We start from the raw sequence: 115,343 nt of genomic DNA on the forward strand, positions 1-115,343 counted from the left end.
GTCCGGCCGGTGAACACCCGAGGTGGGGCCGGCAGCTGCCGAGGCACCGGCCGGGACCGGATCGCGGCGGTGGCCACGGCCGCGGGGGCGGTCAGGGCACTGTCGGCGGTGACGATCTGCTGGTGCAACCGTTGCAGGGACGGTCCGGGGTCGGTGCCCAGTTCGTCGGCCAACAGGTGGCGCAGGCGGTGATAGTGCTCAAGGGCCTGCGCCTGACGACCGCTGCGATACAGGGCGAGCAGGTACTGGCCGGCCAGCCGCTCGTCCAACGGGTGCTGGCCGGTCTGCTCGGCCAAGCCCGCCAGCAGTGCGGCGTGCTGCCCGCGCCGCAACTGGATGTCGGTGAGATCCAGCCGGGCGGCACGCCATTCCACGCCCAATGAGCTCCGCAGGTCGGTGACCCAGGGATTGTCCAGCCCGCTGAACGGCACACCACGCCACAACCGCAGCGCCTGCTCGAACAGGGCCGCGGCGGCGTCGTCATCACCGGTGCCACGTGCGTCGGCGACCAACTGCCGGAACCGGTGCAGGTCCACGGCGGCCGGATCCACGGACAGCCGGTAGCCGGACGACCGCCAGGTGATCGTCACGCCGCCGGCCGCCGCCAACGCCTTGCGTACCAACGTCAAACTGTGTTGCACCGCGGCTCGTGGCCGGCGCGGCAGTTGGCGAGCTCCCCACACACGGTCCACCAACTGGTCGATGGACACCGTCTGGTTGGCCTCGACGACCAGCACGGCCAGCGTCGTCCGCAGCTGCGCGTAGCCGACCTCCACCAGCCGGCCGGCGACGTGGACAGCGACCTCGCCGAGAACCCGGAACTCCACGGCCGCGCCCTCGCCGGCAGGCTTCTCCCCAGAAGACACGACGCCCTGCTTAGCAGCGCCGAGCAGGGCACTCAATCAGTACGAACACAGTGCGCACGTTCGGCCGGGCACATTGGTACCGACCGGCACGCCGGGCCGGCGAACAGACCAGCCGACCGCGGTTCCCCCGAGCCAAGGGATCCGGGGCCGATCGTCGTCAGCTCCTCCTCGCCCGGCCGCAACCGCACCAGAGGGGTAGGAATGTTCATCGCAACGATTCGCCGACGCGGTCTCGTCCGCGTCGGCGCAGCCATGGCCATCGCCGCGGCGCTGGCCCTTTCCCTGACCGCGACACCAGCCTCCGCCGCCACCGGCACCGCGCCGAGAGCGAGCGTGACCGGAAAGGCGGACGGTGTCCCCGTGCCTCCCGTCTACAGATGGGCGAACGTCAACAGTGAGCTGTGTTTGGCCTACGACGTGGAATCGCGCGGCGCGGCCCGTCAGGAAGGCTGCATCGACAGCGGGCCGGATTTCGACTACACCATCCACTGGATCCTCCAGGACGGCCCCGGTGGCACCTACCAGCTCATCAATGACCACAACAACCAGTGCCTGACCATTCCCAACAGTTCCAAGGACAACGGGGCATCGCCGTTCGTGTACAACTGCGGTGGCGGCGGCGCCCAGTACTTCACCCTGGTGCCGGCCGACCCGAACGTGGCGCCGGGCGCCTACGAGATCGTGAACACCAACAGCAACAAATGCGTGTCCGTCGGCGGCTCCCGGACGAACAAGGGCGCGTGGATCATCCAGTGGGACTGCTCCACCAGCCGCCTCGACGACCTCTGGTACCCGCGAGCCGCGTAGCGGAGCCGGTGGTGGACCGGCCGGGCCCGTCGAGCCCGGCCGGTTCACGCCGTCACGGTTCGGTGGGCAGGAAGGTCGGCGCCTGCCTGGCGTGGCTGACCCGTTCGAACGCCGAGGCCAGCGCGATGAGGCGGGCGTCGGAGTTCTTGCCGGCCATGAACGACACGCCGATCGGCAGCGGGCCGGCGAATCCGGCCGGCACGGTGATGTCCGGGTAGCCGGCGACCGCGGCCGGGGTTGAGGAGCCGATCAGGTCCACGTCCCCGGTCGGGTAGTCGGTGACCCAGGCCGGGCCGTTGGTCGGCGCGACGATCGCGTCGAGGTGGTCGGCGGCGATCAGGTCGTCGATCGAGTGCCGGGCCAGATCGGTCGCGGTGGCCCGCTGCTGCCGGTAGGTGGGATCGGTGACCGGCGGCGCGGCCTGGGCCTGCTCGAAGATCTCCTGGCCGAACTTCGACAGCTCGACGGGATCGTGCTGGTTGAAGGTGATCAGGTCGGCCAGGGTCTGCGGCACGCCGGGGCGGGTCGCCAGGTAGCCGTTCACGTCATGCTTGAACTCCGTGAGCAGCGCGGCGAATTCGTCGGTGCCGATCGTGTCCTGGTTGGCGGGGGCCACGTCCACCACGGTCGCGCCGGCCGTCCGCAGCGTGGCGACGGTGTCCTGCATGACCTTGTCGACACCGGCGTCCACGCCGGCCATCGCCCACACGCCGATCCGCTTGCCCCGCAAGGAGGTTCGCGGCGCGACGTAGTCCTTGCCGGCCAGCACCGACAGCGTGATCGCGGCATCCACGACGTGCCGGCCGAACGGGCCGGCGGTGTCCTGGAAGTGCGAGATCGGCACGATGCCGTCGCCGCTGACCACGCCAAGGGTCGGTTTGATGCCGACGATCCCGTTCTGCCCGCCGGGGCACACGATGGAGCCGTCGGTCTCGGTGCCGATCGCCACCTGCGCCAGCGACGCCGCGATCGCGGCCGCCGATCCGGACGAGGATCCGCACGGATTCCGGTCCAGCACATAGGGGTTGTTCGTCTGGCCGCCGACACCCGACCAGCCGGAGGTGGACCGGGTTGACCGGAAGTTGGCCCACTCGGACAGGTTCGTCTTGCCCAGGATGACCGCGCCGGCCTGACGCAGCCGGCGCACCAGCTCGGCGTCCTGCCGCGGCTGGGCGCTCAGCAATGCCCGCGAGCCGGCCGTCGTCGGCCGGTCCCGGGTGTCGATGTTGTCCTTGAGCAGCACAGGAATCCCGTCCAGCGGGCCCAGCACGTGCCCGCCGCGGCGGCGCTGGTCGCTGGCCCGGGCCTGGCCGAGGGCCGTGGGGTCGAGGAACAGGATCGAGTGCACCTTCGGCTCCAGCGCCCGGATGCGTCCCAGGTACGCCTCCGTCAGCCGCACCGCGGTCAGTGCGCCGTGTGCCATTCGTGCCTGTAGGTCCGGGATCGTCGCGGTGTCCAGCTCGTTGCTCGACATCGCGACGCTCCCGTCCGGAGCCGGCGCGGCGTTCGCGCCGACGGGCGATCCGGCCACCGAAGCGGCCATCGCCAGGATCACCGTGGCAAGGCTCAGTCTTCGCACCACCCCACCGCACTCAGGGAACGCGGCGGCGTCAACCCGTCGAAAGTCGCGGGAACGATCCCGGGCCGGCTACCACTCCACCGGTAGCCGGTCGACGCTGCGGAGCGTGACCGGGATGCTGGCCGTGGGCCGCAGATACAGCTCTTCGACCGGCCCCGCCAGCCGCAACGACGGAATCCGTTCGAACAACGCGGACAACGCCAGTTGCAGCACCATCCGGGCCAGGCTCTGGCCAAGGCACTGGTGCACACCGAACCCGAAGACGAGGTGGTGGTTGAGATCGCGCGAGACGTCGAACCGGTCGGGATCCCCGAACACCGACGGGTCGCGGTTGGCCATGGAGCTGCCGATCACGATGCCGTCGCCTGCCTTGATCACCGTGCCGGCGATCTCGATGTCCGCCGTCGCGATCCGCCGCGGTCCGATGTCGAAGACCGTCAACCGCAACAGTTCGTCGATCACCCCGGCAATCGCGTCCGGCCCGGACCGCAGCAACGCCAACTGCTCGGGATGTTCCAGCAAGGTGATCACCGACAGCGAGATCATCGACGCCGTGACCTGGTATCCCGCCGACAACACGAACAGCGCGTGGGAGACGAGGTCTTCCAGTTCCATCGCGCCGGTCGCGACCTGTTCCTCCTTCAGCCGCTTGAGCAGTCCGGCCGGCGGGTCGACGGTCAGCTCCGACAGATACGCGTTGATCGACGCCCGCGCCTGCTCGCCCTGCTGCTCGCCGCGGTGCCGAGCCATGGTCCAGGTGGCCCGTTGGAAGAAGTCGCGGTCCTCGCGGGGCACGCCGAGCAGTCGGCCGATCACGAGTGACGGCACCGGCTGCGCGAAGCTGCTGACCAGGTCGGCCGGCGGTCCAGCGGCCAGCATCTCGTCCAGTGTGCCGAGCACGAGCTGCTCGACGTCCGCCCGGATTTCCTTGAGCCGGGCCACGGTGAAGTCCGGGATGAGCGTGCGCCGGACGCGACCGTGTTCCGGATCGTCCATCTCGAGCAGTGTCGGTTTGCGGTCGGTATGTGAGTGGTCGTCGCCCGACAGCGGAAGCAGCGGATAACCCGGTCGTGTGCGGTCCGCCGACACCCGCGGGTCGGCCAGCAGCGCTCGGGCTTCGGCGTGGCCGATCACCATCCATGCCTCCTGGCCGGCGGCGAGCCGGATCCGCTGGAGTGCTTGGTGTTCGAGCGGTGGCCGGTAGGCCGGAGCGGGATGACAGGGGCACGTCCGGGGTAGCGGCGAGGAGAGTGTCTCGGTCATGCGATTCCCCATTCACGACGACAGTGACACGACAAGATCGGAGCGTAACCCGGCCTGATCCACCCCTACCCGGGAATGTTTCCCGGGTAGGTAGGGAAACATTCCCGGGTGCCACCGGGTCTAGAAGGACCGGCCGGGCGCGGTTTCGCCGTAAGGGTCCGCCAGGGGTAGCAGCCCGTTGCGCAGTGCGAAAAGTGCTGCGCCTGCCCGGTTCGACACCCCGATCTTGGTGTAGATGTGCTCGATGTGGTTGCCGATGGTCTTGGGCGCCACGACCAGGCTGGCGGCGATCTGCTTGTTCGACAGGCCGCGCACGGCGAGGCGCAGGATATCGATCTCCCTGGCGGTGAGACCGGCGACGTTCACCCGCCGGCGCGCGACGCGGTGGCCGGCGGCGGTGAGGACCGCGGCCACGGCTTCTGGATCGAGGCGCCCGGCGCGGGCGTCGCCGCGCAGTGCCGCGGCGGCCTCGCCGGCGGACCGGGCGGGCCGGTGTGGCCGTGGCTCGAGCATGGCCTGGTAACTGTCGGCGGCGGCCAGGACGCGGGCGGCCGGTGGGATGGCGTCGCCGGCCAGTCCGGCCGGGTAGCCGGACCCGTCAAGACGCTCGCACTGCTTGCCGACCAGCGCCGCTACTGGCGCCAGTGCCGGGGATTGGCGCAGCATCCGCTCTGCGAGCTGCGGGGCGAGGCGGACGCGTTCCCAATCGGCGACGGTGAGCGGCCCCGGCTTGTCCCAGATGGCGTTCGACACGCCCAGGCGCCCGAACCCGGCGGTCAGCCCGGCGCGGTAGAGCACGGTGCGGTCTCCGGCCGGCAGGCCGAGACCTGCCGCCGCGTCGCGGGCCAGTGTGGCAACGGCCTGGGCGTGGCCGAGGGTGAAGGGTGACTTGAGGTCGACGAAGCGAGCGATGGCGGCCAGCGCCTCGTCGAGCTCGGCGGCCGACAGGACCCGCACGGTGGGTTCGGCGTCCAGGACCGGCTCCCACGAGCTGACCTCGTCGAGGCCGTGGAAGATCTTCTCGGCGTCCACCTGGACGATGGCGACCAGGTTCGGGTCGAACTGGGTCGCCGAGCCGTGCTCCGCCGCCCGCACGGCGCCGTCGATGCCGTGGTCGCGGTGGGCGACCTCGAGGAACTCGGCGAGCTGGATCACCCGCGCCGCCAGCGGTATCTGTTCACCTCTGCGTTCGCCGGGCCAGCCTTTGCCGTCCCAGCGCTCGTAGGAGCCGCCGAGCGCGTCCAGGGCGTCCGACGGCAGCCTGAGCTCGTCACCGAGCGACCGGGCCAGCCGAGCGTGCTGGGTGATCATGGCTTCGACCTGCTTGTGCCCGCCGAGCGCGAACGCGAACGCGACTCGGAGGCGGTGCAGCGGCGTGGCGCCCGAGCCGAGCAGCCGCAGCATCCGGGCCATCTCGGACAGCTTGCTGGCCGCTTCGGCGTATTTCAGCGCCTTGAACGCGATGTCGTCGCCGAACCACTGGGCCTGCTCGTGGGCATCGGTGTGGCAGCCGACGTTGACCAGCAGTGCGCTGTAGTAGGCGGCCGCCCGCGTGTCGTCCCCGGCGCCGGCGAGCTCACACAGGCGCGACGCGATGCGGCACTGGCGCAAGACGTGTTCCATCGGCTGGCCGAACCCCAGATCGATGCCCAGCGACAACGCCGCGAGCAGCTCCGCCAGCCGGGCACCCGAATCGTCCCCGTCACCCATGCCGACCAGCCTACGCACCGTTGACCAGCGGAAACACCCGGAAGATGAGGGGTTCACCCCATGAAACCGGCGCAGCCGACTCGTAGCGTCGTCGCAGGACCTCGACAAAGGAGCAAGTCATGGCGAAAGCATCAAGTGCGACGGCCGGCAAGGTGACCGACTACGGGGTGGCGACCGACCGGACCAGCCAGCTCGACGGCTACACCGTCAATTTCGTCACCATCACCAAGACCCACGACCTCGGTCCCGTGCTCGCCTCCCTCCCCGGCGGCAACTGCTCGTGCCCGCACTGGGGCTACGTGCTCAAGGGCCGGATCGTCGTCCGCTACGCCGACCACCAGGAGACCCTCCAGGCCGGCGACGCGTTCTACATGCCACCCGGCCACGCGCCGGAAGCCGACGAGGGCACCGAGCTCATCCAGTTCAGCCCGGCCGAGCAGCTCGCCGAGGTGGAGGCGGCCATCGCGGCCAGCCTCGCCCGGACCTGAACCAGGACCAATCCCGCGGCAGGCAACCTGACCTGCCGGTTCCGCGACATCACCCTGGACACCACTGCCGCCGCACGGGGCGGCCCGTCCGGTGGAACGCTATCGACGTGGGGTGCGGGATCGTGGAGCTGAAGACAACCGTGACAGCACGGTCGGCGAACCCACTGTCGAACACGGGCGAGCCGGCCCCGCCGGATCCGCCGCCAGCCGGTGGACGTCGGTCGGGCCGGTTCAACCGGCTGCGGCGGCACCGGCGGTGGTGGCTCGCGCTGGTCGTGGTCGCGCTGCTGGCCGAGATGGCCGTCGCCATGGTCACGACGGCCGTGGCGCAGACTCCGACCATCGACGAGCCGGTCTACGTCGGCACCGCGGTGGTCTACCTGGAGCAGCACAGCCTGCGCTACAACCCGGAGCATCCGCCGCTGGGCAAGCTGATCATCGCGGCCGGGGTGGCCTTCGCCGGTGTGCGGCTCGATCAGGCCCTCAGCGGCGACGAGACCCAGCTCGGGCGTCAGGTGCTGTACGAGTCGGGCAGTGATGTCGGACGGCTGATGCTGTTGGCGCGGCTGCCGGTCATCGTGCTCACACTGCTGTTCGGGCTGGTCGTCCTCGCCTTCGCCCGTGACCTGACCGGCCCGGTCGGCGGGGTCGTGGCTCTCGCCCTTTACGCGTTCTCACCCGACCTGATCGCGCAGGGATCGCTGGCCACGCTCGACGTGCCGGTCGCCGGTTTCCTGGTGACGTCGGTCTGGCTGGTGTGGCGGGCCCGGCGTCGTCCCGCCCGGTATCTCCCCCTTGCCGGACTTGCCCTCGGTGCGGCGATCGCCACGAAAATGATCGCCCTGGCGGCGGTTCCGGTGCTGCTGGTGCTGGTCGTGCTGTCCATCCGGCACGCCCGTCGCACGCCCGCCCCCGCCAGGTACCTCGGACCCGGCCTGGTGGCGGCCGCCGGCGTGGCGGTGATCGCGGTGGCCGTGGTGTGGGTCTCGTACCTGGCCGTGGATCCGCAGTTGCGCTGGGCGACACCGCCGGGCCTGCCAGCCGTGCATGGCCTGCGCACGCTGGTCGACTGGCTGCCGTTGCCCACGCCGTATCGGGACGGCATGCACCTCCAGTTCGGTCTGGAGGACCAAGGCTGGGGCGGATTCCTGTTCGGCCGGGCTTACTCCGGTCCACTGTGGTACTACCTGCCGGCCGCGATGGTCGTGAAGACACCGCTGGGCACGCTGGCGCTGTGGCTGGCCGGCGTCGCGATGATGCTGGCGGTTCCCCGGCTGCGCCCGGCGGCCCCCTACGTGCTCATTCCCACTGCCGTGCTGCTGGCCGCGTCCATGACCAGCGTCCGCGACCTCGGCGTCCGCTACGTGGTCTTCGTCCCGATGTTCCTGGCGGTCGCGGCGGCCGGCGTGGTGGTCGTGCGCCGGCGGTGGGTGCGGATCACGGCGGCGGCGCTGGTCGTCTTCGCGGCGATCAGCTCGATGCTGACGTTCCCGTACTACCTGCCGTACTCGAACGAGGCTTTCGGCGGGCCGGCCGACACCCATCTGTCCCTGCACGACTCGAACGTCGACTGGGGCCAGGACCTCGGCCGGCTGGCCGACCGGCTCCGGCAGCGGTACCCGGACGAGCGGATCTGGCTCGTCTACAAGGGAAGTGGCGTGCCCTCCTACTACGGCATCGCCGCCGCCGACCCGCTCGCCGTGCCCGCGGACCAGGTGCACGGGCTATTGGTCGTGTCGGATTCCGCCGTCGCCAAGGCGAACACCCGGCTGTCGGCGCTGATCGCCGCCAGCACGCCGATCGACGACGTGGGCCACTCCATCACGATCTACCGCCGGCCATAGCCCGGCTGCACCGACGCTGCAGCACGATTTCCGTGAAACTTCAGCCGCCCGCGCCAGCCTGACGGTCCTGTGCAAGCGACCGTCAGGAGGAGCTGTGCCAGCTTCCACCGCCCAGAGCGGGTTGCGGACCAGACTCGTGTCGGCAGTGGCTGCCGCAGCGGTCACCGCCACCGGTCTCATCCTCGCCACCGCCGCGCCCGCCGGCGCCGAGACCGGCTGCAAGTCCGGGTCGATCCCGTCCGGCCCCGGACACGGCTGGCATCTGCAGATCTGCAAGACGCCGCACGACCCGACCGCCGACACGTTCTCGTGGACGGCCCGCAACACCGACTCCGGCGCGGCGGCCGCGACCGTCATCTACTCGGTCGAGTGCGCCGTCGTCCACACCGGCGACACGTCCGTCTCGCCGCCCGGCCCGGTGACCTGGGCCGGTTCCTACGCGTCGACGTGCTCCTTCCGCGTCGAGCTCACCGCCGCGGGCGCGGTCCCCATCGTCCTCACCCTGGCCGGCGACTGAAACCCAGCGAAAGAGGTCTCGAATGAACATCCGCTTCTCCCGAACCGCCATGGCGGCGTGCCTCACGGCCGCCACGGTCGCCGGCGCGCTCGCGGTCACCGCCGCCCCCTCGTACGCCGACACGTTCGGCGGCTGCCGCGGCGGCTACGCCTACATCGACCATGGCTACTACGTTCAGCCTTGTGTTGAGCGCAACAGCATCGACGGCAGCATGAACGAACAGATCAACGTGTCGGTCGCCCCGCACTCCACGGACGTCCTGGTCTGCGGAATCCTCGTGCCGGTCACCGGCTTCGGGAGCCTGGACGGCATCGAGCACTGCGCCTACTCGGCCAAGACCGGGTCGTCCTGGTCCTCCTTCCCGTTGTACTGGAACGAACACCAGCCGCTGGTCCTGGACAAGGCCGACTACGTCTTCGAGGCGTACATCAAGGACGGCAGCGTGACCGAGGGCGACGTCGAGTCCCCGACGATCACGCTCTACGAGCCGTAGAGCTCACAACGACGGCGATCGGGGTGGCATGGTCCCGCCATGCCATCCCGATCGGTCGCGGCCCGGAACCGGAAACGCGTGACCGAATCCGGATCACGGCCGGTTGATACGGGCACGAACGGCCGGCGCGATCGGTCGGGCGGCGTTGACCGTGGGGAAACTGGTGAGCAACCGTCGGGTTCGGCTCCGACGCGGGAGCCGGAACCCCGAAGGAATTCGCATGCGAACAACACGTTTCCTGCTGTGTGCGGCCATCGTCGCCAGCACCACGGCGGCGCTGACCGCCACCTCGGTGGACGCCGCGCCGGCCGGCACGACGGTCGCCGACACGGCCGCCCGCCTCGACCAACAGGCCAAGGTGCAGGCCTACGCCCAAGAACACGGCGCGACGGCGGCCTCCTTCGCCGCCGACATGCCGGGCGCCAACGTCCAGAGCTGGGGCGCCGCCCATGACGCGATCGGCACGTATCTCAGCGCCAAGACCAATTCCTACGTCGTCGCGCTGTCGAAAACGGCCGCCCCCACCGCTTCACCGCCGGACTTCGACGGGCAGCCGGTGACCGTCCGACGCAGCGCCACGTCCAAGGCCGAGGTCGACGACACCGAGACGCGGATCATCCGGTTCGCCCAGGGCGCGGGCCACGCCAACGCCTTCACCTTCGACTACGACCCGGATCGCGACGCGGTGGTGGTCTCGACCGACGCCCCGGCCGAGCTGCGGTCCGAGCTGGGCCACGCCGCGCCGGCGGCGGTGATCGAGTCCTCGCCGACGCCGCTGAAGCTCCAGTCGGGCGACCAGTTCGCCGACAAGACCCCGCACTACGGCGGCGCCCGCATCACCACGGCGACGATCGGCAACTGCACCAGCGCCTTCTCGATGGTGAACAACGCCGGCAACCACTCCTCGTACAGCGTGACCGCGGCGCACTGCACCAGGCAGGGCTACAACGTCGCGTCCGGCCAGTACTACTTCGGCACGGTCACGTCCGTCGCGCCGACCGACCGCTACGACATCGCGAAGATCGAGTGGTGCTGTGCCCAGCAGAACTACGTCGGCCTGATCTACACGTCCCGCTACAACAGCATCCAGGTCAACGGGGCCAGCGCGCCGGCGATCGGCCACCCGGGCCTGACCGGCGCGTGCGTGGCGGGCGGCTTCACCGGCGAGCGGTGCGGCGCGAGCATCATCTCGACCACCGCCACCGGCTGCGTGCCCGGCTTCGGCTGCATCCCGGCACTGATCAAGTACGGCAAGAACACCAACGAGGCGATGACCCAGGGCGGCGATTCCGGCGCGCCGCTGTACTACCACGAGGGCCATACCAACCTCGCCCACGTGGTCGGCATGCACATCGGCGCCGGGGTCAACAACAACGTCTGGGCCGGCTACGCCGAGAGCTACATCGCGGTCGCCCTGCTCACCAACGGCACCATCCGCCGCTTCACCGGCTGACCGTCAGTCCAGCACCTCGGCCAGGTGCAGGCGGTGGCCGGACGGCCAGCTCCGGCTGCCGCCGCCGACAAACGTCACCTCGACCAGCGCGGACTCGTCCGCGCTGGTCGAGGCCACCTGCGCGACGGGACCGATGGCGCCGTGCAGCCGGATCCAGCTGCCCTCGGCGACGTCGTCGACCTCGGCGGTGCCGAGGTCGCGGGCGGCCGACGCGGGCCGCACGCGGATCGTCAGCAGGCGCCAGCCGCCGTAGCACAGCGTCGGCAGCAGCACGATCAACAGGCCGACCACGGGCACGGTCGTCATCAGCGCCGCCACCAGCGCCGCGGCGACGGGAAACGCGGCCAGCGCGGCGAGAAAGGCCGAACTGACCGGCCGGGAGCCGATCTGCAGCCACCCGGTCGTCCGCACCAGGCCGGTGGGTTGCAGCCCACGCGGCGAAGTCCCGTCGGCCAGCCGCGGCCCGTCACCGGATTCCTCGTTCTCCTTCTGACGCTTGGCGAACAGCGTGAAGAAGCGGTCGACGTCGTCGTTGGTCACGCCTTCCTCCACTTCAGCTTGCCGTTGGACCCGGCCACGCACACCATGTCGACCCCGAGCAGCGTCATGCCCCGCGCGCCCTCGGGCGCACACGGCATCCCCCCGCGCACGCCGTACTGGACGTCGTCGGTGGTGGTCGTCGGCTCGATCGTGGTGATCGGGGGCCCGATGGTGATCGGTGGCGGCAACTGGGGCGTGGTCGTGACGGTCGTCGTGGCCGGCGTCGTCGTCGTGTCCACTGTGGTCGTGGTCGCCACGGTCGTCGTCGAGGTGACGGTGGTCGTCGTGCTCGTCGCGGCGATGGTCGACAGCGGGATGACCGGGGTCGGCGGCGGCGCGGCCTCCGGCGGGCCACCGGTCGGCATCCAGGCGAAGGCCCCGATCAGCAGGGCCAGGCCGAGCGCGGCCCCGACACCGGCGACGGCCATCCGTTGCGCCCGGGTGCTCCGCCACCACCAGCCGCGCACGCGCCCGGGGGCGAGAGTTCCGTCCATGGGCATGTCTCCGGTGGTGCGATGGCTGCTGACCCTCCGATCATCGCTGCCCACTTTCGGTGCGGTCTGCCGACCGTTCGGACCATACCCATCGGCCGTTCGGGTCAGCGGTCGCCCGGCGGCGGCCACCAGCCGTCCGCGGCGAGGTGTCAGATGTCGAGCACGAGGCGGGGCGAGCGGGACCGGGACACGCAGATCATCATCGTGTCGTTCGCAGCCCGCTCCTCGTCGGTCAGCACGGAGTCGCGATGATCGGGCTCACCCGACAACACCGTCGTCTCGCAGGTGCCGCAGGTTCCCTCGCGGCATGACCACAGCACCGGAGCGCCGGCTCGTTCGACGACGTCGAGGATTGACTGATCGGCCGGCACGTGCACGACGGCGCCGCTGCTCGCCAGCTCCACGTCGAACGCCCGGCGCGGCCCTTCTGCCCTCGGCGCGAACCGTTCGACGTGCAGGGCACCGGTGGCGCGGTGCCGTTCGACGGCCGCTAGCAGCGGCTCGGGGCCACAGCAGTAGACGGCGGTGTCGTCGGGCTCGGCGGCCAACGCCGACAGGTCGAGCAGGCCGTACTCGTCCTGCGGCCGGATCTCGACGTTGCCGGGGTGACGCCGGACCAACTCCTCGTGGAACGCCATGGCCGACCGGGTCCGGCCGCCGTAGACCAGCCGCCAGTCACCGCCGGCGGCGGCGACCTCGGTGATCATCGGCAGCATCGGCGTGATGCCGATGCCGCCCGCGATGAACAGGTGGCGTCCGGCCGCCACGAGTGGGAAGTGGTTGCGCGGACCGTGCATCTCGATCCGTTGCCCGGCAACGAGAACGTCGTGCACGTACCGTGAACCGCCCCGGCCGGCCGCTTCGCGCAGGACGGCGACCCGCAGGGTCGAGGTGTCGCGCGGGTCGCCGCACAGCGAGTACTGGCGGACCAGGTCGTCCAGAACCAGGTCGATGTGGGCACCGGGCGTCCAGGCCGGGAGCGGACGACCGTCGGGGTGCCGCAGCGTCAGCAGCACGACGCCGTCGGCGATCGGTTCCTTGGCTTCGAGCACGACCTTCATGACTCGTGACTCGCGGAATGGGCGAGGAGCCATTCCCACAGTTCGACCGGGTCGTCGAACTCGCGCTCGGCCGAGCAGTGGCACACCGCGCGGAGCCGGTCGGCGCCGGGCATCCAGCGGACGCGGACCACGCGGTCTCCCGTGGACGCGGTCATGACGCCCCGCACAGCCGCTGGAGCATCCGCCGCGCGGCCAGGCCGCCGGTGTCGATGTTGATCGACAGCTCCTGGTAGCCCGCCGGCTCGGCGGCGATGACCTGCTCGAGCACGTCGAGGGCCTCGACGTCCTGCCGGACGACCGTGCGGTTGCTCTCGGCCAGGAACGCCGACACCCCCTCGTCGCCGAGGGCGAAATCCCTTGCCACACACCAGAAGTCGTGGGTCGAGTGGGCGGTCTCCGGGGTGATCGCGTAGACCACCTCGACGTGGAACGCGTCCGGATCGGCGCCGTCCGGCGCGGGCACGGAACCGACCGGTGCGATGCGGCTGTGCAACGTGTACAGGCACGGCGGCATGTACTCGATGTCCTGCCAGCGCGCGATCCGACCCTGCAAACCGGTCGAATTCGCGTAGAACGGGGGGCACTCCGCGTCGTCGATGTGCCGTGAGACGCGCACGATCCCGGCGTCCTCGTCGACCTCGGTGGTGATCGGGGTGGCCGCCACCTCGGGCGTGCCGATGTGGCCGCCGTGCAGGTACGTCTCGTGCGACAGGTCCAGCAGGTTGTCCACGAGCAGCGAATACCTGGCGCGCAACGGTTCCATGCCGGCGACCGTGGTGTAGTCCGGCGAGGTGAGCCATGGCGCACGGGGAATCCGCGACGGGTCCGCCTTCGCGTGGTCCCCGATGAAGACCCACACGAACGAGTCCTGCTCCACGACGGCGTAGGGCAGCAGCCGTGCCGTGCGCGGAATGCGGGCTTGTCCCGGCACAGCGACGCACCTGCCGCCCGCGTCGTAGGTGAAGCCGTGGTAGCCGCAGACTACCTGGTCCTCGACAAGCCGGGATGGCGGCTGTGACAGCGGGAACCGCCGGTGCACGCAGCGGTCCGGCATCGCCGTCACGACTTCGTCGCGCGTACGCCAGAACAGGATCGGCTCGCCGCAGATGGTGCGGCTGAACAGCTCGTGGCCGATCTCCGAGCTGTAGGCGGCGACATACCACTGGTCGCGCGGGATGGTCATCATGGGCACGCTCCCTCCGCTGGACAGTCACAGGCTGGCGGAGACCTCGGCCGGTGCCGTAGTGGGCTTTCCGGAAAATGGAAGGCTTCAGGAACGCAGGGCGCGCGAGATGGCCTGTGCGCTGGTCATGACGAGCCGGGCCAGGGCATGCGGTGTGGTGCTGCCGTGGTGCACGACCAGCGACACCGCGGCGACGACCTCACCACGCCCGTCGCGGATCGGCGCGCCGACCGAAAGGGCGTCCATGGTCACCTGGCGATCGCTGGTCGAGAAGCCGCTCGACCGGACATCGGCGAGCATCCGGCGCAGCTGCGTCGAATCGGTGACGGTCTTGCTCGTATAGCGCTCGAACGGGCCGGCGAGCACGTCCTCCTGCACCTCCACGGGCGCGTGGGCGAGCAGGACCAGGCCGACGCCGGTCGCGGTGAGGGCGAACCGGCCGCCCACGCGGGTGAGCACCGGCACCGCACCCGAGCCCGCTATCCGTTCGATGAAGACGAGTTCGGTGCCTTCCCTGACGGCGAGCTGGGCGTTCTCCCTGGTGATCTGGGACAGGTCCTCGAGGAACGGCAGTGCGGCTTCGCGCAGGCCCGTGCCGCGCGGCGCGAGCGAGCCGAGTTCCCACAACCGCAGCCCGATGCGGTACAGGCCGTCGTCGCCGCGCTCGACTGCGCCCCACACAGTGAGTTCGTGCAGCAGCCGATGCGCGGTCGACAGCGGCATGCCGGCCCGCCGAGCGAGGTCGCTCAGGGACAGCTCACGGTGCTGCGGGCCGAACGCGTCCAGCAACTGCAGCGCGCGGCCGATCACCGGCCCGGTGGGGCCGGTGGGACCGCCTCTCCTCGATGCGCTCACGTCCGTGATTGTCCGCGGTGGCCGGCCAGCCGGTCAGTGGCCGGCGTACTGCGTGGTCGCGGTCGCCGCGAAACCGTTGGGACTCATGGCGTCACGGCGAATTCGAAGACCGTGGTCTGGTCGTGGAGCTCGCCGGGGCGGAGCACGGTGCTCGAGAAGTCCGGCCGGTTCGGGGAGTCCGGGAAGTGTTGCGGCTCGAGGGCGAAGCCGGCGCCACGATGATAGGGCCGGCCGCTGGTGCCGATCAGCTCCGGGGTGAGGAAGTTGCCCGAATAGAACTGGAGGCCCGGCTCGGTCGTCCACATGGTCAGCTGTCGTCCGGAGACCGGGTCATGCGCCCGTGCGGCGAAGGACGGCGGGCCGGTGCGGTCCAGCACCCAGTTGTGGTCGTAGCCGTGTCCGATCGCCAGTTGTGGGTCCGGGGTGTCGATCCTGGCGCCGATCGCGGTCGCGCGGCGGAAGTCGAACGGCGTGCCGTCCACCGGCGCCGGATCGCCGGTGGGGATCAGGTTGTCGTCGGTGGGACAGAACCGGCTCGCGTTGAGCACCAGCGACTGTCCGTAGATGTCGCCGGTGCCCTCGCCGGCGAGGTTCCAATAGGTGTGGTTGGTCAGGTTGAGCACCGTCGGCGCGTCCGCGGTGGCGCGGTAGACGATGCTCAGCCGGTCACGCGCCTCGAGGCGATAGGTGACCTCGGTGGTCACCGTGGCCGGAAAACCCTGGTCCCCGTCCGGGCTGACCAGCCTGAGCCGTACCCCGACGCTCGCGCTGTCGCGAATCTCCGTCACCGACCACACCCGCGTGTCGAATCCCGCCGGACCGCCGTGCAGGGTGTTCTTCCCGTCGTTGAGCGGAGTTCGGTGGACGACGCCGTCCAGGGTGAACCGGCCGCCGGCGATCCGGTTGGCGTATCGGCCGATCAGCGCCCCGAGGAAGACCCTGGCCGCGTCCGGCTCGTTGTTGGCGACATAGCCGTCTAGTCCGGCGAACCCGAGCACCACGTTGCCCGGCCGGCCGTGGCGGTCCGGCGCCTCCAGCGACTGGATCACGCCGCCGTAGTCGAGCACGCGCACGGTGAGCCCGCCGGGCCACGCCAGCACGTGCCGGTGGATGTCGGTGTCCCCGACCCGGCCGAAGAACTCGCGGCTGAGTTCGGGCGTGGAGCGGGCCATCAGACGAACTCCTTACGGTTCGGCGACTGTTAGCGCTAACACATGGTGGGAACACTGACAGTAGGATCCGCGACCGCCGGCGGTCAAGCGCGCGAGACCTCCCCGGTTGATTCGGCCGCCGGCGGGCGGAAGTGTCCACTGTGGCCATGCGGTGGACGGCGTTCGCGCTTCAGCGCGGTGCCTGCTCCGAGCGGACTACGCTCAGCCGCCGATCCGGTACGCGCGGATCACCGTCAGCTCCACCGAATTTCCGTCCTGGTCCACCGCCGTGGCGCGCAGCGACGCGAATCCGTCGGCCGGGTGATGGACCGTGACCGTCGATCCGGTGACGGACGCGGCCTGCCAGGTCGTGCCGTCGTCGTAGGAGACGTCGACCGAGAGTTGGCTGACCGTGGCGGGACCGTCCTGCCGGGCGACCGTCACCGGGAACGAGAAGTCCCCGCCGCCCGGGGCGCTGTCCCGCAGGTCGACGGCCGGCGCGAACTGCACGCCCAGCAGCGGCAGCACCGGGTTGCCCGTCGGTCGGAACGTCCACGCGGCGCTGACTTTCGTGGACGTCGGCCACCACGGCTGGTCGCGGGTGTCGTCAGTGGTCAGCCGGTACTGCGCGCGGTCGAACGGGGCCGTGACGAACACCCCGCGCCCGGGAACGTTCTGCGTGCCGACGAGCTGCCCGTCCCGGTACAGGCTGGTCGTCCCGGTGTCGACCGTGAACGGGCTCGACCAGTCCCGCGGATGCCCCGCGGCGTCGGCCAGCACGGGGATCGACACGTCGAGCATCGAGCCGGTGCGCCACACCCGGGCGTGGTTCGGGCCGAGCTCGTCACTGACCGTGCCGGCCAGGGACGGCGCCGCGACGGCCTTGTTCCAGCCGACGGTGTAGGACTTCCCTTGCGCCAGCGCAATGTCGGCGAACAGCTCGCCGCCGTAGAACACGCCCAGGTGCCAGTTTCCCGGCGTGAAGTACTCGACCCGCTCGGCCTGGGTCGGACCCGCCAGGATCGGCCCGACAGTGCCGATCTGCGTGCCCAACGCGTCCACCGACGCCGTCACGCTCGGCGTGCCCTCTTCGGTCGGGCCGTAGTAGGAGGTCGTGACCGCCGCGAGGTCGGCGCGGCCCACCTTGTGCACGAGATTGGCCGGAATCCTTCCTCCGAGGGGAAAGACAGCTCGTAGCGGTACTGGCTGGCGGTCCTGGCCGTGTACTCGGTCGCCAGGCCGCCGGCCTTCGCCGCCGCGACGAGGCGTTGCGCGTTGTCGCCGAACACCACGAACACCGGCACCTCGACCGGCACGTCGGCCCGCAACGACGGCCGGCCGACGCTCGGCGTCACGGCCACCGCCGCGCCGCCCGCGGCCTTCACGTTGGCAACACGCTGGATCACCTCGTCCAACGGTGTGCTGCCCGGCAGCACCAGCACCACCAGCTTGCCCTTGGCGTCCACCTTGGACAGTTCAGCCACCGTGCCCTCGCCGCCGAAGACGGCGTCGAACCTGCCGGTGCCGGTCGGCTGCGGCGAGCCGTACAGCCAGTTCGCCGGCACCTCGAAGCGCTGCGGCCGGTCGACCCAGAACTCGAGGCCGGGCTGCACCAGGCTGACGTTGTCCGCGTACGCGAACGCGGCCGACGCCGGGCCCTGCGAGGTCGCGTAGAACGTGCTGAACCGGGGATCCAGCATGGTCACGTAGGTGAAGAAGTAGCCGAGCGGCTGGACCCGGTTGAGCACACGCGAGGTCCACACGCCGGCACGCGCCGACGGCTGATCGGCACTCACCCGCACCTGTTTCGCCTTGCTGGCGTCCAGGGTGACGGTCCGACCCCGGTCCACCTTCAGCTCGGGAATCGCGACCTCGGCGAGCTCCGAGCCGCTCCACACGCTTCCCGTCACGCCGTACCGGCCGGCCGGCAGCGAGACCGTGTCCCCCGCCTTCTGGAAATACCCCGCCCCGGTATCGAGATCGATCACCACAACCGAGGTGCCCTCGTCCGTCCCCGGCGTCTTCCCGTGACGGTCCAGCATCGCGAACGTGACATCGAACGTCGCCCCATCGGGGCCTTTCGGCACCGCCGGCACCGAGACGCCGTCGAGCCGCACCTGCTTCGCCCCGGCCAGCGACTTCCAGGACGCCGCCGCGTCCGCCTTGCGCACCTGGACCCGCTTGGAGTCCACGACCAGCGGCAGCACGTCGCTGTGGGCGTCGTCGCGCCCCTGCCTGATCAGGCTCGTGACGTCGAACAGCTCACGGTCCACGGCTCCCGACTGCACCAGCGGCATGGCCGCCGCGGGTATCAGGTACTGGTCGACGGTGTCCCCGTGCCGCTGCGGGAACTGTGCGTACTGCGCCGGCAGGGTCGGTTCGACCGGCTGCATGGCCAGCGTCCATTGACCGTGCTCGTCATGGCTCGCGTGCACCACATCGCCGGTGATCAGCGTGACCGCCACGTCGTTGGACGGCGGTGACGTCGCCGCATGCGCGCTCGGCGGCGCGACGCCGAGCAATGAGACCGCGACGACCGCGGCCAGCAGCCTACCGATGGTGGGCATGTCTTCCCCCTCAACAGCACCGAACCCGGTGAACCCAGCTTGTCCAAGTGCACCACACCTGTGCCTTGTGACGTTGCCGGTCTGCCGAAGTGCGTGTGAGGCTCATCGGCGGCTGGCGGCCTCCTGGTCCGTTGCCGCTACGGCAAGGCTTCTCGTCACGAGTGTTCCCGAAGGATTCGAACGGACAGGCCGGTCGGGGTATAGGTGGGGACCGCGCGCATTCCCGGAACGTTGACCCGGATCGTGGCGAAACGGCCGCGCAGTTCTCGTGCGGTGAGCACCCGGATCGGGCCCTGAGGGCAGGACGAGTCCACGAGAATCTCCAGCACGCCGCCCGAGATCACGACAGATCCGCTGAGAGCCGTGAGCGCGTCGCCGTGGCGAAGCACGAGCTCTCCTCCGGTTTGCCGATAGCTCCGCACGTGCAGATCGCAGTTCAGCCGCAGCGTCCCATCGGCGACCTCCACCGGCCCCACGCCCAGCGCGCTCGAGGAAGCCGCCACCACAATCCCGCCCTGGACCCGGGTTCCGCCCCGGTAGCGGTTCGCGCCGGTGAGCGTGAGCACGCCGCTGCCCGCCTTGACCAGGCCGCCGGCGCCGTCGATGTCGTTGCGCCAGCTGTCACTGGCGCAGAACCCGCCCTGTGCCACGTCCATCGACACGCGCACGTCCGCGGCGAAGGAGCCATAACCGTCGGCCGCCGCGAACAGGTTCAGCCGCCCCCACTGCTCGGGACCGTCCATCAGCGCGTTGCCCGCCGGGAAGGCGGTGGTGCGCAGGACCTCCCGCCGCTGGGCCGCGTCGAGGTACGGCAAGCGCGTCTCCAACAGCACTTCGGCGCCCTTCGGCACCAGCATCGGCGTACGAGCACCGCAGGCCGGGAGGCCGTAGGTCGCGTGCGAGGCCACCAGCGACGCGTTCGCCGGACGGTTTGCGTACTCGTCCGGGCCGGTGTGCGCTCGCGCGTACAGGGTGTCGGCCGTGGTGCCGGTCTTTGCCGTGAAGTAGCGCAGCGCCTGCTGGCGGGCGTCCGCCTTGAGCTTGGCGTTGGCCGGGTCGGCCAGGGTCGCCGTCGCGAGGGCCGTGCCGAGGATCCGGCCGCCGATCACGTCGAGCGGCGAGTGCATGCCCGCGACGATCCGGGTGTCAGCCAGGTCGTAGGCGCGGGTCACCAACTCCTGGAACCGTTCCGGGATCGCATACGCCAAGGCCAGGCAGGCCAGGTGGAACGCGTTGGTGTGGCCGCTCGGGTAGCCGGCGTCGTCGACCGGACTGGCGCCACGCTGCCGCAGCAGCTGCGGGGCCACCATCACGTCGGACTCGTACACCGGGAAGCCGAAGGCATCGACCCGCCCGGTGTCCACGACCCGACTGTCCGCGTTCAGCCGCCATGGCCGCGGGTACTGGTACGCGTACTTGCTCGGGTTGCCGGAGGCGTACGGCCCGCGCAGCGTGTCGACCAGTTGTGCGACCAGCCCCAGGTCCGAGTCCTCCGCGCCGGCGCCCAGTGCCGATCCCGCCGGCGCGCCCGCCGGTATCGCGTCGTCGACCGTGGACGACGGGGTCCCGTCCGGCGCGGCGACAATGCTCGTCACCGCTTTCGCACCCGTGCGGTAGAGATCCGCCAGCGGTCCCAGGCCGCCGATCGCCGCGTATGACTGGTGCTGCCGGTCGTAGATGAACGCCCGCTTCGCCTGCTCCGCGGTCCGAGAGCCGGTGACGGCGACGACGTGTCGAATGTTCGCGGCCAGTACCGCCGAATCCAGCGCACGGCCGTCGTTCCAGGTCGTCCCGGTCCGCCAGAGCCGCTGCATCCCGGCGAGCGCCCGAACGGCCGCATTGCTCGGCACCGTCCTGTTGGCCGAAACGTTGGTCCGGTAGTTGTCCACGAACGCCAACACGAGCTCATCGGCTTGTGCCGGAAGGACATCCACCGCTGGCGTCACGGCGAGGGCAGCCGTGACGAGCACCGATCGGCGCAGCAGTGCCCGCCGCCCCAAGGTTTCTGATCTCACGTGCGTCTCCTGTGCGGACGGGCCGGGCCTGCCGGTGAGCACCCTGTTAGCGCTCACATTTTCGTGGCCGACAGGAATGATCAGCGCTGCGCGGTCCACCGTCAAGGGCCGTCAGCAGGGATTCCCCGACCCGCAACCGGCCGTACCCCGAACCGGCTGTGACGATCGCTCGAATTCGTCGAATTCGACTCCGCCAGGACCGGGCCCTTCCCACGCTCGGACCATGGCGCGGGTCGCCGTTCGGTGGCTGACGGCCCCGGTGATGTGTGGTGTTCTCGACTGTCCAGCGGTTTGCCGAAGGGGCCTGGGGACATGATGAGCCACAGTGTTCGTCGTACCGTCGTTCGCCGCATCGTCACCGTAGCCGCGGCCGTCGCGCTCGCCGCCACCACCATGGTCGGTGTCGCGCAGGCCAGCCAACCGGCGAGGGCGGGTGTCGTCTCGAGCCACATGGTGCTGGACGAGCCGTCGTCCGCGGAGCAGGCCCAGCTGCGCATCGTGGCGGCGGCCATCTGGGACCAGAATCTCGCCGATGGCTGGGACATGAACTCCGACGTCGCCGACGTCCTGTCCAGCGCCACCCATGCCATTCTGATCTGCTCCGAGGCGTTCGCCCTGGTGCCCAAGCCCGCTGGGTGGGTGCCGGGGCTGGCCTACCTGGTGAAGTACGCGGTGAACCTCAAGGACTACTTCCAGGCCGTCTCGGGGAGCCGGACCTACAAGGCGTGCGTGTCGGGGGCTGCCTACAACTACCGCACCGCCATGGACATCGCGTCATCGGGAGCGTAATCGCACAGCCCTCGCCGGCTGGATCACAGTGCGCCGAGAACGGCGATGAGCTCGACGATGTCGTACGCGGTCGGGAAGTCCAGGGCTTCGTAGCGCAGAGTGCAGCCGTCGACGCGTTCCATACCGGGCACCAGCAAGGCGTGTTCGGTCATGTGCGGCCGGTGCACCTGGACCTCCAGGCGCACCGGGCCGTCGAATCGACGCACGCGGACGGCCGATCGGTCGGCCAGCGCCAGCGGCACTTCGCGCTCGATTCGCCGGCAGGCCTCCTGAGGATGGATCATCCGCGCCGCACGGGCGCCCAGCGCCTGCTTGACCACCACACAGCGCATGCCCTCGACCGCCTCGGCGGCAACGGTGTCGTCACCGCTGACCAGAACCGACGGCACCCCGTGGTGAGCGGCCAGCGCGGCGTTGAGGCCGAGCTCACCGAGCGATGAGCCATTGCACCGCACATCGGCGATGACCCGGCCGGAAGTCGTGTGGGCGAGAACCGAACGAGACGCGCCGGCCTTGCCGTGGTAGCCGACGAACAGCACGGCGTCGATGTCGGCGGCGAGCCCGGCCATCATCCCGTTGGGCCTCGGCGTCCCCCGCAGTAGTTCGGCGCGCTGGTCCAGCAACTCGGGCAACAGGTTCCGGAACTGCGCGTGCGCGTCGGCGACCACCACCTGCGCGTCCGCCGCATAGGCGTAGACACCCCGCACCGCGGCATTGGCCTCCGCGGTCAGCAGCGCCCGGTTGCGCTCGTACTCGCGATGGCCGGGTTGGATGTCGTCGCTGTGGACCACCCCGGCAATGCCCTCCATGTCGACCGATATGAGCACTCGCATCCAGTTCACGCCTTTCCACATTGGTGAGCCACCAGAGCCCATGGTGCCTCCTGCCGGGTGCGCCCGCTTCGGCGCACTTCTCAGCGTGCACGCGATCACACCGTCGTCACCACAATTGATGAGGTGCCTCATCAGTGCTACGGTGTTGAGGTACCTCATGAAGACGTCGAGCGGAGAACCCATGAGCACCCGGCCGGTCATCGTCGTCACCGGGGCCACGAACGGTCTCGGACGACTGGCCGCCCTCGAGTTCGCCCGCCGCGGTGCGCGCCTTGGTGTGGTGGCCCGCAGCCCCGGGAAGGTGGCCGACCTGCGTCAGGAGATCGAAGCGGCGGCTCCCGGCACTCCGGTCGATTCCTTCGCCGCGGATCTGACGTCCCTGCGCGACGTCCGGCGGGCGGGAAGGGCGATCGCGGATCGCTACGACCGGGTCGACGTGCTGGTGAACAACGCCGGGCTGCACGCCTTCTCCCAGCGTGTCACCGACGACGGGTTCGCCGAGATGGTCGCGGTGAACTACCTGGCCCCGTGGCTGCTCACCGCGACGTTGCGCGACAAGCTTGTCGCCTCGGCCCCGGCTCGCGTCGTCAACGTCGCCTCCGAAGCCGCCCGTCAGGCGGGAACCCTCGATCCCGCACGCGACATCACCGCGACGGCCGACTACACCCGGCGCGAATCCCTTGCCTGCTACGGCCGGTCCAAGCTGATGGATATCATGTTCACCCAGGAACTCGCCCGACGGCTGGCCGGCACCGGGGTCACGGCCAACTGCTGCGACCCGGGCTTCAACGTCAGCGGTCTCGGTCGGGAGCTCCCCCTCGCCGGAGCGCTGGAAAAGATCCTGAAGGTGCTTCGGGTGGGCGATCCACGCCGCGGCGCCGGAATCATCGTCCGGCTCGCCACCGACGACGTCTTCGCCGAGACCACGGGCGGCTACTTCTCGGTCAACGGCGCCCAACCGCTCGACTGTCCGGATCCGGGGCGCGGCAAGGAGATCCAGGCAGAGCTGTGGAACACCACGGCCACCCTCATCGACGAGGCCCTGGCTGAATAAGCGACTACTGCTCATATCCCTGTGTCACCCACCCGACCCGGACAGGATCCACTGTGGACTACCGCAACCTCGGCCGCAGCGGCTGCGCCGTTTCAGCCCTCGCGCTCGGCACCATGACCTTCGGCAACACCACCAACCAGGACGACGCGTTCGCGCAGCTGGACGCGTTCGTCGAAGCAGGCGGCACGCTCATCGACACCGCCGACGTCTACGTCGGCGGTGTCGCGGAGACGATCATCGGGCGCTGGCTCGCCGCCCGGCCGACCGACATCACCGACCGCGTTGTGCTCGCGACCAAGGGACGCTTCCCGACCAGCGAGGAGCCCAACGGTGCGGGCGCCTCCCGGCGGCACCTCGATCGCGCGCTGACCGCGTCACTGCGCCGGCTCGGTGTGGACACGATCGACCTGTACCAGATCCACGCCTGGGATCCGCTCACCCCGGCCGAGGAGACACTGTCCTTTCTCGACGGTGCCGTGCGCTCAGGCCGAATCCGTTACAGCGGACTGTCCAACCACCTCGGCTGGCAGATCCAGAAGACGATGGACACCGCGGCCGCCATCGGCGCCGACGCCCCGGTCACGCTGCAGTCGGGCTACAGCCTGCTGTCGCGCGAGATCGAATGGGAGATCACACCCGCTTGCCGCTCGACCGGCCTCGGCCTGCTGACCTACTCGCCGCTGGCCGCCGGCATCCTCACCGGGAAGTACCACCGAGCGACCGCTCCCGTGGCCAACACCCGCATGGCCGATCCCCGAATGGGCGCCTACCTCCGTGGCCGGATGTCGGAGCCGCGCACAGTGGCGGTCATGGACGCCGTCAGGACGATTGCCGAGAACCACGGCGTCACCACACCCCATGTCGCGCTGGCCTGGCTACTCGGCCGCCCGACAGTGTCTTCGGTCATCCTCGGCGCGAGGACGCTCGACCAGCTCACCGCCAATCTGGACGTCGACCTGCGGTTGACCGCCGAGGAAACCCTGCTGCTGGACACCGTCAGCGCCCCCGACGTCGACTTCCCCTACGGCGGCGCCGCCGTCGCGCAGTTCACGCGAAGCATCGCCGGCGGCTGGGCGTCGCCCGCAGCGAGCTGACCGTCACGGATCGGTCGCCACCGCGTCGTCGACCATGTCCAGCAGCTTTCCCAGTCGGGCCAACCGCACCGGGCCGAGCGGTCCGAAGATCTGGTGGAGCGCCTGTTCGCCGGCAGCGACACCGGCCGCCAGCCGCTCCACGCCCGCGGGGGTGAGCGCCACGAGTTTGGCCCGCTGGTCATGGGGATCAACCGTCCGCGAGACCAGGCCCTCCCGCTCCAAGGCTTCAACGGCCTGGGTCACCGACCGTGGCGCCTGACCGAGGCTGTCGGCGAGCGACACCTGCCGTTGCGGCCCCTGCTCATCGATGATCCGCAGGATCTTCACCCTCGCCAGCGAGAGCCCGCCGACGACCATCTGATCGTCGACGATCCTGCGCACGCGATGCGCCAGGGACAGGTATCTCAGCCCCGTGCGCACCGCCTCAGCCTCTTCGCTCACGTGCCAACCCGTCCGAGACTCTGAAGTACCTCACTAATCTACCACGGGGCGAGGGTCTCGAACTCGGCGAGTTGCCGGTTCGGGTCAGCTCGGCCGGCCGTAGACCCGCCGGAAGGATTGCTTGATCGGCGCGCCGGCGGTCACCTGCAACATCGCGCCGATACAGCGGCCCAGCATCGTCTTCGACCGCCGGTGGTAGTCGACGCTGAGCCTGCTGCCGTCGCCGTGCGGCTCGACGCGGAACTCGAACGTGCCGCCGGCCTCGAAGATCCTGCCGTCGGTGATGACCGAGCGCACGAATGACTCGGTCCACTCGTAAGTGCAGCGCTCCCACACGTCGATACCGAGGAACGCGCTGCCTTCCGTCACGTCGGCGGTCGCGGTCCCCAACTCGTGCACCCGGTAGAGGTGCGCGGTCAGGTTCGGCCAGATCTCCGGCCGGCGCTCCGAGAAGTCGACCATCGCGCCGATCACCTTCTCCGGCGGGTCGCGCACGTCGAGTTGGAACGTGAACCTGGGCATGCGGACAGAGTACTTCCCACTTGGTCGTTCTGGTTGGCCGTCGATCCCAGCTGGGGAACCATGACAGCGCCCCGGGAGAACCTGATCAGTCAAATCGAGGAGAGCTCGGATTGCTCGTCCAACCACGCGCGGACCGCGGCGGTCATTCAATTGCATGGGGGTAAATCATTGGTTGTCGAACATGCATTTGCTGTTAATCGAGGCTCTGCCTAGTGTTCCTCGTATGAACCTCATCGTCCTCGCCGCGTCCGGCCGAACCGGGCTCGCGCTCACTCGACAGGCGTTACGGCGCGGCCACACCGTCACGGCGATCGCACGGGACCCCGAGCGCATCGCCCTGCCCGACTCCCCCACGCTGCGCAAGGTCACGGGCGACGTGGGCGATCCGGCCGGCATCGCCGCGGTGGTCGACGCGCATTCCGTCGTCCTGTCCGGACTCGGCACGGAACAGGCGGGAACGCTCCTGGCCGGCGCCAAGGCGGTTGTCGCCGCCGGACCGCGGCGCATCATCTGGCTCGGCGCCTACGGCACGGGCCGGTCGGCCGACGCCGCCGGCGAGGGGGCGGCCGTGCTCGGGAAACTGCTGGGCGACCGACTCGCGGACAAGGTCGAGGCCGACAACACCGTCCTGGCCGCGGGGGGCACGGTTTTCCACGCCGGCGTGCTGGACACGGGCCCGGAGAGCCACACCCGGCGAACGGTCGGCCTGGCGGCCGCGCCCCGTTCGACCTCACGGCGAAGGTCAGCCGCGAGACCGTCGCCGCGGCCATGCTCGACGAGGCCGAGACGCCCCGTTTTCCCGGCACGGTCGCCCTTCCGCTGGATCGCTAGCCGGCGACGACCTCCGCGAGCGAGGCCCGTACCTGGTCACGGAGCCAGGCGTGGGCGGGGTCGGAGTCGTAACGCTGGTGCCAGTTGCAGTTGATCACCGCCGGCGGCGACGCCACCGGCAGCGGCCGGGTGATCAGGCCGAACACCTCGATGAGCGGGCCGCTGAGGATCTCGGTGCTGGTGACCAGCACGTCGCTGCGGCCGGCTATCTGCAGGGCCATGGCGAGCGTCGCGACCGACGCGACCACTCGCCGGCGCAGTCCTTCGGCCGCGAGCACGTCGTCGATCGGCGCGGTGAGACGGCCTCGCCGGGAGACCAGCACGTGCGGCTGCGCCGCGTAGGAGTGCAGGTCCACGCCGTCGGCGCACGGATGGGTCGGACGCATCACCACGACCAGCGGGTCGTGTCCGAGTGTCTCGGATCGGAATTCGGGCAGGCTCGGCCGGTCCCCACCGAGTTCCAGGTCGACGCGGCCCTGGCGGAGGTCGTCGGTGTCGCCGGAGTGCTCGGCCAGCACGCGCAGCTGCACCCCGGGCGCCTGTTCCTGGATCCGGCCGACCAACACGGTTCCCAGCGCGGTCGCCAGCGCGTCGTGGCACTGGATCGTGAAGACACGCTCCAGCTCGGCCAGGTTCAACTCACGGGTCGGTGACAGCACCTCGTGCGCCTGCCGAACCAGTCGGTGCACGTCCTCGCGAACCGCCAGGGCGTACGGCGTCGGGGTCATCGAGTGACCCGTACGCACCAGGATGTCGTCGCCGGTCACGGCGCGGAGCCGGCCGAGGGTGCGGCTGACCGCGGGCGAGGACAGGTGCAGCCGATCGGCCGCGCCCATCACGCTGCCCTCTTCCAACAGGGCGTCGAGCACCGTGAGCAGGTTCAGATCCACTTGCATGCCGGTAAATCGTACACACGCACCATTGCCGCCAAGTCAACGACAGGAGCTTCCCATGACGCACGACCTCCTCGCCGCCACCACCGCCGCCGTCCGCCGCGCCGGCGCCGTGCTGCTGGCGCGCTATTCCGCTGACGCGCGTCAGGTCGGACTCACCGAGCTCCTGGCGGAACTCCACGCCAACGACGAGGCCGTGGTCGAGGTGTTGCGGCCGGCACTGGCCGACATCCTTCCCGGCGCGGACTGGCTCAACGACGAACACGGCCGGGGCCCGCTGGCCACGGGCGACTGGTGGCTCATCGATCCGGTCGGCGGCAATGTCAACGCCGTCCACGGCATGGCCGACTGGAACATCGGCGTGAGCCTGGTCCGGGACGGGCGGCCGGTGCTGGCCGTCGTGCACTTCCCGGTGCTGGACGAGATGTTCACGGCGGTCGAGGGCGGCGGGGCGTTCCGCGACGGCGTTCGGCTGCGGGTCTCGGACAAGACCTCGCTCGACGCCGCCCTGGCCGGCACCGGTCAGTCCAGGCCCGGCCAGGACGCCGCGATCGCCGACCGGATGGGGGCGTCGTTCGCCGCGATGATGAAGGCCGCCCTCTACGTGCGGGTCTCCGTGCCGGTGACACACCAGCTGGCGCAGGTCGCCGCCGGCCGGATGGACGTGCACTGGCAGTTCGACCACGTGCGTTCCCAGGTCGCCGGCGTGCTGCTGGTCCAGGAAGCCGGCGGCGTCGTCACCGACCTCGACGGCAACCCGTGGGAGCTGACCAGCCGGGACTACATCGCCGCCGCCCCGGGTGTGCACGCCGCGGCGTTGAAGATCGTCGCCGGTTGACCGCGGATCGACGGCGTATCGAGGCAGAGTCTGTCCGGAAGTGGACACACCTGGTTTACAACGTTGTGCCATCGATGTAAAACCAGCAGCGCAGTCCGGTCGCGCCGCCGTCACGGCCGGCGGAACGCCGCGTGTTGTCCCACCGTCCCTGCGACTTCGGGAGACCCCTGTGCCCAACGACCGTGATCGCCCCGCGCCCGCTGTCGGCCGCCGCGACCTGTTCCGCTTCTCCGGCGCCGCCGGCGTGACACTGGCCGCGTCGTCCCTGCTGGCGCCGACCGCGTCCGCCGACGAGGACTCGAATCCCGCGGCGCCGTCCGGGTTTCGCCCGCTTCGCCCACCGGCAACGCCGCTGGCCGTCCGGTCGCCGTACCTGAGCACCTGGCTCGCCGGCGACTACCTCGCCGGCGAATGGGCCGGGTTCTGGACCGGCCGCACCACCGCCATGACCGGCATCGCCCGCATCGACGGCGTCGCCTACGTGTTCATCGGAGCGCCCGGGCTTCCGGACGGCCAGCCGGCCTTCCGTGGCATGACCCAGACCGACGTCACCGTCACACCGACGCAGTCCCGGTTCACGCTCAACGCCGGCGGCATCGAGCTCACGGTCACGTTCCTCTCCCCCATCGAGCCCGGCGACCTGCGCCGGCAGTCCGCTCCCCTGTCCTACGTGTCGCTGCGGGCCCGCAGCATCGACGGCAAGGCGCACAACGTCTCCCTGTACCTGGACATCAGCGCCGAATGGGCCCACGGCGACTCCAATGCCTCGGTCAGCTGGGATTCCCGGGCGACGGGCGGCGTAAGGACGCTGTCGTTCACTCCGTCCAATCCCGGTGTGCTCGCCGAGAACGGCGACATGGCGTCCTGGGGCACCATCACCTGGAGCACCACCGAACGGACCGGGCTGTCCTGGCAGATCGGCCAGGACATCGTCGTGCGACAGGCCGCGGTCGCCGGGAAACTGACCGGCGCCGCCGATCCGGCCCAACCGCGCCGAATCAGCGACCGCTGGCCGGTGCTCGGGCTCGACCTGGACCTGGGCGCCGTACGTGGCGCCACCGAGCCGTTCGTGATCTCCGTCGGCCACCTCCGCACACCCGCGGTGAGCTACCTCGGCACGGCACTTCCTCCACTGTGGACGACCTACTGGCCGACCTGGCAGCAGATGATCAGCGACTTCCACCACGACGCGAAGGCCGCGGCCCAACGCTGCGGCCGCCTGGACGACAAGGTCACCAGCGACGCCCGGCGCGCCGGCGGCGACAAGTACGCCGCCCTGTGCGCGCTGGCGTTACGCCAGGCCTATGCCGGCACCGAACTCGTGGTGCGCGACGGCAAACCGTGGGCGTTCCTCAAGGAGATCTCCAGCGACGGCAACGTCTCCACGATCGACGTGCTCTACCCGGCCATGCCGGTCTTCGCCTACCTCGACCCCCAGTACCTGAGCCTGCTGCTGGAACCCGTGCTGGACTACGCCGAGACCGGCGGCTGGCCCAAGACCTTCGCCGAACACGACCTCGGCTCCAGCTATCCCAACGCCACCGGCCACAACGACGGCAACGAGGAGGACATGCCCGTCGAGGAGTCGGCCAACATGCTCATCATGGTCGCCGCGGCCAAGAAGACCGGCCACTACGCCATCCTCAAGCAGTGGGCCGACTACCTCGTCGACAACGCCCTGGATCCCGGCTACCAGAACCAGACCGACGACTTCACCGGCTTCATCGCGCACAGCGCCAACCTTGCCCTGAAAGGCATCGTGGCCATCGGTGCGATGTCGCAGATCGCCGCGGCCGCCGGAAACACCGCCGACGCCGCGCACTACCTGGGCATCGCCCGTGACTACATCGCCCAGTGGCAGACGAAGGCGACCGACACCACCGGACAGCTCAAGCTCGCCTACGACCGTCCCGGCACGTGGAGCCTGAAGTACAACGGGTTCGCCGACGCACTGCTCGGCCTGAACCTGATCCCGGCCGCCGTGACGGCCGAAGAAGGGAACTGGTACCTCAAGCACCGCAACCAGTTCGGCACGCCGCTGGACCTCAGGCACTCCTACACCAAGGCCGACTGGGCGCTGTGGACCGCCGCCTGGCAGCACGACCATCCGCCGGTGCGCGATGCCTTCGTCGACGACGTGTTCGACTTCGTGACGAGCAGCGGCAGCCGAGTGCCGTTCACCGATCTCTACGACACGATTTCCGCCCGCCAGGCCGGTTTCCAGGCCCGCCCGGTCGTCGGCGGCATCTTCTCCTTGCTGGCCCTGCAACGAAAGCCCTGACCCGCCACGGCCGGGCCCGGCCGTGGCGGGCGCTGCCGGTTATCGACGCACGCCGTAGCTCCACAGGCCACGGCCGTGGGTGGCCAGGAGCAGCGCTGTGCCCTCGGGCGCGACCACCAACTGCTGCCCGGACGCGTTCGGCAGGCCGGTGCCGAGCTTGAACCACTGGCCGGCCAGGCGGACATAGACGCCGGCGTCGGTCGCCGCCGCCAGCAAACCGTTCCACTGCACGAGCGAGGTGGTCGGCAGGTCGGGCAGTGCGCCGGTGTCGTCGGTCCAACTGGCCCCGCCGTCACCGCTCTCGAACACGTGTCCCTTGCCCGCGCCCGGCACCCACTGGTCCGTGTAGCCGCCGAAGGAGATGTACAAGTGGCCTGCCCGTAAGGGATCCAGCGAGATCGACGTGATGTAGCGGGCCGGCAGGCTCGGCGTCGCGAGGCGGTGCCAGCTGCCACCGAAGTTCGTGTCGATGCCGGAGTGGTAGACGTGGGCGGCATCGCGGTACTGCCAGGCCGCGTAGATGGTGTCGCCCTTGGCCACCACGGCCGTCATCTGCGCGCCGGTGTCGTGCACGTTCTTCCAGTCGCACGCGGTCGGGCCGCACGTGGTGCCCCAACCCTTGCCCTGGTTGTCCCACACGTACCGGCCGCCGGCCACCCAGTGGTCGATGTTCGCGATGTCCGCGCTGTACGGGGCGATGAACAGGCTGCCGGGGTCGCACGGGTCGGCGACCGTGCCGGGAACGGGGTTGTCGCAGGACGGCGACATCGTGGTGTAGCTGGGAGTCGTGAAGTCGGACCGCCCACCGTTCTGGGTGCGGGCCGTGCTGAGATGCACGTACTCGTTGACCGCCCGCATCCCGTTGCGGGGGTCGACGATCACCTGCCCGCCGTCGCCGCCGAACGGCGAGACCTGTTCCTTCGCACCCGGCAGCAGCAACGACACGCCGTTGTCCTGGAGGCCACCCCAGATCGCGTCGCCGCCGGCGACCCGGCCGGCGCCGACCGAGTAGTACTGCAGCGTGTGCAGCCCCTCGTTGAGGTTGTTCCACTTGACGACTCCGCGCAGGGCGGCGGCCCGGGAGTAGACGCCGCCGTCATTGCCGAAGTACGCCACACCGTCACTGCCGAACGCCACCGCGTGCTGGTCGGCGTGGGTGGTCGGCGGGCAGGTCAGCTTGCTGAGGTCGGAACTCCAGCACGGCAGCCCGAAGTTCCAGTACGGACCGATGACCTGCCAGCTCGCGCCGCGGTCGGAGGTCTCGTAGACGTCTTCGAGGCCGAGGTAGACATGGTTGGGGTCGGCCGGGTCGGCGGCCACGTACTGGTCGTACCAGCCCTGGCAGCCGCCGCAGCCCTGGGCGCCCGCCTTGACCAGCGACGGGGTGTCGGCGATCTTGGTCCACGGGCCGGCGGGGCGGCCGGAGTCGGCGCGGAAGACGCCGGTCAGCAGGCCGGTGTTGGCGGCGTTCTGCACCACCGCGTAGAGCGCGGACCCGTTGGCGTTCCAGGTGAACGTGCTGCGTCCGATGTCCGCATTGGCCAGGTCGCCGCCGGCAGTCTGCTGGCTGAAGGTGCCGGGCCCACCGCCGGTGGTCGACAGGTAGAACCCGTTCACGGCACCGGGGTTGACCCCGTGGTTGACGACGGTGGCCGCGACGACGGATCCGTTGCTGCCGGGCCGGATTCGCACGTCGGTCGCGAACGAGGTCTCGGCGCCGGTGGCCGGGGCCAGCACGGTCGTCCAGGGCGCGGACCAGTCACGCAGGTCGTGACGCAGCACACCGAAGCTGGTGGCGGCGTAGATGTGGCCGACGCCGTCCAGCACGATCCGGGCGGTGCGCAGGCCGAAGAAGGACTGACCGATTCGCTGCCAGCTGCGGCCGCGATCGGCCGAGCGGTAGATCGCGTCGCCGCCGAGGCTGTCACCGCTGAAGTCCGCCTCGCCGGTGCCGACGTACACACTGTGGTCGGCCGGGTCCACGGCAACCGCGCCGATGGCGAGGCTGGGCATGTTGTCCCACAACGGCTGCCAGTGCGCGCCGCGGTCGTCCGACCGCCACACGCCGCCATCGGCCGCGCCGACGTAGACGGTTCGCGAGCCGTCGACGGCCAGTGCGCTGACCCGGCCGGAGACGTGGCCCGAGCCGGCGGTGGAGTTGGACCAGTTCGGGTCCCGGTAGTCCGGTGCGTCGCTCTGGTACGGCTGGTTCGTCACCTCCTGCCAGCTGCCCGGCAGCACCGGTAACTTTTGGCCCTGCTGCTGACCGGAGTAGTAGGCCTGTGGATTCGCCGCCGTCAGGCCGGGCGCGTTGCGGATGTCGCTGTACTGCTGCGCGGCATCGGTGAGGTCCTCGGTCTCGTCCTCGGCCACATGGCCGTCCATCGGATGGGCCAGGTGCCCGACCACCGCGTGCGGTCCGGGCTGCGGCGGCCCGTCGGGTGCGGCAGTCGCCGGGCTCACGCCCAGTCCGAGTACCAACAATGTTGCAGCGGTGACGATCGAGGCCGACTTCACGGGGCGAGGCTAGCCGTGCGACGGGCCGGCCAGAAGCGATCACAGTTGACCGCAGTCAACCGGCCGGCTCGCCACCCGTCTCAGCGCCCTCGTCCTGCCGGGACGGGGTCCCGACAGGACGAAAGCGACGAATGGCCGGCTACTTCGGCAGTGCCCACTTCTGGTTGGCGCCGCCGTTGCAGTCCCAGATCACCAGTTGGGTTCCGTCGGTGGTGGTGGCGTTGGGATCGTCGAGGCAGCGTCCGGACTGCGTGCCCTTCAGCGTGCCGTCCGACTGCGGTTGCCACTGCTGGTTGGCGCCGCCGTTGCACTCCCACAGTTCGACCTTGGTGCCGTTGGCGGTGCCACCGCCGGTGACATCGAGACACAGGCCCTCGTGGGTCAACGCCCCGTTGGCCGATGTCCAGGACTGGCTGGCCTGGCCGGTGCAGCTGCCGAGCTGGGCCGGGTTGCCGTTCTCGGTGATGTTGACCAGCCGGGTGGCGCCGGCGTTGAGGCATTTGCCGGACAGGCCCGAGATGACCGGGCCGACCGGTGAGAGTGGGGTGGTGCCGCCGGTGATGGCGAAGTTGTCGAACTGGGCGGTCTGGTAGCCGCCGACACCGATACCGGCCTGGCCGTTGGGAAGGACGGCGTCGGTCGCGGTGCCGACCGCCACGCCGTCGATGCGTGCGGTGAGCTGGGTGCCGTCCATCGTCAGCGCGACGGTGTGCCACTTGTTGGTGCCCAACGGGGTTGCCGTGCCCTGCTTCAGGGTGACGGTCTGCCAGCTCTGGTCGGTCCGGACGATCGACCACGCGCCGGTGTCGGACACCTTGAGGTGATAGGCGTCCAGGCCGTTGTTGTTCTGGCTCTGACGCATCACGCGGCCCAGCACCTCGACCGTGCCCGGCTGCGGCACCATCGCATCCACGGAGACCGTGTAGTCGGTCCACGCCGCGTCACCCATGATCGTGTACGGCGCCTTGTTGGCCTCGTCGGTCCAGTGAACCGGTTGTGTAAGAGCCATCTGCTGTACGCACCGGCCGCTGCGGCCGGCGGCGCAGGCCGTCGAGGCGAAGGCGCCGTTCATGTCGGAGAAGTACTTCGGCGACGTGCTGGCCGCCGCGGTCTCGAAGTTGTCGTTGTAGGGCAAGGAAAGGCGAGCGGTGGCCGGGGAGGTCGCGGTTCCCTTGGCGCCGGCGGGAGTCGTCGTGCTGAACGTGTAGACGTAGCCGGGTTGCAGGGTGACGCTGTAGTGGCCGCCGGACGGGGTGATGTCGTTCTGGCGGACGAACCAGTCGGACGGGTTGGTCGAGTTGACGTTCGTGGCCCAGACGTGCACCACGCCGCCGGACAGGCCGCCGCTGACCGTGACGTCGGCGGTCTGCGCGGCGGTGGCGTCCATGGTCTCGACCACGGTGCTGTAGTCGGAGTTGTTGGTGGACTTCAACGTGACGAAGCTGCCGCCGCCGGACAGGTAGTTGCTCGCGGTGTCGATGTAGTGCCAACCCGGCTGGGTGAACTGCGTGGTCTGCGCGGTGACCCACGTGGTCCTGCCGATGTCGTAGTGCCCCGACCACGGCTGGTTGGCGACCGACATGCCGTCGCTCGAGTAGTACAGGTTCGGGTACACCGCGCCGATGATCGGCCAGTTGAGGTAGCCGGTCATGCGGGCGTCGATGTAGTCCCGGTTGATCGCCCTCGCGACCGGACCGGCCCCGGTGCTGGTGTCCAGGGAGCCACCTTCGCTGGACCACAACGGTGTGCCCAGGGCCTGTGCGGTCCCGATCGTGCCGCAGTGGGTGAACGTGCTGTTGTACCCGCACGGGTAGTGCACGCCCACGACGTCGACGGCCGCCTTGAACGCCGGGTTCTTGCCCATGTCGTCGGCGGTGGACCAGTTGTTGTCCGCGGCGACGACCTTGGTCGAGGCGAAACCGTTGCGGCCCAAGGCGGACTTCAGGTTCTCGTACCAGGTCATGGCGGTCGTGTCGCCGCCGTTGTAGCGCTCGTTCCAGCCCCCGAGGTAGTCGATGCCCAGGCCGTGCTGCTTGGCGCAGCCCAGCCAGTCCATCAGGTAGGTGATCGCATTGGTGGTGTAGAAGGAGTTCGCGGTCGGGTTGACCCAGCCGGGCGCGCCCCAGGCCAGTCCGTACAGCTTGATGCCCGGGTTGCGGGCCTTGGCCTGCTCGGCCAGCCACCACTCGTATCCCTGGCCGCAGTCGACGGCGCCCTGGGTGTGCTCGTGGCTGGCCTCGGCGCCGTCGGTGGAGTTGGTGTCGCCGCCGATCTCGATCTTCAACACCTGCAACGACGCGCCGTAGCCGGGTTTGAACAGGTAGTCCAGCAGCTGGCTGCGCTGCGGCTCGGGATAGTCGATCAGCAGGCGGGTGTTCCCGCCGCCACCGCTGATCGCCCCTACGCCGTCGAACACCCGGCCGGACTGGCTGCCGTCGACGGTGATCGACGTCGAGGTCGCCGCCTGCGCCGATGGCGACAGCACGGCCAACCCGCCCAGTAACAAGCCGAGAACCGCGAGGACGGACGAATGCCGCCGGTTCATGATGACTCCTCAGATTCGGCTAGCTGAACGGTCGGGTGAAGACCTCGAAGGAGCGGATCGACGCCCAGCAGCCGGCGTCCAGCCCGGTCACCGTCACCCGCACGTAGCGGGCGGATCCGGTGCACGGCAAGGTATGCACCTGACTGGTGTCGGTGTTCGCGGTGCGGTCGACCAGCGCGCTCCAAGCGGAGCCGTCGGTGGAGCCCTCGATCCGATAGCGGTAAGTCTTCCCCGCGAACTCCCAGGCGACCCGGACACCGGTCAGTGCCGTGGCAGTGCCGAGGTCCACCCGCAGCCAGTGACCGGTGTTGCCGTCGGCCGCACACCAACGGGTCGAGGTGTCCCCGTCGGTGGCATTCACAGCGAGGTTGCCATGGTTGGATTCCTGGCTGTCAGCGGTCGTGGGCTTGCCGCGGGCGATGTCGGTGGCCACCACCGGGCGGTCCAGCACCACCGCCAGCACGGTGTCCTGCGGGTGCGCGCTGCGGTCGATGCCGGTGATCGTGACGCGGCCGTCGGCGCTCACGGTGTGGGGCAGATCCAGCTTGGTGTGCACGTCGTAGACCCGACTCACCTGGGCATCGCCGACTGACGGCGTCGTGAACGCGCCCTGCGCCTGACCCGGCAGCAGGTGCGCGTAGAACGTCGACCCCCGGTAGGTGTAACCGACCTGGCCGTCGACCGGATTCCATGGCCCGCCACGGGTGTTGTACACGGACTCGCCGACATCGGACAGGAACGCGCCGACCTGGTGGAGCACCGCCACCGAGTCCAACGGCACCACGCCGTGCCGGTCCGGCCCCACGTTGATGATCGTCGTCATGTTCCGCACGAGGCTGTTGACCACGACCGCGAGGATGTCGCCGTAGCTCATCACGGTCGCGCCGGCGGTGTAGCCCCAAGCGCCGCGGATGGTGAACGCCTTCTCCACCGCACCGGTGCGCACCGGCCCGGTCGGCACCGAGCCGCCCTCCTCGACCTGATAGTCACCGGCCCACCCCGCCCGGGGCGTCACCACGATGTTGGGCTGATGCGCGCGCACCATGCCCATCAGCCCCAACGGTTTTCCGGTCGACGACTCGGTCTCGCCGTAACCGCCGACCGGCCACTGGTTGCCCGGGTCGCGGTACTGGCCCGGTTCCCAGAAAAACGCGCCGTCCGCGTCGGACCCCTTCTCAGCCAACCAGCCGCCGTCCCACCAGAGGTCATCGATCGGGCCGTAGTCGGTCACCAGCTGCTTGACCGCTTGGTAGACCTCCTCCTTCATCACGGTCGCGTTCGCCTTGTAGTCGAAGTGCGCCGGGTCAGTGCCCTCGAAGTTCCACGGTGGGCTGGACAAGGCCGCGCCGGTGACGTCGTAGTAGCCGGGGTAGCGCCAGTCGATCGGCGAGTAGTACAGGCCCACCTTCAACCCGGCGGCACGCACCGCCCTCACGTAGTCGCCGACGAAGTCCCGGTTCAGCGGCGCTTGCGCGGACGTCCAGGCGTTGGGGTGAGAATTCGGGTACAGCCCGAATCCTTCGTGGTGGCGGGAGGTCAGGACCACGTACTTCGCGCCCATGTCCTTGGCCAGCTGCGCCCAGGCGGCGGGGTCGTACTGGTCGGCGGTGAACTGCTGGGCGGACGTGTCCGTGAGGAAATTCCGGTACACGCTCGGTTTGACCTGGGCGTTGCGCTCGTACCACTCGCCCTGCGCCGGCCCGGCATAGACACCCCAGTGGATGAACAGGCCGATCTTGGCGTCCTGGAGCCAGCCGACCTTCGAGTCCGGTTGCTGCGTCAGGCCCATGTCGGTCTGCGGCACCCGCAGCGCCGGCAGCGGTACCCCGGTCGGACCAGTGGCGGCGTCGGCGGTGCTGGTCGACAGGCCGGCGGGCAACACCGACAGTGCGCCGGCCGCGGCGGCACCGGCCAGGAAATGCCGGCGGGACAACGGTGGTTCGGACGAAGACGGCATTGTCTACCTCCTGCGGCGAGGGAAGGGACGACAACCGAGTGTTTCGACATACATCCGATCTCTAGCGGTCGGACGCTACAGCGGCCCGCGCCGCGCGGTCAAGATCGGTTTTGTTTGATCGCCGCAGGGTCCTGTTGGTTTCCGTTCGATCGATTTCTTTTACGTGGGACAGAATTAAGGCCGAACATCGGACCTGTCGGACCGCGCCGGGCAAGCGGCGGCACGCCGAACCGGCTGGGCGGGAGGAAGGCCTCCCGCCCAGCCGGCCGCGTCACTCCACTGTGGACTTGGTCGCCGACGGTGCCGCGCGGCGTCCCCGCGCGGCGATGGCGATGCCCAGGGCGAGCCCGAGGATGCCGACCACCAGACCGGCGCCGCCGAGCCAGCGGGCGGTGCTGTCCGATGTGGACGCCGGGGCGGCCTCGGCGGGCTTGGCCGGGCTGTCGGCGGAGTCCGAGACGAGGGTGATCGTCGGCGCGGGGTGCTCGGGCTCCTGCGCACCCTCGGCCGCCGGCGGGTCGATCCACCGGACGACGTCGCCGTTGCTGTAGGTCTGCACGGCCTTGAACGTCAACTTGTCGGTGTTGTCGGCCAGCGGGCCGGCCAGCACCGGGAACCGGAGGAACTCGCCGGGCTTGATCTGGGTGCCCGGGTCGGCGGTCCAGGTGACGGTCTGCACGGCCTCCTTGACGTCGGAGTTGTTCTGGTGCACGGCAGCAGGCAGCGTGGTCTTGGTGACCTTGGCCGTCCAGCCGGGGATCGGCGTGGTGTTCGCCTCCGGCACCGGGTGGTCGAGCGGGAAGCTGACCTCCAGCTTGACCACGCCGGCCGAGTCCTCCTCGTTGGGGACGCGGAAGGTGATGGTGGACTCGTCGCCCTTGGTGGCCTGGCCGGGCTCGGTTTCCACGTGTGCGGCGGCGATGCCCGCGCCCAGCAGGCCGGTGGCCAGCGTGACCGTGGCGATGGCGCCGATCCTGGTCAGCGCGCGCGAGGATGAACGAAGGGACATGACTCCTGACTCCTGTCAGTACGGTGGGGTGTAAGGGATTCAGGAGTCGGATGGGGGTCCGCGGCGGGTGCGGACCCGCCGCAGCACGATCATGACCTCGGTGCTCGGCCGCGATGCGGGCCTCGGCCCAACGACTGGTGCCCATGCCGGCAGTGCCGGCATGGGCCGCGGCAGCACCGCGGCGAGCGCGACGACGACGGCGGTCAGGACCGCGTCGGCGTGGGTGAGAATGGCCGCGAGGATCAGCGTGGCCAGCACGTGGGCGATGGCCATCGGCACCGGTCCGGCCACGGCGCGGCCGCCCAGCAGCATCTGGTGGCTGGTGGCGTTCACCGACAACAGGCTGTGCGTCGCGAGTTGCATGCCGCCGAGGGCCGCGATCATGACGCCGCGGGCGCGGATCCGCTCGGCGAGCAGCGTTCCCGCGCCGGCGAGCAGCACCGTCGGCAGCAGGAACAGACCGAGGTCGGGGACGCCGCCGCCCGCGGCCACGTGTGCGGTGACCGTCAGTACGGTCGAGGCGCCGGCCAGCAGGCCGCCCCGCACAACGCGCAGCGCCGGGTCGGCGACACGCGCAGCGGCAGGCACCCATGCAGCCTAGCGATGGGCCCCGCACACCTCCTCACCTGGGCCGACCTCCCACGGTGTGGAACCTCGCACTCCCGGTAGGCCACACGCCGCTGCAGAACGGCTGCAGTGCGATTTCCGCGTTACTTCAGCCGACCGCGCCATGCTGCGGGCACCGACGATCGTCCCGCCAACTCGATCAGGCAGGAAGGCAAGCCCGCACCGTGAAACCGCGCAACCAGGCCGTCATCCGAATAGCCGCCACACTGACCTCCATCGCCGGATTCCTCGGCGTGGCCAGTGTCGTCGCGCCGGCCGCTGAGGCCTTTCCCACCGAGGCCTGCCGCCAGTACCCGGCCTGGGGCTCCCATGGGGTCGGCATCCGCCCCTGCATCGACTACATCTGGGACTACCAGCACACCGGCGCCAACGACTGGGCGTGGGAGGCCCAGACGTGGGCCTACTCGCCGCAGACCGATGTCCGGGTCTACGAGCAGGTGGGCTGGTCGGCGACGGCGACGCAGCAGCCCCGGTTCGACGGCCCGGTGGTGAGCCAGGTCGTCGGCCCCAGCTCGAGCTGGGTGCACGTCACCGTGGGCAACGGCGACGTCGACGTCATGTCCGGCTGCTGGTGGGCCCATTCCTGGGTCGTCGACGGCACCACCACCATCCTCTCGGACGTCGAGAGCCCGCCGATCTGCACGAACACGTGACGGTCACCGTGAAAGCGATCCGGCTCGCCACCGCGGCCGGCGTCCTCGGGGCGTTGACGATCGCCGCGCCGGCCGCCCAGGCGGCCAACACCGAGGCCTGCCGCCAGTACCCGGCCTACGCCAGCAGCATGGGCGTGGCCATCCGGCCGTGCATCGACGCCGCCACCACGCGACCCGACGGGGGCCCACGGATCTGGGAGGCCCAGGCGGACGTGCTGTCGCCGCAGACCGACGTCCGGTTCTACCTCCAGGTGGGCACGTCGGCGAGCCGCACGTCGACGATCACCTGGAGCGGTGTGGTCGTGAGCGAGGTCGTCGGCCCCAATCCCGGTTGGGTGCGCATCGCACCGCTGAACGGCCCGGCCTACACCGGCGACAGCCGGTGCTACTGGGCCAGGTCGTGGGCCGTCGACGGCAGCACCACCCTGCTGTCGGACGTCGAAAGCCCGCCGATCAACTGCTAGGAGCGCCAATGAACCGAAGGCTCGCGGTCGTGCTGATCGGCGCCGTCGCCGCACTGGTCGGCACCACCGCCCCCGCCTACGCCGCCGGCCCTGGTGGGGCCGAGGCGTGCCCCAGCGGGAGCCTCTGCCTGTACTACAACTCGCCCCGGCTGGGCTGGGGATCCTTCGAGCACTGGTCGCCGGGCAACTACGGAAACCTCGGCAACTACCGGTTCGGGAACTGGGGAAACGGCTCCGGCTACGGGCAGACGGTCGGCGGCAACGCCGCTTCCCTGGTCAACAACACCAACCAGGACTGGATCGTCTGCGCCGACCTGGCCCGTGACAGCTGCCAGAAGTTCGGCCCCGGCTACGCCGACGCCCTGCCCGACTTCCTGCACAACGCCGACTGGGCGATGGAGTCCACCGGCTGAGCCCAAACCAGAGGGGAACACCATGAACCTGCGTATGAGCGGAAGAGCCGGCAAGCGGGCGGCGTCCGTCGGTGTCGTCGTGGCGGCACTGGCGGCCACGCTCGCCGGGACGGCCGGCTCGGCCTACGCCGTCGGCCCCGGCGGCTCGGAAGCCTGCCCCGCCAACAGCTTCTGCCTGTACTACAACTCGCCCAACCGCTGGGGTTCCTTCGAACACTGGAACCCCCTCACGGCGTACGACCTCGGCCAGGCCACCTTCAGCAACTGGGGCAACGGCTCCGGCTACGGGCAGACCGTTGGCGGCAACGCCGCCGCGGCGGTCAACAACACCGGCCACACCGTCGCCGTCTACAACGGCATCAACTGCAGCACGTCGGGATCCAGCAACCACAACCCCGAGGTGGAGTACTTCGAGCCCAACACGTACGGCCGGCTGGACGGCGGGCTCTACAACGGCGCGTGGTCGTTCTGCGGCGACTGACGAAGAAACCCAAGCTCTCGCAAGGAGAACGTGCATGAGAAGGTGGAAACAAGCGGCCGGCGTCCTCGGCGCCGTGTGCGCCCTGACGCTTGGCGTGGCCGGCACGGCCAGCGCGAGTCCGTGGACCTGGCAGGGTTACACCACGGACTCCAGCTGGCACTGCGGGAGCACCGAGGACCTCAACGGGCTGTACCTCAAGCCGTGCGTGAAGATCTCCGGCGCCTACTGGCAGCCCATCATGGTCGCGACCGCCACGTCCCAGGGCAGATACGTCTGGAGCGGCCAACAGGGGCTCTACTACGCCAACGGCGCGACGTGGCCGACGGTCACCACCGACTTCTACTGCACCGGAAACACCGGCACCGACGGTATCTACTACATCCCGCCGTGGACCTCGCTCGCCTGCTTCAACCCGACCTCGACCAACCATGACGTGCTGGTCGAAGGATTGTTCAACGAGAAGGTCTGGGCCAGCCCCTCGGGCGCGGAGGTCCAGGACGACCTGTCGTCACCCGGCATCCGGACCGGCTGAGCCGGAGGCCTCGCCGCTGACCGGGAGGTGGAGGGCACGCGGATGTCCAGCCGCCCCCGGTCAGTAGGCGACACCGATGGCGTGCACGGAACCGCTGATGAGGTCAGCCAAGGGCGGCCGGGGATTCGGCGTGCGGGATGAGCAGCCGTGGACCGCCCGAGCCGTCCGCCGGCACGGCCCAGACGTCGGAGTCGCCCGTGCCGCGGGGAACGGCGTAGCCGATGGTGTTCTGGTCCAGCCACGCCGGCTGGTCGTCCACGCTGCGGGTTTCGGCCAGGGCGGTCCGCGTGCCCGAAGCAAGATCCAGCACGGACAGCCGCCAGCCCTTGGCCGGATCGCCGTCGATCGCCGACTTGAAGGCGATACGCCGCCCATCCGCCGACAGCGACGGGCATTCCACGTTCTCGGCGATCGTGCGCACGCTCTTCGCCGCGATGTCGCCGGCCACCAGATACCGGTGGCCCGCGGTGGACATCGTGGCGTAGAAGTGGTTGTCGTCGGCGGCGAAGGTGACGCCCCAGAAGTTGAGGTCGGCGGCGGTGTAGGGCCGGCCGTCCAGGGTCACCGACAGGAATTCCAGCGAGTCGACCATGTCCTGGCTGCGGAGGTCGATCAGCCCGGCGCGGGTGGAGAACCGGCCGTTGTTGTACGAGTCGCCGGCCACGAACACAGTCCAGGCGACCAGCCGCCCGTCCGCCGACACCCGGGTGCGGTTCGGCACGCCGACCAGCGGAATCGCCTTCACCACGGTCATCGCGCGGTCCAGGATGGCGACCTGGAAGGTGGCCAGCGCACCGTCCTGCCGCAGGCAGGCGCCGGTGCCGCCGGCCGCGTAGACCCGCAGGCAGCTCAGCGCGGACACCTGGCGCGGCCCGCCGGGCGCGGCCTTGGCGACCATCGCCAGGCGGCCTTCGCTGTCCGACGCGGTGCTGCGGAACAGGATCCGTGGCCCGGCGGCGAGGCTCAGCGCATCGGTCGCCTGTGCGACCGGGTGCTCGCGAGCCGTGAAGACGCTGTACCCGATCGCGGTCGCGGTCAGCAGCACCGCCCCGAGCAGCGCGAACAACACCCGTCGCTTCACGCCTGCTCCCCCACCGTCTCGGACTTCGCCGACAGGCCACGCAGCAACAGGCCCACGACGAGCACGGCCACCGCGACCAGCACCGCGGCGATCCGGCTCGCGCTCGCCGGTCCCCACACCGTCCAGGCCAACCCGAACAACACCGACGACACCAGGTACGACAACGCCTGTCCGGTCTGGATCAGCGCGATTCCCGTGGTACGCAAGGCTTTCGGCAGCACCGGCCCGGCCAGCGCCATCAGCACGCCGTCGGTCGCCGCGTAGAACAAGCCGTACAGCGCGAGCGCCACGACCAGCAGCGGCCAGCCACCGAGCGGTCCGAACAGCAACAGGTACACCAGCACCAGTACGCCATAGCCGCCGAGCACCACCTTCAACCGGCCGACCTTGTCGGCCAGCACCCCCAGCGGCGTGGCCAGCAGCAGGTAGGACAGGTTCGTGCCGACGGCCAGCAGCGGGAACCAGCCGATGCCGAGTTCCTCGCGCTGCTGCAACAACAGATAGACGAAGCCGTCGCCGATGGTCACCATCCCGGCCAGGCACGCGGCCAGCACCAGCCGCCGCACCTGCCCCATCCTCATCAGGCCGACCAGTGCCGACGGTGACACCGTGCCCTTCGGCGGCTGTTCGCCGCGATGGTCCCGTACGAACAACACGAGAACCAGCACGCCGAACGCCGCGATGCAGAAGCTCGCCATGAACACCGCGTCGTACGCCTGCGCGGTGGCGGCCAGAATGCCCAGCGCGACCAACGGTCCGGCGAACGCCCCGATCGTGTCCATCATCCGGTGCACGCCGAACGCGCGGCCGTACAGCTGGGGCGGGGTGGACAGCGTGATCAGCGCATCGCGCGGCGCCGTGCGCAGGCCCTTGCCGGTACGGTCGATCGCGATCACCGCCCCGATCGCGCCGACCGCATTGCCCGCGGCCAGCAGCCCGAGCTTCGCCACCGCCGACATCCCGTAGCCCAGTCCGGCAATAAGTTTGCGGCGCCGCACCACATCGGCGACGTACCCGCCGACCAGCCGCAGCAGCGCCGTCGCCCCGGTGTAGGCGCCGTCGACGACGCCGTACGCGACCGGGCTCAGATGCAGCCCGAGCACCAGGTACACCGGCAGCACCGCGGTCACCATCTCCGAGGAGATGTCGGTGACCAGGCTGACCGCGCCGAGCGCGAACACGTTGCCGCTCAACAGGAACAACGCCCGCCCACGGGAACGCTGCTCGGCGTGCGGTTGGTCGATCGTGGACAGGTACACGAGTGCCACCTCCGTGGTCCGGCCGGAGCCCGCTCGCGGAACAGGTCCGCGAGCGGGGTGATCACGTCGAACGGCCGATCAGTTCCACACGTTGGTGATCTCGGTGGCCGAGTTGAGGTGGGACAGCCCGTAGGCGCTTTCGATGGTGCTCAGGACGTTGTAGTGGTTGATCTGGTTGGTGAAGGTGCCGACCTGGGTGTGCGCGCCGACGAACGCGGTGAAGATGTGGTTGGACGAACCGCCGTTGTCCTCGTCGAAGGTGACGATGAGCAGGCTGTTGTGGGTCTTGGCCCACTGCGCGTAGGCGTCCAGGTTGTTCTTCAGCCAGGTGTCGCCGGTGCCGACCGAGCAGTCGTGCATGTCGTTGCACAGGTTGGGGTCGATGTAGGAGACGGTCGGCAGGCTCGCGTAGTTCGCCGAGCTCGGGAAGTCCGAGTAGCGCAGGTTGCTGGCCGCCGGCACGTTGCTGAAGAACGGCGCGGCGTTGTGCTTGCGGGCGTACTGGCCGCTGGTGCAGCCGGTGCAGCCGTCCGACGGCATGCTCTCCGAGTAGCTGGTGAAGGACTTGCCCGCCGCGATCAGCTGCGCCGCGATGTCGTTGCCGCTGAACGTGTGCGGGCAGCTGTCGTCGGTGATGCCCTGGGTCGACCCGGAGAAGATCGCCAGGTAGTTGGGCTCGCTCGGGTGGGTGACCGCGAAGGACTGGGTGAACTTGGCGCCCTGCCCGGCGAGGCTGTTGAAGTACGGGGCGCTGGAGCTACCGTTGATCTGGGAGTAGGCGTGGTTCTCGAACATCACCAGCACGACGTGGTCGAACACCGGCACGCTCGTCGCCGCCTCGGCGGTGGACGAGGTGACGGCCACGGCCGTCGCCGAGCCGATGAGGGCCGCCGCCGCGATGATCGCGGCCGCTGTGCGCTTCCGTAACACGAATCCTCCTGGAGGTTCATGACCGGCCCTGACCGCGCTGCCAGGGCCGACCAATACTGGGAGTCACCGACGGCGGCGGCCCCAATACCCCGGAAACGGTGGATGTGCGCGAAGTAAACAAACCCACCGGCGGCGCCTTGACACCCACGCGGCGTCATTCATACATTTGATGCACAGTTGTATGAATGACGTGGGGAGCTGGTCCGAGTGAAGCTCGGCAAGACCGCCGTCGTCCTCGGTGGCAGCGCCGCCGGCCTGTGCAGCGCCGGGGCGCTCGCCCCACACTTCGACCAGGTGCTGGTGCTCGAACGCGACGAGCTGCCGGCGGCGGCCGAGCACCGCCGCGGCGTGCCGCAGAGCAAGCACCCGCACTTCCTGCTGAACTCCGGTCGTCGCGCGATCGGGGCGCTGTTCCCCGGCTTCGAGGACGACCTCATCGCGGCCGGCGGCCTGCACCTGATGCCGTCCATGGACGCCGCCTACCTCGACGGACAGGGCTGGTCGGCCCGCAAGCGCAGTGCGATGACGATGATCTACAGCTCGCGGATCCTCATCGAGCGCGTGCTGCGCGACAAGGTGCGCGGGCTGCCCAACGTGGCCGTCCGCGAAGGTGTCACGGTGACCGGCCTGAGCACCCGCGACGGCGCGGTCACCGGTGTCCACGTCGACGGCGAGCACATCGACGCCGACCTCGTGGTGGACGCGATGGGCCGCGGCTCCTCGGTCAGCGGCTGGCTGGTGGCGGCGGGATGGCCGGAACCCGAGGTGCGGACCCTCGACGCGAAGGTCACCTACACCTCACGCTGGTACGAACTGCCGACACCCCGACCGCCCTCCTGGTGGTGGCAGCACCTGGTGATCATGCCGACCCCGGACAAGGGCGACCATCCGGCCGAGCACGAGTTCCTGGTGAACCTCTTCCCGATCGAGGGCAACCGGGTCATCGCCTGCATGGGCTCGTGGGGCCTGGACATGCCGCGCACCACCGACACGTTCGTCGAGTCGGCGGCCCGGGTGCGGACGCCGTTGTTCGCCGCCGCGATGGCCCGCTGCGCGCCGACCTCCGAGGTGCACCTGACCCGGTCCACCGGCAACAAGTGGCGTCGCTACGACCGCCTGCGCCAGCCACCGCGCGGGCTGGTGTTCATCGGCGACGCGATCTGCGCGTTCAACCCGTTCTACGCGCAGGGCATCAGCTCCGCGGCGGGCTCGGCGCTGCTGCTGCGTGAGCACCTCGCCCGCGCCGACCGTCTCGACGCGGCTTTCATCGCACGGTTCCTTGCGGGCCAACGCACACTGCTCCGTGTGCCGTGGTCGCTCGCGATGGCCCGGGACCAGGGCTACGAGTGTGCGGTGGGCACCGAGAAACCGCCCGAGTGGCGACGCCGTCTCCTCGCGGCGGTGTCCGGCCCGGCGTTCAGCTTCATCGTCGGCGCCGCCCGAGAGGACGACGTGGTCGACGAGCACTTCGCCAAGGTGTTCAACATGGACGAGTCGCTGAGCCAGATGCTGCGCAACCCTCGGATGCTCGCGGGGTTCCTACGGCACTACCTCCGGAAAGCGTTGGGGCGGCAACGGGTTCCGTTCGACTTCGACGCGCGGGCCGAGCCGCCGGCCACCGACTACTCCGCCGCGGCGGCCCGGTGAGCGCCGATTGCGGGCCGGCGGCCGAGGCCGTCACCCGCGGCCTCGGCTTCGACTGCCACGACGTGTCACCGGTGATCTCGGTCCGTTTCCCCTGGGAGCTGGCCAACTGGACGATGCCGTTGCTGGAGGTGCTCGTCATCGGCGGCGCCGTCTTCGCGCTGGTGCACGCCATCCGCCGCCACCGGGCCGGCGACCCGGTCAACCTGGCGCTGTGGTTCGCCTCGCTGGTCTACCTGTTCGTCATCGAGCCGCCGCTGTACTTCCCGGAGTGGTTCGGGCTCGACCAGATCTACGGCTTCATCTTCGCCCACAACCGTTTCACCGTGCAGTTCATGCAGGACCGGCTGCCGCTGTACATCGTGGCGTTCTACCCGATGTTCAGCCAGCTCGCCTACGAGACCGTGCGGTCGCTGGGCGTCTTCCGCCACCGCGGCCCGCTGCTCGGCTCGGTCGCCGTCGCCTTCGTGTGCCAGGTGTTCTACGAGGTGTTCGACCAGATCGGGCCGCAACTGCGGTGGTGGGCCTGGAACCCGGACAACGCCATGGTCAACCACCCGGCGCTGGCGTCGGTGCCGATGACCAGCATGCTGCTGTTCGCGTCCGTCTCGATGGCCGCCATGACCTACCTGGTCGTGCGGCTGGCCGGCCGCAGCCGGCTGGCTCCGCTGCTGGCCGGCGTCCTCACACCGTTGGCGATGGTGGTCTTCGGCATCCCGTCCAGCCTGTTCCGTGGCGACACCACGGCCCAGGCCTGGGTTCTCGGCGTCGAACTGGCGCTGGTGTGGCTGGCCGGCGGCTGGCTCATCGCCACGGCGCCCGCCTCGGACGAGCCGGCCTCCGCCTTCGTCCGGATCTATCCCGTCACCTACCTCGGCGTGCTGGCGGTGTGCTGGCTCAGCGCCTTCGGCGGCCTCCCCCTTGCCGGCAACCTCTACGTCCTGGCCTGCTTCCTCGGGGCCGGTCTCGTGCTGGCCGCGCGCAATCGGGTGCGGAACCGGGCACCGGCCCCGGCCTGAACCGCCCGGTTCAGGGAAGATGGGCGTATGGGGTACCACGGATGGCAGGGCAACCCGCCGCGGACCGAGGACGAGGCCCGTCACCGGATCGTCGAGGCGGCGACGGCGTGCATCGACCGGGCCGGGCTGGCCAGGACCAGCCTGTCCGACATCGCCGCCGAGGCCGGCGTGACCCGGCAGACCGTCTACCGGTACTTCCCGCGCCTGCCGGACATCCTCGCCGCCGTCGCCATTGCCGGCGTCGAAGCCTTCGCCGAGCGGATGCAGCGCCATCTGGCCTCGTTCGGCAGTCCGGCCGAGGTCGCCGTGGAGTCGGTGCTGTTCAGCCTGCACACGGTTCCCCGCGAGCCCTATCTGGGTCTGCTTCTCGAGGCGGGCGAGGCCGACGTCTTCACCGGCGCGGTCACTTCGGCCCAGTCCTTCGCCCTCGGCGCCCGCATCCTGCGCAACACGCCGGTCGACTGGGCGGCCGCCGGCGTCCGCACCGACGACGACTTCCAAGGGCTGGCCGAGATCCTGATGCGGCTGTTCCTGTCGTTGCTCCAGTACCCCTCGACGCCCACGCCCACCGACGACGACCTGCGGGCCCTGGTCCGCCGCTGGCTCGGCCCGGCCCTCGTCAGCGGCTCAGTCCGCGGCCGGTGATCAGCGGGAGGTCGAGCGCCGTGAGCAGCCCGGGCGGGGCGGCGACCACCGCCGGGATCGCGTTCACCAGACGCATCGCGGTCGCCTTGAGGCCGGCGGTGTTGTGGTCGCCGTCCGAGCCGAGCAGCGTCAGGTCGAGCGTGTAATTGGGTTCCCCGGTGACCTCGACCCGGTAGCAGCCCTGGCCCGCCGGCTGCGGCCAGTCCGGCCCGATGTCGGGACGCAGCCGGGTGACGTGCTCCAGCACGCACACCGCACGGCCGCCTCGCATCCCGCGCACCTCGAACCGCAGCCCGGCGGCCGTGCCGGCGGCGATCTCCCCGGTGCCGATCTCGAAGGTCTCCGGCGCCGGCAGGCGCTGGTAGCTCTCCTCCACCCCATCGAGCTCGATGTCCAGACCGGACGCCAGCTGGCGAACCACGCTGCCCCAGGCCAGGCTCAGCACACCCGGTTGCAGCAGCAGCGGGATGTCCGACAGCGCGCCGCCGAATCCCATGATGTCGAACAGCACCTTGCGGTTGTGATACGTGCTGTAGTCCAGGATCTCCAGGCAGCGCACCTGGTCGACGCGTTCGCTGATCCCGGTGAGCGCCAGCGGCAGCAGATCGTTGGCGAAACCGGGATCGATGCCGTTGACCCACAACGACACTCCGCCGTCGGCCGCCGCTCGGCGAACCGGTTCCGACACCTCGTCGGGCACGGTTCCCTTCGGGAACTGGAGGAACACCGGGCTGCTGGAGACCACGTTGATCCCGGCTCGCAGGATGCGCCGGAGGTCGTCGATCGCCTCCATCAGCCGGTCGTCGGCCATCGCCGTGTACACGACGCAGTCGGGCCGCAGCGCCAGCAACTCCTCCACGTCGTCGGTCGCGACGACGCCGAGTTCCCGGCCGAGTCCGGCGAGTTCGCCGGCGTCCCGCCCGACCTTGTCCACTGTGGACACCCACACGCCGACGAGATCGAGGTCCGGGCGCGCCGCGATGCCGGCGATCGCGTGCCGCCCGACGTTGCCGGTGCTCCACTGCACCACCCGATAGGCCACGGGCGCTTCCCTCCGTCACAGATCGGGCAGGCCGAACTCCAGGTTGGGCACCTGGAGGCCGCCGTCCACCTCGAACACCTTGCCGGTCACGTAACCGCCGGCGCCAGAGGCCAGATACACGGCCGTGGCCGCGATGTGGTCGGCGTCGCCGATGACGTGCAGCGGCGTGGCGGCTTCCATCTTGCCGCGCAGCTCGTCGTTGCGGACCACGACGTCCAGCGCCGAGGTCGCCACCGAGCCGACGGCGATCGCGTTGACCCGGATGCGGGGCGAGAGATCCGTTGCCGCCAAACGGGTGTAGTGCGCGAGCGCGGCCTTGGCCGTGCCGTAGGCGGCGAAGCCGCGGCCGGCGACGCGTCCCATCACGGACGAGATGTTCACGATCGCGCCGCCGCAGTCGGCCAGCATCGCCGGCGCGGCGGCGACCGTCAGGGCGTGGGCGGTGGACACGTTGAAGCGGAAGGCTTCTTCGAGGAATTCGACGGTCGTGTCCAGCAGCGGCCGCGGGTAGGTGCCGCCGACGTTGTTGACCACGATGTCGAGCCGCCCGAAGGTCTCCTGCGCCGCGGCGGCCAGTGCGGCGGCGGCGTCCGGCGCGCTCAGGTCGGCCGCCACGACGTGGGCCTTGCGGCCGGCCTGCTCGATACGGGCGGCCACCTCGTGCAGCTCGGCCTCCGTACGGGAGGAGATCACCACGTCCGCGCCGGCCTCGGCCAGCGCCACCGCCGTGGCCGCGCCGATGCCGCGGCCGGCGCCGGTGACCACGGCGACCTTGTCCGTCACCCGGAACAGATCCAAGATCGTCATAGCCCGTCCCCACCTTGTGCCAGCAGGTAGTCGGCGAAGCGCTCGTCGACCTCCTCGCCGGTCAACCCGAAGTCCGACAACTGGTAGCGATGCGCCGGCTGCCGCTGGCCGGAGCTGTTGTCCGCGTGGATGGCCGTCATGGCCGCCTCCGCGCGGTCGGTCAGCGGCAGCCCGAAGTGCGCGTAGATCGCCCGCATGGTCCCGATCGGATCGCCGACCAGGTCCCGGTACCGCACGTCGAAGAACTGCGCCGGGTCGTACTTGGCCCGGTCGGCGGTGAAGCGGTCGAGGCCGCGCGCCCACAGGTCGAACTGGTCCCGCCCGACGACATCGCCCTCGAACACCGTGGACCAGCCGGCGCTGGCTTGCTGGTTCAGGCTGCACACCGACGCGATGACGGACCGCGGGGACCGGTGCGTCTGGATCACGAGCGCGTCGGGGTACGCGGCCAGCAGCGCGTCGAGGGCGAACAGGTGGCTGGGATTCTTCAGCACCCAGCGGCGATCGCGGTCCGGCAGGCCGATCAGCTGGAGGTTGCGCCGGTGCCGGCGGTAGGCCTCGGTCCAGTCCTGGCCGGCCAGCCAGGCGGAGTACGTCGGCAGGTGCGCGAGGCACTCGTACGAGATCGACCGCATCGACTGGCGCAGCAGCTGCCAGCACTCCTCGACCTCGTCGGCCGACATGTAGTGCAGCCCCATGAACTCGGGATGCTCGACGTGGTGCCGGCGGTAGTTCTCCTCGATGGCCTGGAACACCGGATTGCCGGCCCAGGTCTCCCGGGGCGGCCGGGGTTGCGGCACCTCGGTCAGCCACACCTGGAGGCCCTGATGGGCCGGATCCGCGCTGAGCAACCGGTGCAGCGCCGTGGTTCCGGTGCGCGGCAGGCCCGTGACGAAGATCGGCCGTTCGATCGGCACCTCGGCGTGCTCGGGGTACTGCTGCCACGCGGCCTCGCTGAGCAGCCGGGACACCAGGGCTCCGCGCAGGAAGGAGCGCATCACCTTGTTGCCCAACGGAGTCAGGCCGGCGTCGCGTTCGTAGGACGCCAGCAGCACGGCGAGTCCGTCAAGATAGTCGTCGTCGCCGAAGTCCGTCAGCCCGGTGATCTTGGTCGCCGAGGCGTGCAGGTCCTCGACCGTGCCGACACCGTCCCGTCCGACGATCATCGCCTCAGCCCAGCATCCGGTCGGCGGTGGCGGCCCGGCGCGCATCGATCCGCGCCGCGTACTCCGACGCCGTGATCCGGCTCTGCTCGTGGAACGGCAGCCGCTCCGGAAGTTCTTGCACGGGAACCACTTCCACCTCGGGGCCGTCCTCGGGAGTGAGCTTGCGGGCCAGTCGCTGCCAGCGGATCTGGAGGTAGCCACGGGCGTGGCCGGTGCACTCCAGCCAGTTGGCCAGCCCCGGGTCGCGCTCGCCGACAACGAACCGGATCTTGCCGTCCGGGTCGACGCGGGCCTGGTCGGCGGTGAGGCTGGTCTGGTGGTTGACGTAGTCCAGCGACACGTACCACATGCTGCCCAGCTGGAAGCCCTGGTACGGCGCGTCCGAGGCCGGCACGGTGACGATCATGGCCTGGTCGTCGGCCAGATCGTAGTGGCCGACCGAGGAGAACTGGGTGCTCAGGCCGCCGGGCGTGGCCCGCGGCGCGGTCATCGTGTTGACCGGCAGCTTCAGGTAGAACCACTCGGGAAAGGCCAGGAAGGTGCGCAGCCGGCTGACCAGGATCTTGCCGGCGACGCCGTAGCGCTTGGCCAGCACGTCCTGCGTCAGCGGCGGCGGGGCGCCGGTGGCGCCGGCTCGGTGGATGCGAATGCGGCCGGGCTGTTCGGTGGCCCAGTCGCTGAAGACCTCCCGCACGATGAGCATCGCCGAACCGGGCCCGAGGGTGAAGTAGTTCGGGCCGGCGTCCGCCTTGGCCGGGCCGAACCGCAGCTCGTAGGAGCCGTCCTCGCCGATCTCGATGGCCCGGTCGTCGAACGCGGTCAGGCTGTCCGGCACGTCCACCGGCGAGTAGTCCCCGTTGAGCACCTGGAAGCTCAGGTCGGCGGTGCTGCCGCGGCGGCCGGTCACCACGTATTCGCAGTCGTCGCGCACGTAGGCGTGGAAGTACAGGGTGTCCGGGTTGTCCAGGCCCAGCTTGGTGTACGGGCCGGTCGACCGGACGAAGAACGGGAAGTCGCGCTGGTAGGCCCAGGCCATCTGCAGCGACGCCCGGATGCTGCCGGCCAGGTAGTCGTAGCCCTCGACGAGGTCCTGCTCGGTCCGGACGTGCGGTGCGCCGGCGATGACCTTCTCGGCCTCGGCGATGGCGTCGGCGAACGGCTGGGTGAGCACGGGCGGCTCCTTGACACCTCGGTAACGGCGGTACAAATATGTACCGATGCGGTACAAACGCCGGCCTGGCCAGGCTAGAACGCGTTCTAGAAGTTGGCAATGGTGACCCGCAGCTCGCCGCCGACCGAGCGGGTGGTCGCGGTGCTGGACTTCCTGGTCGCGCACCCGGGCCGGCGCTTCGGCCTGTCCGAACTGGCCCGCGCGGTCGGGCTGGCCAAGCCGACGTGCCTGGGCATCGCCAACGAGCTGACCCGCGGCGGCTATCTGGTGCTCGATCCGGCGACGAAGGCCTACCGGCTCGGTCCGGCGCTGATCGCCGCGGGACGCGTTGCCCAGCAGGACTTCACGGCGGCGGCGCTGGCCCGGCGCGAACTCGCCGAGCTCAGCGCCCGCTACGACACCGTCGGCACGGCGTCCGCCGTGGTCGGCGAGCAGATCATGGTGCTGGAGAGCAGCGGGCCGGCGCGGGCCGCCGCCACGGTCAAGGTCGGCCAGACCTACCCGTTCGCCCCGCCGGTCGGCCTGATGTACGTGCTGTGGGACGGCGACCGGGCCCTGGACGAGTGGCTGGCCCGGCCGCCGACGCTGCCGTCCCGCACCGACCGCGCGCACCTGCGGCAGGTCGTCACCGAGTGCCGCGACCGCGGCTACCTGGTGGAAAGCCTGTCCCCCAACGGGATGCGGCTGCATGCGCTGATGGCCGGCGTCGCCGCGTACGACCTGCCGGCCGAGGTGCGGGACCTGGTCGGCGAGATGGTCTCCAGCCTCGGCGAGCGGGTGTACCTCGGCGCCGACCTGGCGGCGCGGCGCAAACACCCGGTGAGCCTGCTCGCCGCGCCGACCTTCGACGCCGACGGCCGTCAGGAGCTGGTGCTCACCCTGTACGTCGGCGCGGCCATCACCGGCGCCGAGATCGCCCGCCGCGGCGACGCACTGGTCGCCGCGGCCGACGCGGTCACCTCGCAGGTCAGCGGACGGCGGCCCACCGGTTGGCGGTGAGCTTGAAGCCGGGCAGGTCGGTCTGCGTGAACATGGCCTCGTAGGTCCGGTCGTAGCCGGTGTGGCTGATCCGCCACACGCCGTCGTCCTCGCGCCGGTAGCGGTCCTCGTAGAACGCGGCGCCCTGGATCACGACCTGACGATCGGTCGCGATCACGGTGTCCAGCAGGTTCCAGGTGCCTGTCGCCTCGTCGCCGTCGATGTCGATCTCGGCCTGCCCGGCGAAGTGCACGGTGATCACCTCCGGCCCGAGCCGGCGGCTCATGAACGTGACGATCTCGTCGCGGCCGGCCAGCCTCAGCCGGTCGCCGTACACCGGGGTGCCGTAGTCGGCCGTGGCGTCGACGGTCAGCGTCAGCCCGAACTCGGTCCAGCGCTTGAGGTCCAGGCTGCGCAGATAGCGGTGTTTGAGCCGGCGGATCTCCTCGAGCGCGATCAGGTCCATCGGGTCCTCCTCTGGCGGAAGTGGCGCCGTCCAGGTTGCGGCATCGGTTGACCAAGAACAAGAACCTGTTCTAATTTCCTTCCGACGTGAAGGGTGGTTCCGCCATGGCCACGACGTACGAGCTGTCCCCGCTGCGGGCGCTGGAAGCCGAGTCGGTGCACGTCCTGCGCGAGGTGGCGGCCACCTTCGAGCGGCCGGCCCTGCTGTTCTCCGGCGGCAAGGACTCGGTGGTACTGCTTCACCTGGCGGCCAAGGCTTTCTGGCCGGCACCGGTGCCGTTCCCGGTGCTGCACGTGGACACCGGCCACAACTTCGACGAAGTGCTGGCGTTCCGGGACCGCGCGGTGGCCCGCTTCGGCGTGCGGCTCGTGGTCGCCGCCGTGCAGGACGACATCGACGCGGGCCGGGCCGTGGAGGAGACCGGGCCGCGCGCCAGCCGGAACCGGTTGCAGTCCATCACCTTGCTGCGGGGCATCGCCGAGAACGGCTTCGACGCGGCGTTCGGCGGCGCCCGGCGCGACGAGGAGAAGGCGCGGGCCAAGGAGCGCGTGTTCAGCTTCCGTGACGAATACGGCCAGTGGGATCCCCGCAACCAGCGGCCCGAGCTGTGGAACCTCTACAACGGCGCGCACCGCAAAGGCGAGCACATCCGCGTCTTCCCGCTGTCCAACTGGACCGAGCTGGACATCTGGCGCTACATCGCCGCCGAGCACATCGAACTGCCGTTGCTCTACTACGCGCACCGGCGCCGTGTCGTGCACCGCGATGGAATGCTGTTGGCCCACACCAGGTTCGTCACGCTGCTCGAGGGCGATGAGCCGTTCGAGGCATCGGTGCGCTTCCGCACCGTCGGCGACGCCACCTGCACCGGCTGCGTGGAATCCACCGCCACCACGGCGGAATCGGTGATCACCGAGGTGGCGGCCAGTCGCACCACCGAGCGCGGCGCCACGCGGGCCGACGACCGGATATCCGAGGCGGGCATGGAGGATCGCAAGAAGGAAGGCTACTTCTGATGCTGAGGCTGGCCACCGCGGGCAGTGTCGACGACGGGAAGTCCACCCTGATCGGCCGGCTGCTGCACGACTCGAAAGCGATCTTCGCCGATCAGCTCGCCGCGGTCGAGCGCACCAGCCGCGAGCGCGGCGAGGACGAACCTAACCTGGCCCTGCTGACCGACGGGCTGCGGGCCGAACGCGAGCAGGGCATCACCATCGACGTCGCCTACCGCTACCTCGTCACGCCCAAGCGGAAGATCATCATCGCCGACACGCCCGGACATGTGCAGTACACCAGGAACATGGTCACCGGCGCGTCCACCGCCGACCTGGCGCTGATCCTGGTCGACGCGCGCAAGGGCATCGTCGAGCAGTCCCGGCGGCACGCGTTCATCGCCAGCCTGCTCGGCGTCTCCCACCTGGTGCTGTGCGTGAACAAGATGGATCTCGTCGACTGGTCGGCCGAGCGGTTCGCCGAGATCCGCGAGGAATTCCGCCGCTTCGCGATGAAGCTGACCGTGGCCGATCTCGCGTTCGTGCCGATTTCCGCGTTGCACGGCGACAACGTCGTGCAGCGCAGCGCGAACATGCCCTGGTATGAGGGAACCTCGCTGCTGCACCACCTGGAGGAGGTGCACGTCGCCTCGGACCGCAACCTCATCGACGCGCGGCTCCCGGTCCAGTACGTGGTCCGCGCGCAGGGCTTCCGGACCTACGCCGGCACCGTGGCCGGTGGCGTGCTCAAGCCCGGCGACGATGTCGTGGTGCTGCCGGCCGGTTTTCCCTCACGGATAAGGGAAATCTGGGGGCCGGGCGGCGAGCCGGTCGACGAGGCCTTCCCGCCGCAGGCGGTCACCGTGCGCCTCGACGACGAGCTGGACGTGGCGCGCGGCGACCTGATCTGCCGTCCGCACAACCGGCCGCATGTCGGTCAGGACATCGACGCCATGGTCTGTTGGCTCACCGAACGGTCCACGCTGACCCCGGGCGCCCGCTACACGCTGCGGCACACCACGCGCTCGGTGCGGGCGCAGGTGCACGACCTGACGTACCGCATCGACGTCAACACCCTGCACCGCGACGAAGCCGCCGAGTCGTTGTCGCTCAACGAGATCGGCCGGGTCCGGCTGCGCACCCAGGCGCCGCTGCTGTTCGACTCCTATCGCCGCAACCGGTCGACCGGCAGCTTCATCCTGGTCGACGACGCCACCAACAACACGGTCGCCGCCGGCATGATCACCGAGCCGAGCGCGTCCGTGGTCTGGCACCCCACCGCGGTCGGCCGCTCCGACCGGGCGACGCGGGGTATGACGGTGTGGCTCACCGGGCTCTCGGCCTCCGGCAAGTCCACCGTCGCCGCCGAGCTGGAACGCCGCCTGGTGCTCGCCGGCCGCCCGGCCTACCGGCTCGACGGCGACAACCTCCGGCACGGCCTCAACGCCGGCCTGGGGTTCAGCCCCAAGGACCGGGCCGAGAACGTGCGGCGGGTCGGCGAGGTGGCCCAGCTGTTCGCCGACGCCGGGCTGGTCGCGGTCGTGTCCCTGATCAGCCCGTACCGCGCCGACCGCGACCTGGTGCGAGCCCGGCACGAGGCCGCCGGGCTCGCCTTCCTCGAGGTGTTCGTGGACACGCCCGTCGACGTCTGCGAGGCCCGTGACCCCAAAGGCATGTACGCACGGGCCAGGGCCGGCGAGATCACGGGCTTCACCGGGGTCGACGATCCCTACGAGGCGCCCGCCGAGCCCGCTCTCGTGCTCCGTCCCCAGGACGGCGACCCGGCCGCGATGGCGATCAAGGTGCTCGCTCTCCTCGACCGCCCGTGAGCCGCGTCAGCGCCAGGTTTTCCCGTCCTCCGCCGCGCGAAGGGCCGCTTCGCTCATGGTGATCGACGCCCAGTGGTGGGTCAGGACGGGCAGCACCGTGTTGTGCAGCGCCGCATTCTCCTGGATGTTGACGGACATGTGGTGCACGCCGGTGATCCATGCGCTGCCGTAGGTCCACTCCGGCTGGCCGTCGTAGACGTGCCCGGTGAAGTGGACGTGGAAATGGACATCGACGGCGCCGGGACCGAACACCGCCGCGGATTCGCCGTGCCAGCGGATCTCGTGCGCACCGTGCTGGAAACCCAGGTACTCCCATTCCCCGGCCGCCGGCGGGTTCTGCAGAAACGTGTAGAGCGCGGTCCACCACGCGTCGTTGGTGGTGGGGCGCGCGACGATGCTGTCCCATGAGGCGGCGACCTGCTGGTGTCCTTGGTCTTCCCCGGCCCAGGCGCTGCGGTCCGGCGCGGGTTGGCGTGGTGACCACTCGTCGGCCACTGTCAGCGGCTGCGCGCAGGTCGGGCAGTTGGCGGCCCCATGCAGACAGGCGTCGTGATACCACGGCACGGTGGCGCAGTGCTGGCACAGGCGGATGGTCCGCGCCGTGATCTCGTTGTCCTGGATGACCTGCTGGCACGTCACGCAGGCGACGAAGGGAAGCGTCATGGACATGATCGTCGTCCGAAGCATCCGCCTCGGACAGGGCTGAACGGCCAGCGGATCGAGCGTCCGTCTGCGGCGGCCCCGACGACGATCGGACGAAACGGCCGGCGATATCGACACATTCGACGCCCCGGCGAGCCGGCCGGGGACTCCACAAGAGAGAACTTTCACCGGTAGTCGATCGGACCAGCGGGTCCCCCCGTTCCGCCCAGTGCGCCGATGCCGCGGACGTGCGCAGAGTCTGGCCTGACAGCACGGATTCGCGCGGAGGGAGCAGCGACGTTCGCGTCCCGGCGACCCTTGTTGTCCGACGGCAACCGTCTTCCTACGCTCGCCTTCGCGCCGCCGCCGGCCATTCCGGCGGAGGTGTCCATTGGGGAACGAGGGAGAGTATGAAACGAAGACTGGCCTTCGCACGCTCCACTTTGACCGTCGGCGTCGTGATAGCCGCGGTGGCCGCCGGAGTAGCGGCACCGGCCGCCGTCGCAGCGCCGTCCGGGCTGACCAAGAGCGTGCAGGACGTGACAAGTCCGGGCGCTGATCCGGTCAATCACGCCGACACCCTGAACTGGGTGCTCAGCTACGCCAACACCAGTTCGAGCGGTTCGGCCCCGGCCACCATCACCGATCCCGTCGAAGGCTCGCAGGCCTATGTGCCGGGGTCGCTCCAGGTGCCGCCGGGCTGGACGCCGTCCTGGTCGACCGACGGCACCAACTTCCAGGGCACCGACCCGGGCGCGGCAACGGTGGCGGTGCGCGCGACCAACCCCGGCGCCCGCCCCGGCGGCACCAACCTGGGCAACATCCTGCTGGCGCCGGTGAAGCCGACGGCCACCGCGACCGGCGGCGACGGCTACTCGCCGATCGTCTACCGCCGGGCGGACGGCACGGTCGAGGCGTGGAACATGTACCACCACCTGTACGCCGCCGCACCCAAGCTGGTCTGCACGGACCTCACGGCCGGCGCGCCCTGTGCCGGCGGTCCCTGGCCGCGCCCGGTCAACACCGCGCCCGGCCCGTTGGGCTCGGGCGCCACCGGCGACATCGCCACCACGCTGACCCCGCAGTACGTGCAGGATCCGGGCCGGCCCGGCGTCGTTTACTACGCCGCAACGACCGCCGCCTCGGTCGGCGTCGGCTGCCTCGACCTGGCCGCGCGGGCCAACTGCGGCTACTTCCCGCTGGTCAGCACCGGCAGCGGCGGCGCATACGGCCTCGCCGGCCTCGTCACCACCGGCGGCAACCTGTACGGCTTCGGCACCAACGGACAGGTGCTGTGCCTGACCATCGCCTCGCAGTCGCCCTGCGCCGGCCAGCCGTACGCCCCGGTCGTGCCGGCCAATAACAACGGGCCCGGTGGCCTGTACATGGGTTCGCTGGCCGTGGCCGGCGGCAAGGTCTTCGGCTCGTCGTCGCCGGGTGGCCCGGTGGTGCTGGGCTGCTTCGACCCGGCCACGGCTTCGGCGTGCGCCGGCTGGAGCAGCCCGCACCCCGTCGCGCCGAGCGGCAATTCGTACGACGCCTACACCGCTTACGACACCGGCAACAACGCGGTCGGCGCGTGTTCGACGACGGCCGGCAATCCCACGTCGACCACGACCTGCTACCAGATCGACGGCACCCCGTTGGCCGCACCGACCGTGTTCAACGGCCTGAGCAGCCAGCTGGTCTTCAATCCGGAGAACGCCCTCGGTCCGGACGGGCACCTGCGGAGCTACACCGGTATCTGGGGCGGGTCCGTCGCCGGCGCCACCGTGTGCTACGACTGGACGGCGGCCGCCGCGTGCGCCGGATTCCCTTTGCCGGCAACCCATCCTTCGGCCAACGGCGGCGTAACGCGGGACTACGGCTACGCGTACGACCCGACCACCCGCTGCCTGTTCGGGCTCGGTGACGCCGGCATCCTGTTCTCCGAGGACCCGTCCACGTCGAACTCGCCGTGCATCCACAGCGGCGCGGACGTCACGTTGACGCCATCCTCGTTCTACTGCGACGGCGGCGCCAACCACATCCACGGCTACACGGATGCCCGGCTGGAGAACATGAACCTGGCCAACGTGAATCTGGCCGCGTCGACCGCGGATGTCAGCGACGTCAACGGTTCCGTGTTCGCCCATCCGTCGTTCGCCGCCGACGGGAGCCTCGACCTGTCGGGGATCTCGCCGGCCGCGCATCCGGCCATCACCGTCTCGGCGCACCTGGTGTTGAACAACAGCAACGACTTCACCGGTGGCAACCAGCCGCACCTGGTGGTGTCGTTCACCGGCGACGCACCGCAGATCTGTTTCCGCACCACGGTTTCGTCGACCTGCACGGTGAGCGGCGTCACCGACACCGCCACCGGCTCGGACGCCACCGGCCCGCTCACCTCGAACACGGTGAGCCTGCGCGTCGCGCCGGGGTCCGGCTGCCAGCCGAACGTGACGGTGAGCAAGGAGATCTGCGCGTCCGCGCACAACAGTGACTGCGGGCCAGGCGGTCCGGGGCCGTGGGTGAAACACGCGACTCCGGGTCTGCTCGGACTGCTGCTGGCCAACCCGCACTGGCGGATCACGGTGACCAACGCCGGTCCGGTCGGCATCACCGGCGCCACCGTCAACGACAGCGCGGAATCGTCGTGCCGGAGCGCGGCGGGCACGTTCGATCTGGCGGCGGGGCAGAGCAAGCAGGTCTACTGCTCGACCCAGCTGCTGATTTCCCTGCTGCCCTTCACCAACACGGCGTCGGCCTCGTACGTGCCGGTGAACTCGCCGGACGGCACGCCGCCGTCCAGGACCACCGGTTCCTCGGCGGTGGCCTGCAACCTGCTCGGCTGCTGAGCAGCTGACCGCGGTGCCGCCATCGGCGGCACCGCGGCGTTCTCAGCCGATGGTCCACTGTTGCAACGTGGAACCGGTGTTCGCCTGCTGGGTCACCAGCGCGCCGTCGGCGGTCGAGGCGGTGGTGAGCAGCAGTCCACTATGGACGTTCGTGAGCGTGTAGCCGGCGAACGTCTTGGTGGCGGTCCAACGCTGGTTGCTGCCGCCGGTGCAGGTCCACTGGATCACCCGCGTGCCGGCGGTGGTCGCACCGCCCTCGTCGTCCATGCACAGTTTGGAATACGCGTTGGCGATGGTGTACGAGCCGTCGGTCTGCCTGGTGAACGTCCAGTTCTGGTTGGTGCCGCCGTTGAGCTTCCACGTGACGAGCTGGGTGCCGGTGGAAGTCGACCAGTTCGGGTCGTCGAGGCCCTGGCCGGACACCGAGATCTGGTGCGTGCCGTCGAGGGCCGGCGTCCCGCCGGCCGCGGTGAGGCCCAGGGTCTGCTCGGCGGCGGAGCGTGACCCGCCGGTCGCGTCGCCGGTGGTGTTGGTCCAGGACCGGGCGGGAGTCGTCTCGGCGAGGCGGGTCGAATCCGACGACAGACCCAGGACCAAGCCGCTGTAGCGGTTGACCAGCCGGTACGTTCCCGTCTTCGCCCCGGTCGCGGAGGTGTTGGCCAGGATGAACCACTGCTGCCCGACGGAGGATCCGGTCGCGGTGACCGTCGGCTTGGTCGCCCACGCACGGCTGGCGGTCGACGTCGAAACGCCGAGGGCCTGGCCGGTCGAGCCGTTGGTGATCGTGTACGAGCCGTCGCCGTTGGCGGCGAAGGCCCACGTCTCCAGGGTCGAGCCGGTCGACGCCGGCACGGACGTCGTCGCCGAGCTGCCGCTGACCTGGGCGAGTACCCGCCCCGACCCGTTGCCGATCCGGTAGGTCGTGCTCAGGTCGAAAGGCGGCGCGGCCGGCGACGCCGAGCCGACGGTGACGTTGGCGTACTCGCCGTCCGAGCCGGCGCAGGCGATGGAGCAGTACGAGCGGAAGGTCTTGCCGATGACGGTGGAGCTCGTGCGGTTCGCGCCGTCGACGAACCAGCGGTACCAGGAGTTCGAGGCGTAACTGCCGGAATCGCCGATGTAGTACCACTTCTGCGTGGACAGGTCGTCGGTGACGTAGTAGCGCTGCGGCAGCTTGGACGAGCTGTCGGCGACTTCGGGCTCGCCGATGTACAGGCCCAGGTAGGCGTCGTAGGCGATGTTCATGACGAACAGTTCGGACTTCGGCGGCAGCGTGCCGGCGGTGATCTGCTGCGGCACGGAACCCGCGTTGGTGGGCTTGTAGTCGTGGTCGACGGCGGTGTAGCCGGTCGGGGCGGTCGTCGTCACCGGCGTCATGTTGCTCTCCAGGCCGCCAACGCCCGGCTGCGACCACGAGCCGTCGTACCACTTCTGCCACGAGCCGGTGGCCATCTTCGACGACATGGGTGCCCGGGCAACGTGCGCCAGACCGTCGTAGCTGCCCGAGGTGCCGGCCTTGGGCACGATCCGGGAGGCGTAGTAGACGTAGAAGTAGCCCGAGGCCTGGTCGACGAACAGCCGCGGGTCACCGTCGCCGTAGTCGAAGGTGCCGTTCGGGAACGCCGTGGTGTCGCCGCGAACCGTGCTGTACGGCGAGGTGATGGCGTGTCCCTTGATGGTCCACACCTTGCCCTGGTCGGTCGACTCGGCGTAGTCGATCGCGTCGTAGTGCGAGAACGAGTTGGCGCCGAACGGCTCCGGGGTGAACTCGTTGTGCACCAGGCCGTACCAGTTGCCGGTGTCCGGGTCGACCCAGACGCCGACCAGGTCGCAGAAGTTCTTGTGCGAGTACGACGAGCCCGCCGGCGGGTCGGTGGCGGTGACGCCGGTCGGGCTGTTGTCGCACCGCCAGCTCGTGTCGTTGTTCTTGTCCCGGGGCTCGGCCGGATTCACGGCGTCGCTGATCGCGCTGGACCGGGCGGCGCTGTCGAAGTCGGTGCCGGTGTAGAAGTCCCAGTACCGGGGCTGCGTCGCGCCGTAGAGGGCGGCGGACTGCTGGAAGTAGAACGTGCCGTCCTTGTCGATGAAGGGCGACGCCGGGGTGTCGGTCGGGAACTGGTACGTGCCCGTGGTCCCGATCGTGACGGTGTAGCCCGAGGTCGGCGGGCTGGCCGACGCGGCAGGCGGCGCGCCGAGCAGCGTGACGGCCATGGCCAGGGCCACGGCCGTTCGCGGGCGGGCGATGACGGGCAGGGGGCGCATCGCGACTCCAGGGTGAGGGCGGCTCTTGACTCCCGGGGCGTTAGTTATAACACTAGTCGAACTAATTAGGGTAGCGGCAAAGTTGGCGTGCCCGTCCCGACCACAACCGGAGGCACCGCGTGGTTCACCTCGACACGGTGACGCTGCCCGTCGCCGCGCTCGGCCCGGACAACCCCTTGCCGCCGCTGGCCCCGCCGCGTCCGGTGACGCCGCTGGTCGACGCCTCGGCGGCCGACCAGGACATGGCTCGCAACCTCGCGTACGGACGGCCGGCGACGCTGCTGCCCTACACCGTGCAGGACGGTTACACGCGGGAGCTCACCGACGAGAAGCTGACGGTGGCCGTGGTCGACAACGGCATCGTCCGCGCCGAGTTCCTGCTCGACTTCGGCGGCCGGATACGATCGCTCGTGCACCTGCCCACCGGGCGGGAGTTGTTGCACCGCAACGCGATCCTGCAACCGGCGAACCTGGGGCTGCGCAACGCCTGGTTCGCCGGCGGCGTCGAGTGGAACCTCGGCACCACCGGCCACACGCCGCTCACCTGCGCCCCCGTGCACGCCGCCCGGGTGGTGCGGCCGGACGGTGTCGAGGTCCTGCGCATGTGGGAGTTCGAACGCAGCCGGGAGCTGGTGTACCAGATCGACGCGTACGCCCCGGAGGGCTCCGCCGTGCTCCACGTGCACGTGCGGATCATCAATCCGAACGCGCACGAGGTCCCGGTCTACTGGTGGTCCAACATCGCCGTGCCCGAGACGCCCGACACCCGCGTGCTGGCGCCGGCCGACGCCGCCTACCACCTCGCCTACGACGGCGTGCTCCGCCGCGTGCCGATCCCCGTCCACGACGGCGTGGATCGCAGCTACCCGGCCAACGGCCGGCACGCCGCCGACTACTTCTACGACATCGCACCGCCCCGCCGCCGTTGGATCGCCGCGCTGGACGGCGACGGCAGCGGCCTGGTGCAGGCGTCGACCGACCGGCTGCGTGGCCGCAAGCTGTTCCTGTGGGGGCAGGCCGGTGGCGGTCGCCGCTGGCAGGAGTGGCTGTCGCCGGCCGACCAGCCGTACCTGGAAATCCAGGCCGGCCTGGCCCGTACCCAGCTGGAACACCTGCCGATGCCGGCCGGCGCCCAGTGGTCGTGGCTGGAGGTCTACGGCCTGCTCACCGCCGACGGTGCGACGACCCGCGACTGGGACGGTGCCTGCACATCGGTCGAGGAGGCGTTGGAGGAGCTCATCCCCCGTCACCTCGTCGATGCCGAGCACGACGCCGCCGGGCAGTGGTTGGACCAGCCGCCGACCGAGCGGCTGCACCACGGATCCGGTTGGGGCGCTTTGGAACGGCTCCACCGCGCCGCTACCGGCGACCAGTCGCTCGAGTTGCCGGGAGTGCCGTTCGACATCACCGGCGACGAGCAGGAACCGTGGCTGAAACTGCTGGCCACCGGTGAAATGCCGGCGGCCCCACTGTCCTATCAGGTCACTCCCGGCTGGCGGCAACGGCTCGAGCAGGCCGGCGACAACTGGCTCACCTGGCTGCACCGCGGTGTGGCTCGCTGGCACGCCGGCGAGGCCGACGCCGCTCGCGACGCGTGGCGTGCCTCGTTGGCGGACAAGGACAATCCCTGGGCACTGCGCAACCTCGCCGTATGCGACGAGAACGCCGACAGCGCCGCGACGTCGTTGCTCCGAGCCGGCGAACTGCTGCCCACTCCCCTGCGGGCCCTCACCGTGGAGACCCTTCAGGCGCTGCTCGCCGCCGACCGGCCTTGGGATGCCCTCACGCTCGTCGACGGGCTGCCGGCGGAGCGGCGGGCGGACGGTCGGATCCAGATGCTCGAGTGCTCGGCGGCCATCGCCGCCGGCAGCCTCGACCGCGCCGGCCGCCTCATCGAGGCCGGCATCGTCGTGGCCGACCTCCGTGAAGGCGAGGATGCCCTGGACCAGCTCTGGTTCGCGTACCACGAACGGCGCGACCCCACCCTGCCCCGCACCGCCCACCCCCTACCCCACACCTACGACTTCCGCATGACCGACTAACCCCGAGGCTAGTTCGCCGAGACGGAGCCCGGGTCGTGGAACACGGGCTCCAGGGCTTCCTGGGCGGCGCCGCGCGCGGCGCTGGTGAATCCCAGCGTGGAGACCAGCAGCTGGCAGCCCCCGGCGTGCGGGGCGAGGACGTGTTCGTCGACCACGCGCCGGGTCGTCGCCAGCAGGTGGTCGCCGAGAATCGCGAAGTAGCCGCCGAGCACGACCGCCTGCGGGTTGAGTACGCCGATCAGCAGGCCGATGCCCAGGCCGAGGCCGTGGGCGATGCGGTCGAGCGCGGCCAGCGTGCGCTCGTCCCCCACGGCGGCCCGGGTCCGGATCTCGGCGAGACGGATCTCCAGGTCGCGGTCGGGGTCGCGGACCGGATCGTCGGGATCGGCGGCGTGCCGCAGCAGCGCGGACAGCCCGACCATGGTCTCCCAGCAGCCGCGGCGGCCGCAGGCACACGGCTGCGGATCGGGATCCAGCGGCATGTGGCCGACCTCGCCGGCGTACCCGGCGGCCCCCAGCATCAGCTGGCCGTTGGTGATGATGCCGGCGCCGACGCCGACCTCGCCGGTGATGTAGATGAGGTCGTTGATGCCGACCGGGCCGACGATGGCGTGCTCGGCGATGGCCCCGAGCCTCGCGTCGTTGCCGACGGCGATGGGCGGGGCGTCAGTGCCGAGCCGGGCCCGGAGGCCGGCCGCGACCGGCAGCTGCGACCAGTTCATGTTGGCGGCGAACACCACGACGCCGGCCTCCCGATCGATCTCGCCCGGCGCGGCAACCGTGACGCCGACGACGTCGATGCCCTGCGCGCGCATGCCGTCGATGGCCCGGCTGATCAGCTCGGCGACGGCGTCGAGCAGCACCTCGCTGTCGCGTTGAGCATTGATGGTGATGCGCTGGTCCAGCAGCGTCTCCCCGCGCAGGTCCAGCGCGATCGCCCGGGCGTAGTCGACGCTGATCTCCACGCCGAGCCCGCAAAGCGTCCGGCCGTGCAGCTCCACCGCCTGCCGGGGCCGGCCGACACTGCCGCCGCGCTGCACGTCGCCCTCGCGGACGAGATTGCGTTCGACGAGCTCGTTGACCAGGTTCGACACCGTGGCCTTGGGCAGGCCGAGGTCCTCCGCCAGCTGCGTCCGCGACCGGGCCCCGCGGGTCCTCAGGCGGCGCAGGACCAGGCCGAGGTTCGTGCGCCGGATCGAGGCCCGGTTTGCGACATCGAGGTTGTGCACCGCCACGGGTTAGTTATAACACTGCACGAACTAATACGTCACGGCAGCGGACCGCCGGGGCAGGGGCGCCGCCCGGCGGTCCGGCCTGCTCAGGTCAGGACGCCAGGGACCACACCTGGTTGTCCTGGTTGTGCCCGCAGCTCCACACGATCAGCTTGGTGCCGTCGGTGGACCCGCCGCCGTTGACGTCCAGGCACAGCCCGGAGGCGCCATTGGTGAGGTTGCCACTGCGCTGATACGTCCACTGCTGCGCCGAGGAACCGTTGCACGTGCTCAGATCCACCGCGGAACCGGCGGTGGTGCCGGCGGCGTGCAGGCACTTGCCCAAGGTGCGGACGGTGCCGTCGCCGGACAGCGCCCAACGCTGGTTGGCGTTGCCGGTGCAGCTGTAGATGATCACCTGGTTGCCGTCGGTGGTGCTGGAGTTGGAATCGTCCACGCACTTGCCGGCGATGCCGCTGATCTGCCCGGCGTTCACGCCGGCGCCGCAGGCGGAGCTGCTGGGGCTGACGCGGAACATCGCGGTGGCATGGGAGGGAACGCTCGCGCCGAAGGTGCCGCTGGTGGTGCTGGTCGTGCCGGCCCACAGATCCTTGACCTGGTACGAACATCCGGCGCCACCGGCGAAACCGACGGTCGTGGCGGCGGTGCTCGCGCTGACGGTCGAGCCGGAGCGGTTGAGGATCGCCACGGCGCGGTCGCCGTTGGCCAGCGGCCGGGTCAGCACGTCCAAGGTGCCGTTCTGGGACACGACATAACCGGGGTGGCCGAGGCTGTCCTGGTCCACCGCGATGATGTCGCTGTTGCCCAGGTCCGCCACCGAACTGCTGGACAGCGAGCCGACGTCGCTGGACAGGATCATCGGCGCGGCCATCTCGGCCCACAGCGCGATCTGGCTCCGCGACTCGGCAGCGGTCATGCCGCCGTCGCCGGCGATCAGGAAGTCGGGGTCGTTCCAGTTGCCCGGGCTCACGTAGCGGTGGATCGGGTTGTTGTAGCCGTAGTTCGACATCACGCTCCCCACCGGCTCGCGGTGGGATTGCTCGCGTCGTAGGTGGCGACGTCGTAGCCCTCGCGCCACAGCTGGCCGTACTGGCCGACCCAGCCGAGCACGTCGTTCCAGTCGGCCGTGTTCTCGAAGTACGCCGGCGCGGACTCGGAGTACACCATGTCCCGGCCGGAAGCCTTCATCGCCGCGCCCATCTGCTGGTAGGCGCTCTGGAAGGTCTGGATCTTGGTCTGGCCGGCCACGGTGGGCAGGTTGCAGCCGTCCAGCTTCACGTAGTCCACGCCCCAGGACGCGAACAGGTTGGCGTCCTGCGTCCAGTGGTTCCAGCTGCCGGCGTAGCCGCCGCAGGTGGTGGTGCCGGCGTCCTCGTAGATGCCGAACTTCAGGCCCAGCGCGTGCACCTTGTCGGCGACGTAGGGCATGCCGTCGGGGAACCGGGTGGTGTCGACCTGGAGGTTGCCGGCCGAGTCACGGTTCGTGCGCATCCAGCAGTCGTCGATGGTGACGGTGTCGTAGCCCTTGGCGGCCAGCCCGGTCGACACCAATGCGTTGGCATTGGCCAGAATCGTCGACTCGGTGAAGTCGCACTGGTAGTGCGCCCAGTCGTTCCACCCCATCGGCGGGGTGAGCGCGAGCTGCGCGCCGTCGCCGGAGGTGGCCGTCGGCGAGCCCCCGGCCGGCGCGGCGAGGCCGGCGGCGGCTGTCAGCACGGCGGCCAGCAGGCCCACCGCCTGGATGGTGGATCGTCGAAGGCGGTTCTGCCGCGGCGTTGCGACATGCATGGGATGACCTTTCCGAGGGGTAGCAGGGAAACTTCAGTCCTCGAGCCGGGACCCGGTCACCGGGTCGAACAGGTGCACCGCCTCGCGACGGGGCAGCAGGCCGACCTTGGCGCCGCGCTCGTTCGGGGACATGCCGGCGACACGCGCCGTGACGGCGTTCTCGACCAGGTCGCCGACGCCGGCCTGTTCGAAGGAGCAGTACAGGAACTGGTCGCTGCCCAGCTCCTCGACGACGTCGACCACCACCGGGATGCCGTCGTCGAAGTCGACCACGTCCACGCCCTCCGGCCGGACGCCGACCACGACCTCGTCACCGCTGAGCTGTGCCCGCTGCGCGCGGCTGAGCCGGACGGCATGACCGCCGATCAGCGCCGAATCGCCGTCGACCCGCGCCGGCAGCAGGTTCATCGACGGCGAGCCGATGAAGCCGGCGACGAACAGGTTGGCCGGCTTGGAGAACAGGCCGATCGGGGTGTCGCACTGTTGCAGGACGCCGTCCTTCAGCACGGCGACCCGGTCGCCCATGGTCATCGCCTCCACCTGGTCGTGCGTGACGTAGACGGTGGTCACGCCGAGCCGGCGCTGGAGCGAGGCGATCTGGGTGCGGGTCTGCACCCGCAGCTTGGCGTCCAGATTGGACAGTGGCTCGTCCATGCAGAACACCTGCGGCTGGCGCACGATCGCCCGGCCCATCGCGACCCGCTGGCGCTGGCCGCCGGACAGCCGGGCCGGCTTGCGGTCCAAATAGGACTCCAGCCCGAGCAGCGCCGCGGCCTTGCGCACCCGGCGCTCCCGCTCGTCCTTGGCGACCTTGGCCACCTTGAGGTGGAAGCCGATGTTCTCGCCGACGGTCATGTGCGGGTAGAGCGCGTAGTTCTGGAACACCATCGCGATGTCCCGGTCCTTGGGCGGCAGCGCGGTGACGTCGCGGTCCCCGATCCACACCTGCCCCTCGTCGACGCCCTCGAGGCCGGCCAGCATCCGCAGCGTGGTGGACTTGCCGCAGCCGGACGGCCCGACCAGCACCAGGAACTCGCCGTCGGCCACCGAAAGGTCCAGCCGGTCGACCGCCGGCCGGTCCACCCCGGCGTAGTAGCGGGTGGCGCCTCGGAAGGACACGTCTGCCATGGTGTTTCCCTACTTTCCGGAGCCGAGCGTCAGGCCCGTGATGATGCGGCGGGCCAGCACGAGGTACAGGACGAGCATCGGCAGCACGAGGATGGTCACCCCGGCGATCAGGCCGCCGTACTCGGACTGGTACTCGGCCGCGCCGTAGAACGTGAACAGCGCGCGGGCCAGCGTGAAATGCGCCTGGGACTGGAGGAAGACGATGGCCAGCAGCGTCTCGTTCCACAGCCCGATGGCGTTGAGGATCAGCGCGGTGATCAGCCCGCCGCGGGCCAGCGGCAGCATGACCGCGAAGAACGTGCGCAGCGGCGAGGCGCCGTCGATGGCGGCGGCCTCCTCCATCTCGTCCGACAGCGACCGGAAGAAGCCGGTCAGCAGGAACACCGTGAACGGGATGGACAGCGCGACGTACACCAGGAACAGCCCGAACAGGCTGTCGGTGAGGTGCACTGTGGACAGTCCGATGAACAGCGGGATGATCACGGTCTGGAACGGCACCCCCATGCCCACCGCGATCAGGTTGGTCAGCGGCCCGGAACCGCGCACGCCCAGCCGGGTCAGTGCGTACGCGGCGGGCGCGGACACCAGCACGATCGCCGCCGACGACGCGGCCACCAGCACCACCGTGGTGAGGAAGGCGTCGCCGAAGCCGGCCTGGTCCCACGCGTAGGCGAAGTTGCGCAGGGGCTTGCCGAGCTGGAACCAGCGCACCGGCAGGGCGAACGGCTTGGTGAAGATCTCCACCGGCGTCTTGAAGGACGCCGTGATCAACCAGTACAGCACCAGCAGGTTGAAGGCGGTGAACGCCAGCACCACCACCATGCCGAGCACCCGCAGCGGGCTGCGCCGGCCCGCGCCCGGCGCCGGCTTCGGCCGGCGGGGCGCCTTGCGGCCCACATCCGCGACCGTCATGGGCTTCCTCCACTCAGAACTGGATGGTGTCGCGCCGCATCAGGCGGCGCAGCAGCACGACGAACACGGACGTCAGCGCGATCATCACGACCGCGCAGGCGCTGGCCCCGCCGTAGTCGGGCGTGCCCTGGCTGCCGAAGGAGCGGTCGAAGACGTAGATGCCCAGCGTCCATGCGGCCGTCGGCGGCGAGTACGTGCCCGGCCCGGCGAGCACGAAGACCAGCTCGAAGATCTTCAATGCGTTGATGGTCCACAGCACGCCGGCCACGCCGACCACGTCCCAGGTCAGCGGCAGCGTGATCGCGCGGAACTTCTGCCACGCCGACGCGCCGGCGATCTCCGCGTCCTCGTACAGGTAGGGCGGGATGCGGTCGACGGCGGCCATCAGAATGGTGATGTAGAAGCCGGAACTGGCCCAGACGAGCGCGCCGATGACGGTGAGAGTGACGTTCTCCGGGGCGAGGAAGTGCACCGGGTCGATGCCGAGCCCGCCGAGGAAGAAGTTGGCCAGCCCCTTGTCGTCGGACTTGAACAGGAAGCTGAAGAACATGGCCAGCGCGACCGGGGCCACGATGTTGGGGAAGAACAGGATCGTGCGCACGAGCTTGCCGCCCGGCATGTCCCGCAACACCATCGTGAACAGGAACGCCAGCAGGAACGTGCCGGCTCCGCCGACCACCACGTACATCAGGGTGTTCACCAGCGCGGACCGGAACGAGTCGCTGGCGAACATCCGCAGGTAGCCGCCGAACCCGGTGAACTGCGGGGTGTCGCCGGCGCCGGCCCAGCGGGTGAACGACAGCACCCCGGTCACGATCGTCGGCGCGACCAGGAAGACGACGTACAGCACCAGTGCGGGCGTCAGGAACGGCCAGAACAGGCGGCGCTTGCGGACCAGATGTCCGCCAGACGTGCCGGTGGGGCCTGGGTGTCCGGCGGCGCCGCGCTTCCTGGCCGGCGCCGCCACCATCGTCGCCATCAGGCCTGGCTCTTCCAGTACTCGGCGGTCTTGTCGGCCAGCTGGGCGATGAACTCGTCGGCCCCGAGCGTGCCCTTGAGCAGGTAGTCGTCGGCCGGGTAGAAGACGTCGTTGACGTACTTTCCGCCGAACAGGCCGTCGATGCCGTCCATGAAGATCATGTGCTGCTTGTTCGGGTCGTCCAGCGCCTTCTTCACGTCCGCGAGGTCGGCCGGGACCTCGAGGTCGGGGCGCGGCGTGATGTTGTCGGCGACGGCCGGGATGCCCTTGAGGATGTCCTTGTTGAGGAAATAGGCGATGAAGTCCTTGGCTGCCTCGGCGTGCTTGGCCTTGGCCGTGACGGCGAAGCCGATCGGCAGCTGCTCGACGATGTCGTGGGTGGCGCCGTCGGGCAGCGGGAACTGGAAGGAGCCGTAGTTGATCTTCTTGTCGCTGCCCTCCTTGTTCAGGTACTCCCGGGTCTCGCTGGGCGCCCAGCTGCCGACGAACAGGTAGTCGGACTGGCCGTCAGCCCACTTCTGCTGCACCTGCGGGAACTTGGAGGCGTTCCAGCCGTCGATGAAGTAGCCGCCCTTGGCCAGGCGCTCCACCAGCTGCGCGGCCTTGCGGAAGCCGGGTTCGGTCTTCCAGGTCTCGCCGGTCTTGTCGGCGGCCGCCCGGGCCAGGCCGCCGGGGCCGACGTAGCGGGCGGCGAGCTGGGTGAAGAAGTAGGCGTTGTAGAAGTCGATGTCGCCGTCCTGGCTGACCGCCGCCTTGCCGGCGTTGCGGGCCTTGTCGAACAGCTGGAACAGGTCGTCGACGGTCTTCGGCGCGGTGAAGTCCTTGACCTGGTCCTTGTTGTACCACCAGGCGTTGCCGAGCAGCTCGTACGGGATCTCGAAGTGGCGTCCGTTGTGGTCGCGGTTCTGCGGCAGGTCGTAGGAGCTGGCCGCCAGCACGTCCTTGACGGTCTTGTCCCCCTCGCCGACCGGCAGCCCGAGCACGTCGTCGACGCTCTGCGTGCCGCCCGGCGCGACAACGGCCGCCCCGACCTGGCTGACGTCCTGGTCGAACAGGTCCGGCACGGTGTCGGTGTTCAGCGCCGGGGCCAGGTTCTGGGTCAGGTACTTGCGGCCGAGCCACTGCACGGTCACCTTGACGCCGGTCTGCTTGCCGAAGCAGTCGATGGCGTGCTGGAGCACCTTGCCCTGCGGCTCGTCCTTGGTCCACATCGACCAGTAGGTGAGCTCCTTGTCGGTGGCCGGCTTGGCCGCCACCGCCGGACAGGACGACGCCAGATACGCGTCGGCCGTGGGCAGCGCGTTGTCGTCGCCGGCGCCGGCGCTGCCGCAGGCCGTCACCGTGGCGGCGACCGCCACGGTCGCGCCGATCGCAGCCCAGGTCCTTCTACCAGTCGTGCTCATGGCCACCATCCAGTCGAGCCGGGCTGATCGCGATCGGATCGTGCACCGGCTTTGCGCGATTCTGCTCAGTTTGAAGGTTCTACGAACAGCTTGCGTCATCGAGTGCGCATACCTTTGACCGCCGCGCGGCGCCGACGCAAGGGCGGGCCGGCGTCGTGCCCGAACCGTTACCTTCGCCGGCACGACGAAAAAGGAGCCGGTCGACCGACCGGCTCCTCGGGTACGCAGTGGCGGCTAGGCCTGGATGACCTGCACTCCCGCGGCGCCGAACGCGGCGACGAGGTCCTGGTCGGCGGCGGTGTCGGTGACCAGCGCGTCCACCTCGTCGAGTCGGCAGATCAGGGTGAACGCGCTCTTACCGAGCTTGGAGGAGTCGGCCACCACGATGGTCCGGCGGGCCCGCGAGACCATCAGCCGGTTGATGCTGGCCTCGCCCTCGTTGTACGCGGTCGCGCCGGCGTCGGCGCTGATCGCGTCGACGCCGAGGAAGAGGTGGTCGAGGGTCAGCTCGGGCAGCACGAGCGTGGCCAGCGGGCCGGTCAGCTCGTAGGACTGCGGGCGGGCGACGCCGCCGGTGACCACCAGCTTGATGTGCTGGCGCACCACCAGCTCGTTGGCGATGTTCACCGCGTTGGTGACGACGGTGAGCGCCGGCTCGACGCCGACGCCGGTCAGGTCGGTCCGGGTCGCCAGCGCCCGGGCGACCTCGGTCGTGGTGGTGCCGCCGTTGAGGCCGACGACCGCGCCGGGGTCGACGAGCGCGGCGGCGGCCTTGGCGATGCGCTCCTTCTCGGTGGCGTGCCGGGCGGTCTTGTAGCGCAGCGGCAGGTCGTAGGACACGTTGTGCGCGACCGCGCCGCCGCGGGTGCGGGTGATCATCTGCTGCTGGGCGAGCTGGTCGAGGTCGCGGCGGATGGTCGCGGCGGAGACCGCCAGCTCGGTCGCCGCGGACTCCACTTCCAGCCGTCCGTCGCGCGCGACGATGTCGAGCAGGGCGTTCCATCGTTCGTGCGACGTCATCGGGCGGTCCTCCAACACTGCGGTGCGCGTTCCCGCCGATCTTCGATCACGGCCGGGCGAGATGCCAGCCACTGCCCAGCGCCTTGCGTGTTGATGCTCGATATGGCCTACTTGTGCGCAGAAATGCTCATCAACGCGCATCGGAGCGGCATGAGTCACGCACTGAACGAGATCGCCAGCCAGCCGGACTGCTGGCGCAAGGCACTGGAGCTCGCGGCGACCGCACCGGCGGGCCTGCCGTCACCCGGCGAACGCGTCGCCGTGATCGGCTGCGGCACGTCGCTGTTCGTCGCGCAGGCCTATGCCGCGCTGCGCGAAGGCGCCGGGCACGGCGAGACCGACGCCTGGCCGGCGTCGGAGTTCCTCGCGCACCGCCGCTACGACCGCGTGGTGGCGATCTCGCGGTCCGGCACGACGACGGAGATCCTGCGCGCGCTGTCGACGATCGCCGGCTCCACCCGCCGCACGTTGATCACGGGCGTGACCGGCAGCCCCGCGTGCGAGCTGGCCGACGACATCGTCGCGATGGACTTCGCCGACGAGCAGTCGGTGGTGCAGACCCGGTTCCCGACGACACTGATGGTCCTGCTGCGGGCCCACCTCGGCGAGGACGTGTCGGCTCTGCCCGAGCAGGCCGAGCGGGCGCTGAACCGGGACCTGCCGCGAGACTGGCCGGCGTTCCGCCAGTACACGTTCCTCGGCGCGGGCTGGACGATTGGCCTGGCCAACGAGGCCGCGCTCAAGGTGCGGGAAGCCGCGCAGGCGTGGGCCGAGGCCTACCCGGGCATGGAGTACCGGCATGGCCCCATCGCGGTGGCGGACGTGGCCTCGCTCGTGTGGGTGTTCGGCGACCTTCCGCCCGGCATGCACGAGGAGATCCGCGCCACCGGGGCACAGCTGGAAACGTCCGCAGTGGACCCGCTGGCGGAATTGGTTCGGGCGCAACGGCTCGCGGTCGAGCTGGCGGCGTGGCGCGGCCTCGACCCGGACGCGCCCCGCAACCTCACGCGCTCCGTGATCCTGACATGACCGTGGTCGCGGTGGATGTCGGCGGCACGCTGATGAAGGGGGCGGTCGTCGACGACGACGGCATCGCCCGGACCACCGAGGACCGGCCCACCCAGCGCCAGGACACCATCGACGGCATCCTGCGGTTCGTGGCAGACCTCGTCGAGCAGGCCGACCAGCGCCCGGAGGCGGTCGGGCTCGCCGTGCCGGGCATCGTCGACGAGCACGGCATCGCCCGGTACTCCAGCAACCTCGGCTGGCGGGACGTGCCGCTTCGGGACATCGCCGCGGCCCGGCTCGGCCTGCCGGTGACGCTGGTCCAGGACGTGCTGGCCGGCGGGTTCGCCGAGCGAGACCTCGGCGCGGCACGCGGCGTCGACAACTTCGTGTTCCTGCCGATCGGCACCGGCGTGGCCGGGGCGGTCTTCGTCGACGGGCGGCCGTATCGCGGCGCGGACGGGCTGGCCGGGGAGATCGGGCACATGCCGGTCCCGCTCGGCGACGAGCCCTGCGCGTGCGGGCAGCGCGGGTGCCTTGAGACGTACGCGTCGGCAGCGGCGCTGGCCCGTCGATACGGCAAACCCGGGGCCACCGCCGCCGATGTCGTCGCGCGTACTGAGCACGATCCCGCCGCGCGGCAGGTGTTCGACGAGGCTTTGGCCGCGCTGGGGCACGCGCTCACCGCCTGCACGATGTTGCTCGATCCGGCGCTCGTGGTGATCGGTGGCGGGCTGGCCGAGGCCGGCGAGCGACTGCTGGCACCGTTGCGGGAGCAGCTGCGGTCCCGGATCGCCTGGCGGCAGCCGCCGAAGGTCGTCAAGGCCGCGCTGGGCGCGTCCGCCGGCCGCCTCGGCGCCGCCCTGTGTGCCCGGAGCGCCCTGTGATCGTCACCGTCACGCTCAACGCCGCGCTGGACGTCACGTACCGCGTGGACCGACTGTGTGCCGGCAAGACCCATCGCGTGCGGGACGTGCACAGCCGGCCCGGCGGCAAGGGCGTGAACGTCGCCGATGTGTTGCGGCAGCTGGGTGAGCCGGTCACCACGACCGGATTCGCCGGGCCCCGGCTGTTGGCCGAGCTACCGCATTTCGTACCGATCGCCGCGGAAAGCCGGCACACGATCGCCGTTGTCGACGCGGAGGCGGTCACCATGCTCAACGAGCCCGGACCGCCGATCAGCGCGGCGGAATGGGCGGCGCTGGAGGCGGAGTTCGACCGGCTCGCGGCCACCGCGTCGGTGGTGGTGTTGTCCGGCAGCCTGCCCGGGCTTCCCGCCGACGCGTACGCGCGGCTGATCCGGCGCAGTCCGGCGCCGGTCATCCTGGACGCCGAGGGCGAGCCGCTGCGCGCCGGCATCGCCGCCGGGCCGGCGCTGATCAAGCCGAACATCGACGAGCTGGCCGGGCTGCTCGGCCGCACGCCCACGCTCCCCCACGACTGCCACGCCCTGAACGTGCCGACCGCCGTCACCCTCGGGCCGGACGGCGCCGTACTGTCCACATCGGACGGAACCTGGAGCGCCCGGCCGCCGCGTCCCGTGCGCGGCAACCCGACCGGGGCCGGGGATGCGTTCACCGCCGCGTTGGCCATCGGCCTGGCCCGCAACCGGCCATGGCCCGAGACCCTCGCCGACGCCGTCGCGCTGTCGGCGGCCGCCGTGGCCGCACCGATCGCCGGGGCCTTCGACGCCCCCACCTACCGTGAATTCACCGACGCCGTCACCGTCGAGGAGAACTGAACCATGCTCGTGCCGGCCCAGACGATCATCGACGCCGCGGTCCGCCGCGGCGACGGCGTGGCCGCGTTCAACGTGATCACCCTCGAGCACGTCGAGGGAGTCGTGGCCGGCGCCGAAGCCGCCGGGCTCCCGGTGGTGGTGCAGATCAGCCAGAACTGCGTGCGCTTCCACGGCGGGCGGGTCCGCCCGCTCGCGGCCGCGGCGGCGGCGGCCGCCGCCGAGTCCACGGTGCCGGTCGCGTTGCACCTCGACCACGTGGAGGACGAGGACCTGCTGTGGCAGGCGGTGGACGCCGGCTTCGGTTCGGTCATGTACGACGCGTCCCGGTTGCCGTACGCCGACAACGTCGCCGCGACTCGGGCGGCCGCGGAGTGGGCGCACCGTCACGGCATCTGGCTCGAAGCCGAGCTCGGCGAGGTTGGCGGCAAGGATGGTGCACACGCGCCGGGCGTGCGCACCGACCCGTTGGAGGCCGCCGCTTTCGTGGCCGACACCGGCGTCGATGCGCTGGCCGTCGCCGTCGGCAGCTCGCACGCGATGACCACCCGCACCGCTTCGCTCGACCACGAGCTGATCAGCCGCCTGCGCGACGCCGTCCCGGTTCCCCTTGTGCTGCACGGCTCCTCCGGCGTGCCCGACGACCAGCTGCGGGCCGCCGTCACCCACGGCATGGTGAAGATCAACGTCGGCACCGCGCTGAACATCGCCTTCACCGACGCGATTCGCGCCACCGGCCTCGACCACAGCGACCCGCGCCGCTACCTCGCCCCCGCCCGGGACGCCATCGCCGCGACCGTCACGCACCTGCTCGGCGTGGTGTCCGCGATCTAGCGGCGACGTCCAGACCGCAAGTCACCAGCCGGGATTGCTGCCCGGATCCCCGGCCAGCAGTGCCCGGAGGTTCTCACCGCGCGGGGTCAGCTCGTACCCGGTGGCCGTCTGGCTCACCACCCCGGCGTTGATCAGGTCCCACAGTCGCCAGTTCAGCACCTCGGGATTGGTGCCGAGCGGCCCGGCCTGAAGGTCGGCGAGGCTTCGTGGACCGCTCATCAACTCACTGACGATCGACCGCAGCCACGGATCCGACACGATCGTCCGGGTGTCCACGACGGCCGTCACCGGCGCGGCCCCGGGCAGAGCGGTCGACACGGACGGGCCGGCCTTCCCGGCGGCGAACCAGGTCCGTGCGCCGGACGTGGCCAGCAGCACGATGACCGCGGCGCACCCGATGACGGCGAGGGTGGAGGTCAGGTAGTCGACGTAGTACGGCCAGCTCGGCAGCAGGTCCACGAACGACGGCATGGCTCGCGCGCCTGGATACCGCGCGCCGATGCTCTGCTGCATGCTCTGGAACTCGGCGTCGACCTGGTTCAGCGCGAGCTGAGTCGTCAACGCGATCCCGGCCTGGGCAACGGCCAGCACCGCGAGGGTCCCCGCCGCGACGAGCGTGATCACCCGGGCCCGTGGCCGGGGCTGCCGAACGGTGAAAGCCAGCGTGACCAGGCCGGCGGCGATGGCCGCCAGCACGACCACCACCGTGATGGTCGGCCCGATGGCGACCGACGGGAGCTGGGTGAACTGGAGGTTGACGCCGGATTTCGAGCTCTGCTCGGTCAGCGACTGCTCGAACTGGCCGAGCGTGTCGGCGATGGCACGGTAGCGCAGCACCTCGGCGACGGCGCTGCCGACCGCGACGCAGGCCAGGGCCAGCAGCACGATCATGACGGTCGAGACGGCGCGCGGCCTGCCCTGCATCGGTTCCCCTCGCGGTAACACCGACCACTGTGGATGGTGCTAACGGGGGAAGGTACCGGTGTCACGGCGGCCGAGGGGCGACTTTCACCGGCTTCACCGGAGTGGCTCAACCGGGAGCGGTAGCCTCCTGGTGACGACCTCGTCTGCGCGAAGGGTGCGGTGGTGGGCGCATACCAGGGCCTCGACGACTGGGTGGACGGCATCAGCCTCAACCTGCTCGTGCTGGAAGCACTGGAGGGCGAGGAAGGCTTCCGCCTCGACTTCACCGGGCCGTCCCTCGAGCGGCTGGAGCGGGCGTTGGTGGCGCGGTTCGGCACGCCGGACGAGCTGACGGACCTCGTCGACGGCGCGGCCGGGTACGTCGGCGAGGTGCTGCTCCGGGTGGCCGGCGGCGGGTGGGGATGGCGCGACGGCGAGCCGTGTGCCGAAGCGGACGAGGCCCTCGATCTGACGCCGGTGTTCGCCCGGCGGCTGATCGTCCAGGCGATCGCCGAGCGGACCGGGCACGTGTTCACCGACGTGTACGTGACATGGGAAGACGCCGTCACGCGGCACCGGGCGGCGAACCCGGGCTGGGCGCCGACGAAGAAGCACACGCCGGGCGTCGATCCCTTCGAGATGAGCCCGCAGGACGCGGCGTACATCGCGAGGTGGGACGCGGAGCGCCGAGCCGCGTTCAGCCGATGGAGTGAGACCTACCGTGGCGACTGGGACTTCGGGCCGGCTTCGCTGGACGCGCTGGAGGGTCTGCTGTCCCGGGTGACGCCGGCCGCGGAAGACCTCCGTGACCCGGCCAACCAGGACTTCGTCGAGGGCGCGGTGTGGTACTTCGGCGAGGTGATCCGCCGGATCAGGGGCGGCACGTGGGCCTACCGGACGCCGGATCCCGAGTTCCCGAACATCTACGCCGGCCAGCCCTACGTGCACCAGGCCGGCCAGGACGCCGAGCTCGTGGTGCCGATGGTCGTGCTGCGCAAGTTCCTGCGCAGCGGCACCGCCCTGCGCGACCGGTACCGGCGCTGCGGCGGCCGCTGACGGTCACGGGGCAGATCCGCCGAACGCCCCCTGTGCTCGGCCGAGCGGCGCTACCGTCAGTGCTGACTTGGTCACCGCGCCGGGGAGGCGAACGAGCCGATGACGGACGTCCGGACGAAACGTTTCGGTCTGGCACTGGTCATCACGCTCATCGTGACGCTCATCGGGGCGCTGTTACCCGGGCCGGCGATCGCGGGGCCGGCGCAGTCGCTGCCGGCGCAGTACGCGCTCGGCTACGACCCGTCGGCGCCGCCGGGGCGTGGCTTCACCGCACCGACATTCACCTTCGACGACCCCAGCGGCATCCTCGACCTGCCCGAGCCGCCGGACCCACGGACATCGCCCGAGCAGTACCAGATCTACGAGGACTACCTCGACGAGCTCGGCCCGCCCGCGAACTACACCTCCGGCAGCCCGACGCACTTCTACGCGCGCTGGAAGCTTCAGCTGGCCTCGGGCAAGAAGACCACGTTCCGGGCCTACCGGGCCCAGTACGTGAACATGACCAAGAACCGGATCCGGGGCAAGCAGGGGTTCGAGCCGTTCGTCCGCGGCCAGGAGAAGACCCTGTTCGACGGCGGCGGCTGGCGGTTCGACCGGACCGTCCCCGGCACCGGGACGGACGTGCGGCCGGATGCGTTCAGCGACGCCGATCCCTACTTCTTCGAGTTCAAGTCCAGCGAGGACCTGCGCAACGACAACGGCAAGCAGCTGTCCGGGCTGGTCAAGATCGCCGTGGCGAAGAACAAGACCGGTGTCGTCCTGTTCCAGAAGCCGCCGTCGGCGGGCGCGCTGCGGGAGATCGACGAGGCCAACCGGGCCCTGCCGGAGAACAAGGGCATCGCCGCCGGCCAGCCGCTCAAACGCGTGGCGATCGTGGCGCGCTACTACCCGGCGACGGCCGTCGCCGTGCCGATACCCGACGACAAGACCGACAAGGCCGGGAAAGCGGTGCCGACCCGGCCGAACTGGAATCCGCCGGCCGGCGGCGGGACGGCCGCTCCGCCGGGCGGCAGCCCGATCACCGGCGGACCGTCCGGCGGCGCGCTGGCCGCGCCCGGCCAGCACAGCGCCGACGGCGGACTCAGCGACGCCGTGGCGGCATCGCCCGACTCCGCTGACGATGCCGCCCAGCGGGCCGACGCCACCCAGGACATCGCCACCCAGGACGCCAAGGAACTCGGCCCGGACTACGACCCGGGCGACGCCACCGCCAACCCCCTCGGCGGGGTCGACTTCTCCACGCTCCAGCTGCGCTACGTCTCCGACTCCTACCAGGGCCACGCCGCCCAGTTCGCCTTCAAGGCCGACGCCACCCCCGACGACCAGCCCTCCTACGGCGGCCAGCAGGCGGCCAAGCTGGCGTCCGACTCCTTCTTCGTCTGGCTCGAACTGCCGGTCGACGCCTTCACCGTCAACCTCAACCCGGACGAGCCCGAGCGCATCATCGACAGCCAGTTCGGCCGCACCGACGCCGGCCGCGTGCTGCTCCAGGCCGACCTCCAGATGAAGAAGACCACGGCCCAGCTGATCGACCCGGACACGCCGCTGGGCCGCCAGTTCTGGGACAGCCTGCACGGCGGCGAGAACAAGTGCCTCTCGTCCCGGTCGTGGATCGTGCCGGGCACGGCGACCGTGCACGACGACGGCAACGAGCTGTACATCCTGGACGCGCCACTCACCGTCAAGACGGAGAGCGACTACCTGTCCTCGACCGGCGCCGGCGACACGTCGTGCGCCAGGAACGCCGACTCCGAGTACAACCAGGAGATCTACCGCAGCACGATCCTGCCGCTGATCCAGCAGAAGGTGAACGAGGCGCCGGAGTACGCCGACCTGCGCCGGGTGTACTTCAGCCGGGTCGCCGCCCAGTGGTACCGCGACCGGGCCCGGACCAAGCACACCGCCTACTCGGACCTGGTCGACAAGGGCAACATCAGCCGCTGGGTCACCCGGGAGAAGTGGACGCCCAAGGACACCTACGACCTGTACGTGAAGTCCTACAAGGAAGGCGAGTTCCACCGCACGTACACCACGACCCAGGGCGACACGGTGCTGACCGAGACCTACATCTTCGGTGGCGTCGACTTCAGCACCATCAACGAGAACCACCTCGGCGGCGGCGCGTTCGACGGACAGCAGCCCGGGCTGCCGCAAGCCGTGACCAACGCGCAGATCGGCGCGGTGTCCGGCGACGGCGGCAAGAACGTCTGGCTGGGCGGGCTGACGGCGGACCGCCAGATCACCGAGTTGGCCTTCAGCCCACCGACCGCGGCGCCGTCCACCACGATCTTCTACGTCCTGGCCGGCGCGCCCGTCCTGGCCTGGCTCCTGGCCGGCGCGTGGATTCTCGTGCGCCGCCGCCGGTCGGCGGCGTTGGGGGTGCGTCGTGACCATGCCCCCGGTGTCCCTCGCGCCCACGCTTCGCCGAGAGCCGCAACCGGCCCTGGTCACCCTGGCCTGCTACCTGCTGGCCGGGGTCGCGACGTTGCGACTGGTGGCCGCGATAGCGGCGTTCTTCGCCGTCCCGGAGTTCGCCTGGCTCTACAGCCAGCAGTACGGCGACGACCAGCGCGGTCAGCTCGCGGCCGTCGGCATCGTCGGCCTCGGGTTCAGTTCCCTGCTCGTCGCCGGCGTGTTCCTCGTGCTGGCGCTGCTCGACGGCGTCGGGAAGAACTGGGCCCGTGTCCTGACCTGGATCACCGGCGTCTGCACCGTCATCGGAACCGTGATCGTGCTCGCGGTCGACATGGCCGGCGGCATCGCCTGGTACCGGCAGTTGACCGTGACCATCGCCTGGGTGACGGTGGCCTTCGCCATCGGGGCGCTCGTGTTGCTCGCGCTGCCGCCGTCCCATCGGTACTACCGGCCACTCCGCCACATCCCGCCACCCGTATGGCCGCCAACGGTATGGCTGCCACCGCCGCCCGGGTACCAGCCTCCATCCGGCTACGGTCCCTGGTACGGCTCGCCACCGACGCAACAGCCGGGTCCGGGCTGGCCGGGCACCGCACCGCCGCCGATGTCACCGCCCGGCACCGACGTGCGACCCCCGGACAACGGCATGGCCTGACGCCCCTGCAGCCGGCCGGCGCACGACCCGCGCTCATCGCACGGAGTGCGTCCGCTGCCGCTCCCGACGCCGCCGAGCCGAACCAGAATCGCCCAATGGCAAGGCAGGGCGTACTCATCACCGGCGGCTCCACCGGCATCGGTCGGGCCCTGGTCCGCAGGTTCGCACTCGGTGGACACCGCGTGTGGTTCACCTACCGGTCCAACCGCGAGGCGGCCGAGGCGCTGGCCGACGAGCTGGCGGGGACGCGGGCGTTCGAGTTCGACCAGGGCGACTGGGAGAGCCACCGCCGGCTGCACGACCAGCTGCCCGGCCCGGTGGACATCCTGATCAACAACGCCGCCGTTGGCTCGCAGACCGTACGGCGGTACGTCACGGGCTCCACCGAGCAGTGCGACGCCGCGTTCCTCCAGGTGAACAGCGTCGGTCCACTGTGGCTGGCCCGCGCCGTGCTGCCGGGCATGCTCGAACGCGGCCACGGCAAGATCGTCAACGTGGCCAGCGTCGGCGGCGGGGTCGCCACCTTCCCCGACTTCCACATCGCCGACGGCATGAGCAAGGCGGCGCTGGTCTACCTCACCAAGCACCTCGCCGCCGAGCTGGCGCACGAGCCGGTCGACGTGTTCGCGGTCTGCCCGGGCGCGGTGCAGACCCCGATGCTCCAGGCAAGCCTGCTCGACGGGCTCGACGGCGCGGAGCTCGACGACCTCTTCCGCCGGCTGCCGGGCCGGCGGCTGATCAGCCCGGACGAGGTCGCCGAGCTGATCTGGTGGCTGTGCCGGGACGAGGCCTCGCTGCTGCACGGCGCGGTGCTCGACGCCTCCCTCGGCCTTGGCGTGCACCCGGGTCTGCTCACCGGCGGCGCGATGGGGCACGCCAGCAGCACGACCGCGAGGAGCGTCGCCTGATGGTGTCCAGACGCGCCGCGGCGCTGTCCGCCCACGCACCGGCCATCGCCGCCGCCCACCAGCGGGTCGAGCGGGATCCCTATGACCCGCAACGCAATCCGTCCGGCTACCTGAATCTCGGCACGGCGGAGAACCGGCTCCTGTGGGATCTGCTGGCACCAAAGGTCGCCGCGGCAAGGGAAATCGGGCCGCGGGACGTGCGATACGTTCCGCTGCACGGTACTCCGCGGCTGCGTGCCGCGACGGCCCGGCTGCTGTCCACGACCTGGCACACGCCGGTGGATCCCGACCATCTCGTCGTGGTGAGCGGCGCGAGCGCCGCGCTGGACATCGTCGCCAGCATCCTGTGCGACCCCGGCGAGGCCATCATCGTGCCCGCTCCGTACTACAGCGCGGTCGAAGTGCTGTTCACCGGGCGATCCGGGGCCCGGCTGGTGCCGGCGCCGCTGTCCCCGACGTCGGGCTTCGCCCTGGACGCCTCGGCAATCGAGCAGGCGATCGAGCGGACCCGGGCGGACGGCACCACGGTGCGGGCGGTCGCGATCACGTCACCGTGCAATCCGACCGGCAACGTGCATACGGTGGCCGCCTTGCGGGAGGTGCTGGCGGTCGCGGAGCGGCACGACGTGGACCTGATCGCCGACGAGATCTACGCCAACTCCGCGTTCGGCGACCGGCCGTTCGTGAGCGTGCTGGATCCTTTGGTACGGGGCGAAAGCCGCGCACGCATCCATACGATCTGGGGATTCGCCAAGGATTTCGGGCTCTCCGGGCTCAAGGCCGGGGTGCTGCACACGGAGCGTCCGGACGTGCTCGCCGCGGCCACCGCCCTCGCCTACTTCGCCCCCGTCTCCAGTGACACGCAGGCGCTGCTGGCCGGCCTGCTCGACGACCAGGCCTGGGTTTGCCTGCTGTTCAAGGAAAACCGGGTCCGACTGGCCGAGTCCTACCGGAACGCCGCCGACTGCCTCGACAACCTGGGCATCCCCCACGTGCGGCCGGCGGCCGGCTTCACCATCTGGGCCGACCTCAGCCGGTCGGCCGGCGACAGCGCGGCCGAACACCGGCTCTGGCAACGTATTCTGGACGAGGCCAAGGTGAACCTGGTCCCCGGCAAGGCCTTCGGCAGCCCGGCGGCCGGCTGGTTCCGGCTGTGCCACACCGCGGACCCGGCCCACGTGCAGGAAGCGCTGCGCCGCATCGGACAGCTGTCATGACCGGCGCCATGGGCCGCTGGCACGAGCAAGCCGGGGTCCGGTCCGGCGTCCGGCGGACCTTCCACGAGGAGGCCGAGGCCGGCAAGGTGTTCTTCCCGGAACGACTGGTGCCGTACCTGTCGCACGAGGCCGTGGGCGAGCTGCCCGACGAGCGACGGCGTGAGCTGACGGTGCGCCACCTCCACCAGTTCCTGCTGTCCACCGCCCACCTGGAGACCCGCGTGGTCAACCGCGGGGCCGAGCTCATCGCCAACGGCCGCAGCGGGTTCGAGCTGCCAGCGTCCAGTCGGCTCGACGCGTTCAAGGTGTACTGCGACGAGGGGTACCACGCGCTCTACAGCCTCGACCTGGCCGAGCAGATCGGCGCCGTCACCGGCGTCGCGGTGCCGGACTGGGACTACGGCGGTTTCGTCGACCGGCTCGCCGATGTCGCCGCCACCACCCTCCCCCACCACCGGCGGCTGGCCGTCCTGCTCCAGGTCGTGGTGTTCGAGACGCTGATCACCGCCGTGCTGCACGAGATTCCGCACGACGACACCGTGGTGACGGCCGTCCGGGACACCGTGCGCGACCATGCGCTGGACGAGGGCCGTCACCACCGGTACTTCACCGGGTTCTTCCACGAGCTCTGGCGTCAGCTGGACGCCCCGACCAGGGCCGAGGTGGCGTTCGCGCTGCCCGCCCTGCTCCGCGGCTGCCTGCTGTGGGACGTGGAGCCGGTTCGCTCGTCGCTGGTGCTGGCCGGCCTCGACAATGCCACGGCCACCGCCGTTGTCCGCGACTGCTACGGCGGCGACGTCGGTGACGAACGGATCCGGTCCATCTGCCGGTCCAGCCTCCGGATGTGCGAGTCGGCCGGCGTGTTCGCCGTGCCCGGCGCCCTGGAACACTTCGCCGCGCACGGCCTGATCGACGGGAGTGCATCCTGATGCCCGCCTACGGCACCTACCTCCAACTGCCCGCGCTGCTTGACCACCAACGCCCGCACGCCGACGCCGACGGGCACGACGAGCACATGTTCATCACCGTGCACCAGGTCTTCGAGTTGCTGTTCAAGCAGCTGCTGCTCGAACTGAGTGATGCTCGGGACCGGATGCTCGCCGGGGAGGCCTACCTGCCGCGCAGACGGCTGGAACGGGCCGTGGTCATCCAGCGCTCCCTGCTGGCCCAGTTCGACGTGCTGGACACCATGGAGCCGCAGGACTTCGCCGCGTTCCGCGGGGCGCTCGGCAGCGGCAACGGCGGCCAGTCCGCCCAGTACTGGGAACTCGCGCTGCTGTCCGGCGCCCGCGACGACAGCTGCCTCGACCGGCCCTGGTACACCGTCCAGGAGTGCTCCCGGCTGCGCCGCCGCTACGAGGAACCGTCGCTGTGGGACGGTTTCCTGGCGCTGCTGGCCGACGCCGGCTTCGATGTCGCCACCACCGCCCGCCGCGCCGCCGCGTGCCGCCGGCTGGCCGCCCGCACCGACCAGCACCGCCAGCTCTGGGATCTCGCCGAGGCGCTCGTCGCGCACGACCAGAGCTGGGCCTCCTGGCAGAGCCGGCACCTGCTCACCGTGCAACGCCAGATCGGCCGCAAGAGCGGCACCGGCGGCACCTCCGGCGCCGCCCACCTCAGGTCCCACCTCGACAAGCGGTTCTACCCCGAGCTGTGGGAGCTGCGCGCGGCCCTCTGAAACCGGTCAGCTGTCCCAGACCTGGACCTGGCGCTGCCAGGCGATCTTGCCGTCGGCCAGGCCGGCGACGCAGAGGCACTGCACCCGGGCGCCGTCCGGGTAGGTGCAGGCGACCTCGAAGGCGATGCGGTCGCCGGCGGCGACGGTGGTCCGCACCTCGTGGACCATCTCGCGGTCGCACACGTCCTGGAAGTACCCGCGCAGCTCGTCGGTGCCGCTGACGACGCGCGGCCGGCTCGGCGGGTTGAGCTGGTCGGCGACGGTGACCACGGCGTCGGGCCGGTAGCAGGCGAGTTGCGCGGCGGCGTCGCGGCTCTCGATCGCCCGGGTCAGCGCGGCGGTGTCGAACGTCAGTGTGCTGGTCATCGGTCCACTCCTTCATCGGGACGGAATCGGATGCACCCAGCCTGCGCGGATGCCGTCAGGGCCCCGTCAACGGCGCGTCAACGGCGTACCGTCACTGCATGCTCCGCGTGCGGGTGCTCGGCGGTGTGTCCGCCACATGCGACGGGCGGCTGACCCCCGAACCCGGGAGTCGGCGCGCGGTGGCCCTGCTCGGCTGGCTCGCCTTGCACCCCGGACTGCGCTCGCGAGCCGAGGTGGCAGCGGCCCTGTGGCCGGACGTCGTCGACGCCAGCGCGCGACAGAGCATGCGCAGTGCGCTGTGGTCGCTGCGCCAGGTGCTGCCGGATGAGGCCTTGCTGACCACACGCGACCGCGTCGGGCTGCACGCGGATGTCGATGTGGACGTGCGCGAGTTCGACGCCCTGGTCGCCGCGGGCGACGTGGCCGCGGCCCTCGATGTGGACGCCGGTGAACTGCTCGCCGGGCTCGACGACGAGTGGGCGCTCATCGCTCGTGACGAGCACCGGGCCCGCGTCGGCGCGCTGCTGCGCGGGCTCGTGGACACCACCGACGACCGGCGGCAGGCGGTGGCGTGGGCACGGCGCGCGGTCGAGCTCGATCCGCTGTCGGAGGAGTCGGCCCGGCTGCTCATGACGTCGCTCGCGGCGGCGGGTGACAACCCGGCGGCCTTGGCGGTCTATCGCACACTGGGCGATCGGTTGCGCCGTGCGCTGCGGGTCTCGCCGGCCGAGGAGACGTGGCGGTTGGCCGAGAGCATCCGCACCCGCGCTGCCGCCGGTCCGGCGACGAGGACACGAGCCGGGCTCCTGCCGCTGGTCGGCCGCGACCGCGAGCTGGCTGCGCTGGCCACGGCCTGGACGGCAACGCGCGCCGGCCATGGCGGCATGGCGCTGGTCCACGGCGAGCCGGGCATCGGCAAGACCCGGCTGATCGCGCAGCTGGTCGAGACCGCGGGTGCCGCGACCGTCGCCGTCGGTGCGGCCCCCGAGCTCCCCGGACCGCCGCTCGCCCTCTGGGTCGACGTCTGCGGCGCGCTGCTGCGCCGGCTCGACCGCCTGCCGAACGCGCCGTGGGTGGCCGCGCTCGCGCCGTTGCTGCCGGCGCACGTGCCGCCTGACCCTGTCGTGGTGGCGCCGGCCCTCGAGCAGGCCCGACTGGCCGAAGCCGTCGTCGCCCTCATCACGGAGTGCGCCCGGCGCGAGCCGGTACTCCTGGTGATCGAGGACGTCCACGCCGCCGACGACGCCAGCCTGGCCATGCTCGCCCACGTGGTTCGCCGGGCCGCCGAGGGACGCACGCTCGTCGTCGTCACCCGCCGAACGCGGCCCCGACGCGACCGTCTCGACGCCCTGGAGCAGGCCAGCCGCCAGAACGGACTGCTGCGCACCGACATCGCCCTGGTCCGGCTCGACACGAGGGCCATCGCGCGGCTGGCCCGACTGGTCGGCGAGCTGGACGACGACGCCGTGGGCGCGGTGGTGCGGGGCGCCGACGGCAATCCGCTGCTCGCGGTCGAGGCGGCGCGCGCGCTGGCCGGCGGTGATCAGATGCCGGCCGGCCTGCGCGGCGCGGTCCGTGCCGCGATGGCGCGGCTGACCGAACCCGTCAGGGAGCTGGTACGGACGCTGGCCGTCGCCGGGCGCGACGTCGACCTCGCCGTCGCCGCCCGACTCGCCGGTGTCGAGCTCGCCACCACCCTCGCCCCCGCGGAGGACCAGGGGCTGCTGGAGTGCACGGGCGAGCGAGTGCGGTTCCGCCACGCCCTGCTGCGCGAGGCCGTCTACGCCGATCTGCCGGCGGCCGAGCGGGTCGAGCGGCACCTGCGCGCCGCGGACGTGCTGCGTGGGGAGCAGGACCCGGCCGGCGCCGCCGCCCATCTACGGGCCGCCGGTCACCTGCACGACGCCGGTGCCCTGCTGCTCGAGGCCGCGGCCCAGGCGCGAGCGGTCGGCGCGCACGCCGAGGCGACCGAGCTGCTCGAAGAGGCCCACGCCGCGCTGCCGGACGATCCGGCACCGGCGCTCGAGCTCGCCGACGTCCTGGCCTGGCGCGGTCGTGCCGCCGACGCCCGCGCCGTGTTCGCGGCCGCGCTCCCGCTGATCGAACGCCACGGCGATCCGGCGGCGATCGCAGATGCGCACCTGCGCTTCGCCGAGTGGCACTACTCCCCAAGCTGCGAGCCGCGCGTAGCCGTCGAGGCGTGCCACCGCGCGCTCGCCGTGATGGACGGCGCCGGCGTCGACCTGCTCGAGCTGCGCTGCCGCATCCTCGCCATCGACGCGTGGTGCGAATCCATCGGCGGCGACCTGGACGAGGTCGACCGCGTTCTGGACCGTCTGCGCGACCTCGCCGGGGACGAGCCGAACGACCCCGAGCTGGCCGCGGCGGTGGCGCGGGCCCGCTCGTTCGCGCTGCTGCGGCGTGGGAGCTTCGCGGACGCCGTGAGCCCCGGTCTGCACGCCGGCGAGCTGGCCGAACTCGCCTCCCGGCCCGACCTCGCCTACACCGGATTCTTCAACGCGGCCTTCGCGCTCGCCTTGTCCGACGACCTGGTCGGCGCCCTTGGCGTCCTGGACCGCATCCTGGCCGCCGTGCGTGGGCACGGGCTGTTGGCGCTCGAAGCCCGGATCCTGGTGGCGCGGGCCTGGGTCCTGGTGCGACTGCGGCGTCTGGCCGATGCGGCCGAGGCAGCCGCCCAGGCCCGACGCACCGCCGACCGCCTCGACGCCCCCGACCTCCAGGCCTTCGTCGACGGCGAGCGCGGTCGGGTCGCGCTGCGAGCCGGCGACCTCACCGCCGCCCGCGACCTGCTCGGCGCCGCGCTGGCCCGGCCGGACGCCGGGATCGGCCGGCCGCTCGCGCGGTTGCAGCGCGCCGAGGCGCTGGCCCGGCTCGGTGCGCTGGACGATGCCGAGGCGGAGGTGATGGCGACGGCGCTCGAACCGGTCAAGGCGGGCGACTGGCCGGACACGCTGGTGGCGCGCATGGCGGCGGTCGAGGGCCTCATCGCCGTCGGGCGCGGTGACACCGTGCTGGCCCGCCGCCGGCTCACCGAAGCCGCCGACGGGTGGCGGCGGCGGCTCAGCCCGGCCCAGCTCGGGCAGCGGATGACCGAGGTGATGGTCGACCTGGGGCGGCCGATCATCGGCGCCGTGATCCCCTCGGAGGAACTGGCCGTGGTCGAGGCCGATCTCGCCCGGCTCGGCGTCGTGTCGGAGGTGTGAGCGTGCCGGACTTCGACGACCAGACCACCACGAGCGCCTCAGCGGTCGCCGTGTGGAAGATCCTCTACGACCCGCTGCGGTTCCCGGAGTGGTGGTCGGGCATGGCGACCGTCCGCCCCGGCGATGCGAAGGGCGGCACCGCCGAGGTCACCATGTGGCCGGAGGGCTACCCGGACTTCCCGATGCCCCAGCACGTCGCCGCCACCGCCGAGCAGCGGCGCGTCGTCGTCTCGTGCACGATCTCCGACCTGGTGTTCGAGTGGCGCCTCGAGCCGGTGGGCCCGGGCACCCGCATCGCCGTGCACGTCGAGATCCCGGAGCGCGAGGCGGCGCGGTTGGCGACGCAGCGCGAGATCATCGGGTCCGCGCTGCGCCGCCTGGCCGCACTGGCCGAGTCGGCCTGACCTACGGGGTGGCTTCGAAGATCAGGTTGAACGGCGTGCTCGTCGCCGTGTGGAAACCGGTGAATCCGCCCTGTCTGACGGCCGCCTCGATGCGGGCCGGGCCCGCCTGCGCACCCAGGCACGCGCCGCCGTCCTGCGCGCGTGACGCCGGCACGCAGATCAGCGTCGATGCCGAGTAGAAGATGCGTCCGACCGGGTTGAGGTTGTCGGTCAGGTCGTCGCCGGCGTTGGGTTCCACGATCAGCCAGCTGCCGTCCGGGGCCAGCGTCGACCGGACGTGCCGGGCCGCGCCCGCCGGGTCGCCCATGTCGTGCAGGCAGTCGAACATGGCGACGAGGTCGTACCCGTCGCCGGGGTAGTCGGCGGCGCCCGCGACCTCGAAACGCACCCGGTCGGACAGCCCGGCCGCGGCGGCCAGCTCCCGGGCCCGGTCGATCGAGGCCTGGTGGTAGTCGAAGCCCACGAACGTCGAGCGTGGGTAGGCCTCAGCCATGATCAGCGTCGAGGCGCCGTGCCCGCAGCCGACGTCCGCGACCCGCGCGCCGGCAAGCAACTTCGCCTCCACGCCGGTCAGCGCCGGGATCCACGCGCTCACCAGGTTCGCCGCATAGCCGGGCCGGAAGAACCGCTCGGTGCCTTCGAACAGGTCGGCGTGGTGCTCGTGCCAGCCGAGACCGCTGCCGGTGCGGTACGCGGTCTCCACCCGGTCCACGTCCAGGTAGGCGGAGCGGACCACCTGGAACGCACCCGGGAGGTACGTCGGGCTGTCGGGATCGGCCAGGCAGGCCGACTGGGCCGGCGTCAGCGCGAACGTCCCCGCCGACGCGTCGTAGTCCACGTAGCCGCCGGCCGCCTGACCGCGCAGCCACTCCGTCACGTACCGCTCGTCGAGCCCGGACTCGGCGGCGACCTCGGCCGGGGTGGCCGGCTGCCGCGCCGCCACCGCGCGGTACAGGCCCAGGCGGTCGCCGAGGATGACCGTCGCGCCCGCGACCGCCGCTCCCATGTCGACGACGAATTTGCCCAGGAACTCCTCGATCTGCGCCTGCGTCGGCGCGGGGACGGTGCTGGTCATCAGGGCCTCCGGTGTCTGCGTCGGACACGGCTCTCGCGTCCTGCCCGCCCCACGGTCGGCCGCGACCGTCAGGACACCGTCAACCCCGCGTCAACGGCATAAAACCCTTACGCCGTCAGAGAAAGCCGGGGCGGCCGGAATCACCCGGATGCGGCCGGCCCGTCGGCTAACGCCGGATACACCGGCCGCGATCATGTGACGGTATGCGCCGTTGCCCAGCCAATTGGCCCTTCAATCAGATCCGACGCGGGTGAAGGTCAGCGATGACGGAGATCGAGAAGCCGGATCAGGAACAGTCCCGACAGGTGTCGCAGGGGGACTACGTCAAGGCGCTCAGCGATGGCGTCACGCTGCGGATGATCATCGGAACAACCGTCGTGGTGGCATCGGGCCTGGCCATCATCGCCTTGTCGTACGCACCGTTCTTCGGTCCGGCCGAGGTGTCCTGGCTGACTTTCGGCGTGCGCCAGGTGGGATCCGGACTGCTGGTGGTCGCGACCGTCAACGTGGTGCTCCAGATATTCGTCGAACGGCATCGGCAGCAGTTGTCCAGCGGGCTCGAGAACTTCATCAAGAAGGACGTCAACCGCGACCTGCGGGGAATCCGCGCCGATATCGAGGATCAGGCCAAGGTGTTGCTCGCCGGCTCGGCGACGCTGGCCGCGCTGGTCACGTCCGGCGTCAACCGGGTCTACGCCTCACGCAGCGATGCCGTCGAGGAGATCAAGCGCGACATGGAGGCCGAAGGGGTCCAGCGGATCCGCATCATGGGCATATCGCTCAACGATTTCCTGCGGATGGACCAGCGGGACAACCTCCATTCCGTGTGGCGGGTGGTGAACAGCTACATCGCGGGCGCGCGGGCGATCCGGCAGGACCTCGACATCAAGGTGCTGATCATCGATCCGCGGTGCTTCGGGGCTTTGCTGCGGTCGTACGGCGAGATCCAGGAGCACGACCAGCTGTCGGGCCGCCTCGACCTCGATGTCGAAGCCACCGCCAACGAACTGCGCAGGCTCGTCAACGACACGGCCCGGGCGGGCGCGTCGGGCGAGGGCACGGGCCGTGTCACCTTCGATTTCCGGCTGTACCGGCTGGCACCGACCACGTTCATGTGCGCGACGGACCGGGTCAGCTACGTTCAGCCCTACTATTTCTGGCCAAGGCGCCAGTTCGACGTGACGCTGCCGTTGATGCGCCTGGAAAGGACTCCGCTGCACAAGGCCATGGCCGACCACTTCGACCTGGTGTGGCGGACCGCGTCGGTCGACGGCGCGGCCTGGGCCGACGCGAACGAGGTGGGCATCGACAAAGGCGCGCTGGAGGTCGGCACCGCCAATGTCTTCGTCGGGTCCAACCTCGGGTACAACCGGATGTGCTGGCTCATCAGCCATGCCCGGGAACGCGTGTGGATCCAGGGCATTTCCCTCAAGTCGTTCTTCGAGTGGGGCAGGCTCAACGCCGCGCTTCGCCGTGCCCTGGACAACGGGGTCGAGGTGCGCATCCTCCTCCTCGACCCCGACTGCGAGCAGGCGAAGTTCCGTTCCTACCGCGAACACGACCTTTCCGACCACTGCGAGCGGCGCAACGCCTCCTATGCGGACTATCTGAAGAACGAGCGCTGTCACGCCGAGTCGTCGCTGGTCCACGACACCAACGTGACCATCAGCAAGGTCCGCGGCTCCCTCGGCCCCAAGATGGGCAACAACACGCGACTCTACTCCTCCTCTCCCTCGTGTTTCGTCCTCATCGTCGACGACGAGGTGCTGGTCGAGCAGTACCACTACGGCAAGGCCGTGCCGCCGGAATTCCGGCGTGAGGACCAGGCCGCACCGCCGATCCTGGGCAAGGACATGGCGCTGGTCGAATACTCGAAGAACGTCAGCACGGTCGTGACGTCCGACGAATCACGGCATCCGCACGATCTGCTGGTGGACCATTTCACCTTTGTCTACGAGCACTGCTCCGTCCCGCTCGGCGTGCACACTCCCGGAGCGCGGTAGGCCGAGTAGTCCCAACCCGTGCAGGAAGTCCAGGTTGCCCGGCGCCGCGCCCCGGCCGAGCACCAGGGCACGCGGGCCGTCGGTCCGCCGATTGTCGTCGGAGTGCACCGCCAGATAGATGACGGGATCAGCCTTGCGCGCGACCAGGTAGCGGTACGTCGTCACACCGCTGGCATCGGTCGCGCAGGCGCGGACGACAATGTGGTCTCCGGTGCGCCGAGCCGTGACCAGGACTCCCTCGGGCTTGCGGACCCGGAACGTCACTCCCGCACCGGTGTCGACCACGTAATGGTGGCCGTGGTCGGTGAGACCGAAGACGGAGGGAGCCCGACGGGACACGCGCTCTGCCATCATTTGTGCTCCTCGGGTGGTCATGCTGGACGTTAGACGTACCCGAGCACTCCACACAAGGCGGCAAGAGTTGTCCCGAATGGACTCGGGGCCGTCGAACGACTCGAAGCCCCAGGTCGGATCATCCTATCTGGACCGCAATCGCAGCCTTGTTTCCACCGCAGCCTGTCAAGCATTGTCGACGTAATGCCTCGGCGACGAAGGCTGCGATGGTCCGTCGGGTGCCGTGCGGGGGCAGGCGTGACCCTTTGGACCACAAGGCACAGTGAAAGTTTCACGCCCGGACGGCGGCCATCACAGGGCTTTCCTCGATCATCCTTGAAATGATCTCCAACACCGGCTTCGATGCGGTAAACGCTTTCCGCGCCCCCTGGTTAGGACGCCTCATGAGAAAGCCACTGTGGTGGCCCGCTCCGCTCGTCGCCGCAGCGGTGATCGGCCTCGCGGCGACGACCGTCGCCCTGCCGTCCGGGCAGCCCGCTGCCGCGTCGCGCTGGGTGGACACATGGACGGCGATGCCGCAGCTCACCGAGCCGGGCAACATGCCGCCGCCACCGTTCACCCAGCCGAATCTCGTGCTGGCCAACAGCACGGTGCGGCAGACGGTCCACGTGACGACCGGCGGACGGCAGCTGCGGCTCCAGCTGTCCAACGCGTTCGGCGGGACCGACCTGCCCGTCACCGCCGTCTCGGTTGCGCTCCCGGCCGACGGCAAGGCCGGTGTGAGCGCGATCAAGCCCGACACCAGCCGGACGGTGACCTTCGCCGGCCAGCCCTCGGTCACGATCCCGGTCGGGGCACTGGCCGTCTCCGACCCCGTCGACCTCCCGCTGGCACCGCAGGCGAACCTCACCGTCACGCTCTACCTGGCCACCGGCCAGGCGTCCTCGAACATCACCTCGCACCCCGGCTCCCGCACGACCTCCTACCTGGTGGCGGGCAACCACCTGGCCGACGCCGACCTGTCGGGCGCGACCCCGGTCGACCACTGGTACTTCATCAGCGCGGTGGAGGTGGCCTCCGACCCGCACGCCGCGGGCGTGGCGATCGTGGGCGACTCGATCACCGATGGCCGGGGCTCCACCACCAACGGCAACGACCGGTGGCCGGACGAGTTGTCGGCACGGCTGCAAGGCAGCGGTGTCTCGGTGCTCAACCAGGCGGCCGGTGGCAACCGCGTCCTGCATGACGGACTCGGTCCCAACGCCGTCGGCCGGTTCGACCGCGATGTCCTGGCCCAGGACGGAATCAACTGGGCAATCGTGTTCGAGGGCGTCAACGACATCGGCACCGCCACCGCGGATCCGACCACGCAGCACCAGGTCGTCCAGAACCTCATGGTCGCGTACCAGCAGATGGTCACCCGCGCCCACTCACACGGCATCCGGGTCTACGGCGTGACGATCACGCCGTTCGGCGGCAACTCCTATGACGACCCGACCGGGTATCGCGAGGCCGCACGGCAGAGCTTCAACACCTGGATCCGCACCAGCCACGCGTTCGACGCCGTCGTCGACTTCGACCGCGTAGCCCGAGATCCTGCCCACCCTACGCAGCTGCTGCCGGCGTACGACACCGGCGATCACCTGCACCTGAACCCGGCCGGCTACCGCGCGCTGGGCCAGGCCGTCCCGTTGGGGCTCTTCCGGTGACCGCGACACGACTTCCGCACGCCTTGCTTGCGGTCATCGCATCAGTCGGCCTCGTGGCCGGTCCTAACGCACACGCAGCCGCGACAAAGATCTCCGACACGCAACTGGATCCGACCGCGCTGTACTTCGTCTCCTACGACGGCCTGGTCAACAACGATTCCTTCCAGCAGAGCGGAATCCTGTCCTACGCCGGCTTCCAGTACGCCACCTGGTACACCGCCGACCGCAGCGCCGTGATCGCCCGCCGCCAGGAGCCGTCCGGCTCGTGGAGCACGATCAAGCTGCCACATCAGCTCTCGACCGACGACTCGCACAACGTCATCTCGCTGGGCATCTCCCCCGCCGACGGACGACTGCACGTCGCCATGGACACCCACGACAATCCCGTCTACTACACCGCTTCGATCGCCGGCCTGGCCTCACACCCGGCTGCGCACGCCTGGACGACCGCCGATTTCGGCCCCATACAACGGACTCTGGGTGGCGTCGACCTCGGATCGATCACCTACCCGCAGTTCCTCGTCACGCCGAGCGGTGCCCTGCAACTGTCCTACCGCACCGGCGCATCCGGCAACGGCACCAACGAACTGGCCGAATACACCGGCGGCCGGTGGACCAAACTCGGCAAGTGGCAGTCGGCCACCGGAAACTACACCGGCCCCAACGGCGTGGTCAGCACCACCCGCAACATGTACCTGCACGGCATCGACTACGCCCCCAGCGGCCGACTCTATGCGACGTTCACGTGGCGCGAAGGCAATGCCGGCATCCTGTGCGCAGCCGGAGGATTGTCCAATCACGACACCGGCTACGTCTACAGCGACGACCGCGGCCGAACCTGGCGCAACAACGCCGGCACGGTCGTCGGCTCCACCGGCGGGAAGCCGGTCTCCATCGACACGCCCGGGCTGGTCGTCGATTCACTCGGTCCCGATCACGGCCTGATGAACCAGGAAAGCCAAGCCGTCGACTCGACCGGCGCCGTCCACGCCCTCATCAGCTACGTCCCCGGCCGCTTCACCCAGTGCGTCACCAACTACCAGGCGGATCGTCAACGCAACGGCCGCACCTTCTTCCTGTCCAGGGCGGCCGACGGTTCCTGGTCCAAAGTGGAGATTCCCGTGCCGTCCGGCTCCACCCAGCGGTCGAAGCTGGTCTTCGACCGGTCGGACAACGCCTACGTGGTCATGCCCTTCGGCCGGATCGTGGCCGCCACCAAGGCCAGCGGCTGGACCGACTGGACCCAGGTCTTCGGCCCCGACCAACTCGGCGCCTTCGGCGAGGTCGACGTGGACACGTCTCGGGTCCGCAGCGAAGGCGTGATGTCGGTGCTGTACCAGAAGGCATCGACCGGCGCCACGCCGTCGCCGATCCGCGTGGCCGATTTCCGGCTGGGGTGAGCCGTCACGGGATGCGGCGGCTCTCGGGCGGGCCCAGGTAGCTCGGCCGGAGCCCGCCCGTGTCCACCACCAGCTTCTGTACCACCACGGTCGGGTCCACCATCCACAACTTCAGCACGTGCGGGCCTGCGGCGGTGATCGTGTGCCTGGTCGCGGAGAGGTTGACGTTGTCGGAGATGGTCCACTCCCACTGCCGGTTCATCGCGGTGGAATCGACTCCCGTGGCCTGGATGATGTCGACGACCTGCGGCGGCGCGCTGTCGAAGGACACCGCGTAATGCAGCCCTGGCGAAGAGAGGACATTGCTGCGTGGCGACAGGAAGGCCCACACCGTCACGGTTCCGGTGGTGAACAGGGTCATCCGGTACTCGAGGCGCGGACCGTGCCCCGGTGGCTGAGACGCCACTATACCGGGGTAGGGTTTCATGCCCGACCCGGTGCGGCCGATGTCCGGGATGCGGTGCCAAGCCGCGGCCGGCGTGTTCACGCTGGCCGTGAAGTGATCGGCTTCCATGGACACGTACCCGTTGGCCTCTACGAAACCGTTGCGCCAGCCGGAAGGCAGCGATCGGTTGGCGACCACGGCCTGCACGGTCACGGAACGGCCCGCGCCGGTGACGACGATCGGGACCTGGGTGGTTCCGCTGGGCGCCTTGCTCCAGTCGACCCGCAGCGTCGCACGCACCTGCTTGACGACCTGGCCCCGCGCCGGCTGCACCTGAAGCCACGGCACGCCAGGCGTGATCGTGTAGGCGAAGGACGTCGTGCCGCGGTTGAAGACGTCGATGTACTGCGCGGGCTGCGACTGGAACGGGCTGAACTCCGGCAGCACAGGAGTCCACTCGGCCGGCCACCAGCGGTCCGATCCGTCAACGGCCACGCCGAGTTCGGCGCCGTCGACCGGGGTGATCCGCCGCACGGCGGGGAAGAGCACGTCCGGAATGGCGGCGTTGTTCAGCTGTGGCTGCTGCCAGGAGGCGTCCTTGCCGTAGCGGGCCACGTCGCCGTAGTCGATGTGCGGCTGGGTCTGGAAGCCACGCCACTTGCCGCCGGCGATCTTCGTGTTGAACCGGTCGGCCAGGGCGACGTCGTCGGCGAACCGGGCCTCGGCCGTTGCCGCGAGGTCATTGGCTGAAGCCCGACCTTGCGCGGCGTAGAGGATGTTGGTGAACTCGGCCTGCCGCAACGCATACAGGTTCGCGCCGGCCTTGACTTCATAGCCCACCAGCTCGTAGTAGGCGTCCTGGTAGGCCGCCGGCAACGCGCCGGCGATCTGGTCCGAGCGGGCGGCCAGCTGCTGCCACTCCGCGGTGACCCGGTCGAGTTCCTGGTAGTCGGTCAGGCTGAACGGGCCGGCCTGGTCGTCGTAGACGATCGCGGACTTGTCGGTGGCGGGGTCCTTGCCCGGCGTGATGGTGATCTTCCGGTTGAGCAGTTCCGGCTTGCGGCGCGACTGAAGCCGCCCGTAGGTGTGCAGAACACCGGCGATCGCGGCCGCGTTCCGTGCGCCGAAACTCTGCGCAGCGTACTGCTGCTCCCAGGCCGGTACGTCCTCCACGGCCAGCGGTTTCCACGCGAAGTCGAGGAAGAACTGCAACGGCAGCTCATTACCCTTCAGGTCGCCCACATTCGCCACCCACAGGCGATCGACCCCGTAAGTGGCGGCCTGGTCGAGCTGCTCCCGGACGTTGGCGATCAGCGTGGTGTCGACCCACTTGTAGCAGCGGGCCGCGCCGACGTAGTCGAAGTGGTAGTACAGGCCATATCCGCCGGCCCGGGGCGGCAGCGACGGGTCGGGCAGCTTGCACATGTTCCCCCAGTTGTCGTCGGGGAACACCACGGTGACGTCGTCCGGTGGCCGCAGTCCCTGCTGCCAGTAGCGCAGGACCTCCTTGTAGAGCGTCCAGACCTGGGGCGTGGCAACGGGATCCCGGCCGGTCACCTGCGTGAGGATCGCGCGCTGGGCGGCGATGATCTCCTGCATCAGGTCCTTGCTGTCGCCGTCGGGCAGCGAGGTGTCGCCGTTGCCGCGCATGCCGACGGTGACGACGCCCTCGATGTTCTGGTCGACCATGCGCTTGATGCCGTCGGTCCAGTACGCCCGTAGCGCGTCCGGGTTGTGGCGGTAGCTCCACTCCCCCGTGCCGCCGTAGGCGTCGTGCCCCGGCGTGACGATGGTGCCGTTCGCGTCGCGTACCGCGGCGACGGCGTGCCGGTTCCACTCCTCGATGCCCCGCAGCATGGGCGCTTCGTGCGAGGTGCCCATGACAATGCCGTACTTCGTCGCGGTGGCGTGGTTGACCGGGTCATCCTCGGCGAAGGCCCGGCCCCACACCGCCGGCCACAGGTAGTTGGCCCGCAGCCGGAGCATGAGCTCGAAGACCTTCTCGTAGAACTTGTGGTTGAAGCCGTCGGCATGTCCCGGCGCGAGCCCCGGACCGAAGAAGGCCGGCGCCCAGGTGCCCAGCGCCGGATTCTCGTCGTTGATGAACAGCCCCCGGTACTTCACGTGTGGCGTGCCGAGGCTGTGCCGCCCGGCCTGCACGTGGAGCTCGTCCTGGTGCGCCACCGGCACGTCGTCCCAGAAGTACCAGGGCGAGACGCCGATCTGGCGGGAGATCTCGTAGGTGCCGTAGATGGTGCCGCGCTGGTCGCTGCCGGTGATCACCAACGTCTGTCCGACGACCTGGGTGAGCGAGGTCTCCCACTGGCCGGCGATACCGCTCACGTCCAGGCGGCCGGCGGAGATCAGGTCCCGCACGAGCGGGCTGCGGTCGATGGATCCGATCAGCACCACCCTCGCCGCAGCGGGTATCGCGTCGACGTGCAGTTCCGGCCGTATACCGGTGACGCGTTCGATGTCCGCCTGGAAGTCGGCGGCAACCCGTTGTACGCCAGGATGGTCACTGCTGCTGACCACCAGCGCGGCGGCCTTCTTCCCCGCCACCAACGGGAAACTGCCGGCGTTGCCGGTCGCGGACACGTAGCTCGGCGCCGCGAACGCCGTTCCGGTTCCCGTCGCGGCCGTCCCGGCGGCGAGCACGCCGAGCAGCCGCAGGAAGTTCCGCCTGGCCAGTTCGGTCATCATCATGAACCGTCTCCTGACAGGAGAATCGAGCGTCCCGAGTGGACTGATCAGTAGGTGAGGGTATCCCGCGTTCACCGGGCGGTAATCCACCGTCCGGGCTAGCACGGCGCGACCGTGCTCCGAAACTCACCGAAAGTCCTGGTGTGTTCGACACATTCGACGACGGGTCGCCGAGCCCGCATCGAAACGTTTCCGAATCACCCGAGCGGATCCGTTGGCAGCGCGTCGAAGTCGCTACAGTCCGGGCATCGGCCGGCGCCGCCCTGCCGCCGCCACAAGGATATGAGGCCCGATGTCGCGCCCCGCCCGCCCCCTGCGCCACCCCACCTGCACCTTCAACCAGCAGCAGCGCAACGGGATCCTCAACGGCCCCTACGCAGGCTTCCTGCACTGACGGAGAACTCCATGAAACGGCTCTCACTGCTCATCGCCGCGGTGGTCATGCTGGCGGCGGCTCCGCCGGCGCAGGCACTGGGCAACGGCCTGGCCAAGACCCCGCAGATGGGGTTCAACGACTGGAACGCCTACGGCTGCAACGTCTCCGAGGCCCTGATCAAGTCAACCGCGCAGGCCATGCACGGCAACGGCATGCAGGCCGCCGGCTACCAGTACGTCAACATCGACGACTGCTGGCTGACCCACAACCGTGACGGCAACGGCAATCTGGTGCCGGACCGGGCCAAGTTCCCCGACGGCATCGCCGGCACGGCGAGCTACGTGCACTCCCTCGGCCTCAAGATCGGCATCTACGAGGACGCCGGCACCGCCACCTGCGCCGGCTATCCCGGCAGCCTCGGGCACGAGCGGCAGGACGCCAATACCTTCGCGTCCTGGGGCGTGGACTACCTCAAGTACGACAACTGCAACAACACCGGGGTCAGCGCCCGGTCCCGCTACACCGCGATGCGCGACGCGCTCGCCGCCACCGGGCGCCAGATCCTGTTCAGCCTGTGCAACTGGGGCCAGGAGAACGTCTGGACCTGGGGTGCGGGCGTCGGCAACAGCTGGCGCACCACCGGCGACATCTCGCCGTCCTTCAGCTCCATGCTGGGCATCTTCCACGCCAACGTGCGCCTGGCGTCGTACGCCGGCCCCGGCGGCTGGAACGACCCCGACATGCTGGAGATCGGCAACGGCATGTCGACCACCGAGGACCGGGCGGAGTTCAGTCTCTGGGCCGAAATGGCGGCGCCGCTGATCGCCGGCACGAACATCGCCGGCGCGAGCTCCAGCACCGTGAGCATCCTGTCCAACAAGGCCGTCATCGCGGTCGACCAGGATCCGCTCGGCAAGCAGGGCACGATGGTGTCCTCATCCGGCGGTCACGACGTGCTGGCCAAGCCGCTGACCAACGGCGACGTCGCCGTCGTGCTGTTCAACGAGACCGGCTCCACCGCCACGATCAGCACCACCACGGCCGCGATCGGCAAGGCCGGAGCGGCCAACCTGGTCAACCTGTGGTCCGGCGCGACATCCACCACCACCGGCGCCATCTCGGCCTCGGTGCCGGCGCACGGCGTCGTGATGTACCGGGTCTCCGGCAGGTGAGGAAGCGGCCATTCCAGCACCGACGGGGAAACGACGTGTCCCCCTACCCCGTGGGTGAACCCCCTGTTTGCGGTCGCCGGTGATTGTGCTCGTTTCGCCACCGAATTACGGTCGATATCGCCCATAGCCGGGCGGGAATCCGGGACACAATTCGCGGGAGGCTGTGGTGGCTGGCTGCGTCAGGAAAGAGACGGTCGGAATCGTCGGGCTCGGCTCGTTCGGCCTGGCCTTCGCCGAGCTTCTCACCGAAGCCGGGATTGCGGTCGTTGCCGTGGACTCCGATTCCGCGGCCCTGGAACGGGCGAGGGCCCGATCGGTGCCGGTGGCCACCGAGTTGTCGGCGCTGTCGGCCGCCTCCGTGGTGATCGAGGCCGTGGCCGAGGACGCGGAGGTCATGGGGGCGGTGCTGCGGGCGGTCGCCGCGGTCTGCGCGCCGGACACGGTGCTGGTTTCCACCACGTGGTCGCTGTCGCTGCCGGCATTGGCGACAACGTCGACTCGGCCGACCAAGGTGGTGGGCCTGCGCCTGCTGACGCCGCCGGTGCCCGGCACCGGCTTCGAGGTCGTCCGAACCACCATGTCCGACAACGACTCCGTGCACGCACTGAAGGCGCTGCTCGGCCGGCTTCCCTTGCACGAGAAGACATTCGGTCCGGCCCGACACCTCGCACGGGACCTGCTGCTGGCGTACCTGAACCGATCGGTCGCGCTGTACGAAGCCGGCTACGCCACCCGCGAGGACATCGACACCGCGATGCGGCTGGGCTGCGGCCTGCCGACCGGCCCCCTGACCCTGCTGGACCGGATCGGCCTTGACGTGGTCGAACGTGGACTGTCCGACCTGCACCGCCGTACCGGCCGCGCCGCGCATGCCCCGGTCCCGCTGCTGACCGCGATGGTGCGGCGCCAGGAACTGGGCCGCAAGGCCGGCAAAGGCATCTACGACTACGACCTGTCCGGCGCGCTGGTGCCGCCACGGCGGCACCAGGCCCGGGAAGCCACGCCGCGCGAGGTCACGAAGATCGGCATCGTCGGCTCGGGCACCATGGCTCGGGGCATCGCGCAGGTGACGGCGCTCGGCGGTCTGGACACGATCCTGTTGGCCCGTAACCAGGAGAAGGCGGAGGTCGCTGTCGAGGCGATCGACGCGGCGATGGTTCGGGCGGTGCGGCGCGGCCAGGTGACCCCGAAGCAGCGGCGGGCCGCCCTGGCTCGGCTGCACCCGTCCTCGGCGATGTCGGAGCTGGCCGACCGCGACCTGGTCATGGAGGCCGTCGCCGAGGACGCGGCCGTGAAGGCTGAGCTGTTCCGGCGCCTGGATCGGGTCTGCCGGCCCGGCGCCATCCTCACCACCACCACGTCCAGCCTGTCGGTCGGCGACTGCGCCGACGCCACCGAGCGTCGCGGCGACGTGCTGGGCCTGCACTTCTTCAACCCGGCGCCGGCCATGGACCTGGTGGAGGTGAGCCGCACCGAATCCAGCAGCGCGGACGCCCTGGCCACCGTCCACGCGCTGGCGCGGTCACTGGGCAAGACGCCGGTCGACTGTCCCGACCGCGCCGGTTTCATCGTGAACTACCTGCTGTTCCCCTATCTGAACGACGCGGTGCTGCTGGTCGAGGCCGGGGCCGCGGGCGTCGAGGAGATCGATGCCGCGGTGGAGAGCGGGCTCGGGTACCCGATGGGGCCCTTCGCGCTGATGGACACGATCGGTCTGGACGTCAGCGAGGCGATCCAGCGGCGGCTGCACGAGATCAACCACGACCCGGACGTCAAACCCACGACGATGCTGACCGAGCTGACCAAACTGGGACGGCTGGGCCGCAAGGTCGGCGGCGGCTTCCACAACCATCCGGCGCGGGCGTTCATGGATGCGCAGGGATAGTCGCACCACGAAGCCGGCCCCGTCGTCCCGGTAGGGACGACGGGGCCGGCTTCGTCAGAGGGTGTCCAGCCAGTCGTGGACCAGGGCGGCGGTGGCGTCGGCGTTCTCCGCGACGATCGTGCAGTGGTCCCCCGGCACCGTCGCCTCGGTGTGCGGCAACGGCCAGTGCGTGCGCCACTGCCCGGTGAGCGGGGGCAGCGTGGGGTCGCCGGGAACGCAGTCCTCGGGCCGGACGAACAGCGTCGGCGTGGTGACCGGCGGCGGCGCCCAACCGCGGAACATGCGGCGGTAGGCGCCGATGGCGGTGATCGACGTGAAGTTCAGCTTGGTGAACCGCGAGCGCCGCTCGTTCACCTCGTACGTCATTGCCTGGCGCAGGGCGACCGACATGCCGTCGGGGAGGTATGTGTCGAGCAGCACGAGGCCCTGGGCCGGTGTGCCGAGAGCCTCCATCCGGGCCGCGACGCAGTGCGCGAGCCAGCCGCTCGACGAGTACCCCAGCAGGGCGAAGGGCGCGCCGCCGACGCAGTGGGCGGCCGACTCGGCCAGCACATCGATGAGCACATCGATGCTCTCGGCCAGCGGCTCGCCCTTGAGGAAGCCGGGAACGGCCACCATGCTCAGGTCCCGGCGGTCCCGGAAGAAGCTGGAGAGCCGGACGAACTGGAGGGTCTGCTCGACCGGCGCGAACGGCGGGAAACTGATGACGGCGAGGCCCGGCCCGGTGGCGAGTCGCACGAAGCGGGTGCCGCTCGGCGCCTCGGCGGCGCTGGAGAAGCGGTCGCGCAGGCCGGAGGCGCTGCTGAGGAGGTCTTCGACCTCCTCCATCCGGCCGCGCAATGCGACCATGCGGTAGATGGCGGCGAAGGACTCGTCATCGCCGGACACGACTTGCCCCTCATCCGCGGGACGGCTCGGGCCGTCGAGCTCGGCCGCGAGGAAGTCGCGGACGGCCGTCACCGTGGGGTGGTCGAAGACGAGCATCACGGGCAGCGTGAGCCCGGTGGCCAGGCCCAGCTTGTTGCGGACCTGCACCGCGGACAGCGAGTCGAAGCCGAGTTCCACCAGCGGCTGGTCCAGCACGATGGCGGACGGGTCCGTATGACCGAGCACCTCGGCGATGGTGGCCCGCACCAGATCGTCCAGGACGGTTGCCCGCTCGGTCGACGACAGCCCGGCCAGCCGGCCCCGCACATCGCTCTGCCCCACAACGGAAACGGTCGCCTCCCGCGGCCGCGCTTGCGACAGCTCGTCCAGCAGCGGGCGCCGACGGGCAGCGCCGTAGCCGGTCATGAACAGGTCCCAGTCCATGTCGGCGACGACGGCCGTGGGCTCGTCGGCGTCGAGAACCCGTTCCAGCGAAGCGAGAGCCTTGGCCGTGGGCATCGGGATCAGGCCCCGTCGCCGGTACTGCTGCTCGGCTTCCGGGCTGACCATGGTGGAATCGGCCCACACTCCCCACGCGACGGACGTCGCGGCGAGCCCGCGGGCGCGGCGCATCCGGGCGAGGGCGTCGAGATAGGCGTTGCCGGCGGCATAGCCGGCGTAGCGGCCGCTGCCCCACACCCCGGAGACGGACGAGAAGAGCACGAACAGGTCGACCGGGCCGAACAGCTCGTCGAGCACGGTGGCACCGGCAATCTTGGCACTGTAGACGGTCCGGAACTCGTCCAGGCTCATGTCCATGAGCGCGGTGTTCTGGCCGATGCCAGCGGCGTGGAAGACCGCGCGCACCGGTTCGCCGCGGTCCGCGAGTTCGGCCGCCAGGGCGGACATCCGATCGCGGTCGGCGACGTCGGCTGCGACGACCGCGACCCGGGAGCCGGCGTCCTCCAGTTCATCGACGAGCTCGTCGACCCCGGGCGCCTCGGGGCCGCGGCGGGACAGCAGCACGAAGAAGCACTTGGACCGCTCGGCCAGCCACCGGGCCACGTGCGCGCCGAGTGAGCCGGTGCCGCCGGTGATCAGCACGGTGCCGGACGGATTCCAGGCGCGGACCGCGGGTCGGGCCGGGGCCGGCAGCAACCGGCGCAGCAGAACACCGTTGTCCCGCAACGCCACCTGGTCCTCGACCACCTCGCCGGCGAGGATGCCGGCGAGCCGGCCGGCGCAGCGATCGCCCAACCGTGCCGGCAGGTCGATCAGACCTCCCCAGCGGTCGGGGTGTTCGAGGCCGACGACCAGACCGAGTCCCCAGCACGCGCCGGCGTGGGCGCTTCGCGGGGCCTCGCCGTCGCTCGTGCCGACTCCGCCTTGGGTCAGGCACCACAGCCGCGCGCCCGTCCCCGTGTCGCCGAGGGCCTGCACGAGGGTCAGCAGCGCGTCCGGGTGCTGGATCAGACTGACGACACCGGCCAGCATCGGCACGTCGGCCAGGGCGTCGGCCAGCGTCGCCTTGGCCTGCTCACGGTCGGTCCCGGTCCGCACCAACACGGTGTCGGCCAGGATTCGCGTCAGAACCCGCAGTGTGGCGGCGGTTTCCTCGCCGTTGTCGGCCGCCGGCACGACCACCAGCCAGGTGCCCGGAACCTGGGCCACGGACCGGGGTTCGGCCACCGGCTGCCAGGCGATCCGGTACCGCCACGAGTCGAGCGTGCTCTGCCACCGGGATTCTCGGTGCCACTGGGCCAATGCCGGCAGTGCCGGGACGAGTTCGGCGGGCGCGCCCAGACTGGTCAGCGTCTGCTCGTCCTCCTGCTCGACGGCGGCCCAGAACCGCTCCTCGTGGCTGTTGCGGGCAGTGGACCGAGTTCCGTTCGAAGCCGTGCCACCGAGCCAATATGTCTGCCGCTGGAAGGGATACGTGGGCAATGGCACCCGCCGTCCGGTGCCGAGCAGGGCCGGCCAGTCCACGGCCACACCATGGATGTGGGCCTGCCCGACGGCCTGGAGCAGGGTGAGCACCTCGGGCTTGTCCCGACGGGCGCCGGCCACGGCCGGTCGGTCCCCGGTCAGCAACGGCGTCAGCGCGGTATCCGGGCCCAGTTCCAGAAAGACGTCAACCGGCGGCATTGCCTGGATCGCGTCGGCGAAGCGCACGGCGTGGCGGGCGTGGTCGAGCCAGTACGCCACGGACGCGAAGGGGTGGTCGGTCGCCGCCGACGGGCTGAGCGGGATGGCCGGCTCGTGAAAGGTCAGCTCGCCGAGGACGGCCGCGAACTCGTCGAGCATCGGCTCCATGAGGGGCGAGTGGAACGCGTGGCTCACCCGCAACCGGGTGGTCCGACGGCCTTGCTCACGCCAGTAGTCGGCGATCCGCAGGACGGCGTCCTCGACGCCGGACACCACGACCGCCGCCGGGCCGTTGACCGCGGCGATCGCGACCGAAGGTTCCCCTGCGACAAGGAGTTCGACCTCGACCTCGCTGGCGGCGATGGCGACCATGGCGCCGCCTTCGGGCAACGCCTGCATCAGCCGGCCCCGCATCACCGCCAGCCTGGCCCCGTCCGCAAGGGACAACACTCCGGCCACCACCGCGGCAGCAATCTCACCGACCGAGTGTCCGGCCAGCACGGTGAACTCCACACCCCATGACTGCCACAGCCGGGCCAACGCGACCTCGTACGCGAACAACGCGGGCTGGGTGAACTCCGTGCGCGCCAACACTTCCGCGGGCTCGGACCACATCACGTCCCGTAGCGAGCGGCCCAACAACGGGTCCGCCGCGGCGCAGGCCTCGGCCAGTACGTCGGCGAACACAGGGAACCGCGCGGCCAGTTCACGGCCCATACCCGGCCGCTGCGCCCCCTGGCCGGAGAACAGACCCGCTACCCGGCCGGCGCCCGAGAGCACCGGGTTCACGGACGACAGCGCGTCGAGAACGGCGTCACGGGTCTCACCGACGACGACAGCGCGGTGTTCAAACAGGGTTCGGGCGGTGGCCAACGACCGGGCGACGTCGGCCAGGTCCTCCGTGGGGCGCCTCAGCAGGTGCGCGCGCAGCGCCTCCGCCTGGTCCAGCACGGCCTGCCCCGACCGTGCGGAGAGCAGCAGCGGCACCGGGCCGGCCGGGGCGGGTTCGTGCACCTCGGGTTCGGCTGCGACCTCCTCGAGGATGACGTGCGCGTTGGTGCCGCTGATCCCGAAGGAGGAGACACCGGCCCGGCGCGGGCGTCCCTCGCTCGGCCACGGCCGGGACTCGGTCAGGAGCTGGACGGCCCCGGCAGTCCAGTCCACGGCGGTCGTCGGCGTCTTCACGTGCAGCGTCGACGGCAAGATCGCGTGCCGCATGGCCTGCACGGTCTTGATCACGCCCAACACGCCCGACGCGGACTGGCTGTGCCCGATGTTCGACTTCAGCGAGCCCAGCCAGAGCGGCTGCTCGGGATCCCGGTCGCGGCCGTAGGTGGCCAACAGGGCCTGGGCCTCGATCGGGTCGCCGAGCGTCGTGCCGGTGCCGTGCGCCTCGACGGCGTCGATTTCCTTGGTGTCAGCCGCGCATCGGCCAGCGCGTCGAGGATGACTCGCTGCTGGGACGGACCGTTCGGGGCGGTCAGTCCGTTGGACGCACCGTCCTGGTTGACGGCGGAGCCGCGGATCACGGCCAGGACCTGATGGCCGTTGCGGCGGGCGGCGGACAGCCGCTCCAGGACGAGCACGCCGGAACCCTCGGCCCAGCCGGTGCCGTCGGCGTCGTCGGAGAAGGACTTGCAGCGGCCGTCGGCCGCCAGCCCGCCCTGCTTGGTGAACTCGACGAACACCGTCGGCGCGGCCATCACCGTCACGCCGCCGGCCAGGGCCAGGTCGCTCTCGCCACGGCGCAGCGACTGGCACGCGAGGTGCAGCGCCACCAGCGAGGACGAGCAGGCCGTGTCGATGGTCAGCGCCGCCCCCTCCAGGCCGAGGGTGTAGGCGATACGCCCGGACACAAGGGAAGTAGTGACGCCGATGACGCTGTGGTCCTCGGCGTCCTGCTCGTCGCCGTACATGTTCCAGCCGTAGCCCTGCGTGCCGGCGCCGACGTACACCGAAGTGCGGCTGCCCCGGAGGTCGGCGGGGAGGATCCCGGCGTCCTCGACGGCCTCCCAGGTCGTCTCCAGCAGGAGCCGCTGCTGCGGGTCCATGCCGACCGCTTCCCGCGGTGAGATGCCGAAGAACCCGGCGTCGAAACCGCTGGCGTTGTGGACGAAACCGCCCTCCAGGACGCGGGTGGTCCCGGGCTGCTCACCCGTCGGGTCGTAGATCCGCTCGGTGTCCCAGCCCCGGTCGGTGGGAAAGGCGCCGACGGCATCCGTGCCGGCGGCGACCAGTTCCCACAGCTCGGCCGGGTTGGTCGCGCCGCCGGGCAGCCGGCAGCCCATCCCGACGATGGCGATCGGCTCGTTCTCCCCGGCCTCGTAGGCGCTGATCCGCTTCTTGGCCTGGCGCAGCTCGGCGGTGAGCTCGGTGATGAAATGCCGCATCCGTCCGTCGGACACGCTCTTGTCTTGGGGCACGGGAGAAGCCTTTCGTGGCGGGCCGGAACACGGTCAGGAGATGCCGAACTCGCGGCCGAGCGCGTCGAGCAGTTCGTCGTCGGAGGCGTCGGCCAGTCCCTCGTCGGCGGTCTCCTCATCGGCTTCTGACGGCCCGTTTTCCTTCCAGCGGGCCAGGATGCTCGACAGGCGCATGGTGATTCGGGCCCGAACGACCGAGGCCGCCGCCGAACCGGCCAGCGCCGTCTCCAGACGGTCGAGCTCGTCCTCGACGCTGACCGACCGATCGCCGTCCGGCAGCAGGAGTTCGAGCAGGAAGGCGGCGGCCTCGGCCGGTGTCGGGTGGTCGAACGCCAGCGTCACCGGAGTCGTGAGCCCCGTCTTGCCGTCCAGCCGCTTGCGCAGGCCGACCGAGGCCAGGGAGTCGAGCCCGAGGTCCTTGAAGGCGCGGTGGGGTTGGATGTGCTCCGGATCGTCCCAGCCCAGCTGCGCCGCCGCCTCGGCTCGTACGAGATCGGTCATCACGGTCAGCCGTTGCGCGGATTCCAGGGCCAGCATCTGACGGCGGAACACCTCGGCCGGCACGGACTCCGCCGGCGGCGCGGATTCACCAACCTGGCGGACTTCCTCGAGACCCTCGATCAGCGGACGGGGCCGGGCAGCGGTGTACGTGGCGGCGAACGGCTCCCAGTCGACCTCGGCGACCGCCACGGCCACGTCGTCGTTCGCGAGGGCGAGGTGCAGTGCGGCGATGCCGTCCTGCGGGCTCAATGGGACGAGGCCGATGCGACGCAGCAGCGGGGCCGTTTCGGCGTCGACCATGCCGCCGTCGCCCCAGAAACCCCAGGCGACCGAGGTGCCGGCGGCGTCGCGGGCCCGGCGTTGCTCGACGAGTGCGTCCAGGTAGGCGTTGCCGGCGGCGTAGGCGCCGCTGCGGGAGCTGCCCCAGACGGCGGCGATCGATGAGAACACGACGAACGCGTCCAGCTCGTCGAGGAGCTCGTCGAGCACCCGGGCGCCGTCGATCTTGGCCGAGACGACCGCACGGAACTCGTCGGACGTCATGTCCTCCAACGGCGTGCTCTGCGGGACGCCGGCGGCGTGGAACACCGAGCGCACCGGGCCGAGCTCCGCAGTGACGTCCTTCAGCACCTGCGCCATGGCGGCGTGGTCGGCGACGTCGGCAGCGATGATCCGGTACGGCGTTCCCGTCAGGTCGGCCGCGAGCTCCGCCGCGCCGGGGGCGTCGCTGCCACGACGGGAGATCAGGGCCAGCGAGCAGCCGCCCTGCTCGGCCAGCCAGCGGGCCACCGCGCCGCCGATGGCCCCCGTTCCGCCCGTGATGAGCACGGTGCCGGACGGCTTCCACTCCCCCGGCGATGTCGCGGGGGCGTGGGCCAGACGTCGAGCCCATACGCCGTTCGACCGGACGGCCAGCTGGTCCTCGTCACCGGCGGTCGCCAGCACGCCGGCGAGCAGTCCGGCGGACCGGTCGTCGAGCGCGTCGGGCAGGTCAACCAGGCCGCCCCAGCGGTCCGGCCGTTCCAGCGAGACGACGCGACCCAGCCCCCACAGGGCCGCACCGTGCGGGTCGGCCGGCGGGTCGGACGGGCCGGTGCTGACCGCGCCCGTCGTCAGACACCACAGCGGCACGGTGATGTCCCTGTCCCCCAAGGCCTGCACGAGTACGAGGAGCTGTTCGGCGTCCTGGCCGACGTAGGCCACGGTGTCGAACGCCCCGCCGAGCCGTTCCGCCAGTTCGGCCCGGTCCGCGTCGACCGCGGACAGCACCTCGGCCGTCTCGAACAGCCGCGCCACTTCCTTGGCCCGGCCGTCGTCGCCCACCAGCAGCCACCGGCCCGGGACCTTGGCCGCCGAGGGCGAATCGGTGACGGCCCGCCAGTCGATCCGGTAGCGCAAGGAGTCCAGCCGCGACCGGTGACGTTTCTCTCGCCGCCAGCGGGCAAGCGCGGGCAGGGCCTCGGCGATGCCCGCGTCCGTGCCGAGTTCTTGCGCCAGCAGCCCCAGATCTTCGCGTTCTACGGCGTCCCAGAACCGGGCATCGGTCTCCGTCACCGCGCCGGCGGTGTCCGTGAGCCAGTAGTGCTCGTGCTGGAAGGCGTAGGTAGGCAACGGAATCCGTCGACCCGAAAGCACGCGCGTCCAGTCCACCGGGAGGCCGTTGACGTAGCCCTCCGCCAGGGACAGCAGCATCTGCTCCGGACCGCCCGAGTCGCGGCGCAGCGAACCGAGGACCGTCCCGTCGGACCCGAAGGCCTTGAGGGTCTGGTTCGTGCCGACCGTCAGCTGCGGGTGCGGGCTGGTCTCGATGAAGAAGCCGAAGCCGTCGGCCACCAACAGCTCGGTGACGTCCAGGAATCGCACGGTCTCCCGCAGATTCCGGTACCAGTACTCGGGAGCCAGCTCCCGGCCGGTGAGCCGGGTGCCGGTGACCGTCGAGTAGAACGGCACGGCCGCCTCGCGTGGCTCGATGCCTTGCAGGGCAGCGAGGAGTTCGTCCCGTACGGACTCGATCTCGGCCGAATGCGCGGCGATGCCGGCGACGTCGACCCGCCGGCACCACACCCGGTCGGCCTCGCAGCCGTCCTGGAAAGCCCGCAGCGCAACGGCCTCGCCGGAGACGACGACCGAATCCGCCCCGTTGACCGCGGCGATGGACAGCGTGCCCTCCGGCGTCATCCGGTCCATGGCGGCCTGCTCGGACAGCCCGACCGCCAGCGCGCCGCCACGGCCGGCGACCTTGGTCAGGAGCCGGGACCGGGTGACCACGATCCGGGCGGCGTCGGCCAGCGACAGCGCGCCCGAGATGTAGGCCGCCGCGATCTCCCCCTGGGAGTGGCCGACCACGCCATGGACGTCGACGCCGTAGGAGCGCCAGAGCTTCGCCAGGGAGACCATGACCGCGAACAGGACGGGCTGGAGGACGTCGACCTCGTCGAAGCGCTGGTCATCGGTGCCGGTCATGACGTCGAGCAGCGACCAGTCGGTGAGTTCGTCGATCACCCGGGCGCACTCGTGCAGCGACTCGGCGAACACCGGGGCCGACGCGAGCAGTTCGCGGGCCATACCCGGCCACTGCGAACCCTGGCCCGGAAACATCAGGGCCACCTTCCGACCCGCCGCCGCCCGGCCGGCGACGACCGTGCGCGGCAGGTCGGCCCCGTCGGCCAGGCGCCGCAGGTCGGCCAGCAGGGCCGTGCGGTCCGAGGCCACCACCGCGGCCCGATGGTGCAGATGCGCGCGGGTCGTGGCCAGCGACCAGGCGACGTCGGCCGGTTCCGCGTCGGGCGTGGCCAGCAGGTGCCGGTGCAGCCGGTCCGCCTGCGCGGCGAGACCGGCGGGCGATTTCGCCGACAGGACAACGGGAACAGGCCCCCGAGGCCCGGCTTCGGTGTCGGGCTCCGCGGCGCGGGCGTCGTGTTCGAGGATGACGTGGGCATTGGTGCCGCTCACGCCGAACGCGGACACCGCGGCCCGGCGGGGCCGGTCGACGTCCGGCCAGGGCAGCGCCTCGCGGAGCAGCTCGACCCGGCCGGCCGACCAGTCGACCTGCGTGGTCGGCCGCTGCACGTGGAGGGTCTTGGGCATGATGCCGTTCCGCATCGCCATGACGGTCTTGATGACCCCGGCGATGCCGGCGGCGGCCTGGGTGTGGCCGATGTTGGACTTCAGCGAGCCGAGCCGCAGCGGGCGGTCGGCGGCGCGGCCCTGTCCGTACGTGGCGAGCAGGGCCTGGGCCTCGATCGGGTCGCCGAGCGGGGTGCCGGTGCCGTGCGCCTCCACCAGGTCCACCTGGTCGGCGGCGACCCGGGCGGCGGTCAGCGCGGCCTCGATCACCCGCTGCTGCGACGGCCCGTTCGGCGCCGTCAGGCCGTTCGACGCGCCGTCCTGGTTGAGGGCCGAGCCCCGGACGACGGCCAGCACCTGGTGGCCGTTGCGGCGGGCCGCGGACAGCCGCTCGACGACGAGCACACCGCAGCCCTCCGACCAGCTGGTGCCGTCGGCGTCGGCCGAGAACGCCTTGCAGCGCCCGTCCCGGGCCAGCGCCCGCTGCTTGCTGAACTCCGTGAAGACCATCGGGGTGGCGATCACCGCCGCCCCGGCGACCAGGGCCAGGTCGCACTGGTCCCGGCGCAGCGACTCGCACGCCAGATGGAGCGCGACCAGCCCGGCCGAGCAGGCGGTGTCGACGGTCATCGCCGGTCCTTCGAGACCGAACAGGTACGAGATGCGTCCCGAGGCAACGGCCGGCGCACCGCCGGTCACGACGTGGCCCTCCGCGTCGGCGGGGACCTCGGCCGACTGGGGTCCGTAGCCGAAGGGCGAGAGCCCGACGTACACGCCGGTGGCGCTGCCCCGTACCGAGGTCGGCGGGATTCCCGCGTGTTCGAGGGCTTCCCAGGCGACTTCGAGCAGCAGCCGGTGCTGCGGGTCCATCGCGCGGGCCTCACGCGGCGAGATGCCGAAGAACTCGGCGTCGAATCCGGCGGCGTCGTGCAGGATCCCGCTCTCCATGACGTAGCTCTTGCCGGGCCGGTCCGGATCGGGGTCGTAGAGGGTGTCCAGCGGCCAGCCCCGGTCGGCCGGCAGCGGGCCGATGGCGTCGACCTCGGCCGCCACCAGCTCCCACAGGTCCTGGGGCGACCGCACGCCGCCGGGGAACCGGCAGCCCATGCCGACGATGGCGATGGGCTCGGCGGCCTGGTCCCGTTCGGCTCGCAGACGCTGCTTGGTCTGCCGCAGGTCGGCGGTCACCCGCTTGAGGTAGTCGCGGTACTTCTCTTCGGTCGGCTGCGCGGTGGACACGGGGTGCTCCTTGGAGGTTCGGGGCTCGACGGGTTCGGACCTGGCTCACGCCAGGCCCAGCTCCCGGTCCACGAGCGCGAAGATGTCGTCGTCAGCGGCGATGGCCGGGTCCGTTGTGCCCTCGGCCCCGTCGTCGAGCCGCCAGAGCAGGGCGCGCAGCCGGGCGGTGACCTGGCTGCGTTCGAGGTCCTCGACGTCACCGAGCAGGGCCGCGAGGTGGTCGACCGCCTCGGCCACCGGGGATTTGCCCTCCGGCACACCAAGGCGGGTCAGCAGGTGGTCGGCCAGCGCCGACGGCGAGGGCAGATCGAACAGCAGGGTGGCCGGGAGGGTCAGGCCGGTGGCGGCGGCCAGGCCGTTGCGCAGCTCCACCGCGGTCAGGGAGTCGAGCCCGAGATCCTTGAACGGCTGTTCGTCGTCGATTGCCCCGCCTTGACGGTGACCCAGCACGGCGGCCACGTTCTCGTGCACGACGCCCAGCAGCATCCGGCGGCGCTCATCCTGCGACAGCCCCGACAGACTCGCCCGCAGCGTGACCCCGGACGCCTTGCCGCTCTTCGCGGCACGGGTCGGGCCCACCGGGACGCGGACCACATCGGCCAGCACCGACGGCAGCGCCCCGCAGTGGCGCGGGACCGGAGTGCGGGCAGGTCGAGCCGCACGGGCAGGACCAGCGGCCCGTACTCGCCACGGATCGCCGTGTCGAACAGCGCCAGCGCCTCGGCCGGGGACATCGTGACCAGTCCGGAGCGGTTGAGCCGGTCCACGTGCGTGGCGCCGATCTCGGCGGCCATGCCGGTGGTGTCGCTCCACAGCCCCCAGCCCAGCGAGAGTCCGCGGAGGCCGTCGGCGCGACGGCGCTGGGCCAGCGCGTCCAGGAAGGCGTTCGCGGCCGCGTAGTTGCCTTGGCCCGGGCCACCGAAGGTGCCGCCGACCGAGGAGTAGAGCACGAACGCGGCCAGATCCAGGTGCCGGGTCGCCCGGTCGAGGACGACGGCGGCATCGGCCTTCGGCCGCAACACCGTGCTCATCCGTTCCGGCGTGAGATCCTCGATCAGGGCGTCGTCCAGGACACCGGCGGTGTGGATCACGGCGGTGAGCGGATGGCCGGCGGCCACCGAGCCGATGAGGTCCTCGACGGCGGTGGCGTCAGCCATGTCGCACGCGGCGACTGTCACCTCCGCGCCCAACTCGGTCAGTTCGTCGGCGAGGTCGACGGCGCCAGGCGCGTGAAGACCGCGACGACTGGTCAGCAGCAGATGCCGCACACCGTGTTGGACGACGAGGTGCCGGGCCAGCAGACTGCCGAGCCCTCCCGTGCCGCCGGTGACCAGCACGGTTCCGTTGCTGTCAAAGGGAACCGGCCGCTCCGCCGTGGCGCGTGCCGGGGTCAGGCGCGGCACGTGGGTGACGCCACCGCGCACGGCCACCTGGGGCTCGTCGTCGGCGAGCACCCCGGGCAGCGCGGACCAGGACGCCGGATCGTCGTCGATATCGGCCACCACCACCCGGCCCGGATGCTCGTTCTGCACGGACCGGACCAGGCCCCAAGCGAGGCTGCCCAGTTCGTCGTCGGCGTCGGGCATGACCGCGCCCCGGGTGACCAGCACGAGCCGGGAAGACTCGAAACGCTTGTCCCCCAACCATGTCTGCACGATGCCGAGTACGGTCGCGGCGTAGTCATGCGCCCGTACGACAAGGTCGGTCGAGCCGGCCGGCGGGAAGCACGGCACGAGAACCACTTCCGGAACGTCGTCGATCGCCGCGAGACTGCTGTAACGCCGCACGCCCTCGAACTCAGCGGCATCCCCGACCAGCGCCCAGGTCTGTGTCTCCGCGCGCAGCTCCTTCGCCGGCCATTCCACGGTGTAGAGGGAGGTGCCTTCAGCGCTCCGCAACTGCTCCTGGGACACCGGACGGAGGGCGAGTTCGCCGACGGTCGCGACCGGACGGCCAGTGGCGTCGGACAGCGCCAGGCTGACACTGCTCGCCCCCGTGGCCCGGACCCGTACGCGCAAAGCGTCGGCCCCCATCGCGTGCAGCCGCACGCCGGTCCACGAGAACGGCAGGTGCGCCTGACCCGTGCTGAGGATCGCGCCGGGCAGGGCGAGCGAATGCAGTGCCGCGTCCAGCAGCGCGGGATGCAGCGCGAATCGGTCCACATCGGACAGGTGCGGGAGGTCGATCTCGGCGTAGAACTCCTCACCGAGCCGCCAGGCGGCCCGCAGTCCCCGGAACGACGGTCCGTAGTCGACGCCGCCCTCGGTCAGCCGGAGGTAGAGATCGTCGACCTGGACGGGAACGGCGCCGGTCGGCGGCCAGGCTTCCGTGGAGTCCGGCTCGTCCTGCGGGCCGATACCGAGCAGCCCGGTGGCGTGGCGTGTCCAGGCATCGCCGTCCTGCGGCCGCGAGTGGATCGTGATCGCCCGCCGGCCGGACTCCTGGGCCGCGCCGACCAGCACCTGCACGGAGCGGGCCCCCTGCTCGTCAAGGATGAGTGGGCTCTCCAGCGTCAGCTCCTCGACCTGGGTGCAGCCCGCGTGCCCGGCGGCGGTCAACGCCATGTCCAACAGCCCCGCGCCGGGCACCAGCACCACGCCCATCACGGCGTGATCGGCGAGCCAGCCATGATCCTGCAACGAAAGGCGGCCGGTCAGGACGACGCCATCCGCGCCCGGCAGCGCGGTCTCGGCCAGCAGCAGCGGATGGCCGATGCCGGTCAGGCCCGTGCCCGCGACGTCGGTCTCCGCCACGCCGTCC

The 115,343-nt window shown here is 70.5% G+C and carries 90 protein-coding genes and 3 pseudogenes (2 of these 93 cut by a window edge); 41 read left to right on the forward strand and 52 right to left on the reverse strand.

Annotation, left to right across the window (positions count from 1 at the left end; translation table 11 throughout):
- Nucleotides 1-866 carry the start of an AfsR/SARP family transcriptional regulator gene (locus M3Q35_RS13805; RefSeq protein WP_273942136.1) on the reverse strand. The gene continues 1,981 nt to the left of window position 1, outside the view, so 866 of the gene's 2,847 nt are visible here — the first part of the coding sequence; it begins with the start codon at nt 864-866; the stop codon falls past the left edge of the window.
- 201 nt (nt 867-1,067) lie between these two features.
- Between M3Q35_RS13805 and M3Q35_RS13810 the strand changes: the two genes are divergently transcribed.
- Nucleotides 1,068-1,673 (forward strand): RICIN domain-containing protein, encoded by a 606-nt coding sequence (locus M3Q35_RS13810; protein ID WP_273942137.1) that lies wholly within the window; start codon nt 1,068-1,070, stop codon nt 1,671-1,673.
- A gap of 52 nt (nt 1,674-1,725) precedes the next feature.
- On the opposite strand, the gene M3Q35_RS13815 is transcribed toward M3Q35_RS13810, so the two are convergent.
- The 3 genes from M3Q35_RS13815 to M3Q35_RS13825 form a co-directional block, all read right to left on the reverse strand.
- Entirely contained in the window at nt 1,726-3,216 is a 1,491-nt protein-coding gene (locus M3Q35_RS13815; RefSeq protein WP_379793936.1) for an amidase, read from the reverse strand.
- Nucleotides 3,217-3,321: 105 nt separating this feature from the next.
- Nucleotides 3,322-4,515: a cytochrome P450 gene (locus tag M3Q35_RS13820; RefSeq protein WP_273942138.1), complete on the reverse strand. Its 1,194-nt coding sequence runs from the start codon at nt 4,513-4,515 to the stop codon at nt 3,322-3,324.
- A gap of 120 nt (nt 4,516-4,635) precedes the next feature.
- Entirely contained in the window at nt 4,636-6,225 is a 1,590-nt protein-coding gene (locus tag M3Q35_RS13825; RefSeq protein WP_273942139.1) for an HD domain-containing phosphohydrolase, read from the reverse strand.
- A gap of 119 nt (nt 6,226-6,344) precedes the next feature.
- Here M3Q35_RS13825 and M3Q35_RS13830 point away from each other — a divergent pair, with 119 nt between their 5' ends.
- The 5 genes from M3Q35_RS13830 (at nt 6,345) to M3Q35_RS13850 (ending at nt 11,020) form a co-directional block, all read left to right on the forward strand.
- Nucleotides 6,345-6,713 (forward strand): cupin domain-containing protein, encoded by a 369-nt coding sequence (locus M3Q35_RS13830; RefSeq protein WP_273942140.1) that lies wholly within the window; start codon nt 6,345-6,347, stop codon nt 6,711-6,713.
- Nucleotides 6,714-6,835: 122 nt separating this feature from the next.
- Complete coding sequence (locus tag M3Q35_RS13835; RefSeq protein ID WP_273942141.1) at nt 6,836-8,557, forward strand: phospholipid carrier-dependent glycosyltransferase; 1,722 nt, start codon at nt 6,836-6,838, stop codon at nt 8,555-8,557.
- Nucleotides 8,558-8,651: 94 nt separating this feature from the next.
- Complete coding sequence (locus M3Q35_RS13840) at nt 8,652-9,074, forward strand: hypothetical protein (protein WP_273942142.1); 423 nt, start codon at nt 8,652-8,654, stop codon at nt 9,072-9,074.
- Between the two features lie 22 nt (nt 9,075-9,096).
- Entirely contained in the window at nt 9,097-9,567 is a 471-nt protein-coding gene (locus M3Q35_RS13845) for a hypothetical protein (protein WP_273942143.1), read from the forward strand.
- Nucleotides 9,568-9,787: 220 nt separating this feature from the next.
- Entirely contained in the window at nt 9,788-11,020 is a 1,233-nt protein-coding gene (locus M3Q35_RS13850; protein ID WP_273942144.1) for a chymotrypsin family serine protease, read from the forward strand.
- Between the two features lie 3 nt (nt 11,021-11,023).
- Here the strand turns inward: M3Q35_RS13850 and M3Q35_RS13855 are convergent, their stop codons facing one another.
- From M3Q35_RS13855 to M3Q35_RS13900, 10 genes are all read right to left on the reverse strand, one after another.
- Complete coding sequence (locus M3Q35_RS13855; RefSeq protein ID WP_273942145.1) at nt 11,024-11,560, reverse strand: hypothetical protein; 537 nt, start codon at nt 11,558-11,560, stop codon at nt 11,024-11,026.
- Nucleotides 11,557-12,054 carry a hypothetical protein gene (locus tag M3Q35_RS13860; RefSeq protein ID WP_273942146.1) on the reverse strand — a complete coding sequence of 166 codons (498 nt, stop codon included), beginning with the start codon at nt 12,052-12,054 and terminating at the stop codon, nt 11,557-11,559. The genes M3Q35_RS13855 and M3Q35_RS13860 overlap by 4 nt, the downstream gene beginning before the upstream one ends.
- A 149-nt stretch (nt 12,055-12,203) precedes the next feature.
- Entirely contained in the window at nt 12,204-13,115 is a 912-nt protein-coding gene (locus M3Q35_RS13865; RefSeq protein ID WP_273942147.1) for a PDR/VanB family oxidoreductase, read from the reverse strand.
- Nucleotides 13,112-13,270 (reverse strand): hypothetical protein, encoded by a 159-nt coding sequence (locus M3Q35_RS13870; RefSeq protein ID WP_273942148.1) that lies wholly within the window; start codon nt 13,268-13,270, stop codon nt 13,112-13,114. The genes M3Q35_RS13865 and M3Q35_RS13870 overlap by 4 nt, the downstream gene beginning before the upstream one ends.
- A complete protein-coding gene (locus M3Q35_RS13875; RefSeq protein ID WP_273942149.1) occupies nt 13,267-14,301 on the reverse strand; it encodes an aromatic ring-hydroxylating oxygenase subunit alpha in 1,035 nt (344 codons plus the stop codon). The genes M3Q35_RS13870 and M3Q35_RS13875 overlap by 4 nt, the downstream gene beginning before the upstream one ends.
- An 84-nt stretch (nt 14,302-14,385) precedes the next feature.
- On the reverse strand, nt 14,386-15,153 hold the full coding sequence (locus M3Q35_RS13880; protein ID WP_379793907.1) for an IclR family transcriptional regulator: 768 nt from the start codon (nt 15,151-15,153) through the stop codon (nt 14,386-14,388).
- A gap of 83 nt (nt 15,154-15,236) precedes the next feature.
- Nucleotides 15,237-16,325, reverse strand: coding sequence for an aldose epimerase family protein (locus M3Q35_RS13885; protein ID WP_273942150.1), 1,089 nt, complete (start codon nt 16,323-16,325; stop codon nt 15,237-15,239).
- Nucleotides 16,326-16,526: 201 nt separating this feature from the next.
- Nucleotides 16,527-17,447, reverse strand: coding sequence for a hypothetical protein (locus M3Q35_RS13890; RefSeq protein WP_273942151.1), 921 nt, complete (start codon nt 17,445-17,447; stop codon nt 16,527-16,529).
- Complete coding sequence (locus M3Q35_RS13895; protein WP_273942152.1) at nt 17,375-18,871, reverse strand: hypothetical protein; 1,497 nt, start codon at nt 18,869-18,871, stop codon at nt 17,375-17,377. The genes M3Q35_RS13890 and M3Q35_RS13895 overlap by 73 nt, the downstream gene beginning before the upstream one ends.
- Nucleotides 18,872-19,026: 155 nt before the next feature.
- Complete coding sequence (locus M3Q35_RS13900; protein ID WP_273942153.1) at nt 19,027-20,886, reverse strand: phosphatase PAP2 family protein; 1,860 nt, start codon at nt 20,884-20,886, stop codon at nt 19,027-19,029.
- Nucleotides 20,887-21,198: 312 nt separating this feature from the next.
- Here M3Q35_RS13900 and M3Q35_RS13905 point away from each other — a divergent pair, with 312 nt between their 5' ends.
- Entirely contained in the window at nt 21,199-21,675 is a 477-nt protein-coding gene (locus M3Q35_RS13905) for a hypothetical protein (protein WP_273942154.1), read from the forward strand.
- Nucleotides 21,676-21,698: 23 nt separating this feature from the next.
- On the opposite strand, the gene M3Q35_RS13910 is transcribed toward M3Q35_RS13905, so the two are convergent.
- The gene (locus M3Q35_RS13910) at nt 21,699-22,709 is read right to left on the reverse strand and encodes a M55 family metallopeptidase (protein ID WP_273942155.1); all 1,011 of its coding nucleotides are present in this window, start codon (nt 22,707-22,709) and stop codon (nt 21,699-21,701) included.
- Here M3Q35_RS13910 and M3Q35_RS13915 point away from each other — a divergent pair.
- A complete protein-coding gene (locus M3Q35_RS13915) occupies nt 22,690-23,562 on the forward strand; it encodes an SDR family NAD(P)-dependent oxidoreductase (RefSeq protein WP_273942156.1) in 873 nt (290 codons plus the stop codon). The genes M3Q35_RS13910 and M3Q35_RS13915 overlap by 20 nt on opposite strands.
- 53 nt (nt 23,563-23,615) lie before the next feature.
- Nucleotides 23,616-24,656, forward strand: coding sequence for an aldo/keto reductase (locus M3Q35_RS13920; protein ID WP_273942157.1), 1,041 nt, complete (start codon nt 23,616-23,618; stop codon nt 24,654-24,656).
- A gap of 3 nt (nt 24,657-24,659) precedes the next feature.
- On the opposite strand, the gene M3Q35_RS13925 is transcribed toward M3Q35_RS13920, so the two are convergent.
- On the reverse strand, nt 24,660-25,076 hold the full coding sequence (locus tag M3Q35_RS13925) for a MarR family winged helix-turn-helix transcriptional regulator (RefSeq protein ID WP_273942158.1): 417 nt from the start codon (nt 25,074-25,076) through the stop codon (nt 24,660-24,662).
- A 105-nt stretch (nt 25,077-25,181) separates the two neighbouring features.
- Nucleotides 25,182-25,619: an SRPBCC family protein gene (locus M3Q35_RS13930; RefSeq protein ID WP_273942159.1), complete on the reverse strand. Its 438-nt coding sequence runs from the start codon at nt 25,617-25,619 to the stop codon at nt 25,182-25,184.
- A 223-nt stretch (nt 25,620-25,842) separates the two neighbouring features.
- Here M3Q35_RS13930 and M3Q35_RS13935 point away from each other — a divergent pair, with 223 nt between their 5' ends.
- Nucleotides 25,843-26,544, forward strand: a complete 702-nt coding sequence (locus tag M3Q35_RS13935; protein ID WP_273942160.1) for an NAD(P)-dependent oxidoreductase — start codon at nt 25,843-25,845, stop codon at nt 26,542-26,544.
- On the opposite strand, the gene M3Q35_RS13940 is transcribed toward M3Q35_RS13935, so the two are convergent.
- On the reverse strand, nt 26,447-27,346 hold the full coding sequence (locus tag M3Q35_RS13940; protein ID WP_273942161.1) for a LysR family transcriptional regulator: 900 nt from the start codon (nt 27,344-27,346) through the stop codon (nt 26,447-26,449). The two genes, M3Q35_RS13935 and M3Q35_RS13940, sit on opposite strands and share 98 nt — an antisense overlap.
- A gap of 55 nt (nt 27,347-27,401) precedes the next feature.
- On the opposite strand from M3Q35_RS13940, the gene M3Q35_RS13945 reads away from it, so the two are divergent.
- Together M3Q35_RS13945 and M3Q35_RS13950 are read left to right on the forward strand one after the other, a co-directional pair.
- The gene (locus M3Q35_RS13945; protein WP_273942162.1) at nt 27,402-28,181 is read left to right on the forward strand and encodes an inositol monophosphatase family protein; all 780 of its coding nucleotides are present in this window, start codon (nt 27,402-27,404) and stop codon (nt 28,179-28,181) included.
- 169 nt (nt 28,182-28,350) lie between these two features.
- Entirely contained in the window at nt 28,351-30,462 is a 2,112-nt protein-coding gene (locus tag M3Q35_RS13950; protein ID WP_273942163.1) for a glutaminase family protein, read from the forward strand.
- 39 nt (nt 30,463-30,501) lie between these two features.
- Here M3Q35_RS13950 and M3Q35_RS13955 read toward each other — a convergent pair whose 3' ends face one another.
- The 5 genes from M3Q35_RS13955 to M3Q35_RS13975 form a co-directional block, all read right to left on the reverse strand.
- Nucleotides 30,502-32,979, reverse strand: a complete 2,478-nt coding sequence (locus M3Q35_RS13955; RefSeq protein WP_273942164.1) for a WD40/YVTN/BNR-like repeat-containing protein — start codon at nt 32,977-32,979, stop codon at nt 30,502-30,504.
- A gap of 139 nt (nt 32,980-33,118) precedes the next feature.
- Complete coding sequence (locus tag M3Q35_RS13960; protein WP_273942166.1) at nt 33,119-35,524, reverse strand: ricin-type beta-trefoil lectin domain protein; 2,406 nt, start codon at nt 35,522-35,524, stop codon at nt 33,119-33,121.
- Between the two features lie 19 nt (nt 35,525-35,543).
- Nucleotides 35,544-37,481 carry an alpha-L-fucosidase gene (locus M3Q35_RS13965; protein ID WP_273942167.1) on the reverse strand — a complete coding sequence of 646 codons (1,938 nt, stop codon included), beginning with the start codon at nt 37,479-37,481 and terminating at the stop codon, nt 35,544-35,546.
- A 271-nt stretch (nt 37,482-37,752) separates the two neighbouring features.
- Nucleotides 37,753-38,490 carry a YcnI family copper-binding membrane protein gene (locus M3Q35_RS13970; protein ID WP_273942168.1) on the reverse strand — a complete coding sequence of 246 codons (738 nt, stop codon included), beginning with the start codon at nt 38,488-38,490 and terminating at the stop codon, nt 37,753-37,755.
- A gap of 39 nt (nt 38,491-38,529) precedes the next feature.
- Nucleotides 38,530-39,078 carry a hypothetical protein gene (locus tag M3Q35_RS13975; protein WP_273942169.1) on the reverse strand — a complete coding sequence of 183 codons (549 nt, stop codon included), beginning with the start codon at nt 39,076-39,078 and terminating at the stop codon, nt 38,530-38,532.
- Nucleotides 39,079-39,281: 203 nt separating this feature from the next.
- Between M3Q35_RS13975 and M3Q35_RS13980 the strand changes: the two genes are divergently transcribed.
- From M3Q35_RS13980 to M3Q35_RS14000, 5 genes are read left to right on the forward strand one after another with little or no spacing between them, the layout of a single operon-like run.
- Entirely contained in the window at nt 39,282-39,770 is a 489-nt protein-coding gene (locus M3Q35_RS13980; protein WP_273942170.1) for a hypothetical protein, read from the forward strand.
- Entirely contained in the window at nt 39,767-40,234 is a 468-nt protein-coding gene (locus tag M3Q35_RS13985) for a hypothetical protein (protein WP_273942171.1), read from the forward strand. The genes M3Q35_RS13980 and M3Q35_RS13985 overlap by 4 nt, the downstream gene beginning before the upstream one ends.
- A gap of 8 nt (nt 40,235-40,242) precedes the next feature.
- Complete coding sequence (locus tag M3Q35_RS13990) at nt 40,243-40,647, forward strand: peptidase inhibitor family I36 protein (RefSeq protein WP_273942172.1); 405 nt, start codon at nt 40,243-40,245, stop codon at nt 40,645-40,647.
- 34 nt (nt 40,648-40,681) lie between these two features.
- Nucleotides 40,682-41,128: a peptidase inhibitor family I36 protein gene (locus tag M3Q35_RS13995; RefSeq protein WP_273942173.1), complete on the forward strand. Its 447-nt coding sequence runs from the start codon at nt 40,682-40,684 to the stop codon at nt 41,126-41,128.
- Between the two features lie 34 nt (nt 41,129-41,162).
- Nucleotides 41,163-41,660: a hypothetical protein gene (locus M3Q35_RS14000; RefSeq protein ID WP_273942174.1), complete on the forward strand. Its 498-nt coding sequence runs from the start codon at nt 41,163-41,165 to the stop codon at nt 41,658-41,660.
- A gap of 103 nt (nt 41,661-41,763) precedes the next feature.
- Here the strand turns inward: M3Q35_RS14000 and M3Q35_RS14005 are convergent, their stop codons facing one another.
- The 3 genes from M3Q35_RS14005 to M3Q35_RS14015 all read right to left on the reverse strand — a co-directional run bounded on the left by M3Q35_RS14005 (nt 41,764) and on the right by M3Q35_RS14015 (nt 44,930).
- Nucleotides 41,764-42,741 carry a TolB family protein gene (locus M3Q35_RS14005; protein ID WP_273942175.1) on the reverse strand — a complete coding sequence of 326 codons (978 nt, stop codon included), beginning with the start codon at nt 42,739-42,741 and terminating at the stop codon, nt 41,764-41,766.
- Complete coding sequence (locus M3Q35_RS14010) at nt 42,738-44,000, reverse strand: MFS transporter (protein ID WP_379793904.1); 1,263 nt, start codon at nt 43,998-44,000, stop codon at nt 42,738-42,740. The genes M3Q35_RS14005 and M3Q35_RS14010 overlap by 4 nt, the downstream gene beginning before the upstream one ends.
- Before the next feature lie 78 nt (nt 44,001-44,078).
- Nucleotides 44,079-44,930, reverse strand: a complete 852-nt coding sequence (locus M3Q35_RS14015; RefSeq protein WP_273942176.1) for an alkaline phosphatase family protein — start codon at nt 44,928-44,930, stop codon at nt 44,079-44,081.
- A 207-nt stretch (nt 44,931-45,137) separates the two neighbouring features.
- Between M3Q35_RS14015 and M3Q35_RS14020 the strand changes: the two genes are divergently transcribed.
- Genes M3Q35_RS14020 through M3Q35_RS14030 form a run of 3 tightly spaced genes read left to right on the forward strand, consistent with a single transcriptional unit; the run spans nt 45,138 to nt 48,238 of the window.
- The gene (locus tag M3Q35_RS14020; RefSeq protein ID WP_273942177.1) at nt 45,138-46,577 is read left to right on the forward strand and encodes an FAD-dependent oxidoreductase; all 1,440 of its coding nucleotides are present in this window, start codon (nt 45,138-45,140) and stop codon (nt 46,575-46,577) included.
- Nucleotides 46,574-47,593 (forward strand): hypothetical protein, encoded by a 1,020-nt coding sequence (locus tag M3Q35_RS14025; RefSeq protein WP_273942178.1) that lies wholly within the window; start codon nt 46,574-46,576, stop codon nt 47,591-47,593. Before M3Q35_RS14020 ends, M3Q35_RS14025 begins: the two co-directional genes overlap by 4 nt.
- A 27-nt stretch (nt 47,594-47,620) precedes the next feature.
- On the forward strand, nt 47,621-48,238 hold the full coding sequence (locus tag M3Q35_RS14030; protein WP_273942179.1) for a TetR/AcrR family transcriptional regulator: 618 nt from the start codon (nt 47,621-47,623) through the stop codon (nt 48,236-48,238).
- Here the strand turns inward: M3Q35_RS14030 and M3Q35_RS14035 are convergent.
- From M3Q35_RS14035 to M3Q35_RS14050, 4 genes are read right to left on the reverse strand one after another with little or no spacing between them, the layout of a single operon-like run.
- The gene (locus tag M3Q35_RS14035; protein WP_273942180.1) at nt 48,213-49,280 is read right to left on the reverse strand and encodes an NAD(P)H-dependent amine dehydrogenase family protein; all 1,068 of its coding nucleotides are present in this window, start codon (nt 49,278-49,280) and stop codon (nt 48,213-48,215) included. The two genes, M3Q35_RS14030 and M3Q35_RS14035, sit on opposite strands and share 26 nt — an antisense overlap.
- A gap of 15 nt (nt 49,281-49,295) precedes the next feature.
- Complete coding sequence (locus M3Q35_RS14040; RefSeq protein WP_273942181.1) at nt 49,296-50,087, reverse strand: SDR family oxidoreductase; 792 nt, start codon at nt 50,085-50,087, stop codon at nt 49,296-49,298.
- On the reverse strand, nt 50,084-51,253 hold the full coding sequence (locus M3Q35_RS14045) for a sulfotransferase family protein (RefSeq protein ID WP_273942182.1): 1,170 nt from the start codon (nt 51,251-51,253) through the stop codon (nt 50,084-50,086). The genes M3Q35_RS14040 and M3Q35_RS14045 overlap by 4 nt, the downstream gene beginning before the upstream one ends.
- 4 nt (nt 51,254-51,257) lie before the next feature.
- On the reverse strand, nt 51,258-52,424 hold the full coding sequence (locus tag M3Q35_RS14050) for a hypothetical protein (protein WP_273942183.1): 1,167 nt from the start codon (nt 52,422-52,424) through the stop codon (nt 51,258-51,260).
- Between the two features lie 99 nt (nt 52,425-52,523).
- Between M3Q35_RS14050 and M3Q35_RS14055 the strand changes: the two genes are divergently transcribed.
- The gene (locus M3Q35_RS14055) at nt 52,524-53,423 is read left to right on the forward strand and encodes a helix-turn-helix domain-containing protein (RefSeq protein ID WP_446685269.1); all 900 of its coding nucleotides are present in this window, start codon (nt 52,524-52,526) and stop codon (nt 53,421-53,423) included.
- Here M3Q35_RS14055 and M3Q35_RS14060 read toward each other — a convergent pair.
- A complete protein-coding gene (locus tag M3Q35_RS14060; protein ID WP_273942184.1) occupies nt 53,392-53,868 on the reverse strand; it encodes a nuclear transport factor 2 family protein in 477 nt (158 codons plus the stop codon). The two genes, M3Q35_RS14055 and M3Q35_RS14060, sit on opposite strands and share 32 nt — an antisense overlap.
- Before the next feature lie 86 nt (nt 53,869-53,954).
- Between M3Q35_RS14060 and cysD the strand changes: the two genes are divergently transcribed.
- Together cysD and cysC are read left to right on the forward strand one after the other, a co-directional pair.
- Entirely contained in the window at nt 53,955-54,884 is a 930-nt protein-coding gene (cysD, locus tag M3Q35_RS14065) for a sulfate adenylyltransferase subunit CysD (protein WP_379793902.1), read from the forward strand.
- A complete protein-coding gene (cysC, locus tag M3Q35_RS14070) occupies nt 54,884-56,689 on the forward strand; it encodes an adenylyl-sulfate kinase (RefSeq protein WP_273942186.1) in 1,806 nt (601 codons plus the stop codon). Before cysD ends, cysC begins: the two co-directional genes overlap by 1 nt.
- 6 nt (nt 56,690-56,695) lie before the next feature.
- Here the strand turns inward: cysC and M3Q35_RS14075 are convergent, their stop codons facing one another.
- On the reverse strand, nt 56,696-57,352 hold the full coding sequence (locus M3Q35_RS14075; RefSeq protein ID WP_273942187.1) for a hypothetical protein: 657 nt from the start codon (nt 57,350-57,352) through the stop codon (nt 56,696-56,698).
- Between the two features lie 389 nt (nt 57,353-57,741).
- Between M3Q35_RS14075 and M3Q35_RS14080 the strand changes: the two genes are divergently transcribed.
- Nucleotides 57,742-60,168, forward strand: a complete 2,427-nt coding sequence (locus M3Q35_RS14080; protein WP_273942188.1) for a DUF7617 domain-containing protein — start codon at nt 57,742-57,744, stop codon at nt 60,166-60,168.
- 42 nt (nt 60,169-60,210) lie between these two features.
- On the opposite strand, the gene M3Q35_RS14085 is transcribed toward M3Q35_RS14080, so the two are convergent.
- Nucleotides 60,211-62,430: an RICIN domain-containing protein gene (locus M3Q35_RS14085; protein ID WP_273942189.1), complete on the reverse strand. Its 2,220-nt coding sequence runs from the start codon at nt 62,428-62,430 to the stop codon at nt 60,211-60,213.
- Between the two features lie 119 nt (nt 62,431-62,549).
- On the opposite strand from M3Q35_RS14085, the gene M3Q35_RS14090 reads away from it, so the two are divergent.
- Entirely contained in the window at nt 62,550-64,472 is a 1,923-nt protein-coding gene (locus tag M3Q35_RS14090) for a DUF5107 domain-containing protein (RefSeq protein WP_273942190.1), read from the forward strand.
- A gap of 8 nt (nt 64,473-64,480) precedes the next feature.
- Here M3Q35_RS14090 and M3Q35_RS14095 read toward each other — a convergent pair whose 3' ends face one another.
- From M3Q35_RS14095 to M3Q35_RS14130, 8 genes are all read right to left on the reverse strand, one after another.
- Nucleotides 64,481-65,707 (reverse strand): ROK family transcriptional regulator, encoded by a 1,227-nt coding sequence (locus M3Q35_RS14095; RefSeq protein ID WP_273942191.1) that lies wholly within the window; start codon nt 65,705-65,707, stop codon nt 64,481-64,483.
- An 88-nt stretch (nt 65,708-65,795) separates the two neighbouring features.
- Nucleotides 65,796-66,713: a ricin-type beta-trefoil lectin domain protein gene (locus M3Q35_RS14100; RefSeq protein WP_273944342.1), complete on the reverse strand. Its 918-nt coding sequence runs from the start codon at nt 66,711-66,713 to the stop codon at nt 65,796-65,798.
- The gene (locus tag M3Q35_RS14105) at nt 66,713-67,492 is read right to left on the reverse strand and encodes a glycoside hydrolase family 27 protein (protein ID WP_273942192.1); all 780 of its coding nucleotides are present in this window, start codon (nt 67,490-67,492) and stop codon (nt 66,713-66,715) included. Before M3Q35_RS14105 ends, M3Q35_RS14100 begins: the two co-directional genes overlap by 1 nt.
- 33 nt (nt 67,493-67,525) lie before the next feature.
- On the reverse strand, nt 67,526-68,620 hold the full coding sequence (locus M3Q35_RS14110) for an ABC transporter ATP-binding protein (protein WP_273942193.1): 1,095 nt from the start codon (nt 68,618-68,620) through the stop codon (nt 67,526-67,528).
- 9 nt (nt 68,621-68,629) lie between these two features.
- Entirely contained in the window at nt 68,630-69,532 is a 903-nt protein-coding gene (locus M3Q35_RS14115) for a carbohydrate ABC transporter permease (protein WP_273942194.1), read from the reverse strand.
- 13 nt (nt 69,533-69,545) lie between these two features.
- On the reverse strand, nt 69,546-70,511 hold the full coding sequence (locus M3Q35_RS14120; protein WP_379793900.1) for a carbohydrate ABC transporter permease: 966 nt from the start codon (nt 70,509-70,511) through the stop codon (nt 69,546-69,548).
- Nucleotides 70,511-71,914 (reverse strand): ABC transporter substrate-binding protein, encoded by a 1,404-nt coding sequence (locus M3Q35_RS14125; protein WP_273942195.1) that lies wholly within the window; start codon nt 71,912-71,914, stop codon nt 70,511-70,513. The genes M3Q35_RS14120 and M3Q35_RS14125 overlap by 1 nt, the downstream gene beginning before the upstream one ends.
- A gap of 234 nt (nt 71,915-72,148) precedes the next feature.
- Nucleotides 72,149-72,934 carry a DeoR/GlpR family DNA-binding transcription regulator gene (locus tag M3Q35_RS14130; RefSeq protein ID WP_273942196.1) on the reverse strand — a complete coding sequence of 262 codons (786 nt, stop codon included), beginning with the start codon at nt 72,932-72,934 and terminating at the stop codon, nt 72,149-72,151.
- A 150-nt stretch (nt 72,935-73,084) separates the two neighbouring features.
- On the opposite strand from M3Q35_RS14130, the gene M3Q35_RS14135 reads away from it, so the two are divergent.
- Genes M3Q35_RS14135 through M3Q35_RS14150 form a run of 4 tightly spaced genes read left to right on the forward strand, consistent with a single transcriptional unit; the run spans nt 73,085 to nt 76,511 of the window.
- Complete coding sequence (locus M3Q35_RS14135) at nt 73,085-73,963, forward strand: SIS domain-containing protein (RefSeq protein WP_273942197.1); 879 nt, start codon at nt 73,085-73,087, stop codon at nt 73,961-73,963.
- Nucleotides 73,960-74,826: an ROK family protein gene (locus M3Q35_RS14140; protein ID WP_273942198.1), complete on the forward strand. Its 867-nt coding sequence runs from the start codon at nt 73,960-73,962 to the stop codon at nt 74,824-74,826. The genes M3Q35_RS14135 and M3Q35_RS14140 overlap by 4 nt, the downstream gene beginning before the upstream one ends.
- On the forward strand, nt 74,823-75,680 hold the full coding sequence (locus M3Q35_RS14145) for a 1-phosphofructokinase family hexose kinase (RefSeq protein ID WP_273942199.1): 858 nt from the start codon (nt 74,823-74,825) through the stop codon (nt 75,678-75,680). Before M3Q35_RS14140 ends, M3Q35_RS14145 begins: the two co-directional genes overlap by 4 nt.
- Nucleotides 75,681-75,683: 3 nt before the next feature.
- Nucleotides 75,684-76,511: a class II fructose-bisphosphate aldolase gene (locus M3Q35_RS14150; protein WP_273942200.1), complete on the forward strand. Its 828-nt coding sequence runs from the start codon at nt 75,684-75,686 to the stop codon at nt 76,509-76,511.
- Nucleotides 76,512-76,532: 21 nt separating this feature from the next.
- On the opposite strand, the gene M3Q35_RS14155 is transcribed toward M3Q35_RS14150, so the two are convergent.
- Nucleotides 76,533-77,435 carry a winged helix-turn-helix transcriptional regulator gene (locus M3Q35_RS14155; protein WP_273942201.1) on the reverse strand — a complete coding sequence of 301 codons (903 nt, stop codon included), beginning with the start codon at nt 77,433-77,435 and terminating at the stop codon, nt 76,533-76,535.
- A gap of 162 nt (nt 77,436-77,597) precedes the next feature.
- Between M3Q35_RS14155 and M3Q35_RS14160 the strand changes: the two genes are divergently transcribed.
- The 5 genes from M3Q35_RS14160 (at nt 77,598) to M3Q35_RS14180 (ending at nt 85,346) form a co-directional block, all read left to right on the forward strand.
- The gene (locus tag M3Q35_RS14160) at nt 77,598-78,470 is read left to right on the forward strand and encodes a hypothetical protein (protein WP_273942202.1); all 873 of its coding nucleotides are present in this window, start codon (nt 77,598-77,600) and stop codon (nt 78,468-78,470) included.
- A 99-nt stretch (nt 78,471-78,569) separates the two neighbouring features.
- Nucleotides 78,570-82,451, forward strand: coding sequence for an SDR family oxidoreductase (locus M3Q35_RS14165; RefSeq protein ID WP_273942204.1), 3,882 nt, complete (start codon nt 78,570-78,572; stop codon nt 82,449-82,451).
- On the forward strand, nt 82,451-83,668 hold the full coding sequence (locus tag M3Q35_RS14170; RefSeq protein WP_273942206.1) for an aminotransferase class I/II-fold pyridoxal phosphate-dependent enzyme: 1,218 nt from the start codon (nt 82,451-82,453) through the stop codon (nt 83,666-83,668). Before M3Q35_RS14165 ends, M3Q35_RS14170 begins: the two co-directional genes overlap by 1 nt.
- Nucleotides 83,665-84,597 carry a diiron oxygenase gene (locus tag M3Q35_RS14175; protein ID WP_273942207.1) on the forward strand — a complete coding sequence of 311 codons (933 nt, stop codon included), beginning with the start codon at nt 83,665-83,667 and terminating at the stop codon, nt 84,595-84,597. Before M3Q35_RS14170 ends, M3Q35_RS14175 begins: the two co-directional genes overlap by 4 nt.
- Nucleotides 84,597-85,346: a tryptophan 2,3-dioxygenase family protein gene (locus tag M3Q35_RS14180; RefSeq protein ID WP_273942209.1), complete on the forward strand. Its 750-nt coding sequence runs from the start codon at nt 84,597-84,599 to the stop codon at nt 85,344-85,346. Before M3Q35_RS14175 ends, M3Q35_RS14180 begins: the two co-directional genes overlap by 1 nt.
- 6 nt (nt 85,347-85,352) lie before the next feature.
- Here the strand turns inward: M3Q35_RS14180 and M3Q35_RS14185 are convergent, their stop codons facing one another.
- Nucleotides 85,353-85,712, reverse strand: a complete 360-nt coding sequence (locus M3Q35_RS14185) for a nuclear transport factor 2 family protein (RefSeq protein WP_273942210.1) — start codon at nt 85,710-85,712, stop codon at nt 85,353-85,355.
- 98 nt (nt 85,713-85,810) lie between these two features.
- Here M3Q35_RS14185 and M3Q35_RS14190 point away from each other — a divergent pair, with 98 nt between their 5' ends.
- The gene (locus M3Q35_RS14190; RefSeq protein WP_273942211.1) at nt 85,811-88,936 is read left to right on the forward strand and encodes an ATP-binding protein; all 3,126 of its coding nucleotides are present in this window, start codon (nt 85,811-85,813) and stop codon (nt 88,934-88,936) included.
- 2 nt (nt 88,937-88,938) lie between these two features.
- Complete coding sequence (locus M3Q35_RS14195; protein WP_273942212.1) at nt 88,939-89,340, forward strand: SRPBCC family protein; 402 nt, start codon at nt 88,939-88,941, stop codon at nt 89,338-89,340.
- 1 nt (nt 89,341) lies between these two features.
- On the opposite strand, the gene M3Q35_RS14200 is transcribed toward M3Q35_RS14195, so the two are convergent.
- A complete protein-coding gene (locus tag M3Q35_RS14200; RefSeq protein WP_273942214.1) occupies nt 89,342-90,415 on the reverse strand; it encodes a class I SAM-dependent methyltransferase in 1,074 nt (357 codons plus the stop codon).
- Nucleotides 90,416-90,678: 263 nt separating this feature from the next.
- On the opposite strand from M3Q35_RS14200, the gene M3Q35_RS14205 reads away from it, so the two are divergent.
- Nucleotides 90,679-92,418 carry a phospholipase D-like domain-containing protein gene (locus M3Q35_RS14205; RefSeq protein WP_273942215.1) on the forward strand — a complete coding sequence of 580 codons (1,740 nt, stop codon included), beginning with the start codon at nt 90,679-90,681 and terminating at the stop codon, nt 92,416-92,418.
- Here M3Q35_RS14205 and M3Q35_RS14210 read toward each other — a convergent pair.
- On the reverse strand, nt 92,323-92,772 hold the full coding sequence (locus M3Q35_RS14210; protein ID WP_273942216.1) for a hypothetical protein: 450 nt from the start codon (nt 92,770-92,772) through the stop codon (nt 92,323-92,325). The two genes, M3Q35_RS14205 and M3Q35_RS14210, sit on opposite strands and share 96 nt — an antisense overlap.
- 383 nt (nt 92,773-93,155) lie before the next feature.
- On the opposite strand from M3Q35_RS14210, the gene M3Q35_RS14215 reads away from it, so the two are divergent.
- Nucleotides 93,156-94,421: an SGNH/GDSL hydrolase family protein gene (locus tag M3Q35_RS14215; RefSeq protein ID WP_273942217.1), complete on the forward strand. Its 1,266-nt coding sequence runs from the start codon at nt 93,156-93,158 to the stop codon at nt 94,419-94,421.
- Between the two features lie 53 nt (nt 94,422-94,474).
- On the forward strand, nt 94,475-95,821 hold the full coding sequence (locus M3Q35_RS14220; protein ID WP_273942218.1) for a BNR repeat-containing protein: 1,347 nt from the start codon (nt 94,475-94,477) through the stop codon (nt 95,819-95,821).
- Between the two features lie 4 nt (nt 95,822-95,825).
- Here M3Q35_RS14220 and M3Q35_RS14225 read toward each other — a convergent pair whose 3' ends face one another.
- Nucleotides 95,826-98,912, reverse strand: a complete 3,087-nt coding sequence (locus M3Q35_RS14225) for a glycosyl hydrolase 115 family protein (protein ID WP_273942219.1) — start codon at nt 98,910-98,912, stop codon at nt 95,826-95,828.
- Nucleotides 98,913-99,314: 402 nt separating this feature from the next.
- Between M3Q35_RS14225 and M3Q35_RS14230 the strand changes: the two genes are divergently transcribed.
- Together M3Q35_RS14230 and M3Q35_RS14235 are read left to right on the forward strand one after the other, a co-directional pair.
- Nucleotides 99,315-100,457: a glycoside hydrolase family 27 protein gene (locus tag M3Q35_RS14230; protein WP_273942220.1), complete on the forward strand. Its 1,143-nt coding sequence runs from the start codon at nt 99,315-99,317 to the stop codon at nt 100,455-100,457.
- 166 nt (nt 100,458-100,623) lie between these two features.
- On the forward strand, nt 100,624-102,342 hold the full coding sequence (locus tag M3Q35_RS14235) for a 3-hydroxyacyl-CoA dehydrogenase family protein (RefSeq protein ID WP_273942221.1): 1,719 nt from the start codon (nt 100,624-100,626) through the stop codon (nt 102,340-102,342).
- 54 nt (nt 102,343-102,396) lie between these two features.
- Here the strand turns inward: M3Q35_RS14235 and M3Q35_RS48865 are convergent, their stop codons facing one another.
- The 6 genes and pseudogenes from M3Q35_RS48865 to M3Q35_RS14265 all read right to left on the reverse strand — a co-directional run.
- A complete protein-coding gene (locus tag M3Q35_RS48865) occupies nt 102,397-104,703 on the reverse strand; it encodes a type I polyketide synthase (RefSeq protein WP_420704776.1) in 2,307 nt (768 codons plus the stop codon).
- A 255-nt stretch (nt 104,704-104,958) separates the two neighbouring features.
- Nucleotides 104,959-105,054, reverse strand: a pseudogene (locus tag M3Q35_RS48870) (hypothetical protein); the annotation flags it as partial.
- Between the two features lie 60 nt (nt 105,055-105,114).
- Nucleotides 105,115-107,777, reverse strand: a pseudogene (locus M3Q35_RS48875) (type I polyketide synthase); the annotation flags it as partial.
- A gap of 33 nt (nt 107,778-107,810) precedes the next feature.
- Nucleotides 107,811-112,568 (reverse strand): annotated as a pseudogene (locus M3Q35_RS14255) (type I polyketide synthase); the annotation flags it as partial.
- Nucleotides 112,569-112,628: 60 nt separating this feature from the next.
- A complete protein-coding gene (locus M3Q35_RS14260) occupies nt 112,629-113,069 on the reverse strand; it encodes an acyl carrier protein (protein WP_273942223.1) in 441 nt (146 codons plus the stop codon).
- Nucleotides 112,961-115,343, reverse strand: partial view of an SDR family NAD(P)-dependent oxidoreductase gene (locus M3Q35_RS14265; protein WP_476408949.1) — the final stretch only. The gene runs 2,648 nt beyond the window's last position; only the last 2,383 of its 5,031 coding nucleotides appear in the window; its start codon lies off the right edge, out of view — the gene reads right to left on this strand; the stop codon is at nt 112,961-112,963. The genes M3Q35_RS14260 and M3Q35_RS14265 overlap by 109 nt, the downstream gene beginning before the upstream one ends.

Origin of the sequence: Kutzneria chonburiensis, from assembly GCF_028622115.1 — a bacterium.
GTDB lineage: Bacteria > Actinomycetota > Actinomycetes > Mycobacteriales > Pseudonocardiaceae > Kutzneria > Kutzneria chonburiensis.

Bases quoted from the DNA above. Each gene is read 5' to 3' on its own strand.
- M3Q35_RS13810 (WP_273942137.1), top strand. From the start codon at position 1,068: ATGTTCATCGCAACGATTCGCCGACGCGGTCTCGTCCGCGTCGGCGCA.
- M3Q35_RS13815 (WP_379793936.1), bottom strand. From the start codon at position 3,216: ATGGCCGCTTCGGTGGCCGGATCGCCCGTCGGCGCGAACGCCGCGCCG.
- M3Q35_RS13820 (WP_273942138.1), bottom strand. From the start codon at position 4,515: ATGACCGAGACACTCTCCTCGCCGCTACCCCGGACGTGCCCCTGTCAT.
- M3Q35_RS13825 (WP_273942139.1), bottom strand. From the start codon at position 6,225: ATGGGTGACGGGGACGATTCGGGTGCCCGGCTGGCGGAGCTGCTCGCG.
- M3Q35_RS13830 (WP_273942140.1), top strand. From the start codon at position 6,345: ATGGCGAAAGCATCAAGTGCGACGGCCGGCAAGGTGACCGACTACGGG.
- M3Q35_RS13845 (WP_273942143.1), top strand. From the start codon at position 9,097: ATGAACATCCGCTTCTCCCGAACCGCCATGGCGGCGTGCCTCACGGCC.
- M3Q35_RS13850 (WP_273942144.1), top strand. From the start codon at position 9,788: ATGCGAACAACACGTTTCCTGCTGTGTGCGGCCATCGTCGCCAGCACC.
- M3Q35_RS13860 (WP_273942146.1), bottom strand. From the start codon at position 12,054: ATGGACGGAACTCTCGCCCCCGGGCGCGTGCGCGGCTGGTGGTGGCGG.
- M3Q35_RS13865 (WP_273942147.1), bottom strand. From the start codon at position 13,115: ATGAAGGTCGTGCTCGAAGCCAAGGAACCGATCGCCGACGGCGTCGTG.
- M3Q35_RS13870 (WP_273942148.1), bottom strand. From the start codon at position 13,270: ATGACCGCGTCCACGGGAGACCGCGTGGTCCGCGTCCGCTGGATGCCC.
- M3Q35_RS13875 (WP_273942149.1), bottom strand. From the start codon at position 14,301: ATGATGACCATCCCGCGCGACCAGTGGTATGTCGCCGCCTACAGCTCG.
- M3Q35_RS13885 (WP_273942150.1), bottom strand. From the start codon at position 16,325: ATGGCCCGCTCCACGCCCGAACTCAGCCGCGAGTTCTTCGGCCGGGTC.
- M3Q35_RS13895 (WP_273942152.1), bottom strand. From the start codon at position 18,871: ATGCCCACCATCGGTAGGCTGCTGGCCGCGGTCGTCGCGGTCTCATTG.
- M3Q35_RS13905 (WP_273942154.1), top strand. From the start codon at position 21,199: ATGATGAGCCACAGTGTTCGTCGTACCGTCGTTCGCCGCATCGTCACC.
- M3Q35_RS13915 (WP_273942156.1), top strand. From the start codon at position 22,690: ATGAGCACCCGGCCGGTCATCGTCGTCACCGGGGCCACGAACGGTCTC.
- M3Q35_RS13910 (WP_273942155.1), bottom strand. From the start codon at position 22,709: ATGACCGGCCGGGTGCTCATGGGTTCTCCGCTCGACGTCTTCATGAGG.
- M3Q35_RS13930 (WP_273942159.1), bottom strand. From the start codon at position 25,619: ATGCCCAGGTTCACGTTCCAACTCGACGTGCGCGACCCGCCGGAGAAG.
- M3Q35_RS13935 (WP_273942160.1), top strand. From the start codon at position 25,843: ATGAACCTCATCGTCCTCGCCGCGTCCGGCCGAACCGGGCTCGCGCTC.
- M3Q35_RS13940 (WP_273942161.1), bottom strand. From the start codon at position 27,346: ATGCAAGTGGATCTGAACCTGCTCACGGTGCTCGACGCCCTGTTGGAA.
- M3Q35_RS13945 (WP_273942162.1), top strand. From the start codon at position 27,402: ATGACGCACGACCTCCTCGCCGCCACCACCGCCGCCGTCCGCCGCGCC.
- M3Q35_RS13960 (WP_273942166.1), bottom strand. From the start codon at position 35,524: ATGAACCGGCGGCATTCGTCCGTCCTCGCGGTTCTCGGCTTGTTACTG.
- M3Q35_RS13965 (WP_273942167.1), bottom strand. From the start codon at position 37,481: ATGCCGTCTTCGTCCGAACCACCGTTGTCCCGCCGGCATTTCCTGGCC.
- M3Q35_RS13970 (WP_273942168.1), bottom strand. From the start codon at position 38,490: ATGTCCCTTCGTTCATCCTCGCGCGCGCTGACCAGGATCGGCGCCATC.
- M3Q35_RS13990 (WP_273942172.1), top strand. From the start codon at position 40,243: ATGAACCGAAGGCTCGCGGTCGTGCTGATCGGCGCCGTCGCCGCACTG.
- M3Q35_RS13995 (WP_273942173.1), top strand. From the start codon at position 40,682: ATGAGCGGAAGAGCCGGCAAGCGGGCGGCGTCCGTCGGTGTCGTCGTG.
- M3Q35_RS14000 (WP_273942174.1), top strand. From the start codon at position 41,163: ATGAGAAGGTGGAAACAAGCGGCCGGCGTCCTCGGCGCCGTGTGCGCC.
- M3Q35_RS14030 (WP_273942179.1), top strand. From the start codon at position 47,621: ATGGGGTACCACGGATGGCAGGGCAACCCGCCGCGGACCGAGGACGAG.
- M3Q35_RS14040 (WP_273942181.1), bottom strand. From the start codon at position 50,087: ATGACGATCTTGGATCTGTTCCGGGTGACGGACAAGGTCGCCGTGGTC.
- M3Q35_RS14045 (WP_273942182.1), bottom strand. From the start codon at position 51,253: ATGATCGTCGGACGGGACGGTGTCGGCACGGTCGAGGACCTGCACGCC.
- M3Q35_RS14055 (WP_446685269.1), top strand. From the start codon at position 52,524: ATGGTGACCCGCAGCTCGCCGCCGACCGAGCGGGTGGTCGCGGTGCTG.
- M3Q35_RS14060 (WP_273942184.1), bottom strand. From the start codon at position 53,868: ATGGACCTGATCGCGCTCGAGGAGATCCGCCGGCTCAAACACCGCTAT.
- cysC (WP_273942186.1), top strand. From the start codon at position 54,884: ATGCTGAGGCTGGCCACCGCGGGCAGTGTCGACGACGGGAAGTCCACC.
- M3Q35_RS14075 (WP_273942187.1), bottom strand. From the start codon at position 57,352: ATGACGCTTCCCTTCGTCGCCTGCGTGACGTGCCAGCAGGTCATCCAG.
- M3Q35_RS14080 (WP_273942188.1), top strand. From the start codon at position 57,742: ATGAAACGAAGACTGGCCTTCGCACGCTCCACTTTGACCGTCGGCGTC.
- M3Q35_RS14085 (WP_273942189.1), bottom strand. From the start codon at position 62,430: ATGCGCCCCCTGCCCGTCATCGCCCGCCCGCGAACGGCCGTGGCCCTG.
- M3Q35_RS14100 (WP_273944342.1), bottom strand. From the start codon at position 66,713: ATGTCGAACTACGGCTACAACAACCCGATCCACCGCTACGTGAGCCCG.
- M3Q35_RS14105 (WP_273942192.1), bottom strand. From the start codon at position 67,492: ATGCATGTCGCAACGCCGCGGCAGAACCGCCTTCGACGATCCACCATC.
- M3Q35_RS14110 (WP_273942193.1), bottom strand. From the start codon at position 68,620: ATGGCAGACGTGTCCTTCCGAGGCGCCACCCGCTACTACGCCGGGGTG.
- M3Q35_RS14115 (WP_273942194.1), bottom strand. From the start codon at position 69,532: ATGACGGTCGCGGATGTGGGCCGCAAGGCGCCCCGCCGGCCGAAGCCG.
- M3Q35_RS14120 (WP_379793900.1), bottom strand. From the start codon at position 70,511: ATGGCGACGATGGTGGCGGCGCCGGCCAGGAAGCGCGGCGCCGCCGGA.
- M3Q35_RS14125 (WP_273942195.1), bottom strand. From the start codon at position 71,914: ATGAGCACGACTGGTAGAAGGACCTGGGCTGCGATCGGCGCGACCGTG.
- M3Q35_RS14130 (WP_273942196.1), bottom strand. From the start codon at position 72,934: ATGACGTCGCACGAACGATGGAACGCCCTGCTCGACATCGTCGCGCGC.
- M3Q35_RS14135 (WP_273942197.1), top strand. From the start codon at position 73,085: ATGAGTCACGCACTGAACGAGATCGCCAGCCAGCCGGACTGCTGGCGC.
- M3Q35_RS14140 (WP_273942198.1), top strand. From the start codon at position 73,960: ATGACCGTGGTCGCGGTGGATGTCGGCGGCACGCTGATGAAGGGGGCG.
- M3Q35_RS14150 (WP_273942200.1), top strand. From the start codon at position 75,684: ATGCTCGTGCCGGCCCAGACGATCATCGACGCCGCGGTCCGCCGCGGC.
- M3Q35_RS14155 (WP_273942201.1), bottom strand. From the start codon at position 77,435: ATGCAGGGCAGGCCGCGCGCCGTCTCGACCGTCATGATCGTGCTGCTG.
- M3Q35_RS14165 (WP_273942204.1), top strand. From the start codon at position 78,570: ATGACGGACGTCCGGACGAAACGTTTCGGTCTGGCACTGGTCATCACG.
- M3Q35_RS14170 (WP_273942206.1), top strand. From the start codon at position 82,451: ATGGTGTCCAGACGCGCCGCGGCGCTGTCCGCCCACGCACCGGCCATC.
- M3Q35_RS14175 (WP_273942207.1), top strand. From the start codon at position 83,665: ATGACCGGCGCCATGGGCCGCTGGCACGAGCAAGCCGGGGTCCGGTCC.
- M3Q35_RS14180 (WP_273942209.1), top strand. From the start codon at position 84,597: ATGCCCGCCTACGGCACCTACCTCCAACTGCCCGCGCTGCTTGACCAC.
- M3Q35_RS14185 (WP_273942210.1), bottom strand. From the start codon at position 85,712: ATGACCAGCACACTGACGTTCGACACCGCCGCGCTGACCCGGGCGATC.
- M3Q35_RS14190 (WP_273942211.1), top strand. From the start codon at position 85,811: ATGCTCCGCGTGCGGGTGCTCGGCGGTGTGTCCGCCACATGCGACGGG.
- M3Q35_RS14200 (WP_273942214.1), bottom strand. From the start codon at position 90,415: ATGACCAGCACCGTCCCCGCGCCGACGCAGGCGCAGATCGAGGAGTTC.
- M3Q35_RS14205 (WP_273942215.1), top strand. From the start codon at position 90,679: ATGACGGAGATCGAGAAGCCGGATCAGGAACAGTCCCGACAGGTGTCG.
- M3Q35_RS14210 (WP_273942216.1), bottom strand. From the start codon at position 92,772: ATGATGGCAGAGCGCGTGTCCCGTCGGGCTCCCTCCGTCTTCGGTCTC.
- M3Q35_RS14215 (WP_273942217.1), top strand. From the start codon at position 93,156: ATGAGAAAGCCACTGTGGTGGCCCGCTCCGCTCGTCGCCGCAGCGGTG.
- M3Q35_RS14225 (WP_273942219.1), bottom strand. From the start codon at position 98,912: ATGATGATGACCGAACTGGCCAGGCGGAACTTCCTGCGGCTGCTCGGC.
- M3Q35_RS14230 (WP_273942220.1), top strand. From the start codon at position 99,315: ATGAAACGGCTCTCACTGCTCATCGCCGCGGTGGTCATGCTGGCGGCG.
- M3Q35_RS48865 (WP_420704776.1), bottom strand. From the start codon at position 104,703: ATGCTGGCCGGTGTCGTCAGTCTGATCCAGCACCCGGACGCGCTGCTG.
- M3Q35_RS14260 (WP_273942223.1), bottom strand. From the start codon at position 113,069: ATGCTGCTGGGCGTCGTGCACGAGAACGTGGCCGCCGTGCTGGGTCAC.